The organism is Fibrobacter sp. UWB1 (assembly GCF_002210325.1).
Taxonomy (GTDB): domain Bacteria; phylum Fibrobacterota; class Fibrobacteria; order Fibrobacterales; family Fibrobacteraceae; genus Fibrobacter.
In genome coordinates, this window is sequence record NZ_MWQL01000009.1 from 57672 (window position 1) to 144764 (window position 87093).

Genomic DNA, 87093 nt, shown 5'->3' on the forward strand with positions numbered 1-87093 from the left:
CGCAAACGAAATGGGCTCCTGGGCCGCTCCGCTCAGCCTCGCCAACAAAGAACTTTCCAACAGCGAATGCGACCGTGGCGACAACATTGCCGCTCTCATGATCCACGCTGGCAAGATTGCCGCCGGTAAGACCTTCCGCACCTGCACCCAGCTCGGTCAGGAACAGAGCCTGAAGGTTGCCTCTAAGGCTATCAAGAAGTACCGCGACTTGAAGAATGTCGACAAGGCTTTCGACGAACTCGCCAAGTTCTGGGAAAAGTACCTCTCTACGATCCAGGTGCAGACTCCGGATGCAGCGTTCAACTCCATGGTGAACGTGCACAATCCGCGTCAGTGCCACACCACCAAGAACTGGAGCCGCTACCTGTCCCTGTACCAGCTGGGCTACGGCACCAGCCGCGGTATCGGTTACCGTGACTCCAGCCAGGACCTTATGGGCGTGATGAGCCACATGCCGGAAGAAGCATTGGAACTCGCCTTGAATCTGCTCTCTGTGCAGCGTCCGGAAGGTAACGCCATGCACCAGTACGCTCCGCTCGCCCTTGCCGAAGACAACGGCAACGAAGCTAACGCCGGTGACTCCCGCGAAAAGAAGGGCGTGCTCGACGAAAACGGCAACCCGGCTTACGCTGACTGGTACGGCGACGACCACCTGTGGATCGTTCTCACTATTGCAAACTACCTCAAGGAAACCGGCAACATGGACCTCCTCAAGAAGGAAGTTCCGTTCTACGAAGCCGGCAAGAAGCGCGCCCAGCGTGAAAAGGGCACTGTGCTCGAACACCTCAAGCGCTCCCTTAACTTCACCCGTACTCACCTCGGTAAGCACGGCCTTCCGCTCCTCGGCTTTGCCGACTGGAACGACTGCATGAACTTGCCGCTTGGTGCAGAATCCTCCTTCAACACGGGCCTGTATGCTAAGGCACTCCTTGAAATGATGGACATCTGCGAAGCTCTCGGCGACACCAAGTCTGTCGAAATGTACAAGGGTTGGTACGAAGACGTGAAGAAGGCCTTCAATGACTGCGCTTGGGACGGCAAGTGGTGGGTCCGCTGGTTCGACAAGCAGGGCAACGCCTACGGCACCAACAAGGCCAAGTACGGCAAGATTTACTGCAACAGCCAGTCCTGGTCTGTGATTTCAGGCATTGCTACTGGCGACCGCGCAGTACAGGGCATGGACAGCTTGAACAAGCTCCTCAACACCGCCAACGGCGTGAAGAGCTCTACTCCGGGCTACCGCGGCTTCGACCCGAACGTGGGTGGCATTTCTACCTATCCTCCTGGAGCCAAGGAAAACGGCGGTATCTTCCTCCACACCAACCCGTGGGTGATGATTGCCGAAACGATTCTCGGCCGTGGCGACAAGGCCTTCCAGTATTACAGCCAAATTAACCCGGCTGCCAAGAACACCAAGCTCGACGAGTTCGAATCTGAACCGTATTGCTATCCGCAGAACATCCTCGGTGACGAACACAAGCAGTTCGGTATGGGCCGTAACGCATGGCTCTCCGGTACCAGCTCCTGGACCTACCAGGCTGCGACGCAGTTCATCATCGGTGTTCGCGCAAGCTTCAAGGGCCTGATTATCAACCCCTGCATCCCCTCCAAGTGGGACGGCTTCAAGGTGACCCGCAAGTTCCGCGGCGCTACCTACGAAATCGAAGTGAAGAACCCGAAGCACGTGTGCAAGGGTGTCGCCGAGATGATCGTCGATGGCAAGAAGATTGATGCTGACGTGGCCCCGATCTTTACGAAGGGTACCCACAAGGTCGTCGTCACTCTTGGTTAAGAAACACATATAGCCGTCGCGATAGTTCGTCACTCTCGCCCTCACGTACGCTTTGTACGCTACGGGCGAGCGTTCCTGCTCTCGCTAGGCTCTCTGAGTTTCTTGGATTAGTTTAGTTCTAATCCAAATTGAGAAATTGAGTCTGCTTCTCACGAAGCAGACTTTTTCTTTTGTTTGTATTTATATTTAGGGTGTGAAGTTTAATCGATTGATAATTTTGTTGTTGGGCGTCTCTCTCGCTTTGTTGGCGGGGTGCTCGATGCGGCCGCCATCGGCGGGGGCCTTTATGTCGGCCTACCAGAATCGCGACAGCATGAACGGCTTCTTGTTCGAATCCTCAATTTCGATATATACGGCGTCTACGTCCGATTCAGCGATGAAGACGCCGGAAAACGAACATAGCCCCAGTGTCTGGGAAGATGTCGTAGAAAATGAATGGCCGTTCGATTTTGGCTTATCGATCCTTCACTTCAAGAATCATCTAGGCCTTGGTTTTGGATTTCAGTTCCTTAATCCCTACATCTCTTTAGGGGCTGCCTTTGACCATTTCGGTATCATGGGGTGGACAGACTGGAGGCTTATTGCTGTTTGTAATGGTGAACCTGAAGCGTTTCGAGGCGGTATTAGCGTAATGGAACAGATTTTGCCGACTCCCAATCTGTCTGTGGGATTGTTCCAGTTTGCGTCCCGCACCGAGGCGCTCTACATGGCGGGGGGTGGCGATGTCTGGGTGCCCTATAAGGAAGATGACGTTTCTAATTCGTATAGTTGCTGGGACGACGATACGGACTGCTACTGGAAAAAAGAGAAGTCGGACTTTGCCGAGCCCTATTACTACGGCTTTATCGAGTTTGGTGGAGGTACCTATGTGAGGTACAAGATGAACGCGGTTTTAGGCTTGGGGCTTGAGTTCAGGTACAGCTACGATGTAACCTACAAGGCGAACCGCCTAGCGTTTACCATGAATCTCTTTTTGGGCTGATTCCTAGAAGAGCTCTTATCTTTTAAAAAGTCCACTTCGAAGGAATCGGATTTTTTATTTTTGTGCGCATGAAGAATCTTGATACGACGCTTTATTTTATTACGGATAGCACGACGGTGCCGGAAGATCGTTTTTTGCCGGTGGTGGAGGCTGCTTGCAAGGGGGGCGCGACGATTATTCAGTTGCGCGAAAAAGACCGGTCTACCCGCGAGTATTTGCAGCTGGCCGAGGCGGTGCATGCGATTACGGCTCGTTACGGGATTCCCCTGATGATTGATGACCGCGTGGATGTGGCCTTGGCGATTGGTGCCGAGGGCGTTCATGTGGGGCAGAGCGATATGCCGGTGCGTTTGGCGCGTAAGCTCATGGGCGAAGGCGCGATTGTGGGGGCGACTGCGAAGACGGTGCCGCAGGCGCTTGAGGCTTATGAGCAGGGAGCGGATTACCTGGGTTGCGGCGCGATTTACCCGACGACGACCCATGTGAAAACGGTGATTACGCCAGTAGAAACCTTGAAAGAGGTGGTGAAGGCGGTGCCGATTCCGGTGAATGCGATTGGCGGGCTCAATAAGGACAACATTTATGTGCTGAAGGGCTCGGGCATTGCGGGCGTTTGCGCCGTGTCTGCGATTATGAAAGCGGCTGATCCGGAAACGGCGACGCGAGAACTGAAGAACGCGTTCCTCATGCTGAAATAATCGGTGTAGATCCTTCGACACGAAACCTAACGGTTTCTGCTCAGGACGACACAAAGAGTCATTGTAATGACACAAAGAGTCATTGTAATGACTCTTTGTGTCATTTGCTGCCGCGGAGCTTCTGGCCTACCTTGAGCGGGGCGCCGGGCTTTAAATCATTGATGCGGCAGAGCGATTCGATTGAAATATTGAACCAGTTGGCTACATCCCCTTGGGAGTCTCCGGCTTGAACAACATAAAAGTTGTTGTTGCGGAGTTGAGCCTGGATTTTGCGGTGATCGTTGCGGGCCTTTTTCATCGAGAATTTGTCGATACCCGGCTTTAGCGACCAATGCGGAAAATCGATGACGGTGGTGGGGTCGATGTTTACTTCGCCAAACCGGATTTCAAAATGCAAGTGCGCTGCCGAAGACCTGCCGGAGTTGCCCGCGAGGCCTACGATATCGCCGGGGAAAACCTTGTCGCCGACTTTGAGCAGGCGCTTAGAAAGGTGGGCGTAAAGAGTCTCGATTCCGTTCGGGTGCTTAATGAGTACGTAGTGGCCGTAACCGCCCTTGTTGTAGCGCGACATGGTGACTTCGCCGGGGTAGGCGGCCACGACAGGTTCGTCCTTGATGACATTGACGTCTACGCCGCGGTGCAGGCGGTGGCTGCGGATGCCGTAGGGCGAGCCGATGAGAGCCTCATGCGTGATAGGCGGGAGGATTGTCGAAAAGTCGAAGGAGTCGACCATTCGTGCAGCTTCTTCTTCCTTCTTTTGTTGCTTAGCCCTTTCGCGTTTTTTCTTCTTGGATTCGACGATTTCGTATTCGACGCCCTGCTTGTCGTAGAGCAAGGCCTTGGTGAAGGCTTTCGGGTCGTCTTCGCTGAGTTTGATTTTCTTGGGTTTCTTGGGCTTGGCTTTTTTTGATTTTTTTGAGGACTTTTTGGAGTCGGACTTTTTTTTAGTCGTTTGGGCCGAGGTTTCTTTTTCGGATTTTTTTGCGGTTGCGGTTTTTGCGTAAGCGGGTGCACTCGTGAAAGAGATTGCCACGATGATTGCGACAAATAAACCCATCCACTTGTGAAGTCCCAAAAAGCTCATTTAACCAAAAGAAAATTCTTGTGAGTGAAATTTACTTTAAAAATGCGAAGAAAACGGCTGCGATAATGCAGGCGAAGGCCACGATGTGGTTCCAGTGCAGCGCCTCGTTGTTGAAAACCGTTGTCGCGATGACGGTGAATACAGTCAGGGAGATGGCTTCTTGAATGATTTTAAGCTGCATCAGGGTGAAGGGGCCTCCGTTGATGCGGCTACCGATGACATTTGCCGGAACGGCGATGCAGTATTCAAAAAAGGCGATTCCCCAAGAGGCTACGATTACGAGAAATAGCGGCCAGTCGGTGCTGATGTGCATTTCCTTGAGCTTGAGGTTTCCGTACCAGGCGAAAGTCATGAATACGTTGGAACAGCAAAGGAGAAGAATGGTGAAAATGCCGGCTTTCATAATATAGTAGACAGTAGGAAGTAGACAGTAGTCAGTGGTTGGTGGTTAGTGATTCGCTCGCAAACGGTAGGGCTTTCCGGTGCTCATCTGGTAGGCGAGGCGGGCGCGGACTTGTTCCAGGTAGGTGATATACTTTTCGCTTTGGTAGTCGCGGTAGGTCCAGTCGAAAGCGTGAAAGTGCCCGTCCTGGAAGTATAGCGTGGGTTCTACGAAAATGCCGCGTTGCATGTATACGCGCTGGCGCTGGTCCTTGGTGGTCGCTAAGAAGAATTGCCCGAGCGTCATGTAGCCGGGGTCCAGGTTCACGGGGCGAAGACCGGGCGTGCCGTTCTGCTTGGCAATTTCGAGTTCGACGTCGTTGCTCCAGAGTTTGATGTCGACGATGGTTTCGCGGTCGACCAGAGTCTCGTAGCTGAAAAAGGCACGCACGGGGGCGTTCCCGATTTCGTCGACGTAGTAGTTCGTGAAGGTGAACGGGAACGGCGGGAGTGCAAGCTCCTCTTCGCCAAAGCGGTTGCGGAGCGTGTCGCGCACAGCCTCGACTGCCTGGGAATCTTTCGCAAGAATCCCTACGATTATCTTGACCTTGGCTGGTGTCCTAAGTTCACCCATGAGCCGTAATTTAGTAATTTTTAATTGTTAATTATTCATTTCTGACTATGAAACTGTATCTTCGACTAATCCTAGCTTCATTTCTCATCTCACATTTCACATTGGTCTTCGCCGAGGCCCCTCGTGTGGTTCCCGAAATTGTAGATTCGATTCCTCACGAAAAGACCCATTTTACGCAAGGCTTGTTCTTTGATGGCAACGACCTGATTGAAACGACCGGCCTGTATGGAAAATCGGGCTTGTACCGCCGCACCCTCGACGGCAAGATTCTGGATTCTACAAAGCTTTCGGAACGCTATTTTGGCGAAGGCTCGATTGCGGTCGGCGACGATATTTTCTACTTGACCTGGAAATCCAAGAAGGCCTTTATTTATAGCCGCAAACCTTTTGCAAAGAAAGGCGAATTCAGCATTCCTACCGAAGGCTGGGGCCTGACCTATTGGAAAAATGCTCTCCTCATGAGTAACGGTTCCAGCGAATTGTTGCAGATTGCCTTGGGCGGATTCTACGTAGTAGGAGTCATTCCCGTGACCGATGGCGGTCGCCCGGTAAAGCTCTTGAACGAACTTGAAATCGTGGGCGATACGCTTTATGCGAACATCTGGCAGACTGGCGCAATAGCTGTCATATCTCTCCCGAGCGGAAAGGTAATTCGCTACCTGGATTTAAGCCGCAAGGTCGCCGAAATCCAGCGCAAGCACCCTGACGTAGACGTGCTGAACGGCATCGCCTACGACGGCAAGAATCTTTGGATTACCGGCAAGAACTGGCCGTTTATTTATAAAATTCGGAGTTCAGAATTCTGATTTCGGAATTGTTTTTTAACTCTGAAATCCGAAATCTGAATTCTTAATTCTTGAAGCTCCACACGATGCCGTAGGCGAAGCGCAGACCCTCGGGCGTGTAGCCGCTAGCAGGCATGTAAATGCTGTGGTTGAAGTTTTCGATTCGGGTGTAGAGCTCGAACGAAAGAATCTGCATGCGGGCTTCAAAATCGAGCGCCAAGTACTTTTTCATGAGCTCCAGTTCGGGCCCGCCGTGTTCACCAATCGTACAGTCGTAGCGTTCGCCGAACCACTGCCAGTCCACACGCACGCTCACACCCAGGCGGTCTTGCACAAAGCGGTTCTGCCAGTGAATGGAGCCCTTGTAGTAGAGTTCCGGCGTGTCAATCAGCTTGAAACTGCGGTCGAGCGTTTCGCCGCGTTCCAGGTAGAATTTCCAGTTGCCGAGCCTGAAGCCGACTTGCAGAATCCAGTCGAGGCTGTTCACGTTGTCGATGTTGCTCCAGGTGTAAACGTCGTCGATGGCGTCGGTGGAGTCGACGGCACCGCGCTTGACCCAGCGGGGCTTAATCAGGTTGTCTACGTTTTCGTAGCGGAGGCCGAGCCCGTAAAAGACTTCGCGCTGCTGGTAGCCTAAATTGAAAGAATAGCGGTCGCGTTCTTCGTACTTGAGGTCCTTGCTGTGGAATGCCAGACGGCCTGTTTCGTCAATCTTGAGCTGGCCTACATCGGGGAACTTGTTGTCGTGTCGCCAGCCGGCGCTTGCACGCAGGTGGTACGGCAAAAAAGCGAGTACGTCGGCGGAGTAGGCCGGAGCTATATCGACGGAATCGCGTACGGAACTGTTGCGCTGTAAGCCCGTTTGCGTGCGGAACAGGAACTTGTTCCAGAGGGTGTCCTTGAGTTCCAGGTAGCCGACTTCGCGGTCTTGGTAGTAAGTGCGCGTCGTGTCGTTTGCACTCGTGTTGTCGGTGTTCAGGAATTCGTACTTGAACTTGATAGCCGGATTGAAGATGGTGTGGTAGGCGATGCCGAAGTTTCCGAGCATCGATTGGTAATTCGTGGTTCGCACGGTGTCGTAGAAGAGCGAATCGACGAGTTGCCTGCCCAAGGTGTCAGTGTATTCGTGCGTTTTCCTGAAAATACGGCCGAGCGAATCCAGTTCGATATCGTGTTCGGTGTATTGGAAATCAGTTGAAAGGGTAAGCTTACGGGTGGGGTAGAATTCGACTCCGCCGCCGTAGCCGAAGGTGTGTGTCTCGATGACGTAGGGGTCGGTTTGGAATGTGCGAACCGCCTTGTCGAGCGTGTCAAGCAGAACCTTGTGGTTCGTGTTGTCGGCGTTACGAAGGTTTATGTAGTTCAATTTAGCGAATGCCTTACCGAATCCGAATCTCCAGGTGAGAATTGGCTGGATGTGCATACTGTTCATGGCGATATTTCGCCCGCCAAAGGGTATTTGCGAGGAGTCGCGGCCCATGGCGAAGTAGGGCGAGTGAGTCACGTTCTGGTAGCTGTATTCCTTGGAATCGACGTCGGAATGGCTGGCGAGTCCGAATTCGAGCGAAACGGAATCGGTCACGAGCCTGCGGAAGTCTAGGCGCAATGCGTTACCGCCAAAGGCGGGGCGTTCCCAGTTGAGGTTGGTCACGGGCGTGTCGACCGGGACTCCCTTGCGTTCTTCGGTCAGAATTCCGTTTTCACCGTTCAGCCCGAGGGTCGTAGCATCGTAACCTAGCCGTGTGGTAAAAAGTCCTGCAAGTTTGCTCGGGTAGCGGGTCTGGATCGAACCCATGCCCAAAAAGTCGGCATCCAGTTCTGGCGCACCAAGAATCGAGGTGCCGAGCACCCATTCGGATTTTTGGCCGGAGATGTCGTAGGTGCGCTGCATGAGTCCGCGAAGGGGGAGTACCCAACGGCCGGCGTCGGTTTCGCGTGGGGCGGGGTCTATTCCCCAGGGAGTCTTGTAGACGGAATCTTGCGCTTTCGGGAGGTTGTACGGATCCGGCTTGATCGGCTCTGCGAATAGGGATGTCGCCAAGAAAAGAAGAATGAACAATGAACAACGAACAAAGAACAATCTCGTATCATTCTTATTTTTTAATTCATCATTATTCATCACACATTCCACATTAAACATTCTACATCACTAACCACTTCCAACTTCCAACTTCCTACTTCCTACTTCCTACTTCCTACTTCCTACTTCCTACTTCCTACTTCCTACTCTCTTTAGTACCATTCCGCTCTCAGCTTTTCACGGCGTTCGCGCAGGGCGTTCACCACGGAGTAAGGCATTTTCATGCAGTTGGGCGGGTATGCGCCAGCTTCGGTATGGAAGTCCGAACCGCCGGTGCCCACGAGGCCGAATTTCTGGGCCATTTCCTTGTACTTGCGGCCGACAGCTCCCTTCTGGGCGGGGCTGTAGACTTCGATCCCTTGTACGCCCCATTCCACCATGTTCTCGATGAATTCGTCGGAAAGGCCCGACTTGTAGGGGTGGGCGAGTACGGCGATTCCACCGGCGTTTTCAATGAGCTTGATAGTCTGTTGCGGGTTCAGCCCCTTCTTTTCGACAAAGGCTACGCAGCCGTCACCTAAATATTTGGTGAATGCTTCGGAGAAGTTCGAAATGTATTCTTCGTCGACCATGGACATGGCAATGTGCGGGCGGCCGATGACTTTACCCTTGCAGTAGCTTACGACCTTTTCGTAGGTAATGTCGATACCCAGGGCGTTCAATTTTTTGATAATGGCCTTCGCACGGGTGACTCGCTGTTTCGCGAAATCCTGTAGTTCCATGTTCAGGGCGAGGTTCGTCGGATCGCAAAAGTAGCCTAGAATATGGATATCCTTGCCCTGCCACACTGCTGAAATTTCGATGCCGGGAATGATTTCGAGGCCAATTTCCTTGGCGGGTTCTACAGCCAGGTTATAGCTGTCCAGGTTGTCGTGGTCGGTAATGGAAATGCAACGAAGACCCTTGCGCTTGCAAAGGGTGAGCAGTTCTTCGACCGAAAGGTTACCATCCGAGAGCTTGGTGTGCATGTGGAGGTCCGCATACCCGCCGTTTTCGGTGATAATTGTGGGAAACCCCTTTTGCATTACTTGGCCCCGTAGTACTGACTAATCAGGGCAGCTTCGCTCATCTTGTTGGGCTTCAGACATACGTTCAGGAACGGAAAGCAATGTTCTTCCGTAAACCCGATGCGGCAGTTTGCGCCGCTTTTCTTTGCCAGGTACAGTGTAGGCCAAAAAACTTCGCCAAGGTAAATGCAAACTTGTGGGCCAAAATCCTTGATTTTGTATTGCAGTTCTTCAAAGGCCGGTTCACCATAGCGGCATTCAAGCTCGGTATAGTAGATTGCGTTGGCACGTTTGGCCGAGACCAGCACCTGCATTGTGTCGGGGGAGCAAAGGAGTGCGTTCTTGAAGAAGGAGTCTGGCATTCCTTTCACAAATGCAGTCGACTTGTCGATGTCACGTGAAAGGAATACGACGGTCTTTGGGTTCCCTTGGAGCGCGGCCGGGAAGTTGAACTCTCCGGAGTCATCTCCGGCTACATCCAAAAACCAGCGGTACAGTTTTTCGGGACTGTAAAAACGCTTGAAAAAATAACGTAAACGATCTGCAAAATACGGTGACGGTTTCACTTAAACTCCAATGCACTTTTTTGTATAATATACTAATTTTGGGCCATGCCAAAACAGAAATTCTATGCGATAAAGTCCCCGAACGAAAGCAAAATCGTCATGACGTGGGCTGAGTGCGAAAAACTGACCCATGGTGTCAAGGGTGTACTTTTTAAATCATTCGGTTCGCGTGCCGAGGCCGAGGCTTGGATTTCTGGAATGGAGGCACCTGTACCCGATGGAATCCGCGTATTTGTGGACGGATCTTTTTCGCTGAATTTCCCGAAATCGGGCTGGGCGTTCGTGGTCACCGAAAACGACAAGGAAATCGCCCGCGGTTCCGGCATTACGGCATTCGATGCCGAAAGCCGAAATATTGACGGCGAAGTCATGGCCTCTTTTCAGGCGATGCGCTGGCTCGATGCTAACGACAAGAGCGGCGTGATTTGCCACGACTACGAAGGCATTGCCCGCTGGGCCAAGGGTGAATGGCAGGCAAAGAGCAATATCGCAAAACGCTATGTGGCGGCAGCCCAGCCATATTTGCACCGAGTAAGTTTTGAAAAGGTTGAAGCCCATACCGGCGTCAAGTGGAACGAGCTTGTAGATAAACTTGCTAAAGAAGCGATTGCCCGCGCCAAGAAAAAGTAGGCTTCCGCCGCTTTAAATGTTTCCTGATTGTAAAAAAAGAGGCATTTTGCAAACAGTTGTTTGCAAGATTCGGTACAAAGTTCCTTTTTTAAAGTTTTGAAGACTATTTTTGATTCGCCGGCGAATGTCGGCGATTTGCTATCCACCCGATGGCGAATTTTCAGTTGGGGAGTCCCGCCAATTCTAGGTGCGGCGGGGCTTCTTTTTAAGGCGCAAGTGAGTTATTTCTTGCGGTCTTGCCAGGTGCTTTCGTTAAAGAGCTGGCCTTCGGAAAGACCGTATTTTTCCTGGATGCCCGCTTCGCGGATGGCATCTTCGATAGAGATTTTACCTTGGATGGCTTGCGTGTAAATGAGCACCTTGCGGCGCACGGTTTCGGCGTCTTCGGTGAGCATTTCGAGGCGGAAATGGTTTACGCCTGCGGTGCGGAGGCGGGGGAGCAGTTTGAGGGCCGATTGTGGCTTGCCCACAAAGAGCGTGTTGCGGCATTCGGCGTCGCTCTGCAAAAAGTGGCGTTCGCCCTTGTGGTCCAGAATTTCCACCTTGTGCTTGGTGCAAATCTTGCCACATTCGGGGAAGCGGCGGCCCGTGGTAAGCGCGCGGGCGAAGGCGCAGTATTCCGAATGGAAGGCGGGCATGTACTGGTGCAGCGTAAGTTCGAGGCGCTCTCCGTCGATGTTTTCGAGAAGGTCGAAGAGTTGCGTGCTGTTTAAATCCCAGGAGGGGTGGAGCGTGGTTAGCCCCTGCGAGAGGAGCCAGTCGTAGCTTGCGCTGTTGGCAGCGTTCAGGCTGTAGTCGCCGGTGAGCGGAATCCCGCTTTCTTTAAGGATCGAGAGCGCCCCCAGGTTTCGCACCAGGGCAAAGTCCGGGCAAAGCCGCAAGATGTTCTTGAGGTAATGGCTTTCGCCCGGCTTGTGGATGCGAAGCGTCGCCATGCCCGCCGCAAAGCCGAGGTCGCGAATTTGCTGCAGGGATTCGTCGTATTTGACGCCCCAGTCGAAATCCATGATAACGCGGTCGATATCGAGGCCCTTGAGGGCTGCAATTTGGTCGGGATTGCGGACAAGGACACTGATAATCGGACGCTTGGAGTCGCTGACAGTCTTTGCAAAAGTTGTGCCGTTGGCGGCAGGTGCACCGCTGCTAGCTGCGCCGGACTTGAACTTGTCGCGGATCTCGTTCAAGAATTTTTTGCCGGCCTCTGCACTCGGGTTCAAAACCTTCCATTCGGTGCGCTTTTCGTCGAGCTTTTCGATGGCGGCCTGGCGGAGCGTACGGAGGATTTTTCCTGGAATGAATGCGCCGCGGTCCACTTGAATGTCCAAATGCTTTAGCTGGTAGGCTGTGGCGCTCAGGCCCGAAAGTTCTTTTTGGGCAAGTTCGCGGAGCGCCTTGTCGGCATCGTTTCCTTTGTTGCGGGCTTCTTCGAGGGTAAAATCGGCCTCGACTTCGACGGCGTTTTTCGGCGTGTCGTAAACGGAAAGCTTGAGCGGGCCGCCGATTTTTCCTGAAAGCGTCATGTGTACCGGCAAGCGTGCGAGTTGTTCGCGGTCGGTAAAAGTCTTGCGCAGCTCGCGTTCAAGCGCGGGCGAGTCGTTGCGGTAAACTTGCATGCCCACTGCAATCTGGCGTGTATCGAAATCACGCCCGAATTCAAGCTTCAGGAGCTTGGGGTCGCCGCGCTTCGCGTGCGGTAAATGCGTGACTTGCGCGGCGTAGAGGCGGCTGCCGATACTCACGCCGAGAGCCGCATTTTCAAACAGAATGCCGTCGCCCGGTTGCGGGTAGCAAGCGTTTTCGCCGGCGTCGGAGATTGCACTGTCGAGACCGATAATAATCTGCCCGCGGTCTGCCTTCACGACTTGCCCGAGGACCATACCATGGTGATTGCTGAAGGTGCCGTTCACCAGCTCCTGGTGGTTGTCACCGTCGAGCCAACCGGTGGTAAGCCCGCGGCTGAATAGCACTTCGAGCGGTTCCATGTCCTTGGCGTCAAGCGGAATCCGGTTCAACGCCTTACGGTAGGCGCGGGATACTGCGGCGACGTATTCGGGGCTCTTGAGGCGACCCTCGACTTTGAGCGAATTTACGCCGATTTCTTCGAGTTCGGGGAGCTTCGGGAGGGCGCACAGGTCGCGGGTGCTAAAGAGGTATTGGGCGTCGGTGTCGCGGAATTCCTTGCCGTCCACAAAAATGCGGTAGGGGAGTCGGCAACTTTGGGCGCACTGGCCGCGGTTCGCGCTGCGGCCGCCGAAGTTTTCGCTGGTCAGGCACTGGCCCGAGTAGCTGACGCAAAGCGCCCCGTGAATGAATACTTCGAGTTCGAGATCGGTGGCGGCCTTGATGGCGGCAATTTCTTTCACCGAAAGTTCGCGGGCGAGTACCGCGCGGTTGAATCCGATGGATTTCACCAGATTCACGCCCTCGGCGCTAGCAAGCGTCATTTGTGTGCTGGCGTGGATTTCCTGGTTCGGGCAAATGGCGCGAATCAGGCGGGCAAGACCGATGTCCTGGATAATGAATGCGTCGGGTTCAAGCGAAATGATTTTTTCGAGGAATTCAGGCAATTCTTGCAGCTCGCGCTCAAAAACAAGCACGTTCATGGCCAAGAAGGTGCGCACTCCGTGAATGCGGGCGTAGCGGATCATGTCGCGCACGTCGTCAAACGTAAAGTCTTCGGTGCGGCCGCGGGCGTTCCAGTGGGGGACTCCAAAGTATACGGCGTCGGCTCCGTTGTTCACGGCTGCTTCGAGCATTTCACGGGTTCCCACCGGTAAAAGCAGTTCCGGCGTTATCTGCGCGATTGAATTCATGTGGGGAAAGATAGAATAATAGTTGGCAGTAGGCAGTAGACAGTTGGCAGTAGGAAGTTTTATTATATTTGTTGCATGAATCGAATGGTTACTTTGTCTGCAATTTTCTTTGCCCTTTTGTCCGCTTTTTCGCTTTCTGCCTGTACCGACGAGGCGGCTGAGGCCGAAATGAACCGCCTGAAGGCTGAAAATGCTGTGCTCCAGGGCCAGGTAGATTCGTTGCAGAAAAATCTCGATTCTCTGACCGCTTACGGCGATTCGGTCAAAAAATCGCTGGAAAAGCTGGATATGCACCCCTAACCGCCATCGGCGGAGCGGTTTTGGGGGGAGTTTCTTAACTATCAATCCCCAATTATTTAACAGTTTTGTTATATTTGCGCCCGTGGCTCACCATGGTCTGCTGCCGCGGCAGCGACCCCTTAATGTTTCGCTGGCCCAATTTGCCCGAAACCTTATCGCCGTCAAGCCTCTCAGGAGGCGCTAGTAAGATGGCTTTAAGCACACACAAACACGAACCAGCCACACCGCCTGCGGGTTTATTTCCAGCCTGCACCTGCGGTCAACCCTTACTTATGAGGTGCCCCGAATGGAATACATCGCACTCGCACTCTCACTCGTTGCAGTGATTCTGTGCATCGTTATCCTCACGAAGGTTAACAAGCTCCTTACCATGCTTCGTACCCCGATTTTCAAGAAGCTCACCCCGGACATGAACTTGAAGCCGGCTTCCCGTCGCCCGATCAGCGCACAGGAAATGGCTCAGCGCGGTGAACGCAAGGAAAATCGCCAGAACAACAATGGCAAGGACCGTCCTGCTAAGGAAAATCGCGACAATCGCGCTGCCGACAAACAGCAGCAGCCTGCTCGCGACCGTAATGAACAGCGTGACCGTGGCAACCGCCGCGATCGTCGCGACCGCCGCGAAGGCCGCCGCGAACAGAACGTTGAAGCTCAGAACGTAGCTGCCGAAGCCCAGGCTCCCGCAGCTGCTCCCGCCGTCGAAGCCGCCCCGGCCGCCGCTCCCGAAGCACGCCGCCCGCTCGCTCCGCGTATTCCGGTTGAAACTCCGGCCGCTCCTGCCGTTGAAGCTCCGGTTGCTGCTCCTGCAGCACCTGTCGCTGAACCCGCAGTCGAAGCCGTCGAAACCACCTTCGATCCGTCCAAGGTCCGCTACGGCCGCCGCAACGTGATCAAGAAGGCTCCGGAACTCGCCGACGAAGACTAATTGAGCACGCGCTAGCGCGAAATTGAAAGCCTCCGGTCATCGACCGGAGGTTTTCGCTTTTTTCAAAGCGAACTGTGGTTCGTGAAAAAAAGATTTTTTTTGGGGGGTGTGTATAGTTGTTTTTTGGGAGGGGCGACGGAGTGATTTGAGGGGGCGTACAGGCTATAAAGGAATTTTGGGGCGATTTGGCCTGTACATTTTCAATGATTTTATACAAATTAATAGTATTTTGCGGGCAGCGTACAGGTTTAATTTCATTATATTGTGCAAATAACCTGTACTGCCACATCGTACCACCCCAAAAGTACCTCTTTCCCCAAAAAAAATACAGGCCAAAAGAGTCCATCGACATCTTTTAGCCTGTACAATCAATGTTTTTCGCTGTTTTCAGGGGTCGGCGGCGAATGTTCTCTAAACTCCGCTGCCAAAACTCCGTCGCTTAGAATTCCACGAGGCCCTTTTCGGCGTCGGCGAGAATCACCTTGGTCGCCATGCCCACGAACAGCCCGTGGCCCACGATTCCCACGATGTGTTCCAGGTCGCGGGCGAGCTTGTCGGCGTCTTCGATAATGCCGAACTTGGCGTCTGCAATCAGGTTGCCGCTATCGCTAATCACCGGACCGTCCTTGCCCGGAGCGCCCATACGCACCTTCAAGTCGCCGCCGAGCTTTTTCACGCGTTCGGTCACCACGGCGATTGCGCCCGGAATGATTTCCAGCGGTACCGCGAACTTTTCGCCGAGCTTGTTCACCTTTTTGCCGCTGTCCGCGATAATCACGTAGTTGTCCGTCATCGAGGCCACAATCTTTTCGAGCAGGTGGGCAGCCCCGCGGCCCTTGATCAAATTGCGCTGGTCGTCGATTTCGTCTGCACCGTCAATCACCATGTCAAGGTGGCTCACTTCGCCCATTTCTTTGAGCGGAATGCCCAGGCTTCGGCATTGCAGCGTGGTGCTCCAGCTCGTGCTCACGCCCACAACATGCAAGCCTTCTGTCTTGATGCGCTCGGCAAGGCGGTTCACCATGTGGGCGGCGGTGCTACCCGTTCCAAGACCCACGGTCATGCCGTCCTTGATCATATCTGCCGCGCGAACGCCTGCAGCCTTCTTGAGTTCGTCCATCGATGCCATTAGCGCCATCTCCTGTTGTGGTTGTTGTCGTCAAAATCTTCGCCGTCGGCCCCGTCGAAGCCGTCGTCAAAATGGTCAAAATCTTCTTCGCGGTCGGGGTAGCCGCTTTCGAGCTCGGTAAAACTCGGCTGCTCGATGGCGACCACCGTCACGTCGAAAGTTAGGTCCTTTCCTGCAAAGGGGTGGTTCCCGTCCACGACCACCGTGTCCTTCTTGATTTCCTTGATCGTGTAAATCCCGTCGGATTCCTCGTCGTCGTCCAGATTCAGCCCGTCCACGAACTCGTCTGCCGTCTCCGGTAGCTGGAATTCGCGCACGTCCTCGTCCATGTACATCTCGAGCTCCATTCCGAGCCAGATTTCGCCCACCTCGCGGAGTTCGTCCTTCGGGACCTCCATCACCAAGTCGGGACGGTAGGGGCCGTAGCCCTGTTCAAACGGAATATCCACACTAAAACTTTCATTCAAGTGACGGCCTTCCAGTGCGTCTTCAAGCCCCGGAATAATGTTGTTTGCCCCGTGAATGTACACGAACGGGTAGCTCGCGGGCACTTCTTCGAGAATCTTTCCGGTGCGTTCCTTCAAGGAATAGGCAATGCTGACCTTCAGCTTGTCTTGAATCATTTCCATACGCGCCCAAATATAGCAAAAGGCGAGCGATGCGAAAACGTGCTCGCATGTTTTCATATCCGAGCCGTACTATATGCACTCCGAAGGAGTGCCAATATAAAAATATGTTGCCTTATGGTTTAGTGTGAGCCTTAAGCGACTCGTCTTAACGAGTCGTGTAGGCGACCTTTGGACACTTGGCAACTTGTTGCCTTAGTGTACATGGCCACCTTTAGGTGGGAGCGAGGCGATGTCATAGTTTTTTTGAAGCGATAGAGCCGAACGGTTTGTAGATGGGGGAAGTTTCCCCCTGCTTGCAGCCTTGCCTTGTTGTCACCCTGAGCGAAGCCTGTCATTCTGGAGCGAAGCGATAGAATCCAAGGCAAGTCTTCCAGCACCCCCTCGCCTAAGGGGACACCCCTTAAAAACCCCGGATTGTAATGTGGAGTGTGGAATGTGAAATGGATTTGCGTCATTCAAGGTCAAATCAATGACCGAATCAGCGCACATCATCATTACCGGCAAGGCGAGCGATGCGAAAACAGGCCCACCTGTTTTCATATCCGAGCCGCAGGGGAGGCGCTTGCGCCTCAGCGTGGTTCAAGGCTCTCAATTTTGTAGTTATTAACGCGATTCTTGGAATTCTTCATAGATTTCTTGTTTTTAGACATAGATCCTCCTTAGGACATGCCCCTCACGTCCTAATTTTTTGTTTAAAATTTTTGTGATTAAGTTATTAGTGAATCAAAGTGTTGTTCGCATCCATTACGCAACGGATAGATTGGAAAGCAACCTTACTCCATGTTACAGTGTGCTGTTCAGATGCAACACCCAAAATGCTAACACTTTTGGCAGAAATATCTTCTGCAGCAGGTAACCACATATACGTATACTCGTGAATACCAACACGCCCATTTCCTGTCGGAATAATCGACATGCCCGAACCATTCAAGCCGGCGTTTTCTTCCCATAGAATTTTAGAGCGCAAATAACTTGAATTATCTGTAGTGTGTTGCCATTCGTATTGAGTCATAATATGCCAACCTTCCGGGCAAATGCCTTGCCAGCGTACAACACGGGGGTCGCTAACCTTTTTAACAGCATCGGCAAAACTCTTACAGGCTTCATTGCTATCCACGGCAACAGAATCACAAACCTTCGGCAAATTCATGGCCTCCGCCCAGGAGTAAAGACCGCCAAAATGGTTGTCGCAGAACCATTCATCGTCTACGTAGCATAATTTCTCAGTAACCTTGTCATCAAACTTTGTCGTACCACCCAACACCATTTTGCCATAATTCAAGTTTTCAGCCATCACATAAAAAGTATCCCGACTCTTGCCGTCCTCGGAGTGCCAAATAAACTCCACATACTTGTATTTTCGGTTGTCACGCGGATCTTCAAATTCAAAATATTCACCCTTGTAGCCGGCAAACAAGCTATCCATATTCGGATGTTCCTTGTTTTTCTCGATTGCAGCGAGAGAATCAAGGGAATCCTTGCGAATGATATACTTAACAACCCAATCATTATTCACGCATTCAAAATACGTTATTTTCTTTAAGCCCTCTGATATTAAAGTATCGCCATTTTCACAAAGATGGAATTCACCACTGCTACTCAACTCAACCACAGACGAACTACTATTTTTGCCACTTACAGAACTAGAGGATTTCTCTTCAATCGAGGAAGAAGACTTGTCCTTGCCGGAACTCTTTTGAGAAGACGAGGATTGGAGATCCCCGCTCGAGGCGGGGATGACAGAAGACGAAGAATCGTCGCCCGGTTCCGGCGAAACAGAAGAAGAGGATTCATCGCCACATGCTGCGAGCAGGGCCAGGAGAATGGACAGAGCCAATAACATGCGAAGCGAATGCCGCGGCAGGCTGCTTGCAGACTGACATGGCTGAGCTGATGCTGTTATGCGCTTGCGCAATGCGTTAAAAATCTTCACAGAAGACCTCCGGTTATAAAAATCCCACCAAACTAAACTCATGTGCAAATATAGACAATCTAATCTAGACTTCTAGCAGCTCTCGACCGATTTTATGGATTTCGTCACAAATCATTTTTTGACGTTCTGGTGATGGGTGCTTTGAACCGTTCATATATGCGGCCATAAGGGATTGCTGAATCCCTAGTCTGCGGGCGACTTCTGACATGTTTAAGGGCCTTAGTGCGGTAGATAGTCTAAGCGGAAAATTTTCAGGTTCGAAAATGGAGTCGTAAGAAATATCCTCGTCAAGGGATTCCCATCGGAGTCCGCCAAAGGACATTCTAAAATCAAGCCTCTGTTCGGGAGAAGCCTGTTTTAAACGGTCGAACATTGCAAAAAATAGTGTTGCAGTACGCCCGTCTTTTGCGGTAAGGCGTAGCCCTTCGTTTACCGGTTCAATTTTTTCAATGTCTTCACGGTACATTGTTACTCCAGATTTTTAAAATACTTGACCCATTCATTTTCAAAATGTTCCTTGTTTTCTTCTACAATCGATTCTGCGAGTTTCAATTCATTGTGTCTCATTCCCTTGCTGTCTACAAGTTTAACAATTCCTCCTTGAATTTCAAACTTTGCAAGACCTTCGTTGCTTTCTACATGGACATGAACGGGTTCGTGTTCTCGAGAATAGAAGAAAAACCTTAGGCCGAAAATAGTGAGCAAATTGGGCATGTAGCCTCCTTTAAATATAGGATATATTTTTATATCCTGCAATGGTTAAACATTTTTATAGGGGGAGTCCCTCTTCTATACACGCTTATTTGACGCTTTTGGATACCATTCCTACTTGTAAAATTTTTATAACGGGGCGGAGGTGCGTGATTGGGGGGAGTAGGGCGCTTGATATTATTTTTGTATTAAAGCAAAACTCGTTTTATTACTATATTACAGCCATGCTATACGGTATTTGTTCTGATATCCATTCGAATGCGGTTGCCTTTGAAGCGGTCATTGCTTCTATGAAAGACAACAACGTCGAAAGGAAAGTTTGTCTTGGTGATTTAGTGGGTTATGGTGCCGATCCGGACGAATGCGTTCGTCTTGCTCGCGAAAATATGGACATTTGCATTATCGGCAACCACGACAGCGTGGCGATCAAGCACGAGTCCAGCGCCGGGTTCAACCCGTATGCCAAGCAGGCGATTGAATGGACCCAGAATCATTTGTCCGACGAATCCGTCTCGTTCTTGAGGACGCTCCCGTACATTTGCGAAGAAAACGATATTTGCTTTGTGCATGCCTCTCCGCTTTCGCCCGCGGACTGGGTGTACGTGACCGAGCTCGAAGACGCCCTCGACGCCTTTGAACATTTCAAGGGCCGCTACTGCTTTGTGGGCCATACGCACAGTCCGGTGATTGTGGCGAGTCGCCCGAACGCCATCCCCAAGATTCTGGACGAATACGAATACACTATCGAGGACACGGAACGCCTGCTGGTGAACGTGGGCAGCGTAGGCCAGCCGCGCGACCGCGACCCGCGTTCTTGCTGGTGCCTGCTCGATACCGAGACCAAGTGCGTGCGCCTGATTCGCGTGGACTACGACGTGTACCAGACGCAGGAACGCATGAAAAAAGCGGGTATGCCAAGTTTCCTCATCGACCGCCTCAGTGTGGGCAGGTAAATAGTAGACAGTAGGAAGTAGACGGTAGACAGGATCTTCCTACTTTTACTCTTAAACATAAAACTTCCAACTTCCAACTTCCTACTTCTAACTTCCTACTAAACAATGAAATGGGTTCTAGCAGTTTTTGGTAAGGCGGGTTCGCCGTTTATTGCCGACGAGGTCGACAAGTATGCGAAGCGTTTGCGTGGGGGAGTGTTCCCGCTCGAAGTCGTGGAACTCAAGGAATCCAAGATAGACGACCGCGTGCAGGCGCTGGCCCAAGAGGCGGCCCTGTTCGACAAGAAATTCCCGAAGTCGGAATACAAGCGCGTTATTTTGTCTGAAGAAGGCAAGCTGATGGACACGGTCAAGCTGTCGGACACCTTGCGTGACCGTTTTCCGGGGAATATCGTGTTTTTGATCGGGTCGGCGTACGGCATCGACGAGAATCTGAAAAAGACCGCCGACTTGCTCCTGTCGCTTTCGCCGCTGACTTTTACCCATGACCACGCCCGCGTACTATTCGCGGAACAGCTTTACCGAGTCCAGATGGTCATGCAGAACCACCCGTACCATCATAGATAAAAAACCGCTCGGCTCTATCGCTTAAATAAAATTGTGATATCGCCTCGCTCTCGCCAACACGACTCGTTAATACGAGTCGCTTGTGGCTCACAGATGACCGCTCGGCTCTGAAAAATGGGAAATTTTTTTGAAAAATTGCGTTTTCACCCCTTGACAGCGGACCATTTTAATTCTATTATTGTGCGCGTCCTAAGCGACAATGGATGATTAGCTCAGTTGGTAGAGCAGCTGACTCTTAATCAGCGGGTCGCAGGTTCGACCCCTGCATCATCCACTTAAAACCGTCTCACCCCGAGGCGGTTTTTCTTTTTTTGCCTGCAAGTCATTCCGGCCTTGAGCCAGAATCAGCATTGTTTAATTGATTAACATTATTCTATATTTGGCGCCATGAATTCCGAAATCGAAAAACGCCGCACTTTTGCCATTGTCAGCCACCCTGACGCAGGTAAAACCACCATCACCGAAAAGTTCCTCTGGTACGGAAACGTCATCCGCGAAGCGGGTCACGTGCGCGCCAAGGCGAACCGCAGCTACACGGTGAGTGACTGGATGAAGATTGAACAGCAGCGCGGTATTTCGGTTTCGAGTTCCGTGCTGAATTTCCCGTTCGAAGGTTGCATGTTCAACCTGGTTGATACCCCGGGGCACCAGGACTTCTGCGAAGACACCTACCGCGCCCTCACCGCCGTGGATGCCGCCCTCGTGCTTATCGATAGCGTGAACGGTGTGGAAAAGCAGACCATCAAGCTCATGGACGTGTGCCGCATGCGCCATACGCCGATCATCACGTTCATCAACAAGATGGACTTGGATGGCCGCCACGTGCTCGACTTGCTCGACGAAATTGAAAGCATCTTGAAAATCAAGGTCGCCCCCTTTACGCTCCCCATTGGCGTGGGTAAGCTGTTCAAGGGTGTGTATTCTATTGCCGAAAATACCTTCCACACCTTCAATAAGGAAGAAGGCCATCAGGAAATCATCCAGATGGAAGGCCCCGACGATCCGCGCCTCGTGGAAATGTGCGGCGAAAACTGGGTCGCTCAGTTCAAGGAAGAATATGAAATGGTGACTGGCGCCATGGACCCGTTCGACCACGAAAAGTTCTTGAAGGGCGAAATGTGCCCCGTGTTCTTCGGTTCTGCGGTGAACAATTTCGGCGTGCGTCAGCTGTTGAACGCTTTTGCAAAGCTTGCGCCGCCTCCGATGGTGCGCGAAACCGACAAGCGCCCGGTGAGCCCCGACGAAGATGCCTTCAGCGCGTTCGTGTTCAAGATTCAGGCCAACATGGACCCCAAGCACCGCGACCGTACGGCATTCCTGCGCATTTGCTCGGGCAGCTTTACCCGTGGCGAAAAGGTTTACCACGTGCGCACAGGCCGCGAAATCCGCCTGGCCGCCCCGACCGCCTTCCTCGCGAAAGACAAGGAAGTTATCGACCACGCCTGGGCGGGCGATATCGTGGGTATTAACGACCCGGGACTGTTCCGTATCGGCGATACCTTGACCGACGGCGAAAAAATCAACTTTACCGGCATCCCGGATTTTGCTCCGGAACACTTCGCCCGCGTAACGCTTTTGAACCCGCTTAAGTCTAAGCAGATGGCGAAGGGCCTTGCCGAATTGAGCGAAGAAGGCGCAACTCAGCTGTACGAACCGCTCAAGTCCGCTATTCCTGTGATTGGCGTGGTGGGCGAGTTGCAGTTCGACGTGCTCAAGTTCCGCCTGCAGAGCGAATATGGTGCCGACGTGTCGCTGGACCGCGTGCCCGCTCACGGAATCCGCTGGGTGTCGGGCCCCGAAGCCGATGTGGCCAAGTTCGCCGAAGAATATGCGATGGATTGCATGATGGACAAGGAACGCAACCTCGTTTGCCTGTTCCCGAATGAATACCGCTTGAACCTTGCCATCAAGAACTACGAAAAGCTGACATTCGCTGCCACCTCGCAAGGGTAGTAGAAATGTTTAATGTGAAGTGTGGAATGTGGAATGACTAATTTCACATTTCTCGTCACATTTTTTGTTTATTTTGTTTTACGTTTATGGACTCTAAATCATAATCCCTAAAACTTAGTTGAATTATCTTCTTTGGAGATGACTCAACTTTCATCTCACATTATACATTCCTAACCACTTCCTACTTCCAACTTCCTACTGCCTACTTCCTACTTTTTATATATTTCCCTTACATAGGCGAGTATTGTGCTTGCCCAGATTTTTTAACATCAAAAAGGAAAAACATGAAACGTCTCCCCATTGTTGCTCTCGCAGTATGTTTCGCTGGTCTCGTTGCCTGCAATCAGGCTTCCGCCGGCGGTTCGTTCAACCAGCAGGCTAGGCTTGACAACCTCGAAAAGGATTTCAAGCAGGTCAAGGAAGAATTCGAAATCATCAAGTACGCTCTCGACAAGCGTGGCATCTCCCTGGAACAGGCCCGCGCCGAAATGGAAGCGGACAACAAGGTCTGGGACATTCCCGACGAAGACAGCCCGGTCTTTGGCAACACCAAGAACCCGAAGCTCACGATTGTTGAATTTACCGAATTCCAGTGCCCGTACTGCTCCCGCATCGCTCCGGTCATGAAGGAACTCAACGAAAAGTATCCGGACAAGATCAAGTTCGTGTACAAGCACTTCCCGCTCAGCTTCCACTCCAACGCCCGCTCTGCAGCAGCCTCTTCTATCGCAGCACACAAGCAGGGCAAGTTCTGGGAATACCGCTACGCGCTCGCTCCGCATAGCCGCGAACTCGGTGACTCCATCTATGTCGAAGTGGCCAAGCAGGTCGGCTTGAACGTTGAACAGTTCAAGAAGGACATGGTTCTCGATTCTGCCATGAATGCCCGTATCGACAAGGACTTCCAGCTCGGTACCGAAGTCGGCGTGCAGGGGACTCCTAACTTCTACATCAACGGCAAGCGTCAGGATCGCTTCAGCCCGGAACTGGTTGAAAAGCTCCTGAAGGAAGCCAAGTAATTACTTAAGCGGTTCAATCTGTAAACGCGACTTTAAGTCGCGTGCTCCCTTTTTGAACGCGAAAATTTTAATTTCAAAATCAAACTAAAAAACACAAAAAAAGGACACGATCATATGATGAAGCGTACATTGACTGCCGCTACCGTCGCCCTTCTCGGCTTCGGTGTCACGGCTACAATGGCTCAGCCGAAAGCTCCGCGTGTAGTTCCTTACAAGTTCTTCGACGAACAGTATCGTCCGGGGGGCTTTGACTACGCTTACGGCGGCAAGAGCAAAGGTATCACCATTACTAAGGACGGCGGCTACAAGTCTAAGGCAGCCTTGAACATCAAGCTCGACCCGAGCGAATATTCGGGCGCTTCTGTTTGCTTGTACAACGAAACCTTCGACCTCAATAAGTTCATGCTCGACTCCAAGCTCGAATTCATGATCAAGGGCAAGAAGGGTGGCGAAGCCGTTAAGGTCGGCCTTTTGGACGAAGAAGTTTCTGACGGCAAGAAGACTCAGGTCGTTCTCCCGATGAACAAGTACATCCAGGGCGGTGCCGTGACGACGGATTGGAAGAAGGTTTCCATTCCTCTCGTGGACTTCCCGGACCGTGGCTTGTACTGGGACAACACCCGTAAGTCCGAATTCCCGGCCCGTATCGACTGGGACAAGATTGCAGAAATTCGCTTCTCTATCGACAAGAGCGGCGCTTCTGACTTTGAAATCTGGGTCGACAACATCGAAATCGTGAAGGGCAACAAGAAGGCCGCTCCGAAGAAGAAGGTTGTCTACTGGGATGAAAACAACGACGTCATTGACGGCCCGAAGAACCCCGAAAAGCTCGACGGCAAGGCTAAGCCTGTCAAGAACGGTACGTTCTACGATAACCAGCTCAAGGGCTTCAGCTACAGCTACGGTGGTCTCTCTGCCCAGCGCGAAGCTGATTCCAAGACTCAGGGCAACCCGAATGTGCTCGCCCTGTACATCGATAACAACGACTGGTCCGGCGTGACCTACTCTCTTGGCGAAGGCAAGTTCATTGACCTCTCCAAGGTGCGTAACAAGGGCGGTCTCTACTTCTGGATCAAGGGTAAGCTCGGTGGCGAAAAGGTCTACGTGGGTATCCTCGACAACCAGGGTAATGACATCAAGAGCCAGACCAAGATCAGCCTGAACGACTGGATCGAAGGCTCCAAGGTCAGCAAGGACTGGAAGCTCGTCAAGATTCCTCTGAAGAAGTTCGGCGACAAGGGTAAGGCTTGGGACGCTAACAAGCAGGCCGAAGTTGCCAAGGACGTGCAGTGGAACAAGATTCAGGAAATCCGTTTCTCTGTGGGCAAGGGTGAAAACCAGGGCGAACCGGGCAAGCCGGCTCCTGTGACCATCTTTGTGGACCAGATTACCTTCACCGAAAATATCGACTGGGTTGACCCGGATATCAAGTGGGATAACTGGAAGTCCAAGGCTCCGGATGTCGTGATTTCTGACTTCGAAGGCAAGTTCGCCAAGGACAAGTGGGAACCGTCTTTCGGTCCGAAGTCCAAGGCCGAAATCGAAATGCCGTACAAGAGCTCCAAGCTCGACGGCAACAGCCTTTACATCAAGCACTTCGAAATGTCCGACTGGGTGGACTTCGTTCTTGACTTCACCAAGAACACTGCCGCTCACGACGCCAAGCAGCGTGACTGGACGAACCACTGGGGCATCATGTTCGACGTTTACTCCGAACGTGCATGGCAGTCCATTACGGTTCAGATCGGCGACGCCGGAAACGAACTCTTCGTTTCCAACACCGGTGTACCTCGCGGTCGCACCACGGTGATCGTGCCGTTCCGCACCTTCTCCAAGTTCCCGTACTACCAGCCGCCTAACGCCAAGGAAAACGGTCAGTTCGACCTCAAGGGCGTTGTCTCTCTCGACTTCAAACCGGGTGGAGAAGGTTCTAACGGTAGCTTCGAAATTGACAACATCAAGCTCACCAACCAGAAGGAAGTCAAGGCTGCAGCCCGTCCGGCTCTCGTGAAGGTTGAAGTCAAGGGTACCGGCGACGTGATCAACCCGAACATCTCGGGCGGCCTCTTCGGTATCAACGCTGCACTTTGGGATGGCGACATGCTCGACAATCCGAAGTTCAAGGTTCAGACTGCTGAATACGCCAAGCGCATCAACCACGGCATCATCCGTTACCCGGGTGGTCTCCGTGCCGATGACGACCACTGGAAGGAAATTCTCGACAACCACGACTGGATGGTCGATACCGACGAATTCCTCGCTTGGTTGAAGAAGACTGGTTCTAACGCCATGTTCACTGTGAACTTCGGTTCCGGCACCGAACAGGAAGCCGCCGCTTGGGTGAAGCACACGAACATCGACAAGAAGGCCGGCATCGTTTACTGGGAAATCGGTAACGAAGTCTATGGTAACTGGCACCCGTACTATGAAAAGTATGGTAAGGACGGCGGTACCATTTATGGTAAGCGCGCCCGTAAGTTCATCGAAGCCATGAAGAAGGTTGACCCGACCATTAAGGTGGCCGTGCTCGGCGTGCTCGATGGCCAGTGGAACGACAACGTGCTCAAGGAAACCGGCGACATTGCCGACGGTCTCATTGTTCACCACTATCCGCAGCACTTCGGTGAAGAAAACGACTTCGCACTCCTCTCTGCTCCGCAGGACCTCGTTCCTATCTACAGCCGTCTCCATAAGGTTGTGGACAAGTGGACTAGCCATTTCAAGAAGGACAAGAAGATCGAACTCTGGCTCACCGAATGGAACTCCGTGGACTTCAACCCGGGTCCGCAGACCATCGCTCTCGAAAACGGTCTGTTCGTTGCTGATTACCTCGCAATGTTGGCCACCGAAAACGTGGACAACGCACAGTACTGGGATATCCACAACGACATCACTCCGGAAGGCGGTGACTACGGTTACCTGACTCGTTCTGCAGAAGAATGCATGAACTGCCCGCGTCCGAGCTACTGGGCATTCCAGATGGCCTCTGACGCTCTCCGCGGCAAGCTCCTCAAGACCGAAATCTCCGGTGACAAGGAATCGCTCATTACGACCTACTACACCGAAAACGGCAAGAAGAAGAGCCTCCTCGTGATCAACAAGAGCCCGTACAGCGACTACGAACTCAAGTTGAACATTCCTGGCTTCAAGGGCAAGGCCACTGTCCAGACTCTCGACCGCAGCACCGAAAAGCTGAAGGAAGGCTGGGCAAACGATCCGTCCAAGAAGGCCAAGAAGGGTGTTGACGTGAGCAAGCCGATCAAGGTCGGCAAGCGCACCGTCACCCTCATCACGGTGGAATAATTCTCGCTTAAAAGCGAAAAAAGGGACCGCAGCAATGCGGCCCTTTTTGTATTTGTGTGGGAGTTCTTTTATGCCATTGAAAATTGCTACGTACAGGCTAATTCACGTTTTTGTTTTTTTTGGCCTGTACATTTATGTCAAGAAAAGAATGTTTTGGTGTCTTGTACAGGCTTAATTAAGCGACTTATTGCGTTTAGCCTGTACTTTTTATACAAATTATTGATAAAAAAGAGCTTTGAAGCGTCTTTGTACAGGCTAAACTCATTCATAAATGATATCTGGCCGGTACAACGTGTTTGTAGACAAAGTAATTTTTTAGAAAAAAGCAAAAAAATACAGGCTAAATCGACTTGAAGAATCGTTTTAGCCTGTACAATTCTTTTTTTTCTGAGCTTTCTGGGCTTGAAACCTATCTTTCCAGCCTGAAGTACACGGCTGCAAGCGGCGGGAGCTTGATATTCAGGCTCCACTGGCGGTTCTGCCACGGAATGTCCTGCGTCCAGACTTCGCCGAAGTTACCTACGTTAGAGCCGCCGAACATGCTTGCATCGGTATTGAAGATTTCCTTCCACTTGCCGCGGGTCGGAGCGCCCAGGCGGTAGTCGTTGCGGACCACCGGCGTGAAGTTGAACACGCACAGAATCTGGTTTCCGTGGTCGTCCTTGCGCACAAAGCTCACGATGGAATTATCGGCGTCGTCGCACCAGATCCATTCGAAACCGGTGTAGTAATGGTCGATTTCCCAGAACGGGGCGTTTTCCTTGTACAGGTGGTTCAAAACCTTCATCATCTGCAGGAGCTTGCCGTGGCTATCCCAGCTGATGAGGTGCCAGTCAAGCGAACGCTTCTCGTTCCATTCGCGGAACTGCCCGAACTCGTTGCCCATGAAGTTGAGTTTCTTGCCCGGGTGCGCATACTGGAAAGCGTAGGTGAGGCGGAGGTTTGCAAACTTCTGCCAGTTATCGCCAGGCATCTTGCCGAGCATAGAGCCCTTGCCGTGCACCACTTCGTCGTGGCTGAACACCTGGATGAAGTTTTCGCTGTAAGCGTACACCATGCTGAAGGTCAGCTGGTTGTGGTGGTACTTGCGGTGAATCGGTTCATGCTGAATGTAGCTGAGGAAGTCGTTCATCCAGCCCATGTTCCACTTGTAGTGGAAGCCGAGGCCGCCCTGTTCAGGCGGGCGCGTGATAGAGGGAAAACTGGTGGATTCTTCGGCAATCAAAATCGCATGCGGCGTGAGGCGGCCCATGATGCTGTTCAGGTGCTTCAGGAATTCGAGCGTGTCGTAGTTGATGTTGCCGCCGTCCTTGTTCGGTACCCACTGGCCGGGGCCCTTACCGTAGTCGAGGTAAAGCATTGAGGCCACGGCGTCAACGCGCAGGCCGTCGCAGTGGAATTCCTTGAGCCAGTACATGGCGTTTGCAATCAAGAAGTTCTTGACTTCGTTGCGGCCCAGGTTAAAGATGTAGGTACCCCAGTGCGGGTGTTCGCCCTGGCGCGGGTCGGCATGTTCGTAACAGGCGGTGCCGTCGAAACGTCCGAGAGCGTGGGCGTCTTTGGGGAAGTGAGCCGGAACCCAGTCCACAATCACGCCGATTTCGTTCTGGTGGCAAAGGTCCACGAAGTGTCTAAACTGGTCCGGTGTGCCGTAACGGCTTGTGGGGGAGTAGTAACCGGTCACCTGGTAGCCCCAGGATTCGTCGAGCGGGTGTTCGGCGAGCGGCAAGAATTCCACGTGGGTGTAGCCCATTTCCTTGAGGTACGGAATCAAGTTTTCGGCAAGTTCGTCCCAGTTCAAGAAGCGGTCCGGATTCGCGGGGTCGCGGCGCCAGGAACCGGCGTGGACTTCGTAAATGTTCATGGGCGAACCGAAGACCTTGGTTGCCCAATGTGTAGACATGTAAAGGTCGTCGCCCCATTCGTAGCCGTCGAGGTGCGTGGTAATGGAGGCGGTTGCCGGGCGAACTTCGCTGAGTTTTGCGAGCGGGTCCACTTTAACGTGCAGGTTGCCGTCGGCGCCGTGAATCTCGTAGCGGTAGAGTTCGCCTTCGCCAATGTTCGGAATGAAGATTTCCCAAATGCCGGTAGAGCCAAGCATGCGCATCTGGTTGCGGCGACCGTCCCAGCTGTTAAAGCTACCGACCACGGAGACCGCGCGGGCGTTCGGAGCCCAAACGGCAAAGTGTACGCCTTTAAAGCCCTGGTGTTCTACAAGGTTTGCGCCCAGCTTGCGGTACAGTTCGTAGTGCGTGCCGCTCGAAATCAGGTGGCGGTCAAAGTCGCTAAGTACAGGGAGGAATGCATACGGATCGGTGAGCGTGTATTCGTTGCCGTCGTCCTGCTTGATAATCAAGTTGTAAAAGAAAGGTTCGTATTCCTTGTCCAGAATGGCTTCAAAAAATCCCGTGTTGCCAAGTTTCATGAAGTCGAACTCGAACTCGCCGTCGCAAGATTCACCTCGAATAAAGCTTGCCTGCGGCTGGTAGGCGCGAATTACCGTCTTGACGCCGCGGTCCGTGTTCAGCGGATGCAAACCTAAAATCGAGAACGGGTCTTTGGTATTGAAATCCCAAATGGCACGCATGTCTTCTGACGTAAGGCTCGTAAAATCATTCCATTCCATACAAAACTCCTGTAATTGGTCCAGACCAAGGAGGACCCAAAACACCTTGTTGTAATGTCGTAAATATAACTTAATCAAAAAAAATGAGGCTTTGCAATTCTATATTTGGGGCATGTACAGGCGAGTCCTTACGATTCAAGATATTTCGTGCTTTGGACAGTGCTCCCTCACGGTGGCACTGCCGATTATTTCTGCGTGCGGTGTAGAGACGGCGGTGTTGCCGTCGGCGATTCTTTCGACCCATACGGGTGGCTTTACAGGCTGGACTTTCCAGGACTTGACTAAAGAAATGTTGCCGATTAGCGAACACTGGCGCGTGGCTGATATTCGCTTCGATGCGTTCTATACCGGTTATCTGGGTTCAATCGAGCAAATTAACATGGTCAAGCACATCATGGACACGAACGGTGTCGATGGTGCGATTCGGGTGGTCGACCCTGCCATGGCCGACAACGGGGCGCTTTACCCCGGCTTCAATATGGAATTTGTCGATGCCATGAGGGATTTGTGCGCCCATGCCGATGTTTTGCTCCCGAACATGACCGAAGCTTGCATGCTCACGGATACGGAGTACAGCGAAAATATTGACCGCGAAACGGTCGAACTACTTTGCAAAAAACTCTGCGAACTGGGCACCAAGTCGGTGGTGCTGACCGGTGTCGGATTCCGTCCGGATTATACGGGCGTCATGCTTTACGACGGCAAGGAATTCAATTACTACGAGCACAAGAAAATTACCAAGGGCTTTAACGGCACAGGCGACTGCTATGCCTCGGCTTTTGTAGGAGCCATGCTCCGCGGTCGTCCTATGGTCGATGCGGCCCGGATTGCGGCCGACTTTGTGCTGGAATGCATCGAAAAGACTTATGAAGACAAGTCTCACTGGTATGGAGTCAAGTTTGAACTTGCGCTCCCGAACTTGATCAAGAATTTAGCAGACGAGTAGGTATTTATGGCGATTGCGATGGAAGAAACGGTTGACCCGATGCAATTTACGCAGGTGTTCAAGGTGACGCCCGAAATGATTGACGACAATCATCATTTCAATAACGTATGGTCGGTGCAGTGGATTCAGGATATCGCCATTGCTCATTCGGAGCAGGTGGGCGGCACAGCCTTGATGCGTGAACTGGGTGCCGGCTGGATGATTCACGTGCAGCACGTGGAATACAAGAACCAGGCGTTCTTGGGTGACGAAATCCGTGGCACCACGTGGGTCGCCGCCTACGGTAAAGTGGCAAGCTTACGCAAGTGCCGCTTTGAACGCGTCTCTGACGGCAAGGTGATTTTCGAATCGGAAACCCAGTGGGTGCTTGTCGACATGAAACGCGGCCGCCCCATGGCTATCTCCGACGAAATGAAGAAACTTTACGTCGGACACTAGACCGTGCTTAATGTGAAATGTGGAATGAGGAATGTGAAATGATTCATCACTCATCACACATTACACATTATAATATTTTCTTGACCAAATTCTGAATTCTTGCACGCAGTTTTTTTTCGTTGTCTTTGTGGTACGGCGGGTAAAGGAATGTCATGGTGTCTAATGCGCCTTGTCGCATCACGTTGCGCTCGTGGCTGAACGTCTTGAATCCGTAAATTCCGTGGTAATTGCCGGTGCCACTCATGCCGACACCGCCAAAAGGAACCGACAGATTTTCAATTTGCAAAATGCAGTGGTTCACGCAAGTCGAGCCCGAGGTAGTACGGGCGATCACTTCGTTGATTTTCGCTTCGGACTTTCCGAAAATGTACAGCGCTAGCGGCTTCGGGCGGTTCTGCACGAATTGAATCGCCTCGTCGAGATTTTCGTAGGCAATTATCGGGAGAATCGGTCCGAAAATTTCGGATTCCATAATGCGCATGTCGGGGGTGACATCGGTCAGCACGGTCGCGGGCGTGTAGCGGTTTTCGATGTCTTCGGGGTTGAATTGCGCGCCCATGACGGCGCTTGCTCCGTTATCCAAGGCGTCTTTGACGAGCGCTTGGTGGCGCTCGACGGTGCGGCTTTCAACGATGTGTACAAAAATCTCGGAGTTCCGGCGGGCGTCTTCGGTTTCGCCGTACATTTTCTTTATGTTGTTTGCAACGGCTTCGGCGAGCGGCTGCATTAAACGTTGCGGGCAAAGCATGTAGTCGGGAGCGATGCAGGTTTGGCCTGCGTTCAGGCACTTGCCCCAGGCGATTTTCTTCGCGGCATCCTTGATGTTCACGTCATCTAGAACGATTGCCGGCGATTTTCCGCCGAGTTCAAGCGTCACGCTGGCATGAATTTTTGCCGCTTGTTCTGCCACATGGGCGCCCACGTTCGGGCTACCCGTAAAGAATACATGATCGAAGGGGAGGGCGAGCAACTGGTCGCCAATTTCGGCACCTGCGCCCTGCACAACGGCGACTTCGTTTTGCGGGAAAACGTCAGAAATCAGCGATTCAAGAAATGCCGCTACATGAGGCGTCTTGTGGCTCGGCTTTGCTATCACCACATTGCCGGCAGCGACGGCTGCGACGACCGGCGAAATAAAAAGCAAGAACGGGTAATTCCACGGTGCCATAATCAGCACGCGGCCCTTGGGCTCAAAATGGCTCACGCTTGAATTCAACGGGAACAGAAAACTAAAGCTACCGTCTTTATCTTCGACCCAGTTGGGCAAGTAGTTCACGGTGTGGTCGATTTCTTGCAGGGCAGGGTAGACTTCGGTAAGCCAGGCTTCGGTTTTCGGCTTGTGGAAATCGGTCCATACGGCATCATAAAATTCCTGCTGTCGGGCCACAATGACCTTGCGGAGTTTAACCAACTTGGCGATTCGTTCCTTCACGCTTGATTGTGCAATTTTCCAGCGGTTTTCACCCTGCGCATCAAATATGTTTTGTAAGAAATCTGACATGTGGAACAATATAATTTTTACTCGTACGTCTTAGGCCTAAAGTCGCTTAATTTATACCATTGTAGCGAGTCAAATGATTCTATCCATAAAAAACTGTCTACTTCCTACTGTCTACTGCCTACTTTTTTATAAATTGTAATTATGGCTAGTTTGATTGAATACAAAGGTAAAAAGCCCATTCTTGGCGAACGCGTGTTTATCGCGGAAGGTGCCAAAGTCATTGGCGATGTAGAAATTGGCGACGATTCGTCTGTTTTTTACAATACGGTTATCCGTGCAGACCTCGCCGAAATTCGCATTGGCAAGCGAACCAATATCCAGGATAATGTGACCGTGCATCTTTCGACAGGAGTCGGCGTGCATGTGGGCGACGACGTGACCGTGGGCCATAATGCCATTTTGCATGCTTGCGATGTAGACGACCACGTGTTGATTGGCATGGGTGCAATCCTCATGGACGGCGTACACATCAAGTCGAACAGCGTGGTGGCTGCCGGTGCCGTGGTGACGCAAAACAAGGAATTCCCGGAACGCAGCTTGATTGTGGGTGCTCCGGCCCATGTGGTGCGAGAACTGACCGAAGACGAAATCCGCAAATTCCATGAAAATGCGGAGCATTATTTGGTCATTAAAGAAGAGTTGAGAAACTCTTAACGCTTTTTTGCTACAAAAAACTTTGCTTTAGACTTGATCCTTTATATAATTATATTTTAGCTGTGATGTATAAGTTTGTCTTTCTCATTAATCCGATTAGTGGCGGCGGCCAGGGCAAGGTGATTCACCAGTATTTGCCCGAAATCATGTCTTCTTTGAATTATACGGAAGACCAATGGAAGGCCGAATTTACCAATATCGATGGGTTAGACAATCAGATCAGGGACGCTCTTGCCAATACCGAAAAACTGGTGGCCGTCGGTGGCGATGGCACCGTGTCTTCTGTCCTTTCGGTCATGGTCTCTTCGGAATACGCGAAGTCCGTGAAAATCGGCCTGATCCCGCTGGGTACTGGCAACGACCTTGCGCGCGTGCTGAACCTTTACAAGCCCTATGTAGACAAGGGACTCTTGTTCCTGGTGCGTCGCTTGCTGCAAGCCAAGGCGCGCCCCTTCGATATCTGGAAGGTGAACGGGAAACTTGCCTTTGCCAACTATTTTTCGGGCGGTATCGATGCCCGAATCGCTCACGATTTCAATCGAGCCCGCGCGAACGGCGAATTCAATTCGAATTCCGTGCTGGTGAACAAACTGCATTACGTGAAGAGTTTCTTTGCGGACCGCTCTTACCATCTTAAAAAGGGTAAGCTTTCGTTTGTAGATGCCGAGGGCCGCAGCTGGCAAAAAATTCTGGACGGCCACCGCACCGTGATTGTGGGCAATATCCCGAGCTTTGCAAGCGGCACGAATCCGTTCTACAAGTCCGATATGGCAGACGGCCTGCTCGAAATCGTATGCGTGCCTAACATGTTCAGGTTCTTGCTGGCTATTGCGGTCGGGAACTTGCCGGTAATCGGAAACCTAGTCAAAAAATATTTCATCAAGACTCGCAAGGCGAAATCGATTAAACTGGAATTTGCCGAAGACGAATTTTTGCAGCTCGATGGCGAAGACCTGAGCGGTAAACTTGGCGGCCATGTAGACATTGACTTTGCCTGCAAGGTGCAGATTATGGCGCTGGGGGAATAATGTTCTCCGTTCGCGCCTCAGACATTGTCGATTACCTGCAAAACATATGTCAAATTGAATGTTGCGTCTTGCGCGAGTCGCCAGAGGTTACTTTAACAGGCTTTGCTGCACTGACGCAGGCTCAAGAAAACGACGTGAGTTTCTGGGTGGGTCGCGTCGAGAGTGTGACGCATGCAAACGGTCCTTCGAACGATGATTTGAAAAAGACGGCTGCCGGCCTCTTGTTTGTGCCTTCTGCAGCGGTGCAATCGGGCGAGGTTTCGTTCGCCGAGATTTTTCCGAACGCAAAGAACATTGTCGCCGTCAAAGAACCTTACCATGCCATGGTCAAGTTCCTGGAACGTTTCGAGGGCAATGGCTTTAATGACAATATGGAATCGGGTGTGCATTTTGACCGCGACTACATGGGCGTGGGCTATGGCGAAACCGGCCCGTGGATTCACCCGACGGCAGTTGTGGAAGGCTTTGTCGACGAAGGTTGCTTTGTCGGGCCCGGCTGCGTGGTAATGCGCGGTGCAAGTATCGGGCGAGGCTGCCGTCTGGAATCGAACGTGACCATTTACCCGAATGTTATTGTGGGCGAGGGTTGCATTTTTCAGGCGGGTGTGGTCGTCGGTAGCCGCGGCTTCGGATTTTACGAGCACGAAGGCGAGCGCCGCATGGTGCCGCATTTTGCGGGCGTACGCATCGGGAACCGCTGTAGCTTTGGTGCGAATACGGTCGTGGCGGCGGGATTCATTTCGCCGACGACCATCGGCGACAATTGCCACTTGGATTCCATGGTGCAGATTGCGCACAACTGCGTTTTAGGCAACAACATTTACATGGCCTCGCAGACGGCGCTCGGCGGCACGACGATTCTCGAAGACGGCGTACAGTTCGCGGGCGGTGCCAAGGCCGCGGGGCACTTGACCGTGGGCAAGAATGCGATTGTGACCGCGAAAGCGGGCGTGACCAAGAGCGTGCCTGCGGGCAAGACCGTTGCTGGGTTCCCTGCGATTGACATCGAAATCTGGCGTCGTCAAATGGTCGAACTCCGCGTCATGGCGAAAAAAAAATTGAAGTAGACAGTGATTAGGGATGTGTAATGTGAAATGTGTGATGAGAGATTATTTATTTCACATTTCTCATTTGTCATTTCACATTGTTTGAGTGTCATCCTGGCCCTTCGACAAGCTCAGGGTAAACTCCGTCGAAGGATCTAGTAGGCTGAGACTCGAGGCTATTTGTTTTTATTTGCTATTTTGTAGCTCGTAATGAGTAATGAGTGTGAATTTAAATCCCCCAGCTTAAGCTTTGGTTCGACATCGGTTTCTGTCGAGCCGCTGGAAAAGGATCCGCAGAAGGTTCCTTTTGTGGCGTGGTATGTGGGCGAAAAGCTTTTTTATCGCAGCGACGCGTGTCATTGTTTTGAAGAACTTGAATTTTTTGCGAAGCGTACCGCCGGTTATAGGTTGAAGGACTCGGCGGGGAAGTCTTCGCTGCAGTTGCTTTCGCCGGAGCATTTGGCACCCGTGTTCCTGATGTGGCCGCACCGGCGCTTTAACGTGCGGCTCACTGATGCGACTAAGCCCGAAGTCCCGATGATGGACGGTTCTGCGATTCCGTTCTTCTGTGAAATGCGAAAATTCTGCGGAGCGCCCGAAGAGCTGGTCTTTTTCGATGCTCCTGTGCATGCCGAGTGGGACTTGGGTAGCGATGCTGCGGTCTACGGTCATGTCCGCATTACGCCGGCGGAAACTTTCGAAGTCGAATACGTGCTCGATCGCAATACCGCCCGCGACGGTTACGACCTTAAGTCGGCGGCGTCCGTCTCCATTTATTCGCCCGAGAACTTGTACCAAATTTTCATGGCGCGCACCTTCATTCACCAGGTGGAACTGGAACGCGCCCGTGCGGCAGGGCTCCTCGCCGGAGTCGATGAATCTTGCGGACTCCTGCTCGCAGCGGGGGATTGCGCGGCTCAAAACAGCGCCTGTTCGCCCAAATTCCGCATCGCAAACGAACCTGCGATGCATAAAATACTAGATTTGATTGGAGACCTGAGTTTTATCTGTCCGGCCCTTCCGAGGGTCAGAATCGAAATCACCAACGGTGGGCACGTGTCCCACCGGCAAATAATGGAGAAAATCATTCCTTATGTCAATGCTGGAATCTTTACCCAAGTCTAACGTCGATGGAATCCTCTACGATGCCGAAGTCGTCCACAGCGTGCTTCCGCAGAAGGCCCCGTTTGCCTTTGTCGATGAAATCCTCTCCCTCGATGCTGAAAACATGGAAATCGTTGCCAAGTGGCACTTGACCGGCGAAGAAGGATTCCTCAAGGGACATTTCCCAGGCAATCCGGTGCTCCCCGGCGTGATTCAGATTGAATCCATGGCCCAGGCTGCCACGCTCCTCACCATGATCGGTCGCGAAGCCGAAACCACAGGCAAGCGCCCGGCATTCATGGGGGTCGAAAACTGCCGTTTCCGCGCTCCGGTGATCCCGAAGGCCGAAATCGTTCTGAAGGCCAAGCTCATCATGGCCCGCCACGGCATTTACAAGTACAGCGGCGAACTCCTGACCGTTGACGCCGAAGGCAAGGAAACCCTCTGCACCAAGGCCGACTTCAGCGCCGCCATGGTGTAATTATTTAATGCCCTCTCTGTCTTCCCGGCGTAAGCCGGGCGGACAGCACTTAGCACTTTTAGTGCTTAGTGCGCATGGCCACCAAGGTGGGATCTCCTTTGATGCCTGCTAAGGAAGACTTGATGGCCACACGGATGGGGAATCACTAACGTGATTCCTTTTTTTTGTTTGCTTTGTAAAAAGAAATAAATTTTTCGAGAAAACTGCGTTGAGTGCCCTAAAAAAGCGTGTATATATAAAGATAGGGGCCGTTCTCTATTCGCGAAAACCGACGCGTTCCGGCTTTTTGACAATGTGAAATGTGAGGTGTGAATTGTGTAATGAAAAATTAAACGTGCAATCGTTAAGCAAATCATTTGCTTTGCGGATAATAAGTTTATATCGTCATTTGGTGTCAAACAAAAGGGAATTCATTCTTAGCAAGCAAATACTTCGTAGTGGGACAAGCATTGGGGCGAATGTAAAGGAGGCTCAGTTCGCACAAAGCAAGGCTGATTTTATCGCCAAAATGTATATTGCTTTGAAGGAGGCTGCAGAGACGGAGTATTGGCTTGAACTACTCCATGAAGCTCAATATTTAGAACCAGTGGAATATGAAAGTATCGTTACATCTTGCCGAACAATTGTCCGAATGCTAAACGCAATAACCAAAACCTCCCGAAATAGATAATTCATTCCACATCTCACATTCCACACTACACATTTTTATATTTTGTGGTACCAAACCGACAGCAATACGAGGATACGCTACATGACATGGCAAGAAGAAATCGACGACATGAAAGACCTTGCTGAAAAAGAAAGGGCTCGTGCTGAAAAGGAAAAGGCCCGCGCCGATGAAGCTGAAGCTCGTGCCAACAAGTACGAGAAAATGCTTCGCGAACTCGGCAAACTGTAGTTATTTCTTAAAAGCACTCGTTGCTTGCCGACAGCCCTAAAGTTCCCTGTTTGGGGAACTTTTTACTATTTTTAGGTTCCAGGAGGTCTTCTGTGAAATATTTTGCTGCGTTGTTGCTTTCTGCTGTTTTGTTCGTCGCCTGCGGCGACGACGACAGCAGCAGCTTCGTTGAGCCGGAGAAGGAATCTTCCGACAGCGGCGCTACCCTGAGTGGCGATAGCCACGAAGGATCCAGCCCCTCGTCCTGCAGCAGCAAAGATGACAAGTCTAGCAGTAGCGTTTCGTCTTCGTCTACGAACAGCTCTTCTTCCGCAAAATCAAGCTCGTCCACGGATGCCAAGAGCAGTTCTTCTGTAACATCGAGCAGCTCGGGGGCAAGTTCTTCTTCGATGAAGGCCTGTACCGAAGAGGGGCACATGATTCAAAGGACGAATTCGAAGACGAATGAGAGAGACTGGTACGTATGCCAGGATGGTTTTTATGTTCCATATATTGAGTCCAGCTCCTCGTCCGTGCCTACCAGCAGCTATTTTGATATGGACAGCCTTTACAACAGCACAAAGTCCTATGGAGAGTTCAAGGACCCGCGTGACGGGCAAACGTACAAGACAATCGTTGTTGCTCCAGGATGGGTTAGTCTGCAGGAATTTGAGGTTTTTGCGCAGAACCTGAATTATGGAACGCAGGTCAAGTTGGGATTTTTGGAATTTGACGACTCCCGCGTTGAAAAGTTCTGTTACGATGACGATCCGTGGTATTGTGACAACGGGTTCGGTGGGCTGTACAGCTGGAGTGAGGCGATGGGCCTCCCGAAGGCCTGCGACAGCGTATGGACGGGAACGACCCCTGCTTGCCCGGATTCCTTGTACCCAGGTGTTGCGTATGATGCGGAATGGGATGACTTGATTCATCAAGGCGTGTGCCCCGATGGATGGCACGTGATGAATCGTACGGAGTATTTTTCCCTGAGGGGAGAATTTGATAGCGGATACCGATTGCTTTCCAAGATTTGTGAAGGGAGTAATTACCATGGTTTCTCAGCCCTTTATGGTGGTGGGGCTTTTTACGAGGAAGATAGTTTTCATTATGATTTCATTATGAATGCCAAACTCCATAGGGGACTTTTCTGGGTTCCCCATGATAAACAGCCGCTTTTGGGTGGTGCAGTAATTTTAGCAGATGGCTATGTTGAACATGGAATGACGACTGGAGCGTACCCCAAATATGACGGTCTGTCCGTCCGCTGCGTAAAGAACTACTAGTTCTTTAATCTTTACAAAAAGTTTAACAAAAACAGGGTTTTTGAAAGAAACCCATAGAAGAAAAGCGGAGGCGAGTGCCTGGCCGCTAAGCGAACATTCCGGAACGGCCATGTGAGCCGAAAAGCCCCATGCGTTAAGCTGGGGCTGTGGCGAGAGTGAGGCGAAATCGACTATTCTTTTTTGCGATAGAGCCGAACGGTCTTGATGGCGTGCGGTGCAGGCAGAGACGGAGCGTTCCTTTTTCATGCATCAAAGGAGATCCCGCACCGAGTGCGGGAAGACATCTAGAGTGGCATGCCCAAAGGCGGAGGAAAGTAAATCGGCGAGCGAACATTAGAGGCCGAAGGCCGAATCCATGTGAGCTTAAAGCCCCATGCGTTAAGCTGGGGCTGTGGCGAGAGTGAGACGAGAGTCGAACGGTCGTGTAAGAGCGAGGCGAGCTTATACTCATAGAGCATAACTCAACTAAGGCAACAAGTTGCCAAGTTTCGTTTACTTTCTGGAGCCGTGGGCGCTACAATCGGGGCGTTGCGGGGTGTCCCCGCTAGAGAGGGTGGAGAGCAACGAAGTGCGAACCAGGGAGAAACTTCTCCCTATTCATGCATCAAAGGAGGTGCCGGGTCAAGCCAGGCAAGACAGCAGGCCGGAGCGTTACGGGTCTAGCAACTCGCCACGAATCACTTCGACTTGATCCCCGATCAAACTGATAATGTTGGTCGGGTTTATTTCTATGGGGCCGCAGTCGACCATCATGTCGACGGAATGCTCGAAGGTCTTCCAGATATCGTCGGGCTCGTACATGTCTTCTTCGGTGAGCTTGGCGGCAGTGCTCAGGATCGGCTTGTCGAAATGCTGGAAAAGTTCCTTGAAGAACGGGTGCGTCGGCATCCTCACGCCGATTTCGGGGCGCTTGACGTCCAGGCGGCGGGCGATGTGCGGGTCGGCGGGCAAAATAAAGGTGTACGGCCCAGGCACGCGCGGCTTCATGATGTTGAATGCAAAGTTGTCTACACGGGCGTAATCGGTGGCCTTACGGATGTCCGGAATAATAAGCGCCATGAAGAACTTCTTCATCGGCTTCTTGAGGGCATAAAGCTTGTGGATTGCCTTGGGCGATTCGGCGTTGCAGCCAATCGCGTAACCAGATTCAGTGGGGTAGAGGACCAAGCCGTCGTCTTCGAGGGCGGCAGCGGCAAGCTTCACGATTCTCGCTTGCGGATTTACAGGGTGAACTTCAAAACGCATATTAAAAATTTAGAATAATAGTTCTTTTTTTACAAGATTGTTATTATCCTAACCACAAACCACTGTTTACTGCCTACTTCCTACTTCCTACTTTTTCTATCTTTTCAGCGTAAAAATTATCGGAGATATCATGTCCAACTATTGTCCTGTTATCGGTCTTGAAATCCATTGCCAGCTCGCAACTAAAACCAAGATGTTCTGCGGCTGCGAAATTGAAGTGAATACGACCCCGAACAAGCACGTTTGCCCTGTTTGTCTCGGTATGCCGGGTGCCATGCCTGTGCCGAACAAGAAGGCTGTGGAGTACGCGATTCGCCTGGGCCTCGCCCTGAACTGCGAAATCGACCTGAACGCGATGTGGACCCGCAAGAACTATTTCTATCCGGACCTGCCGAAGGGCTACCAGATTACCCAGACGGGCGGACTTCCGGTGTACGACCACCCGATCTGCAAGAACGGCTGGCTCGAAATCGTCAAGGAAGACGGCACCAAGAAGCGCGTGGGCATTACCCGTATCCACATGGAAGAAGACGCCGGTAAGCTCATCCACGACATGAGCCCGACCGAATCCCACTTCGACGCGAACCGCTGCGGCACTCCGCTCTGCGAAATCGTGACCGAACCGGATATCCGTAGCCCCGAAGAGGCTGTGCTGGTTCTCAAGAAGATCAAGCAGACGCTGGAATACACCCGCGTGTCCAACGCCAACATGGAAAACGGCAACATGCGCTGTGACGGCAACATTTCTCTCCGCAAGAGCGAAGATGCTCCGTTTGGTATCCGCGCCGAAATCAAGAACCTGAACAGCTTTACGAATCTCGAGAAGGCCCTGTACTGCGAAATGAACCTGCAGGCCTCGACCCTCGATGCTGGCAAGGAAGTGGAACAGTGCACCAAGCGTTACGACCCCAATGCGGACAAGACTATCGTCATCCGCTCTAAGGAAGACGCCCACGACTACAAGTACTTCCCGGAACCGGACATGGTCCGCCTCGTGACCGACCCTGCCTTCGTGGAAGAAATCCGCCGCACGCTTCCGGAACTGCCGGATGCCCGCCGCAAGCGCTTCATGGACGACTTCGGCGTTTCCGAATACGACGCCATGGTGCTCACCGAAGACCGCGACGTGAGCGAATGGTATGATACCGCCGCGAAGAACTGCAAGAACGGCAAGATGCTCGCCAACTGGGTGATTACCGAACTTCTGGCCAAGGTGAAGGAACTGGAAGGTGGCCTCAGCGCCCTCAAGATCAAGCCCGAAGACCTCTGCAAGCTCGTGAACCTCATTGCCGACAACACCATCAACGGAAAGATTGCAAAGACGGTCTTTGCCGAGATGTTCGAGACCGGCAAGGATCCCGAAGCCATCGTGAAGGAAAAGGGCCTCGTGCAGGTGACCGACACCGGTGCCATCGAAGAAGTGGTCCGCGCCGTCTGTGCCGAAAATGCCGCCCAGTTCGCCGAATTCAAGGCAGGCAAGGTTGCACTCAAGGGCTTCCTCGTGGGCATGACCATGCGCAAGTCCGGTGGTAAGGCTAACCCGGGCCTCGTGAACCAGATCCTCGACAAGCTCGCGAAGGAAGGGTAGGGGTTCTGGGCTGTGGGGTCGCTCGTTTCACTCGCTTTGGGATATGAGGTAAAGATGTCAAATGGTTCATCTACTTTTCCTCATACCTCAAAGGCGCAATGCGCCGACCTCATACCTCAGAGGCGCAAGGCGCCGACCCCATACCTCATACCTCGTACCCTTTGCATTTTTCTTTTGCTTTTTGCCCTTGCGATTCCTGCGGTTGCCGCGGACAAGCTCGACAAGTACGACAGCGCTTATGTGAGTACGCTGAACATGACCGACGAAGAAATTGCGGAAACTTACGGCATCGATTCGACCAAGCTGAATCAGGGCCCGACCCTCCAGGAACTCAACGAAGAAAATCCGAGCTACGTCAAGCGCGAATACAACCACCGCCAGCAGGTTATCGTTGGCAGCGTGGTGATGCTTTGCGTCGCCGTCGCCATGGTCTTAATGAACAATTACAACCCGAAACGATAAAATTTCCCAACCACCAACCACTATTTACTAATCACTATGTCCTACACAGACGAAGCAAAACAGAATTTCAAGGCCCTCTCCAATAACCCGTATCCTGGTCGTGGCATTGTGCTCGGCGAAAGCGCCGATGGCAAGTCCTACGTGCAGGTCTACTGGATCATGGGCCGTAGCGTCAACAGCCGCAATCGCGTGTTCGAAATTGAACCCAAGACCGGCTTCATGAAGACGAAGGCCTTTGACGAATCCAAGCTCACCGACCCGCACCTGATTATCTACTACCCGGCACGCCACACTGCCGACGTCCAGATTATCACGAACGGCGACCAGACTGACACGATTTACGACGCCATCAAGCTCGGCGGCACCTTCGAAAGCGCTCTCCGCACGCGCCAGTACGAAGATGATGCCCCGAACTTCACGCCGCGCATCTCGGGCATCCACTACAAGAACGCAAGCCCCGCCGTGTACAAGCTCTCGATTCTCAAGAGCCGTAACAACAGCGAAGAAGCCGGTTGCGAACGCATGACGTTTGAATACGAGAAGGCTCTGCCGGGTCTCGGCCATTTTATCAGCACCTACGAAACCGACGGCAGCCCGATTCCGTCTTTCAACGGTTTCCCGAAGCTGATGCCGATTTTTGACAACGCCGAAGACACGCTCAAAAAATACTGGGCCGCCCTCGACAAGGACAACAAGGTGTCGCTCATGGTCAAGTGGATCGACAAGAAGACCTTCAAGGCAAAGACGCTTATCGTGAATAAGAATAAGTAAAGTAGCAAGGCGAAAATCGCGAACAAGGCTACAGTAGACTGTCAACCACTTACTGTCTACTTCCTACTATTTACTATTTACTTCTCCACCACGTTCCCGAGGATGTGGTGGATTTTTTTGATGCCGTCGAATGCCGAGGGGCTGCTGATGTAGTAGAAGATTTGCTCCACGAGCGCGTCGGTATTGAAGTCGTAAGACGGAATGCGCAGCAAATAGCTTTCCATGGAGTTGTCGAAGGCGATGTAGGTCGGGCCAATGTTTGGTTGCGGGATTTCCATGTTGTTTTCTTCGGCCATTTCCATGAAGATTCCCGCGACTTCGTCGTTTACGCAAATCCAGGGCATGTTGTTGCCGTTTGCCGCCTGGAATTCAAGGGCGCGCTCGGCGAGCGTCTTGAGTTTTTCCTTTTCTAGGCTGCGGGCCATGATTTCTACGGAGAGCTTTTCGACTTTCTTGCGGGCAATCTGCTTGTAATCCCAGGGGCTTGCGAATTCGGCGTCCACGTAGGGGTGCACCACGAGCCCCGATTCTTCGAGGCCGGTCAAGCGGTCCTTGGACCAGGAACTGTTGTGGTACGGAGAAAAATACCCGACTTCGGTGACTCCGAGGCCCAGCAGGTAGCGGCCGATTTCTTTGCCGGGGTTCTTGCCGAAGGTGGAGTTGAAGAATATCCAGTTGTCCTTGCGCAAAAAGCTCTTGGGCACGGCATCGATGGGGTGTTCCCACCATACGGCCACGGGGAACTTGGCGTCGGCGAAAAACGTCAGGAGCGGCCTGAAGTTTTGCACCAGGAGCGTCGAAAGTACTGCTCCCACAGCGTTCGGATGTTCCGAAAGTTTGCAGGGTTTGCCGCTGCGGTCAATGAGCTTTCCCGTGGCGTCATTGATGCCGAACAGGGTGAGTTTGTAATGATTCTTGCCGGCTGTCTTGTAAACGAGGCGCAAAAAATCCAATTCGCGTTCGCTTTCGGCGCTGAATCCGCCCCAGCTATTGCAACGCGTTACGAAGATGAGTTCGCTGAGGGGAGCCTCGTCTCTTTGCTGCTGCTTGCGGTAAAAGACATACTGGCGGCCTTCCTTTTTCAGGATTCCGCGTGCGACCTTTTCTTCCAGAAACTTGCGGAGCGTGCCCTGCGAAACATTGTAGCGGGCAGAAAGTTCTTTTGAAAGCGGTAGCGGCTGCGAAGGTTTCAGGTAGCCTTGCGCAAAGTCGCGTTCGAAGGCTTTTGCAAGCTTTTCAGAGACAGTCTCGTGAACGTAGGGAACCCTGTTTTTGAGCGGGCTGGTCCCCCAAAAACAACCCTTACCCTGGATTTTGCAAATTTTCCCGGCGGATTCCAATTCAGAAAGCGCCGCCTGAACAGTGCCAGACGATGCTCCGAAACTTTTGATCATCGAACGCACCGACGGAAGCCTGTCGCCTTCGGCGAGGTTCATGTCAAGCAAAGCCTTAATAATCCGCTGTTTCATAGCCGAAAATATAATAAAGAGCCGAGCGGTCTGTGTGAGCCACAAGCGGCTCGGCGTAAGCGAGCCGTGTTGGCGAGAGCGAGGCGACGTCACATTTTGATGTATGCAATAGAGCCGAGCAGTCTGTGTGAGCCACAAAACCCCAAGCGTTAAGCTGGGGCGGTGGCGAGAGCGAGGCGATATCACATTTTGATGTACGCAATAGAGCCGAGCGGTCTATAAACAAATAACCTGCGCAGGGGAGGTTCCTGCGCAGGTCGGGGTTGTTTGGGGGTTGGATGAATGGTTTCTAGAAATTGAAGTCAACCTGATAGTTGGCCTTGTTGTTCGGGTTCACGCGAGCGCCCTTGGCGTTGACCGTTCCGCGGATTTCCTTGTTCTGGAGCTTGGCGCGCTTCTGGAGAATGCCGGTTTCCTGTTCGCTGCTGGAACTGGGCGGAGTGAACTGGCTGCTGGAACTTGGCGTAACGCTAGAAGAAGAGGCCACGCTCGAGGAACTTGGGGTAACGCTGCTCGAAGACTGGGGATTTTGGCCCTGACCGTTGAATTCTGCATCGCCTGCAGCATCCTGGGGAACCTGGCCGTTGAAGTTTTCCTGACCCTTGCGGGTGAGGGCCAAAATCAGCATGCCGTTCCTGGAATAGATGTTCTTGTCGGTGAGATCTACGCGGTTGCCTTCGAAGGTCCAATCGCCCTTGCCCCAACGGGAGCCGTCAAAATTCTCGAAATTGTCGGACCAGTCAAGCGTAAAGTCGCTGCCGTTCGGGCCTTGGCCCGGAGTGTACTTGTAAGCCTTGACCCAGTTGATGAACTGGAAAAGCGGAAGCTTGGATTCGTCAAACTGGCCGACCCAAGCAGCACTTTCGGAAGACCAGAGGTTAAAGCGCAAGCCCTGCGTTCCCTTGAGGTCGTTTACCTGGCCGCCTTCGGTCTTGCGGACTTCGACTCCATCGACAGTCCAACGGACGTAATTAGGAGTCCATTCGAGGCCGTAGGTATGGAACGCCTGGTCTGCAGCCGGATTTACAGCATGATGCTTTTCGCTTGTTTTCTGTGCACCGGCCTTGCCGGTAATGATGTTAGATTGGAAACTGCCCGGGTTTTTACCCAAAACTTCGATATCAACTTCCACCCAGGGGCGTCCGTCTGCAATTTCAGAACCGTTCTGGTAGAGGAACATGGAGCTGACAGTACCGGAGGCTGCAGCCATCTTCATACGGGCTTCAAACTTACCATATTCAACTTCTTTCAGAGTGTAGAGTTCTGCGCCAGAATATGCTTTGTTTTGTGCCATGGTTGCTACCGCCGCGATTGCGAGAACGGAAAGAGTCGTTTTAAGATGCATCATGCCTCCAATTAACACATCCTCATCACCAATAATGAATTTATAAAGAAAATGCAGACGTTACAACGCCCGCAAGTGTTAAAATAAAACAAGTGTATCGATAGAATTGTGCCGAAATAGGAAAAAACAGTCTTCACCACGATAAATGTCTTTCGCTTTATTTGCTTCGCTCTCTACTCAGAAAAAAAAAGACGGTAAAACAGCCGGAGCTTAAGTGTCTGACTATTTCCCTTGATTTCTATAAGTTATTTAAATCAAGTCTATCATTTATTACGAGGCTGTCTATCTCATGGTTAATTTGTAGCTGAGGCATTTTGTTTTGTTTGTTGTCAGAATTGCTAGGGGGAAGAGGCATTTTTGTATTTTGATATGTCTGATAATCCCTTCCTTCTTGCACTAATCTAGTTCGATTAGCCGCATTTCCGATTCCATTAGATGCATTGCATCCGCGTGGATCCTGACATGCGCAACTAACAAGAAAAAAGACTATAAAGCAAATGAAGTAATTCATGTTATAATTCTACTACTATACCAAAGCCGAATGGGAATCAAGAAGAGGACAAAAGTCGTAGGCGTCTTCCCGAATCCAGAATCGTGCGAGAGGCTCATCGGCTCGCTACTGATGGAACAACACGAGGAATGGATGGAAGAAAAAGCTTACTTAACCGAGAAGGAAATGGAAAAATCTGCTTTTTGTGCATGAATTTACAGAAAAAGACTTGCCTAATCTTAACACTAGGATCGTTCGTGAATTCTTTTAGGTCTTCTAACTTATTTATTGGAGTCATTGTGACTCCATTATCTGTTGATGAGTTTACAGATACTTGAATTCCTCCTTGGAATGGAAATGAAAGTTTGCATCTACAATACTTTTTTTTTCATTTTAATCTCCTTCTAGTATATGGTTTGATAAATATACTACATTTGCAAATTATAAATTGGTACAAATGTTCATTTCTATGTTTTTTTTACAATAAATTACATAAAACATGTTGTTTGTAAGTAAATGCATTTTATTTAAGGAATGAAAAAATCGATTTACATAAAAAATACATTAATAGGTCGATTATGACGCTATTGATTCGTTGCATAACTATTCTGCAGAAAAACATATCGACTTGGGAGCACGTCCATAACTGCTATGTGGACAAAAGTTCCCATACAATGGTTTGTTTATGAAGTTTTTAGGTACTCAAAAATTACAAATTCAGCGATTCTTGCGCACTGGATTCGGCTAGTGCTTTCGGAATGCTGCGGTGAAGCATCTCGTAGGCGGTGCGCGTGGCGGTACGGCCACGCGGCGTTCGCGCGAGGAGCCCCTTGCGAATCAAATACGGCTCGTAGACTTCTTCGAGGGTGTCTGGCTCCTCGCCGAGCGCAGCCCCGATGGTGCCCAGCCCCACGGGGCCACCGCCGAATTTGTCGATAATCATCGAAAGAATTTTTCTGTCCATGTGATCGAGGCCTTCGCCGTCGATACCGAGCATTTCAAGAGTCTTGCTCGCCGACATCAAGTCGATAACGCCTGTACCGCGGACCTGCGCCACATCTCGGCAACGCCTTAATACGCGGTTTGCAATTCGGGGCGTTCCACGGCAGCGTCCGCTCAAAAGTCTGGCGGCATCTTCTTCGAGCCCCACGTTCAAAATCTTCGCGCTGCGCATCAGAATACTCTTGATGTCATCTTCATCGTAGAGTTCCAGGCGGTACTGCAAACCGAATCGGTCGCGTAGCGGGCTAGTCAAGAGTCCGCTGCGGGTTGTCGCCCCCACCAGCGTAAAATGCTTCAGCGGCAAGTTCACGCTGCGAGCCGCCGGCCCGGAATCCAGCATAATATCGAGCCTAAAGTCTTCCATAGCGGGGTAGAGGTATTCTTCCACCACGCGGTTCAGACGGTGAATTTCATCGATAAACAAGATGTCATTCTCTTGCAGGCTCGTCAAAAGCCCTGCCAGGTCGCTCGCCTTTTCAAGCACCGGACCGCTTGTAATATGGATATTCACGCCCATTTCTTTAGCGATAATTCCGGCCAAAGTCGTCTTGCCAAGTCCCGGAGGCCCGCTGAAAAGACAATGGTCTAGCGAATCGCCACGGTGTCTCGCAGCTTCAATAGCAATCGAAAGGCTCTCTTTAATGTTCTTCTGGCCGGTAAATTCGTCAAGGCTAGGCGGACGCAGAGTGCGTTCGATATCGCTTTCGTCGCCCGTCCGGCGTTCCGGAGAAATAATACGCTGGTCGTCCATTCTCATCCTCTGTGGATTGCTTCGCTACGCTCGCAATGACGTTTTTAAAGATACTTCAAAGCCTCTGGGATAAGCGTTGCGGCATCCGCAGAATCACCCAAGATTTCTGCAGCCTTCATCACGGCCTTTTCTGCTGCCGGATCCTTCACGCCTAGCGTATGCAAGGCAAGAACCGCTTCCATCTTCGGGCCAGTGAGTGCGCCCATACCTGTAATGCCAGAGCCTTCGACATCGCCCAAGGCCTGCAGCATGGCTCCTGCTTTTTCTTTGAGCGAAAGCACCATCTGTTCGCAAGTCTTTTTGCCAAGCCCCTTGATCTTGCCGAGGGCGCTCTTGTTGTCGCTGGCGATCATGTTCAAGAGGTCAGCGGGGGAGCTGCCGCTCAAAATGCGTTGGGCAAGTTTCGGGCCCACGCCGTTCACTTCGAGCAACATGATAAAGGTATCTTTCTCGGTCTTGTCGGCAAAACCGAACAGCGTCATGGAATCTTCGCGCACTACCAGGTTCGTGTAGAGCGTAACCTCACTTTCCACCTCGGGCAATTTGCCTGCAGTGTAGGCCGAAATATTTACACCGTAGCCCACGCCGTTCACGTCCACAACCACGAAAGTGGGGGACTTTTCAACCAAAATTCCGCGAATTCGTTCAATCATGCCCGTACCATAGCAATAAACATCTGTTCACTGCACAAATATATACTATTTATGGATTCGTGTCAAGCAATTCTTCACTTTTTTTCAAAAATCGTTGTTTTTTAACGAAAGAAAAGACCTTCGCTCGACCGGTCCTAAATTAGCTATTAGAAGTTTTTCAATTTGTCTATTAGAAATTAAACAAGAGGGCCAAGCTAGCGGTTGTTATCACGCTGGGCTTATCGTCCGCATTAACCCAATTGCCAAAAGAAGCCGAGACATCAAGTGAAATACGATGGTTGATATCGTATGTCCCACCAAAATACGGCTCAATATATACTTCGCCACCACCATGAGATACCAGGAAATCGTAATGCTTGAATGCACCAATGCCTACGGCAAGGTTTGTCCCGATGTATGGGGTAAATTGCGGCGAAAGTCTAAAATCAAGTTCAGCTGCGCCAAATACCGATACGGGCGCTTCGTGGTCATCGCCTTTAGTTTCGAAATTGATCCCGAGTTCGGAACCGAAATTGAGCATCTGGCTGAATTCTACGGAATATTGCGCGCCAACGTTGAATCCCCACGCTCCTTTTTCGTTATAGGAATCATCGCCCACGGGAATAAACACGTCTGTAAAAGCGTTCATAGAAGACAAGAACTGGTAACGTGCCGACAATCCGATGTTTCCGAGGCCGTCCATATCTTGTTCGTTTCCGTTGTCTTGGGTCATGATACGGTACGGTACACCGAGTGCAAGCTCTAGCTTCGGAATAACGGTGTATCGGGCACTGGCAGCTGTTTCCAATATGCCGAAATCATGGCGGGTATATTCGTATGTTTGTAATCCGGCGTCAATCTTGGCTTGACCTTTATGATTACCAAGAACGGGGAATAGATCCCATGAAGCAAAAGCTGTACTTGCCACGAGAGCGCTTGCAAGAAAGATTTTCCTAATCATATTTCCAAACTATAAAAAAACACCCGGCAAAGGGTGTTATTTTTTTTAAACAGGATTTTGGACTAGGGGCTCTAATGATTAAAAAGGTGTAAAGAGTACGCCGATTCTATAAGCTAGACACATGATATCTGTAACGCCGACAAACAGTTCGTTGTTATAGACGTATCTTTTACGTTTAGAACGGTGTGAATACTAACCCGACGTGGATGCCTAAAAGACTGATGTCCGAAACACCGACAAACAGTTCATCATCGTAAATTTCGCTCCACTGAGCTTCAATATGAGTCATTAATGTGAAATACTTATTGATGATGAATGACCCTCCGATGAGAAGCGCTGCATCGACAGCAGGTCTTAAGTTATGGTCAACAAAATCAACGGATTTGTATTTATCTTGAATCGGAATGGATATTTTGGAACCGACTTCAAACATCGCCGGGGTAGTTCGTCCCTTTAGCGCAAACAGCAGGGGGAAACTCACGCGCATTTGGGAGATATTTCCATGTTCCGGCTCACGTTTTTTTTCTTCAAACCAAGGACTTTCGTCGGAATCGTTTGTTTTCAGGAAAAAGTCTTCGTTATGAATGAGATTTGTGTATTCAAAGAGGGCTCCGGCTTTAATGGCGACGGTAGCTTCGTTCAAGGGAATTGTAGCAATTAAACCCACGTTGACAGGATAACCATGGAATAATGTAACCGGTTCAATTTCCTTGCTTGTTCTATCACGATCGTAATAGGCGTATCGGTCACTGCCGAATAGCTCTTTTGCACCAATAGAGGCCAATAGGCCGACTTCAAAACGGAAGGGAATCGTAGGCTTTTTATCTTCTTCGATTTGTCTTTCAACTTTTTTGACGCTATCCTTGTACGCCTTGGTTTCCGTTTTCTGGATTCGGATAATGCGGTAACCTTCTGGCGTACGTTCAGGTAATGCTTCGTCAGCGGGGGATAGCTCCGATGCGGTTTCTAGAGTAGCGGTTTGTGCCAAGGCTGAATCTTCAGTAGCCGAGGAATCTGTAGATACGGCCTCTTCGGTAGAAGAATCTTCAAGCTGCGGCTGTTCGGAATTTTCTTGTGCGAATACGAATGTGGTTGCAAAAAGGAGAACGCCAAGTGTAATGTGTTTCATATAATTCTCCTAGTAGCAAAGATTATCGTTGAGGTATTTTTCAAGTTCTTCTTCGGTGAAATAAGCCGAACAACTTTCTTGAAATTCTTCCACGGCCTTTCCGTTGTAGCCCAAATCAACAGTTGTCCCGAAAAGACCTCCTGCTCCTGCTCCTATGCCAACCATTCCCACGATTATTAAGCCAACATTGGCTGCTCCTTCGGAATAAAAGAGGAAAATCGGGGCCGCTGCTAAAGCTCCTAAACCCATAATAGCGCCTCCAACAATAGCACCATAGGTGAATCCGTGAAGTGCATGGTTTCTTGCAAAATCAGAGTTGTTCCTGACGCCGTTTTTGCATAGGGTAACGCTATCCCTAGGGATGGCAATAAAAAGGCCATCCGCGGGGGAAGTCATCTCAAAACCATTACGGTCTTTGAGCGGAACAACGATATTCCTGTTTTGGGGATCGTAACAGAAATGATTAGCGGTATAGAACTTTACGCTGTCTTCGCTGCCGGGAGTTTTGATTTCGTAGGCAAAATCACTTCTGTATCTGGTGTTGATTTTGGCATCTTCGTACTTGACAATTTCGCCCTTGCTATACTCGGGCTTGTCAAACGGATGGTACTTTTGTGTCGGATTCGTACATCCTGTCAAAACAAGAAACAATGAAGCAATAAATAACAGAACTCGCATAAAACGGATTTGTTCTCCTCGAATAACTTGTATGTTGAAAATATACTCAAATTTCACGAATATCGCACAAAAATGAAAAAAAGTGTGATATCTTTAGCGATTATTTAGTTTACATAATCCGCATTATCGGCAATGCTGAATCACGGAAAAACTGCGGGGAGGTCTGGATGGATCATAACGTTAAATCCATTTTATTATATTGTCGATATGAAACGAATTTCGTCGACTCAGTTGAAGATTGTTGGAATCTCCATTTTGGCATTGTTGCTTGCCAGTTGTGCAATGACCAAGAAACTGTCGGCGGCAGATATTCTTTCAAAAACGAAGCTCGAGTTTGAATCGCTCTCGCTTGACTCTGCGAGCATCAACCCGGATCTTTTCCCGAAATCTGACGACCTGAAGAAGGGCCTGTTGCCGAACCCGCACGTGATTGCCCTGGTGCAGGATTTTGCCCGCGGAATCCTGGAAAAGGAGATTGGCAAGGCGCATTTGACCGTTGGCCTGAATGCCAAGAACTCGGGCAAAGATACGCTCTGGATTCGTGGCCTGATGGCAAACCTGGTGCTAGATTCGCTGATGGAGCTTCCTGTGGCACTCCGAGACACGGTTAAACTCGTTCCTGGAGACAACAAGGTAATTCTTGTGACTGAAATGCCCATTGACCGCCGTATTTTCAGGCTGATGGACGTGAACGTGGTCCATATCGTGGGCCGTATGGATGTCTCGCTGGAGGCAGGGGATGAAGCTTTTACGCTCGAATTTGACCAGGATCGCAAAATCAGCCAAGAAGAAAAGCAGGCGCTTGCCGACAAGGCCCGCACCTCGGTTTTGGACAACATTGTAAGCGACTGGGTCGGAGCAATTGGATTTTAAATAAAAGAATTGGTGTTTATGAATAGAAAATTCGTACCTGAAAATTTGAATGTAGACAGTGTAGAAGACGTTACCCGTCTTTTCGAGACTCTTCTCGATGAAAATATCCCGAACTCCCCCGACGCCCTGCGTGCCTGGATCTTGAAGTGGAGTGAACTTGGGTCTGTATTGGCAGAGGTTTCTAGCCGTCGTTACGTGGCCATGACTGTGAATACGCAGGATGAAGCAGCCGCCAAGGCGTACGAAGACTTTGTCGGAAATATCGACCCTGTGATGAGCGAATTCGACGACAAGTTGAACAAGAAATTGATGGCGCACCCGGCCAAGGACCTGCTGAAAGACGAATTCGGCGTATGGTTCAAGAGCGTGCAGGTTTCTTTGGACCTGTTCTCCCCCGCAAACATTCCGCTCGAAACCGAAGAAACCATGGCGGTTCAGGCTTACCAGAAAATTACCGGCGGCATGAGCGTGGAATTTGACGGCGGAATCAAGACCATGCAGCAGCTGGGTGCATACCTTGAAAAGACGGACCGCGACTTGCGCGAACGAGCATTCCGCACCATGTGGGACCGCCGCCTGAAAGATAAAGATGCCTTGGATGCCTCTTTCGACAAGTTGTTCCAGATTCGCAACAAGATTGCAAAAAACGCTCATTGCAAGAACTTTATCGACTACATCTTCTTGGCCAAGCGCCGCTTTGACTACTCCCCTGCAGACTGCAAGGCGTTCCATGAAAGCGTCGAAAAGTTGGTGCTTCCGCTTCTCAAGGAAATCTACAAGAAGCGCGCCGAAAAAATGGGCCTCAAGACGCTTCGCCCGTGGGATTTGAGTGTGGATCCGCTTTCACGCCCACCCCTCAAACCGTATCAGAACGGCGAAGAATTGATTGAAAAAGTCGACCAGATTTTCGAATCGATTCACCCGCAGGCGGGTAAGTGGGCCCGCGAAATGCAGGCCAAGAAGCTGATTGACCCCGATAGCAGGCTCGGCAAGGCTCCCGGCGGCTACCAGATTGGCTTTGACGAAAGCCGCCTCCCCTTCATTTTCATGAATTCGGCCGAAACCGACCGTGACATTTACACTTTGCTGCACGAATCGGGCCATTCTTTCCACCAGTATGCGCTCGCAAACCAGCCGATTTTGGCGTATCGCGATGTGCCTTCGGAATTTGCCGAAGTTGCGAGCATGAGCATGGAACTGATCGGCATGAGCAACCTCAAGCCCTTCTACGGCGACGATTCCGAGGCTATCCGCAGGAGTATCGAGGGCGAACTGGAAGACGTCATTTGGCTGTTCCCGTGGGTGGCAAGCATCGACAGTTTCCAGCATGAACTTTACAGCCGCCCGAACCATACGGCCAAGGACCGCGAACAAATCTGGAAGGGTATCATGGACCGCTACGATGCGGGCGTGGACTACTCCGGATTCGAATCCGTGCGCAATAACCTGTGGCAAAAGCAGCTGCACCTGTTCGAATGCCCGTTCTACTACATCGAATACGGAATTGCACAGCTTGGCGCGCTCCAGGTGTGGGCAAACTTCAAAAAAGACCCGAAAAAGGCCATTGACGACCTGTTTAGGGCCGAAAGTTTGGGCGATAGCCGTCCGCTGCCGGAGCTTTTTGCCGCCGCAAACATCAAGTTTGACTTCACCGCGAAAACCATCGAACCGCTCATGCAGGTCGTGTGGGACGAGTTAAACTAGACGAAAGAACGGCTCTTCGAGCCTACAGACGAAAGACGAGAGAAAAAAATGCATTTTTTTCGTAAAAAAGCCCAAAAACGCTTGACAAACGAAAAATAAAATGGTATATTTGGCGCACATCCTGGAGGGATGGCCGAGTGGTTGAAGGCGCACGCTTGGAAAGCGTGTTTACCTCACGGTAACGAGGGTTCGAATCCCTCTCCCTCTTCTAAACATTTTCAGAGGTACCTAGATGGCTGAAGAACAGAGAGTCTATCTTGATGACATTTACGCTAACGAACAATGTCAAGGCTCCGTTTTCCGCGCAGTGGTCATGATGGCCCAGGAAGCCCGCTTTGTGAACAAGCAGGCTACTCAGGGTTACATTACTCTTACCAAGAAGCCGACCACCATCGCCATGTACAAGTTCAAGGAAGGCAAGCTTTCCATTTCCGAAAAGAAGGCTGGTGAACAGTTCGATAACGAAGCCGTTGCTGCCGCCGAACCGGAAATGACTTCCGAAAACGTGGCCCAGGTATCTGCTGCTGCAGACGACGCTTTCGGCGCATAGTCCACGCAATCGTCAAAACATTTCGTTAAAACAACGAATCCTTGTTGAAAAAGCGACCTCTAATCTTAGAGGTCGCCTTTTTTTCTCCTTTCCTGCTCTCCTTTAGTATGCCAGTTCGCTCGCTCCCTGAGTTTTACTGGCCCCACTGAACTCCCAATCAGCTCAGGACCGCTCGGCTCTATCGCACTATTGAAACCGTGGTATTGCCTCGCTACATTTGGGCACTCTTCGTATAGTACGTCTCCGGGAATGCCTTTGCTGCGCATTGATTGCACAACATGCGGAGCCTTGTTTCGGCAACGGATGTCACGCGGATCTGCGCGCCGCAGTCAGCACACTTCGTAAGAAATACCATGGAAAGTGGTGTGGTCGAGGTATGAGTGCCGCGAGCCTCGCCCACCTTGTGAACCGTATTACGGAATACGATTTCGCCGTCTGCATTCTGGATGATTTCACGAGTGATGCAGCAGTCAAAACTGCGTCCGCGACGGTTGCGCATACGCATGTTGAAGCTTGCATTTACGGTGTCATTGCGGAATGCGTTCCAGTCGCTTGCATGGCGGTACAGGTCGGTTACGTAATGCCACTGCAGTTCCGATGGCTCGAAACCGAACATGCGGCAAAAGCGCCTGTTTCCGCTCAGAAGGCGGCCGTGTTGGTTGACCTCAAAGTAGGCCAATTCGATAGAGTTCTCTGTCATCATTGTGCGCCTCCTTTTAGATAGTGCCGGTACAAGACATCGGCAGAACTGATCGCTTTGTTCCCCAATCGCGCATCTATAATAGAGATATCCAAGTCCTTGTCGCCGAATACGAACGGCGTTTCAATAATGTTGTCGGCGGTAATGTAGTTGATGTCGGCAATCTTGGTAAGAGTCTGTTCGGCAATCAGGAAGCCGTCCTTGTAAAGCATCACGTGCTTGCCGTCCCAAACGCCGGTCACGGTGATTTCTTTACCGACTTCAATCGTTGCCGAAGATGCGACTGCCTTGTCATGGCAAGAGCTGTAGTCGAATCCGTTTCCGATAAAGAATGCTAAAGCGGGTTCCTGGACATAGCATACCGATTTTGTAATGGCGAGGTTGAACAGGCCCTTCTTTCCGAATACGTTCTTGCTGTATCGCAGCGATTCCGGGAACGATGTTACCTTGAAAGTGATTTCGAACGTAAGCTCTTCAAGACCTTCTGCAAAGACGAGAGAATCGTTTACAGTGCTTTCGTTTGCAGGCATATTGGATCCGTTCCAATGATACACGAGACCGTAATCAGGATCGTTCGGCAAGAGGATGACTACGTCGGAATTGTTGTCTGTCGTATCTTGCGGAGGGACAGATGTTGTGGCGGAGTCAGGCAGGGGATCAACCGGATTCGGATCAGGAGTCGTGCCGATTACAGGCGGCATCACGACTGTCTGAACGGGTGGAGCTTCAAGATCTTCGGCGTCAACATTGTTGGCCACGCTCGTCGGAACAGGACCTAATACATTGATACGGGAACCATAAGTCAAATAGTAATTGGATTCCGAAACATTTCCCTCAGATGTCACGGACTTCACGATGAATGAATAGGTTCCTTTAGGAACAGCAATTTCAAACATGCCGTCGGAATTGCCCTGCACGTAGAACGTGGTATCGACGAAAGCGATTTCAATAGAATTGTTGGTTTCCAGGTCTTTGGCTACGTAACCCTTGATATTGTAAAAGTGAGTACCTAAAGTGGGTTCGGCCGTGGGGATTTCCGTATTGGCAGAATCTCTATTAATCACCGGATCAATTTTTATGGGGTCATTTATATCAATAGCGGGGCCTTTACTGTCTTGATAACCAACACTGCTGACGCAATAGGTTGAATCGTTTCTCGTGATGCATTTATTTTGGTCAGTATTCTGTTTGATGTCGGTGTTGTTTTCTTCGTTAACTCCGGCGACCGTATTCTGTTCTTCGTCTACCCCGCCAGCCCAAAAAACACCGCATGCAGACAGCGTGAATGCGAAAGAAGCGATAGCCCAATGGCCAAGACCTATTTTATTAAGCTTAGTCATGATGCTCCTCCCCGGGCAAGGTTTTGGTGAGGGGGAACAACTGCACGTTTAGTCTGTAAACGCGTTCTTCGCCGGAATCTTCCATCACGATCGAGCTGATGCGACGACGGAATTCGGCGATTTCTTTAGTAATTTTTTCGTAGGCGGTTTCGGAAATGCCAATGGTAAGGCCGGAGATGTCTCGTTCGGCTACCGGAACCTGGTCGAGGCTTTGAACGCCGAGCTCGCCCATCTGGCGGTGCATTTCGCGGATGGCGAGCGAGGTGACATCGAGATTGCCCGTAGTCACGGAGCGATTGCTCTGGCTGTAATGGCCCTGCTCGTCTTTTTCGAGGAAGCCGTTCTTTTCGAGCAATTTGAGAGAGCTTTTGACGTGAGCCGCATCGCTTTCAAAGACGAGCTCCCCCGCCATCTGGGCGGGTGTTGCGCCGTTCAGGCGCGGGGCCATTTCGCGAAGTACGGGATTCAGCCAGCTGCCATAATAGTCGTACTGGTCTTCGCCCACGAGCGCAAAGGAATTTTCGTTGGCAATGTTGCGCATTTCGGCAAAGATTTTCTTCTTTGCGGCCGAAGACTTTTCCTGATTGAATGCAACCAGGTGCCTGAAGTACTGCAGGTCGACACCGACAAGGCCCATAGCGGATGCGACGCGTTCGATACCCGCTTCGCTCAAGTTCGCCTTGCTGTCGCAAACCAGTTTCAGGAACACCGGAGAGGAATAGCCAGCGGCTTTGGCAAAGTCGCGCCATGTAAAGCCGGAACGCTCCTTGCGTTCGGTATAATAGTCGCGAATATAAATGCGATAGCTGGTATATTCCATTACAGGTTTCATGTCTCTTAATATATAATCTTTTCTTAACAAAGTCAACAACTTATGATACAAAAAGTTAAAAAAAAACGAAAATTGTCTATTTTTGCCGATTTTGAATCATAATCAACGTTTTCTCATGATACAAGCATGCAAAATTCATTGATGAAAGTCATAAATTAATGCAAAAAAGGCCCTCGGACATTATCCGTGGGCAAAATTCTGTATCATAATCGAGCGGTTTTGTGCGAGCGGTCATGTGTGAGCCACAAGCGACTCATCTTAATGAGTCGTGGTGCGACCTTTGGCCACTTAGCACTTTAGTGCTTATATGGACATGGCCACCTTTAGGTGGGAGCGAGACGATATCATATTTTAAAGATGTAATAGAGTCGAGCGGTCTTGTGTGAGCCACAAGCGACTCATCTTAATGAGTCGTGGTGGCGAGAGCGAGCGCTCTGGGTACGTACTTAGTACGATTGGGCGCGAGCGGTCTTGTGTTCTTACCCACGGCTGTGGGCGTAGTTCTCTTTCTTGTCTTCGTACATGAGGGCATCGGCTTCGCGCATCGCCTTACGGACGTCTCCCCCGTTTTCGTCGTGGTAGAACCCGATAGCGAAACTCACGTTGCCCTTGACCTTGGATTTTTTGCGGAGCGTTTCGACTCTAGCTTCTAGGCTTTCCTTGGGAACATCGATTGCCACGACGACAAATTCGTCGCCACCTGCACGGTAGATTTCACAATCCGAGAAGGTCTGCTTCAAGATCTCTGCGGCGCTCTTCAAGAGGGCGTCGCCGGCATTGTGGCCTTCGTTATCGTTAATAGGCTTAAGACCGTTCAAGTCGGCGAAGACCACGGAAATCGTCCTGTAGTTGACTTCGCCACTTACAAATTGAAGCACCCTGTTGTTCATGGCGTTACGATTGTTCACGCCAGTCAACAAATCCTCGTTGCTCAAGAATCTAAGGCGTTGCACCAGCTTGTAGCTAGCCACTTCAGATGCGATAAAGAAAGTCACCAATTCGAGGGTTTCTTTAATATGCAGGACTCTGGATGTGTCAAAGTTGGTTGCCCAAATGAATCCGACAAATTCGTTGTTGTGCGTCAACGGTAGCAAAACCAGGCTTTTAACACCGGCTTCCATCATCGTCTTGTGCCAGTTCGGGTTTCTCTGGCGAATAATTTCCATGTCCGCGTCGTTCTGGATAATCAGGCAATTGCTCCCCTTAAGAGTTTCTATCCAGGATTCTGCGATATAGATATATTCGTTGTTGAATACTCTATCAAGATCCAGCGGAGGCATGTCTTGCCTTCGGGCACAAGTCAAAATGGAGCAGGTTCTCTCCTTGAAGTCGGTCAATAAAACGCTGCAGGTGCTCGCTTTGCAAATAATGCGAACGTCTTCAATCACCTCGTCCATGGTTTTCCTGAAATCCTTTGAACCGCGCAACTTGATGCATGCCTTGAGCACGTTTTGCGAAATTTCAGAAGAAAGCCTTGTGGAGGTGTCAAGGTCTTCTTCGGGCTGGATTTCAAGGGTAAAGACGCAATAGCCCTTTTCGTCGTCTTCGACATCGACGGGCATCAAGAATTCATTGATGCAAAAATTAAAGCGTTCCGGGCGAATGTAGGCATGAACCGGCTTATGCAGAATGGCGCTCTGGTAAACGAACTTCTCGAAGTTCAGTTCCTTTTCCATGTACCGTTCATAATTGGAGCCCGGAACAAAAGTCTGGGTGAATACGGAATTGCCGTCCTCGTCTTTTCTTTCCATGGACTTGATATAGATTTGGTTACCCGCTTCGATGCGGATAGTCCCGATACTTCCATCGGTACGCTTTTCTACCGATAGAATACTCGTCATAGTCGGAAAAGATTCAACGAATTTTTGCAATTCTTCTTTTTTCATTTTCGTCTTAATTCAGGGAATCGGTCGTAGTATTGTTTTTTGTCTTCGTACATAAGGGCGTCGGCTTCGCGCATTGCAACACGGATGTCGCCACCCTTGTCATCATAGTAAAATCCTACCGCAAAGCTGACATTTTGGGGGTCCGCCGAGTCCTTCCGGATTTTTTCGACGCGCGATTCAATCTCTTTTCTAGGTTTGTCCAAGGCGATAATCACGAACTCGTCGCCACCGGCTCGGTAAATTTCACACCCTTCGAAAGACAACTTGAGAATCAAGGCGGCTTCTTTCAGCAGGCAGTCTCCTGCGTTGTGGCCTTCCTTGTCGTTAACAGGTTTGAGCCCGTTCAAGTCGGCAAAGACAATGCCAATCGATTCAGGCTTGCGCTCGCGACCGGTAACTATACGGAGAACTCGGTTGTTCATAGCGTTACGGTTCAGGACTCCCGTCAACAAGTCTGTCGAACTCAGCATTTCAAGGCGCTGTAGAAGTTGATAGTTGGCAATTTCTGAGGCTATGAAGAATGTCGTAAGTTCAAGAGTTTCTTTAATGCGGTCGGTATCCTTGGTGTCGAAGTTGGTCGCCCAAATGAATCCGACCGTCTCGCTATTGTACTGAAGCGGGAACAGAACAAGGCTTTCCACTTCGGCGCTTTTTAACGACCTGTACCAATTGGGATTGCGCAGCTTGACTTCCTTCATGTCGTTTTCGTCTTGAATGACTAGACAATTGCTTCCGTCAATGGTTTTAAGCCAACTTTCGGCGTATTCAATGAAGGAATCGTCCAAAAAATTTTTGAGAGAATGTTGCGGCACGCCGACTGCAATATCTTCGCTTAAAAGACTGCAGGTCCTTTCTTTAAAATCAGTAAGCATGACACAGCAATAGCTTGCTTCGCAAGCGGTGCGAATATCATGGATGATTTCATCCATCGTTTTCAGGAAATTCGTAGAACTACGAAGCTTGATGCAGGTCTGCAAGACTTGCGATGTTGCCTTGGCAGACAAATTCGTCATCTGTTCTGTATTTGCTTCGGTCGAGAGTTCTTGGGTGTAGGTACAGTAATACTTGTCAGGATCGTCAATATTTAATGGAAGGCTGAAAATGTTGAACCAAATGGGGAAACGGTCCGGGTGGATATAGGCGTGCATTGGTTTTTTGTTGACTGCGCTGGCTACAACAAAATGTTCAAAGTTTAAATCCTTCGGGAGATAGGTCGTGTATTCACATCCGGGAACAAATCCATTCTCGTCTTTCATGGCTATGGGGGCGTTTGCTTTGTCAAAAGAAGCAACATATGCAGGATTTCCCACTTCGATTCGTATTTTCCCGTAAGACCCGTCTGATTTTTTTTCGACAGATATGATACAGGTCATTGAGTCGAAATGATTGACATAATCCTGTAGATCCATATTAACAGCCCTCCATGTGTATTATGTCTGTGACATTATCCTTCTTTGTGTATTATAATAGCACTTTTTCAAAGAAAAAGTGCTTTATTTGTAAAAAAAAATGGGAGTTTTTTTATTTCAAATTGGAATATTCACAGGTGAAACGCTATTTGGACAGGTCCTTTACGACCATGATTCCGCTGCGTTCGATTTTGGGGTACTGGCGCATGCCTTCGCCACCGCGCCCCTTGTCGAGCACCTCCAGAAGCTCACCCTTGGTGGAATACAAATGCAATTCCCAGGGGCCATTCGGGGCGTTAAAATAGCCCGAATTCTTCTGCACATTGCGCTGGAAGGTTCGGTTGAGGCGGTCTTCTACGCTGCGGGCCTGCACAAGCGAAATATCGCTGAGTTCCCAAGAAATCGGTACCCCGCCCATATCGTAAATCAACAAGGCATCGGGGTCCGAATCTTCTTTCATGGTAAACTTCCAGCTAAAGCTCTGCCAGCTGGTACTCAAGTCCAGGATACGGCCGTTGGCGTAGGGCGTATATTCTTCGGAATCTCGCTTGATATTCACATTCAAGGTGCGGGGCTTGTCGGCCTTGGCGCGCATGCTGAAAATGTAGGTGATACCTTCGCGGAGCGAAAGTTTCTGCTTGAACTGCAGGTTCCAGGATTCCTTGCCTGCCTTCTTGATGTCAAAACGGACAACGCCGTTCGTGACCTTGACGTCGGCCTTGCCGCCCCAGAAGTCCACTTGCCAGTTGGTTAGCGGTTCGTCGGCAGAAAAATCGCCATTTTGGATCAGGTTTGCATCGATTGCCTGGGAGCCTGTATCAAAATTCTTCTCTTGAATGAATGTCGGAATGACGCTCGTGTTCTGGATGCCGTTCGGGTTATCGACGCAGACTTCCTTGCCCCAGCCCACCAGGGTATTGAATGAGCTATGGACTGTCATATCCATTTCGGGGCTGTCGAAGTTACCCGGACCCCAGCTCCAGGCGAGCCAGCCGATGCTCAGGCGTTCGGCTTCGGCCATAATGAACTTATACGGGATTTCCTTGACATCGCCAGCGGCAACAGGAGCGAATTCGCCTACGATCAGCGGCAAATTCTTTTCGACGGAGGCTTCGAGTACGCCGCGGATTCGGTCTTGAACGGTAGCGTAGCCCGTAGCTTTCGGATCGTGACGTTCCGAGGGCCACCACATGTGCAGCGAGAACAAAAGGTTGTGTTCCGGATCGGCCTGCAAAAGCTTGGGGCCAACTTCAAGCAAATTCTTTTCGCTTTGGCCCCACTGGTCGGCGTCAATCATCAGCGGAATGCGGATGTTGGCGGCGCGCATCCTGGTGACAATGGAATTATAGACGGTGAAGAATTCGTCTGCGGACTTGGATTCTGCACCCGGTTCGTTACCGATGTTCAGAATCAAGTACTGCTGATGGTTCGAAATCATCTGCACCGTTTCTTCGCGGAGCCAGAAATCGACAGCATCGCCCAGGCGTTCCCAGTTGCCCGTGGTATCGTGAATTTCGGGAATGGGAATCATTCCGTTAGCAATGCACTGCGCAATAATGTTGTCGAGGTCGCTCACGCGGCCGCGGGTATTCCAAACGATTCTTACGCAATTGGCTCCCGTCTTGGCTATTTCGGGAATGGTTTTTCCTTCGCGGTCTGTCCAAATAAACATATGGTTGATTCCACGAAGAATCACCTTTTCGTTATCTTTACTGTATAAAAAACGATCTTGTACAAAAAAGCCAGGTTTTGCCGAAACCATATTCATAGCAACTATTTCTCCAATATTTCCAAAAGAAAAATACAATTATTTGCAGAAACAGGGGCTTTTTTTTTGAAAAACTGCAAAAAAATGGTTGGAAGAATATCAACAAGAGCTCATTTGTCGTTCTGGCAAGTGGTTCCAATAGCGAACAGGCAGGCATCTCCTTAAAAGTTTGGGGTTTTCGCGCTCCTTGATGGCTATCGATTTGTAATAATCCTGCCAAAGGCGGACCATTTCGTCGGGCGGAGTGGCCTTGGTGACTGCATCTAGGTTCGGAATGGTGATTTCTGCAAGCTGATGACCCGCGTAATACACGCCGTAACCGCGTTTGGAATCGTAAATCGCCCACTTTTCGTTGGCGAATCGCCCGCGAAAGTGCCCCACAATCATGTCCAAAATGTCATATTTGGGTTCGATTTCGGCGAAATACGTGCCGTCAGATGTCTTGCTGAAACGAACAAGCCCGAGCATTCCGCCAGCCTCGTGACGCACGGCACGTGCAGTCATGAACAGCGGGAGCATTTCGTCGGAGGTCGGGTTCTTGGCGTATTTCGGATCCTTGCCGTCAAAAACTTTGCGTAGATAGGCAAGAATCTTCATCTCGATGCCCTCTTCTTCGGAGCGGAATGCCACATGCAATAGCTCCAAAATATCGGCGCTTGTGTAGTTTTCGATAGCCCGCTTGAGCCTGGCCGCTTCTTCTTCGGATGTTTCGATGCGGAAGGGCTGCATAAACAGGTTGCAAGGCGCTGTACTGCGGTCGCCATGAATCTCGCCCACTTCCAGGTGCTGGCGGTAAATCTCGAATACGACACTCAAGAAGCCATCGAAGGTTGAATCGTAAGAAATGGAAAGCATGGGATAAGGATGTGAGATGTGAAATGTGAGGTGTGAAGTGTGAGGTGTGAAGTGTGTAGTGTGAGATTATTCATTACTCATTTCACATTACACATTTAACATTATATGCAATTAACCGGCGGCGGGGAGTGCAAGGGGTTGATTGGAGAACAAATCTAGCTGCAAGGGCTGGGGCTTGGGGAGCAGCAAAGGTCGGACCATTTCAGGGTAAAGCCTGCGCAAACAGGCGGGAGTGTCCGGGTGGTAAATAAAGTACTGCGCCCGCTTGAGTACAACTCCCATCTTTTTCAGGTGTTCCAGGCGGATTTTAGAGAACCTGCGCCCCGAAGCGATCAATTGCGCTGATTTGACGCCGATTCCTGGCACACGCAAGAGCATTTCGTAGTCGGCAGTTTGGATGTCGATGGGGAAAAATTCCGGGTGTCTAAGTGCCCACGCCGCCTTGGGGTCTAGCTCCAGGTCCAGATTCGGGTGCGCCTGGTCGACCACCTCGTCGTAGCCGAATTTATAGAATCGCATGAGCCAGTCGGCCTGGTAAAGCCTGTGTTCGCGCAGCAGGGGCGGCTTTGTCGTGAGTGCAGGCAGGCGCTTGTCAGCGTTGACCGGTACATAGCCCGAAAAATACACGCGCTTCATTTGCTGCTGCTTGTAGAATCCGTTAGAAAGGGTCAGAATTTGCAAGTCCGACTCCCCCGCTGCTCCTACAATCATCTGCGTACTTTGACCAGCCGGTAAGAATTTAGGCGAATAGCGGCATCGCTCGCTCTTGTACTCTAGTTTCTTTTCGGCAAGAAAGTTCATGGGCGTCATGATAGAGGCGTGATTTTTTTCGGGGGCCAAGTATTGCAACGCCCTGTCAGTCGGGATCTCGATATTCACGCTGCTGCGGTCGGCATAAAGCCCCGCCTGGTACAAAAGCTCGCGACTTGCACCGGGAATTGCCTTCAGGTGAATGTAACCGCCGAATTTGTGGACGGTGCGCAGTTCCTTGGCGACTTGAATCAGCATTTCCATGGTGCGGTCAGGACTGCCCACCACCGCAGAACTCAAGAAAAGGCCCTCTATATAATTACGCCGGTAGAATTCCAGCGTCAAGTTGATGAGTTCCTTGGGTGTGAACGTGGCCCGAGGGATATCGTTACTGCGGCGGTTAATGCAATAGGCGCAATCGTACTTGCAGGCGTTGCTCATGAGCACCTTCAAAAGCGAAATGCATCGCCCGTCCGATGACCAAGTGTGGCAAATTCCTGCACTACAGGCACTCCCGAGCCCACCCTTGGGGGCTTGTCGCTTGGACCCGCTCGAAGAACACGACACGTCGTACTTGGCCGCGGCCGAAAGAATATTCAACTTTTCGCGAATGTCCATAATTGCCTTTTTGTTTAGTTGCACCTTTGTTCACTAAATATAAGTATAACTGCACAAAAAAGCAAGTGGTATTTAGAATTATTTTATTCCATTTTTGCTGTACAAAAAAATAAGACCCCGTAGGGTCTCATTTTATTTATCTTGGCTTGGAATTTGGACTATTTCACCAGAATCTTAGCGGTACGGGCGTAGCGCTCACTTTCAATGCGCACCACGTAGTTCCCCATGTTCAGGTGAGCGAGATTGAAGCTCTTGGAAGAAACCACCGATTCGGCGAAGGTTTCAACCCTGTGGCCCATCATATCGAACACCTGTACGCGAAGCATTGCGGGCTTCGGCAGCACAACCGTCAGTTCGTTGTTGACGAAACCGAATTCGAAACTCGGCACGACAGTAGCGATAATCGCAGTCTTTTCGCTGCTGGAAGAAGTTTCCTTGCTGCTAGAAGAAACAGCCTTATCGGAGCTGGAAGAAACAGTCTTTTCAGAACTAGAACTTTCAGGTTTCGTCGTTTCGGAACTGGAGCTTGTAGGCTTAGTCGTTTCGCTGCTAGAAGAGGTTTCCTTGCTGCTCGAAGAATCAATCTTTTCAGAGCTGGACGAAGTGGATTCAGAAGAACTGCTCGAAGCCCTAACAACATTGATCTTGCCTGTTATGGTCGTTATTTCCGAATAAATATCCGTCAGTTCCAACGAATAAACGTATTCCTTGGCTGCCGATTCAGAATCCACGGTACCATAGATCTTGACTTGCTTCTTTTCTGGATCTTGTTCCATTTTCAAATCAGCGGGTAAGCCAGAACCTTTTACGAGTTTCAGGTGTTCATACCGATAAACCATCGGAACGATGTCTTTGCCGGCAACGACCGTTTGATTAGCGCTACCTTCAATAAGATCAAATTTCAATTTTACAGGTGTCACGTTAATCGTTGCGTCTGCTGTCGCGCTGTTGTCGGTGCCTTTGATTTTGAGAGTAATCTTATATTCTCCCTTGGCATCTTCTTTAAGTACGCCATAAACAGTCACCGTATTATTGTCGGGAATGACTTCGTAGCTACCCGGGAATCCGGTAAGTTCAACAATTTCCGACATATGTTCAACGTTGAAAACGATCGGCTTGATCGAATCACCTGCGGTTACTGTCTGAGAAGCATTTTTGCTCACAACAACCTTAGTCTCCATAACCTTGTGAGTCACTTCGACAGTCGCCTGTGCTTTGGCCGTTTTATCACCATCTGTTGCTTCAAGTTCAATGGTGTATGTTCCGTCTTTCGTATTTTCGTCAATGTAGCCCGAAACCACGATTGTCATGCTTTCACCGTCTTTCATGGCGGAGAATTTTCCCGGCGGAGTCTTTGTAATCTTGAGATCGTTTGCACCGGTAAACGAGAATGTAACCGGCTTGATCGAATCACCAGCGACAACCTTCTGGGTAGCATTTTCAGAGACGGTTAATGAAACCGGTTTGCCTGTGACTTTGAAAGCGATTTCGACACTAAGCGTATCCTTTTCGTCTTGCGTTATGCCACGAACCTTGTATTTATACTCGCCTGTTGCAACGCGTTCATCAATTTTACCGCTAATTTTAAGGATTTGCTTTACGGAATCCTTGTCTACTTTGATTCCTGCAGGCGAACTGCTATAAATAAACTTTTTAATGCCGGCATATTCAATTTCGACATCCGAAATGGCTTCACCAGCCTTTACGGACTGATTAGCTTCACCCTTGATAATTTTAAGAGTTGTAGGCCTTGCTGTTAAATTGAATGTGAATTCCGTAATGACAACTTTCCCATATTCATCTTCTATAATGATATAAGGGTTGATTGTTGTGGGAACAACAAGATTCCGTTTAATTTCTCCGGAAACCGTACAAGAAACTTTTTTTTCAGATTGGTTTGCGGTGCAGGAGGCCGACAAGCCCAAAGCCGAGAAACCTTCTGTTTTAAGCGCACCTTTGGCTTTGGTGTACACGATTTTTGTTTGTTCGATATTGTCGCCTACAGTCACCGTCTGTTCAAGTTTGCCCGACAGGACTTCTTCTGTAATTATTGGCGACGCAACAAGCTCTTCTTCAGCAATAGCTGCGGTTGCAAAGAAAAAGGCTATTGCCAATGAAATCATTTTTTTCATGATTTCCTCCTTCATAATTCCATTTTGACTAAAAAATACAAACTTTTTGATATGGTAACCTGTGCTCCGATTAATATTAGCCCATTGGCCGTATTTTTTTTATTTTATGGGTATGCAATTCGTTGAAAAATTGCGGGAAAAGCCCGCTGTTCAAAAATTAGAGAAGTTTTTTCCGGCTATAGCGTTTTTGGGCGGTTTTGCCTGGGATTCCATTACGCTTGGCCAGATGGTCTATGGCACCGATATTCTGATTTTGCTCGCCTACTATACCGGCGCACTTATTTTGGTGATATTGCTTTCGGCGCAATTGGAACACCCTGAAGGATGGACTAAGGAACGCTTGCAGGCGCTTGCCAAGGCGCAAGCGAAGCCGAAGCCTGCCGCAGTCGCACCGAAGGCGACAAAGGTTGCACCCTCCCCTGCGGAAGAAAAATCTGAATCCGCAGAACCTGTTTCTGAAGATTCCGTTTCTGAAAATCCAGATGTAAAAATCGAAGAATCTCGTTTTAGAAGGGCCGCCGCATTCATCGCAAAAAAAACGCCCGCCCGCGCCAAGGAGGCCGCCAACCGCGCCGCCCTGGAAGCTAAAGAAGCGACAGCCAAGGCCGCAGCCCTTGCATCTGCAAAAGCCAAGGAAGCGGCAAGCCGTGCCGCCATCGAAGCGAAAGATGCCGCTGTCAAGGCGAAGGGGGCAGCCACCAAGTTTGCCAAGAACGTGGGTTACGAATCTACGGCAATCCCCGAAAATGCAATCGTCGTGCGCCACCGTTTTTTGGACCGCGAATGGAGCGAAACCTGGAAACAGCGCTTTACTTGGGCCGTGCAATTCTTCTTTGGCGGCCTGTTTAGCGCCCTGGTGGTCTGCTACTTTAAGAGCAGTGGCTCGCTCGCTTCGTTCTTGCTGGTAATTTTGCTTGCCATTTTACTTGTGGGTAACGAATTTTTGCAGAAAAAATACGAAAGTTTTGGCGTGAGCCTTGCGTTCTTCTGCCTGCTGGGCACCATGTTCATGAACTTTGCGATTCCGCACTTGGTTCACCGCATTGGGTTCATTTGGTTCCTGATTAGCACCGTACTTTCGTTTGGGCTATGCCTATTTATTTGGAAGATTTCGCACCGCAAGAAGTCTATTCTGGTGGCCCCGGCGCTCATCAGCATTTTCCTGATTGTAGCTTACATTATGAACTGGGTGCCGCCTGTACCGCTGGTGCTCAAGCAAAAGATTGCCTGCCAGAACTTTGACAAGGCAAGCTATAGCTGCGATGTAGATGACCCGAGCTTGCTGCAAATGATTGGCCTCAAGATTCCGAGCGTGCATCGCGTCGACAGCAGCGAAGTCTACTTCTTGACATCGGTCTATGCGCCGGCAAAGCTCAAGGCCGAGCTTGAATATTTGTGGTATTACCAGGACCCCAAAACGGGCAAGTACATGCTTACGGACCGTATTTCTTCTGGCCGCATGATGATTAACGGCGGCCGTGAATCCGGATTCAGGACGTTTACCCGCAAGAAGAACACGCCCCCGGGCAAGTACCGCGTCGAAATCGCTTACAAGAACGGGGCCGTGATTGGTTCGGGAACCTTCGAAGTCTTTGGCGAACCGCCTGAAGACGGTTTTGTTCGTGACACCCTCCGCTAATTTCTATATTTGAATTATGAACGATTTAGAAAACGATCCTATCCTTAATGCTAGTTCCATTAACAGCGAAGATTATTGGTTTCTAAAACTGAACAACAAAGATTTGCAAAATGAACAAAATCAAGACAGCAACACTGCAGGGCAAGTGGACGGGCAACAGCCAAACCAATAACCAGTGGTACGTAGACCAGGCGCTTGCGCTCAAGGGCAAGGGAATCGACCTGGTCGTTCTCCCCGAGATGTTCCACACGCCGTATTTCCCGTTCGAGGAAAACGCCGACTTTTTTGACATGGCTATCGAAAAGGATAGCGAGATTGTCAGGCAGTGGCAGGGAATCGCCAAAGAAATCAACGCGGTCATCGTTTTCCCGTTCTTCGAGAAACGCGCCCGAGGCATTTACCATAACAGCGCCTTCGTTTTTGAACGCGACGGTTCGATTGCAGGCCTTTACCGCAAGAGCCACATTCCCGACGATCCGGCTTTCTATGAAAAGTATTATTTCATTCCAGGCGACACGGGTTTTGAACCCATCAAGACGAGCGCAGGTACGCTGGGCGTGCTGATTTGCTGGGACCAGTGGTTCCCCGAAGCGGCCCGCATTATGAGCCTGAAGGGCGCAGACATTCTGATCTACCCCACTGCCATCGGCTGGATGAAATCGGAGCCGGCTGAAATCTACCCGCGCCAGCAGGACAGCTGGGTCACGGTGATGCGCGGACACGCCATTGCGAACCGCACCTTCGTGCTTTCGGCAAACCGTATCGGTACCGAAGGCGAACTCACCTTCTGGGGAACATCGTTCGTGGCAGCCCCCGATGGCTACTTGATTCACAAGTGCGACACCGATTTCTTGGGTGCAAGCATTGTAGAAATCGACCTGAAGGAAACCGAAGAAAATCGCCGCTGGTGGCCGCATTTCCGCGATCGCCGCGTAGACCTTTATGGCGACATTCTCAAGATTTGGTGCGATAAGTAGAATGGGCTTCGCCCTACAGACGAAAGACGAGAGATGCTTTTATGGCAAAGACTTCTGTAAGTTACCCCGCTGAATGGGAAGAACAGGCCGCCACGTGGCTCGCATTCCCGCACAACAAAAAGAACTGGTACGGTGAACGCGGAGAAATGATCCGCAAGTTCTATATCAATTTGATTCGCACGATCAGCGAATTTCAACCTGTGAACGTGCTGGTTCCTAAAAAGGATTTTTTGACGACGGAAGAAAAAATTGCCGTTGCCGACCGCCCCTATCCGGCCAGTTTCTTTACCATCAAGACAGACGACATCTGGATTCGCGATTACGGTCCGTTCTTCTTGAAAAAAGGGAAAGAGACTATTGTTTCGGAGACGGTCTTTAACGCCTGGGGCGCAAAGTTTCCGCCTTGGAAAAACGACAACGAAATTCCCGCACGAATCGCCGACATTTTTGAATACAAAAAAGGCGTGAGTGTCCCGTACATTTTTGAGGGCGGCGCTATCGAAGTCAACGGCGACGGTCTCGGCATTACCACGCTGGATTGCCTGACGGGCAAGAACCGCAACGATGCGAAGGACATAAAGAATGTTGTCAAGGCTCTTTGCAAGGCATTCGGGCTCCGCGACATGTTGGTGCTCCCCCACGGTTTGCACGGCGACCACACCGACGGCCACATCGACAATGTGGCGCGTTTTGTGGCGAAGGATCGCATCGTGATGTGTGAGGCTAACGACAAGCGCTCCCCGAACAACGTGATTCTGACCGAAGCGAAGTACTTGATTGAAACCTGGCTCAAGAGCCATTACGGTAAGTCGGCGAAGGTCGATACATTGCCGCTCCCGCCGCAGCGCAAGCTCGACGACGGCCAGATTCTGCCGGCCAGCTACATGAACTTCATCTATGCAAACGGGGCGCTCATTTTCCCGAAGTACAAGTCACCGAACGACGCTGTCGCCAAGCGCTACTTTGAAAGCGTGTACCCCGACCGCAAGGTCATCGGGCTGGACTGCCGCACCGTGATTGAGGAAGGCGGTAGCTTGCATTGCATGAGTAAGCATGAGTGTTTATAAGACCGCTCGCCCCCAATCATACTAAGTACGTACCCAAAGCGCTCGCTCTCGCAACCACGCCTCGTCAACACGAGGCGTTTGTTGCTCACAGAGACCGCTCAGTTTAATCTAAATAGTTCACAATGATTTTGCGTTAGCAAAATCGAATCCGTGTGGCGTTTGCAGAAAACTTACATCGTTTCGTCTTCGAGCAATTGTTGCACGTGCTGAGCGAAGGCTTGGAGGCTCGGGTCGCGGGCTCCCATCAAGAGAATCGTGTCGCCGGGCTGGGCGTATTCCACCATTTTCTTGGCGCATTCGTTGCGGTCGGCGATGTAGATGGCTTCGCAGCCTTTGAGCAGGAGGTCATCGGCAAGGTCACCGGCGCTGATGTCGCGGGTGACGGTGCCGCCGGCGTAGTAGATTTCGCTGAAGAAAATCACGTCGTTTTCACGGTCGTCGTCAAAGTCCTTGGGTCGGAGCGTCTTCGCGATAAATTCCACAAGGTCTTTGCGCAGGAATCGCGTGGGGCCAAAGCCGTGAGGCTGGAACCAGGCGATGACGCGGCCCTCGGTAAAGTCCTGGGCGCTCTTGATGCTGGCGGCAATTTTTGCCGGATTATGCGCGAAGTCATCCACCAGAGTCACGCCGTTGAAAGTCCCTAAAATCTGGTGACGGCGGAACACGCCGGGGAATGTCGCAAGGGCGTCGGCGCAAGTATGTAGCGTTACCCCTGCGCGGAGGGCGGCAGCCGTTGCGGCCAGGGCATTTTCCATATTGTGCTTGCCCGGGAGCGGCACCACGAACTTCACGAGTTCTGCATTGTGGCGCACGCGGAACTGAATGGACGTGCCGACTGACTTGAAGTCCGTGCCCTGCACGCCCACATAGTTTTCGAAGCCAAAATCGAATTCGCGACCGGCGCTGAACTTCTTGGCCAGCGGATGCGCATCGTTTACAATCAGAATCTTGCCGTTATCGAGAATGTTGTGGCTGAACTTGAGAAATATTTCCTGGAGTTCGCTCAATTCCTTATGATCCTTGTCCACATTCAGAATCAGGCCGATTTCGGGTTCGTAGCGCACCAGCGTTCCATCGCTTTCGTCCGCTTCGACCACGAGCCATTCACCCTTACCGGACACGGCGTTACCGATCTTGCCTTCCTTCTGCAAGTTCACGAGGCCCGCCCCCGTCATGACCGACGGCTGGAGGCCCGCATATTGCAAAATGTGGTAAATCATGGCGGTCACGGTGGACTTTCCGCTGGTGCCCGAAACGGCGATGGTCTTTGCTTCCTTAGAAATCTTCGCGAGCATTTCGCTGCGGTGCATCACCGGGATTCCCAGTTCCTTGGCGCGCTTGAGGTCCGGATTCGAATCTTCGATGGCGGTACTCACCACCACCGCAGAGAGACCCGCGACAACGCCCGAGCCGTCTTGCGGAAAGCACTTGACGCCACATTCTTCAAGCTGGCTCATGACGAGTGGCTTTTCTGCCGCACCGAACTGGCGGTCCGAACCGCTAATAGAAACACCCTTGCCAACCAAATACTGGGCGATGGCACTCATGCCCACGCCCGCAACACCGATAAAAAAGTAAGATTCCATGTTAGGAAAGTTAGAAAACAGAACTTAGAACTTAGAGCTTAGAGTATAGAGAAATAGGCTTTTTTTCGTAATTAGTCTGAGTTCTAAGTTCTACCAACTAAGTTCTTACTAACCACTGCCTACTGTCTACTGCCTACTTCCTTCAAAAACTTGTTGCCTGAAACTGAACACCTTTTTATATTCATACCATGAACTTCTCGGATTCAAGATTCACGACGATTGCGCACCGCAATTTGTGGGGGCAGTGGACTTTCGTGTTCGAAAAATCCAAGTTGTGTAGCCTGCGCTATACGGGCGGAGGCGTTCCGAGTTCGGTTCAGGCCTGCGCCTATGCCGAGCCTGATGTGGTTCAGACACTATCTTCGACGGTGGCCCGCGCCTACCGCAAGGCCGTGCAACAGCTTAATTTGTATTTAGCGGGTAAACTCCGCGAATTTTCGCTCCCGCTTAAGGTGTATGGCACCGAATTTCAGCAAAAAGTCTGGGAAGCCATCACCGAGATTCCTTACGGAGAAACGCGGACTTACCAGCAGGTGGCCGAAGCAGTTGGAGAGCCCCGCGCCACGCGTGCCGTGGGCGCCGCCCTCCGCGCGAACCCATTACAGATTATACTCCCCTGCCATCGCGTGGTGGGCAAGGGCGGAAGCCTGGTCGGCTACGCCCTGGGGCTCGACCTCAAGCGGCGTCTCCTCGTTATCGAAGGCGCAATCCCGCAGGAACTCTTATTAGAGTAAGCTTTCTTGCCGAACGTCGACAACGTGCGCTTTTTATAATTTGTTAAAAACACCCCGGAGAACCGAGGTGTTTTTAGACGATATAAACCAAAGAATGAGGAGTTCTCATACTTCTTTGGTCTGTTTATTATGCCGAGCTTTGGTAACAGGTATTAAGCTGTTATCAAAGCGAAGGAAGACCAAAGACTGACTAACCTTTTGGAGTTCTCATATTTCTTTGGTCTATTTATTTTGTACTTTAGGCTTCTGAGATTGCGGGCGGAGTCTAATGAATTTTTTACCGCTGTGGACCGGGAGCTGTTTTGCCCCCTCGCCAGCATGCGACACGCGGACCTCCCCCGCTAGTTCCGTCTGCCCAGTAAATAGGTTATGATTGATAGCCATACTTTTCAATTTACTAAAAAAATTTTTTCTGTCAATAACACAGGTCCTTTTTCGCACCTAAAGGCAATTCTTGGCCAATTCGGAAACGACAGATTACTATATTTCACGCCGTTATTATCGGCTTTACGCCTGCAAAAAAGGAATTAGTATGAGAAACTCGCTCAAGATTGAAGGTCCGGTCAAGACTTACCTTAAAGAAGACGAACTCCCGAAAGCATGGTACAACGTCCGTGCCGACATGAAGAAAAAGCCCGCACCGCTCCTGAATCCGGCAACCGGCAAGCCGGTCACGTTCGAAGACTTGCAGCCGGTGTTCTGCGACGAACTCATCAAGCAGGAACTCGATAACGATACCGCCTATATCGAAATTCCTGAAGAAATCCGCACTTTCTACAAGATGTACCGCCCCTCTCCGCTCGTTCGCGCCTACTTCCTGGAACAGGCACTCGGCACTCCGGCACACATCTACTACAAGTTCGAAGGCAACAACACCTCGGGCAGCCACAAGCTGAACTCCGCTATCGCTCAGGCCTACTACGCCAAGAAGCAGGGTCTCAAGGGCGTCACCACCGAAACGGGTGCCGGCCAGTGGGGCACCGCCCTTTCGATGTCCACCGCCTTCTTTGGACTGGACTGCCAGGTTTACATGGTGAAGGTTTCTTACGAACAGAAACCGTTCCGCCGCGAAGTCATGCGCACCTACGGTGCAAGCGTCACCCCGTCGCCTTCCATGACCACCGAAATCGGCAAGAAGATCAACGCCGAATTCCCGGGCACCACGGGTAGCCTCGGCTGCGCCATTTCCGAAGCCGTGGAAGCCGCCGTGAAGCAGCCGGGTTACCGCTACGTTCTCGGTTCCGTGCTGAACCAAGTGTTGCTGCACCAGTCCGTGATCGGTCTCGAAACCAAGGCCGCTCTCGACAAGCTCGGCGTGAAGGCCGACCTCATTATCGGTTGCGCTGGCGGTGGCTCTAACCTCGGCGGTCTCGTGAGCCCGTTCATCGGTGAAAAGCTCCGTGGCGAAGCCGACTACGATATTCTCGCTGTGGAACCGGCTAGCTGTCCGAGCTTCACTCGCGGCAAGTACGCCTACGACTTCTGCGATACCGGCAAGGTTTGCCCGCTCGCCAAGATGTACACGCTGGGCTCCAGCTTCATTCCGTCTGCAAACCACGCCGGCGGTCTCCGCTATCACGGCATGAGCAGCATTCTCTCCGAAATCTACGATCAGGGCCTGATGCGCGCAACGTCCGTGGAACAGACCAAGGTGTTCGAAGCCGCCAAGCTCTTCGCCCAGACCGAAGGCATTCTCCCGGCTCCGGAATCTAGCCACGCCATCCGCGCGACGATCGACGAAGCCCTCAAGTGCAAGGAATCCGGTCAGGCCAAGAACATCGTGTTCGGCCTCACCGGCACGGGTTACTTCGACATGGTCGCTTACCAGAAGTTCAACGATGGCGAAATGGCCGACTACATCCCGACCGATGAAGACATCGCCAAGAGCCTCGCTCAGCTTCCGCAGGTGTAACAAGTACACGCTAAGCGCTAGAGGCACGAGGTCGTGCCTTCGGCACTTTGAGGTATGAGCAAATATTAAATGAGCTCCGGATTTAATCCGGGGCTTTTTGCTTATATCTTTAATCGCTCAGTCCTAGTTCTTGTTACCAGTGACGCGGTAGCGGAATTCTCGCCCATTCTTTTTGAAGCGAACGAATAGGGCCTGTTCCTTTTGGTCGTAATAGAGCTTTGGCTGTTGCGGTTCTACGGCCTGCAGGCGCGGCAAACTGCGGATTGCAATCGTACTATCTTGTGCCGTCGAATCTGTTTTGACTGAATCGATTTTAGAAGAATCTTGCTGAGTGGAGTCCGTCTTCACGGTATCTTTTGAGGTCGTGTCAGGCTCGGGTTCTTGCGCCTTCAAAAGTTCCAGCATTTTTTCGGCATAGCGTTCGCCAAACGTCTGGTAACCTTCGCGCGTAAAGTGCAGCGTATAGCTGGCTTCTTTAAGTGCCGGGCACCCCTGGGCAGAAATCAAGTGACCGTTCGGAATGAGCTCTGCCGCCTGCTTTACAGCGTCGTTACGCCAACCGAGGTCACCCGTAGGAGCAAGTTCGCCAATCAGAATCGGAGTCTTTTCCGGGTCGAGTTCCAGCTCGGCAATCAAGTCGTCGTAGACTTTTTTCACTCGTTTCGGCCAGTCGTTCATCTGGTAATCCGCTTCGCCCTGATGGAAGAGGAACCCCTTGATAACGCCCTTCTGCTTTGCGATTTTACCCATCTCGACAATGCGCTTGTACAAATCGCCGCCGTATTCGTCCAGGTACTGAATCCACCAGGTGTCGCCTTTGTTCTTGGCATTCTGCACGTAGCTCTTGTTGCGGTCCTTATCGAACAGGTCAATGCTCTGCCCACCAATCGCCACGTTCGCGACGGCCACCGTTATGCTATCCGGCAATTCCTTGATCATTTTGCGACCGAAGAAATCGACAATGCCGACCTTGGATTGGCTATGCCCCATCGGGGGTGCCGCCGGGTAAAACTCGCCCACCTTCTGGTTCGAATGGTTGCCTGCACGCAACACCTGAAACCGCGGATTTGTTTGACGATCCGCATCGGTCACTGTCGCCTGCCCCGACATATTCGATTGTCCGTAGGCCAGGTAGATATGCAGATTAGGGTCTTGAGCCAAGGCGGCGACACAAAGCGCCGTCGTTAAAAATAGGGATTTTCCAAACATATGAACCTCCTTTTTTCCACACCAAACAATACCAAGATAACAAATGCAAATGAAAAATGGAGTTTGCATTTGTACAAAAATGCATTTATTCGTTCTTTCTACGCCCCGTTAGCTGGTAGCTGTATGTTTTCCCGTGTTTCTTTAGATGGATAAAGAGAGCTTGCTTCCTGACATCGTAGTACAGTTTCGGTTTCACGAATTCCTTATGGTACATCTTATCAAGAGAATCGGCTACGGTCTGTTCCCTCAGAAGTTCTAGCATTTTTTCAGCGTAGCGTTCACCCAAAATTTTGTAACCTTCGCGGGTATAATGCAATAGGAAGGTTTCATGCGTTACGGGGTCAGTTTCTTTTTGGACGGAGCAACCTTCTGCAGAAATCAAATGCCCGTTCGGAATCATTCCTGCCGCGATTTTTACAGCAATATTCCGCCATCCAAAATCGCCTGTGGGTGCAAGTTCGCCAATCAAAATGGGCGTCTTTTTAGGGTCCAGATTTAAATCGTAAAGAAGGTCGTAATAAACCTTTTTGACCCGTTGCGGCCAATCGGGCATGTTGTAATCCGCTTCGCCCTGGTGGAACAGGATCCCTTTGATGACGCCTTTCTTTCTAGCAATTTTACCCACTTCGACAAGACGCCTGTAAACGTCGCCCCCATATTCGTTCAAAAGCGGAATCCACCACCAGGTTGTTCCGTGACTTCTCATTCTCTCCAGATAAGCCGTATTACGGTCCTTGTCGAACAAGTCAATGCTCTGCCCGCCAATAGCGACATTTGCGACGGCAACGGTGATAGAATCCGGAAGTTCCTCGACCATCTTGCGACCGAAGAAATCCGAAATTCCGACCATGGATTGGCTGTTTCCCATTGGAGGCTTGGCCAAATAAAACTCGCCTACCTTCTGATCCGAAAAATCGGCGGCGCGAAGTACCAAAAAGCGGGGGTTTGTTTCAAAATCAGCGTCGATATACGGGGCAACACCTTGCATGTTGGATTGTCCATACGCAAGATAAATGTGCAGGTTCGGATCCTGCGCAAGACTCGCCGCACTGAACAAGGCCAGTGCTATGAGGACAGTTTTTAGCATTCGACGCTCCCCCTCTTATGCTAACCGTTATTATAACAAAAAATGAACAAAGGGGGAAGTCTCCCCCTCGCTCACACGGCGTTGTTCGCTACCTCCTCTCCTAGGGGACACCCCTAAAACCCCGTTTAACGCAAGTTCACGCGGTGCATTTTATTAGATTCTTTGCCGCGAATAAGGTATGTGCCCGCGTTCAGGCCCGCCTTGCGCAAAGATTCTTGCAGCGAAATTCGACCTTGAGTTCCGTTTTTAACGACACCCAGGTGCTTGCCGTTCAAATTGAACACTTCAAAAGTATCGTCCGCCAAATTCAGGCGCAGGCGTTGAGTATTGATTAATTTAGAAGGACCCGTTTCAGTCGAATCGTCCGCCACCGCATACCATACGGCCTTATCCAGGCTTGCGGTCGCATCGGTAGGCGGAGTCGTGAGGTTTGCGCCGTAGTTTGCATTGTTAATCATTCCGTTGTCGACCATGCCGTAGAAGATCCCCTTCGAAATTTCCTTGTCGAAGTTGTTTTCGAGGTCGCCGCGCAACTGCGCCGTGCCAGAGAGCTTTTTGCCGTTTAATGCCCACATCACGCCGTAGACTTGAGCGTTGTCGGTCACCGTCGTATTCACGATAATCGAAAGCGCGCCTACCTTAGCCTTGCCGGTAATGCTTCCGCTCACGAGCCAGGCGTCTTCTTCGAGAACGGCATCGTCGCCAATGGTACCTGCAGTCACGAGCGCGCGCCCGCGGACAACGGCATTCCCGCTAATGGTGCCGCCGTCTACGACCGCGAAATCCTCGATGCGGGCGTTTCCAGAAACGGTGCCGCCGTTCACGACCGCATCGGGACCCACATACACGGAGGCGTCAACCTTCGCCTTGCTGCTCACGAGGCCGCCGCCGTTGCTGTGCTTAGTGTATCCGCTCGCATTTGCGGGCTTCCAGAAATCCTTATTGTAGCCTTCGGGCGCACCGTTCACGACCTCGATCATGTACGGGTAACGATAAATGCTGTAGTAGAACTGGTCCCACAAAATCGTCTGCATCTCGGTCGGAGTCGCCGTCACGGCAAGCCACAAAGCCTTGTCGCTTGCCTTCGTCTCGATTTCAAGATTGAATCCGGTACCATGCTTCATTTCGCTGTAGCGGGGCGTTCCGTCCGCGCCCTCCGCGACTAGCCCGACCGTCCAGCCCGAGGCTGGGTCCGGCAGCTTGTCGGGCGCGTAATTGCACCAGTTGTATGATTTTCCCATGTAGTGGTCGGTGTTGTCGCCAAAGCATTTATACCCGTTCACGGCCGGATTGTCCTGCACGATTCCGCGGAACTTGACGGTGACCTTTCCGGCGGAATCCGGATAGATTCGCACCAGGTTGTAGCCCCAGCGCTGCGGAGCCCAGTAAGAGGGCGAAATATAGCGGTCCGCGCACTTCTCGCCCGCCGCGCATTCCATCTTGTTCAGCATGGTCACGCGCGTGTGTCTGCGGTAATTGTCGCCCCAACTGGCGTCACGACGCGTCTTGAATTCATAATCGCCATAGGATTTTTTATACAAAGCCTTCTTTGCGGGCGCATACTCGAGCGTCGCGTTCTTCATCGCGAACTTGCCGAACTGCTGGTTCAAGCTATCGAGCGTCCAACCGTAAACCATCATCATCGCACTAAACGGCGTCTGCTCCATGCGGCCGTCTTCGCCATCGCGGATCGATTCCATCCAAATACGGTTGACTTCGTGGGCACCCTTGTGGCCGCCGCCGAATTCTTCCTTGAGGTGCTCCAAGAACTGCCAGTTGCAGTAGCGGTCGCGCGTGGAACCGTAATACAGGTACGGATAATTAATCAGGTATTCAGAGCAATGGGCGTCATTCGGATTGTATTGATGCGCCATCCAGTTCGCATGGCTTTCGGCAAACCAGCCCGAATGGCTGTTGTTGCCCATCCAGCCGGCGACTCCCTGCAGACCGTGCGCAAATTCGTGCGACGTGCCCCAGTAATCCTTCAGCGAGCCCACGCCAATCCACATGCCCGGTCCGAATTCGTTGTTCAGGCCTTTCACGTAGTCCTGACCGCCGTAGAGCGCTGCCATGACGGAATTATCGAACACGTAGATGTTGCTCTTGAATTTTTTATCGGGGCTTTTCGGGAAGGGCAACATCCAGCCGAGCGAATCGATATAGAATGAATAAACTTTTTCAAGCGATGTGAGAACGCCCTGCGCATCCGCATTCGGAATTGAGACATTATTCGCTTGGCCATCGTCGGTCGTAGGCTTCTTGCAAACTTCAAAGTGATCCGATTCCGCAATCAGTGTAAAGCCGTTACTGGCGCACTGGTTTACCCATTCAATGGCGGCGTTCGCGCTTACGGCACCTGCGCAAAATACCGCCATGGCAAAATTTATACCATGATTGATTTTCATACATTTTTCCCAAACAACACACCCACGCGGGTGATATAAATAAATATAAGCTCGTTTAACTAAAACGAGCTCTTGTATACAAAATTAAACAATCTGTCGCTGTATTTTGTTCAACAGGCAAAACTACTTTTTTTCGGGCTCTTTTGCCTTTTGATCTTTAGCGGTCGAATCCTTGGATTTAGAGTCGCTCACTTTGGAATCTTCGGCCTTTTTCTTTTCGGGGCGGCCAATATTCTTGTAGTTCGGCGTAATGCTTATGCAGGCCGGAACCTTGGGAGGTTGCCTGTAAAGTGCCAATTCCTTGGTAAAAACGCCCTTTGCTTCGGAATACACGCTCCATTTGGTGCCTGCAGGGCAATTCTCGATAGGCACTCTCGAAATGGCGGTAAAGCGCGCACCAGTCACTTTGTATTCAAAGTAGTCCGAAGACGAGGTGTCCGGCAATTGCAAGGCCTTTGGCCCTCCAACAGTCTTTGTCCTGCCAAAATAGGCCTTTTGTGCCTTGATATAGTCCAGAGTATGCTGTTCCAAGTCTTCGACCGCAGAATCGACGGACGCAAGCTTGGCCGATTCATGACAGCTGCGAATACCTGCGAAACCGCCCACTAAAACGACAATTGCTGCAACCGGAATGGCCAGTTTTTTTAGGGGAATCTCACCAATGTTTGCAATTATTTCACGAAAAGAGGTTTCTTCGCCTTCTTCTTCGGTACCGTCAGTTTCCCATTTAAGGAGCTTGAGGGTCACAAGAATATGCACAAAGAACCTAGGTAAAGCAAGCCCCACCACGGCAATAGCCAACAACACGATTGCAATAAACAAGAGAACCGTCAAGGCCGATTCTGCTGAAGGAAGTAACCCTTGAACGTCTTGAAGCATCTTGAACAGCTGACGGTCCTCGGCGAAGTTCTGGAGTGCCATACGCCCGGTAAAGCTGTCGTAGCGCGTAAGGCCAAGCTGAACGCCTTCGGATGCCATTTGCAGCACGGCAGCAAGCGCCCGTTCCAGGAACAAGAACACCATGCCCACTAGGGCGATTAGCGATGCAATCAACCGTGCCGTGCGTACCGGAGTCAGTCCCTGGATCTCTTTTTCTTCAGTCATAGGCCCTTCTTAGTTTGCAATGTGTAGTGTGAAATGTGTGATGTGTAATTACTCATTCCACATTTCACATTTGTTCGCATTATTTTACACCAGCCAGTTCCTTGGCGAGTTTTTTCGCGGTGGTAAAGTCGGCCTTGCCCGTACCGAGCTTCGGCACCTTTTCCACCGCAAACGCCACCGCAGGCAGCATAATCGGCGGGAATCCGCTCGCGCGCAGTTCCGAAAGCACGTCCTTCGGGTCCTTTTCACCCTGGTACAGGAGCACGATCTTCTCGCCCTTCGCGGAATCCGGAATCGAGGTCACCACGTAGTCACAGCCCTCGAGTACCGGCGTATCCTGAATCTTCTTTTCCACGGCACCGAGGCTCACCATTTCGCCACCGAGCTTCGCAAAGCGGCTGTAGCGGTCCACAATCGTAAGGAAGCCGTCCTCGTCGAGGAAGCCCTTGTCGCCCGTGCGGTAGTAACGCTTCCCGTTGACCATCGTAATCACGCTCTTGGTGCGTTCTTCGTCTTTGAGGTAGCCCACCATCACCTGGCAGCCACCGATGAGGATCATGCCCGCTTCGCCTGTCGGCAGCGGTTCGTTCGTGTCGGGGTCCACAATCAGGAACTGCGAACCCGGGAGCGCCATGCCCACCGTACCCGGCTTGTTGTTCACCTGCATGGTCATGTAGTCGCTGTGCAGGTTGTTCTCGGTATTGATGGATGCCACCGGAGCAGTTTCGGTACAACCGTAGCCTTCGTAGATTTCCTTACCAAACTTGAGGCGGAACGCGGTAGCAAGTTCGGGGCGCAGGGCTTCGGCACCGGCGATAATCAGGCGCACGTACTTGAGCGCCATCGGGTGCACGTAACGGCTAATCGTAAACGCACGCAAGAACGTCGGGGTCGCCACGAACGCCGTCACGCGGAATTCCGCACACACGCGGGCCATGGTTTTAACGTCGGTCGGGTCGGCCACCGTCACAATCGGGCAGCCTTCCGTAAGGTTCAAGAGGGTCGTCACCGTGAGGCCGAAGCTGTGGAACAGCGGGAGTTCCGAAAGCATCACGTCGGCGCGGGTCACGTTGAAAATACAGGCGAGCTGCTGGATGTTGCCCATGAGGTTTCGGTGACTCAGCATCACGCCCTTCGGAGTGCCTTCGGAGCCCGAACTGAACATGATGGCCGCAATATCGTCGAGCTTGACGCGCTTGCGGAAGCAGAACTTGATGAGCCAGCACGGCGCAAACACACAGAAAACAAGGTACGAAGCGATTTTCGCCTTCGAGATTTCCTTCATGAAATCTTCGGCGTAGAAGATGCGCAGGTTCTCGCTTGCAATCTTGGAATAGTCGTTGCCGCGTCCCTTGAGCTTTTCGACGAACATGCGGCTCGTAATCACCGTCTTGACGTCGGCGCGGGCGGCGCAGTACTTCACGTTGTCAACGGACGAAGTGTAGTTCAAGTTCACGTTCGTCTTGCCCAACAGCCAGAGTGCAAGGTTCACGATGACGCCAGCGGGGCTCGGCGGGAGCATGATACCGATATTCTGTTCATCTTTGCCAAGCTTTTTCCTTAAAAGTCCGCGGAACGCCATAACGGCGCCCATGAGCTTGTAGCCCGAAAAGTGCTTGCCGTCGGGGCTGTAAATAGCAGGGCCATGCTTCACGTAACGCTTGCAGGTTCGAATCCAGGACGACGCAATCGGGTGCACGAACTTGACGGCGTACTTCCAGGCATCAATCGAAATCTTGCGGACAATGGCGCGAATCTCGTTAGGGGGCGTCGTTGCGGGAATGGCATCGCCAAAGGCAACTGTCACGGAACGGTCCGAAGACGCGCCATACATGTTGGAGCCGCTATAACTGTAGTTGGAGCCCCAAAGGCCCTGAATGTAGAACGGGACTATCACTGCGTCAGTCTCGTCAACAGCCGAAGAATAGTCAATGGTAAAGGGTTCCACATGCGGGGACTTGGACACCTCGCCTGTGGGGAATATGACCACGGCCTTGCCTTCCAGAAGAGCCTGATGGATTTTGTCCATGGCCTCCTTGGGGTTGTTGTTGTCGATACGGATCATGCCCAAACGCTTGAGGACTGCGCGCAGGTACCACTTTTCAAAGTGGTCCTTGTTGCTTGCAATGCAAAGCGGACGGGGGGATGCCATCTGCAACATGGCCCAGTCGATAAAGCTGTGGTGGTTACCCACCAAAAGCACGGGACCTTCGTTCGGAATATTCTGCACGCCAAGCACGCGAATGCGGTAGCGGTTGAACACCAGTTTAAGAAGCGTGCGGAGCAACGCCTGTGGCAAGTTCGAAATGGTCCAGACAAACACCACCAGCGACACAATGGCTAGCCCCAAGAAGTACAGCTGGGGCGGAATATCCGTGTAATGCACCATCATCGAGAACAGGAACAAGAAGGCAATCAACACGATTGCCTGGATCATGTTCGCCAAGGCAAGAACCGAGCCGGAATTGTTCGGGCGCGTATTATATTGCAACAAGGCGTTCACCGGCACCAAGAACAGACCGCCAAAAAGGCCCGTGAGCGAATACAAAATGACAAGCGCAAAGGGGTGTACAAAGAACGGCACCAGGAACATGCACACAGACACGCCTATCATGCCCATCGGAATGAATCCGGTTTCAATAAAGTCGCGGGACTTGGTTGCTGCAATAACGGAGCCTACCATAAGGCCCACAATCGCAAAGGCCAGGTAATTCTGGATGGTGTCGATATCGTAAGAACCGGACACGTCCTGGTACATGAGCACAAAAACCTGAGCCAAGGCCCAGAACATCGAAAGAGCGATAATGGAGGCACGGAGCGTGGGCACACGCCAGCCAAGGCTCAAGTGCTTTTTCACGTTCTCGATATTCACGTTCGGGTTTTCGTACTTGACCTTGGGCACGAGAAAGCTGGATATCGTACCCAGTACACCGACACCCGCCAAAATCCAGGGAATCACGAGTGATTCCGAAGTAATACGGTGAACCGCTGCATACGATTTGAGCGATTCCAGGTTAATGAGGTTTACCCCCACCACTGCAAGCCAAGACGCACAAATAATACCGCCCAAGCCAAAAATCTGCAAAAAAGCATTCGCAAAACTCAAATTGCGAACGCCAAACATCTCTTTAAGAATACCGTATTTTGCGGCACTATGGATAGCGAAACCGCAACTCAAGCCAATAGACAGCCAGAACGCCACACGCGGGGTATTGCAGGTCACAAGAATCGCCTGAGCAATCACAAAGACCGTCATCATGAGTGACGACCAGGCAAGCACCTTGTTCTTGGAAAACCTATTGGTAAAGAACCCCGCAAAGAACACCATTAGAATGTAGGGAGCGAGGAAGAAGATTTGCAGCATGAACGCTTGCCAGGTCTGTCCCGAATCCTCGTTCACAAACGATCCGGACAAAATCTTCTGGGCATAAATAAACACGCCCATTTGTACAAAGGTCATCGCAAGGATCGACAAGAAATATCGAATCGTACCCTTAGTTTTCCACATACAATACCTTCTAAAAAGGATGAAGTTATTACCAGGATAATTTAAAAAAATCCCTAGTTGGATTCACTAGGGGTTTTCCGAAATAATCTATTTAAAAGCTTAGATTGTAACTAAAAATTTAACAACGACTTACGGCTTGGGCGGCATGCCGATTCCAGCCGATTTGAAGGCTTTTTTGGCGATAAAGGGCATTGCGATAAAAATCATGATATAGCCGAATACAAAACAGGCAATTTGAGAGCCCACGAACATGGGCATAAAGGGCGGCTTATGGTCGGGCGGCATGAGCACAAAGAACGCAAAAGTCACCATGACAGCCGTCATGAGCGGCGTGTAAATCAGGTTAGAAACGAAGGTTTCGATGGCGTGAGTCGTGATTTTATGCGGCGTCAGGTGCAATTTTTGGCCAAGAGCGGCGTTCACCTTGCCCATGGGCACCACAAACCCGATGCCAAAACTGACCACGAAACTGAGCAAAAAACTGCCGAACCAGCCGATAATAATCGGGGCAAGTGGCATTCCGGCAGGGCGTTCCGCCGTCGCGGTACCAAAAATACTGAGTGTAAAGCTCATCCACAGAGCCATCATAAACGAAATTCGGAGGCCGACAGCCTTCATTTGAGCCGGAGCAGGACCGCGATTTGGTGATTCTGTATTCATAAGGACTCCTTCTTATAACTTTTGTTTACAAAGATATACTCTTTTTTCATGAAAAGGCATTTTTGTTCAAATAATTGTAAAAAAGTCGTTGTATGTTTCAAAACAAAACAACTTTCTAATCTTTGCACTTGGCATGAAAATTGCTAAATATGGCACGGAAAATGTAAAACAGAGCCCCGACATATCAATGTGAGGCATTTTTAAAGGATTATTTAGAAATGGCAGAAGATTTGAATCAGCAGGAACCGACCGCAGAAGAAAAGGCAAAATTCGAAGCAGACGTGCTCAAGGCCGCCGAAGACGCAATGAAGATGGAAGCCGAGGCCAACAAGGCTGATGCCGCAGAACGTCATTGCGAGGAGCAAGGCGACGAAGCAATCCAAAAAGAAGCATCAACCGAATCTGCTGAACAGCCTGCGGAACCCGCTGCCGAAGACCCGACTGCCGCCCTCAAGGCCGCCCTTGCCGATGCCAACGACCGCAACTTGCGCCTGATGGCCGAATTCGACAACTACCGCCGCCGTACCGCCAAGGAACAGCTCGAACTCATCGAGACGGCGAACGGCAAGCTCCTTGAAAAGCTCTCTGAAGTGCAGGACAACTTCGAGCGCGCCTTCGCGAGCGAAAACAAGGCCCAGGATTTGGAAGCCTTCGAGAAAGGCATGCAGATGATTTACAACCAGTTCGCAAAGATTCTCACCGATGCAGGCCTCGAGCAAATCGACCCGACGGGTGCCGAATTCGACCCGAACATGCACGAAGCCCTGATGCAGCAGCCCAGCGAGACCGTGCCCGAAGGCCACGTGGTCACCGTGTTCCAGAAGGGCTACAAGCTCAAGAACAAGATCTTGAAGACCGCAAAAGTCATCGTCTCTTCCGGGAAATGACACGAAGTGTCATCCTGAGCGAAGCGCAGCGAAGTCGAAGGATCTCCGCGCGACACTCCCCCGCTATTTAGGCACAGTTACGCTTTGTACTGTGCCATTTTTTCGTGCAATTCCAAAAAGTAGTCGAAATCGCTATGGAAAAGCTTATCCTGAACCACGCGATATTTTTCCCATTCCGTGATGGCGTGGGCTTGAGCCACTTCCATAGAAATTTTGCCCGCATTCGTCAAAAGTTCGTGCTCCGTAGCTTCAAGAATGCGGTCAAGGTGCCTCGCCCAGTCTTCCATCGTCATGGGAATGTGCCTTGCGGCCTGCATTTCTGCAAAATCCAGATAACCCGAGACAATCAGCTCCAGGGCCTTGAGTTCATCTTCTTCAAGATAATTCTTTGCAACAACTACGTCGGACTGAAGAATTTTGCCCTTTGGAGATGCTGCCCAGGTCTTTAACCCCATGTGCTCCTTTTGGCTGTCAGCCCGTTCTACAATGAGTTCCGCCGCCGTATGGCCGTGAATCGCCCAATGGAGTTTGTTTTGGACCTTCTTGAAAAAATCCCGGGTGATTTTTGCAGAGGGATCGTAATCTAGCGCAGTCGAATAGATATCAGTCACCTTCTGGTAAAAACGCCGCTCCGACACGCGAATTTCTCGAATGGCTTCCAATTGCCGCTCGAAATAGTCTTCGGTAAGAATTGTCCCGAAATTCTTGAGCCGCTCCTTGTCCATGACCCAGCCCTGGATGGTGTAATCCTTGACAATTTGCCCCGCCCACTTGCGGAACTGCACCGCCCGCTCGTTGTTGACCTTGAACCCCACGGCGATAATCATCTGGAGGTTGTAGTGCATTATTTCACGGGAAACCTGTCGTGAACCTTCTGTTTGAACTATCCGAAAATTTCGGATAGTTGGATTTTCGGGCAATTCACCATCTGCCAGAATTTTTGAAATATGGTCATTAACCGTACGCACATCGACCCCGTACAGTTCTGCCATCATTTTTTGCGTGAGCCATACGTTTTCGTCTTCGTAACGCATTTCGACGCTCTGTTCGGAACCGCCCACGGCTGCTACATAAGTCAAGTATTCGGCAGCTGAACTGCGGATAGACACGGGATTGATTTTTTGACTATTTTTGCTCATTTGAACACTAATATATATAAATTGAACTCCCCTGTCAATAGCCGGAGGGGACAATTGTATAAGACTCACGGTTTTTCCGTCCGTTGTGTAATGGTTGAATAACCATCACTTTCAAACTGTAAAATTTTAAACAAAAAAATCGGCATTTCGTACGGAATGCCAGTGAGGGTTATTATGTCTAAGAAAAGCGTGCTAAACGAGTGTCGCAGAATCAAACTTGTTTGATTCTATGACCGAGTGACGCCGCGGACGCCGAAGGCGTCAACAACATTAAGAATAATAAAAAAATTTCACCCGCAAGAACTACAAAATGGACGCCTAAAGGCGTCTACGGCTGCGTTCGGTCATGCCCAAACGCAAGCGTTTTGACGTCTACGACGT

General features: G+C 51.0%; 73 protein-coding genes, 2 tRNA genes and 1 pseudogene (1 of these 76 cut by a window edge). 37 read left to right on the plus strand and 39 right to left on the minus strand.

What is annotated here, in order from left to right; all coding sequences use genetic code 11:
- From B7988_RS08530 to thiE, 3 genes are all read left to right on the plus strand, one after another.
- Nucleotides 1-1792 carry the 3' portion of a glycosyl transferase gene (locus B7988_RS08530; RefSeq protein ID WP_088657583.1) on the plus strand. It extends 731 nt beyond the left edge of the window, so 1792 of the gene's 2523 nt are visible here — the last part of the coding sequence; the start codon falls outside the window, past its left edge; the stop codon is at nt 1790-1792.
- 259 nt (nt 1793-2051) lie between these two features.
- Nucleotides 2052-2774: a hypothetical protein gene (locus B7988_RS08535; protein ID WP_249268922.1), complete on the plus strand. Its 723-nt coding sequence runs from the start codon at nt 2052-2054 to the stop codon at nt 2772-2774.
- Nucleotides 2775-2842: 68 nt separating this feature from the next.
- Entirely contained in the window at nt 2843-3472 is a 630-nt protein-coding gene (thiE, locus tag B7988_RS08540; RefSeq protein ID WP_088657584.1) for a thiamine phosphate synthase, read from the plus strand.
- Nucleotides 3473-3572: 100 nt separating this feature from the next.
- Here thiE and B7988_RS08545 read toward each other — a convergent pair whose 3' ends face one another.
- Genes B7988_RS08545 through B7988_RS08555 form a run of 3 tightly spaced genes read right to left on the minus strand, consistent with a single transcriptional unit; the run spans nt 3573 to nt 5571 of the window.
- Nucleotides 3573-4556, minus strand: coding sequence for a M23 family metallopeptidase (locus B7988_RS08545; RefSeq protein ID WP_088657585.1), 984 nt, complete (start codon nt 4554-4556; stop codon nt 3573-3575).
- A gap of 31 nt (nt 4557-4587) precedes the next feature.
- The gene (locus tag B7988_RS08550) at nt 4588-4959 is read right to left on the minus strand and encodes a DMT family protein (RefSeq protein ID WP_072978379.1); all 372 of its coding nucleotides are present in this window, start codon (nt 4957-4959) and stop codon (nt 4588-4590) included.
- 45 nt (nt 4960-5004) lie between these two features.
- Complete coding sequence (locus B7988_RS08555) at nt 5005-5571, minus strand: DUF4416 family protein (RefSeq protein ID WP_088657586.1); 567 nt, start codon at nt 5569-5571, stop codon at nt 5005-5007.
- Nucleotides 5572-5618: 47 nt separating this feature from the next.
- Here B7988_RS08555 and B7988_RS08560 point away from each other — a divergent pair, with 47 nt between their 5' ends.
- Nucleotides 5619-6377 carry a glutaminyl-peptide cyclotransferase gene (locus B7988_RS08560; protein WP_088657587.1) on the plus strand — a complete coding sequence of 253 codons (759 nt, stop codon included), beginning with the start codon at nt 5619-5621 and terminating at the stop codon, nt 6375-6377.
- 43 nt (nt 6378-6420) lie between these two features.
- Here the strand turns inward: B7988_RS08560 and B7988_RS08565 are convergent, their stop codons facing one another.
- The 3 genes from B7988_RS08565 to B7988_RS08575 form a co-directional block, all read right to left on the minus strand.
- A complete protein-coding gene (locus B7988_RS08565) occupies nt 6421-8475 on the minus strand; it encodes a hypothetical protein (protein ID WP_088657637.1) in 2055 nt (684 codons plus the stop codon).
- 113 nt (nt 8476-8588) lie between these two features.
- Complete coding sequence (locus B7988_RS08570) at nt 8589-9461, minus strand: PHP domain-containing protein (protein ID WP_073322771.1); 873 nt, start codon at nt 9459-9461, stop codon at nt 8589-8591.
- Nucleotides 9461-10009 carry a hypothetical protein gene (locus B7988_RS08575; protein WP_088657588.1) on the minus strand — a complete coding sequence of 183 codons (549 nt, stop codon included), beginning with the start codon at nt 10007-10009 and terminating at the stop codon, nt 9461-9463. Before B7988_RS08575 ends, B7988_RS08570 begins: the two co-directional genes overlap by 1 nt.
- A 45-nt stretch (nt 10010-10054) precedes the next feature.
- On the opposite strand from B7988_RS08575, the gene B7988_RS08580 reads away from it, so the two are divergent.
- On the plus strand, nt 10055-10639 hold the full coding sequence (locus tag B7988_RS08580; RefSeq protein ID WP_088657589.1) for a ribonuclease H family protein: 585 nt from the start codon (nt 10055-10057) through the stop codon (nt 10637-10639).
- A gap of 221 nt (nt 10640-10860) precedes the next feature.
- On the opposite strand, the gene B7988_RS08585 is transcribed toward B7988_RS08580, so the two are convergent.
- Nucleotides 10861-13452 carry a U32 family peptidase gene (locus tag B7988_RS08585; RefSeq protein ID WP_088657590.1) on the minus strand — a complete coding sequence of 864 codons (2592 nt, stop codon included), beginning with the start codon at nt 13450-13452 and terminating at the stop codon, nt 10861-10863.
- Nucleotides 13453-13527: 75 nt separating this feature from the next.
- On the opposite strand from B7988_RS08585, the gene B7988_RS08590 reads away from it, so the two are divergent.
- Both B7988_RS08590 and B7988_RS08595 read left to right on the plus strand, forming a co-directional pair.
- Complete coding sequence (locus B7988_RS08590) at nt 13528-13752, plus strand: hypothetical protein (RefSeq protein ID WP_141225612.1); 225 nt, start codon at nt 13528-13530, stop codon at nt 13750-13752.
- A 286-nt stretch (nt 13753-14038) separates the two neighbouring features.
- A complete protein-coding gene (locus B7988_RS08595; protein ID WP_088657591.1) occupies nt 14039-14677 on the plus strand; it encodes a hypothetical protein in 639 nt (212 codons plus the stop codon).
- A gap of 439 nt (nt 14678-15116) precedes the next feature.
- On the opposite strand, the gene rpiA is transcribed toward B7988_RS08595, so the two are convergent.
- The 5 genes from rpiA to B7988_RS08620 all read right to left on the minus strand — a co-directional run bounded on the left by rpiA (nt 15117) and on the right by B7988_RS08620 (nt 19082).
- Entirely contained in the window at nt 15117-15806 is a 690-nt protein-coding gene (gene rpiA, locus B7988_RS08600) for a ribose-5-phosphate isomerase RpiA (RefSeq protein ID WP_249268924.1), read from the minus strand.
- Complete coding sequence (locus B7988_RS08605) at nt 15806-16435, minus strand: peptidylprolyl isomerase (RefSeq protein ID WP_088657593.1); 630 nt, start codon at nt 16433-16435, stop codon at nt 15806-15808. Before B7988_RS08605 ends, rpiA begins: the two co-directional genes overlap by 1 nt.
- A gap of 715 nt (nt 16436-17150) precedes the next feature.
- Complete coding sequence (locus B7988_RS08610; protein WP_170930594.1) at nt 17151-18368, minus strand: FISUMP domain-containing protein; 1218 nt, start codon at nt 18366-18368, stop codon at nt 17151-17153.
- A 64-nt stretch (nt 18369-18432) separates the two neighbouring features.
- Nucleotides 18433-18834 carry a DUF2442 domain-containing protein gene (locus B7988_RS08615; RefSeq protein ID WP_073322787.1) on the minus strand — a complete coding sequence of 134 codons (402 nt, stop codon included), beginning with the start codon at nt 18832-18834 and terminating at the stop codon, nt 18433-18435.
- 2 nt (nt 18835-18836) lie between these two features.
- The gene (locus B7988_RS08620) at nt 18837-19082 is read right to left on the minus strand and encodes a DUF4160 domain-containing protein (protein WP_073322789.1); all 246 of its coding nucleotides are present in this window, start codon (nt 19080-19082) and stop codon (nt 18837-18839) included.
- A gap of 221 nt (nt 19083-19303) precedes the next feature.
- Between B7988_RS08620 and B7988_RS08625 the strand changes: the two genes are divergently transcribed.
- The 6 genes from B7988_RS08625 to B7988_RS08650 all read left to right on the plus strand — a co-directional run bounded on the left by B7988_RS08625 (nt 19304) and on the right by B7988_RS08650 (nt 26874).
- Entirely contained in the window at nt 19304-20032 is a 729-nt protein-coding gene (locus B7988_RS08625; RefSeq protein WP_088657595.1) for a metallophosphoesterase family protein, read from the plus strand.
- A 105-nt stretch (nt 20033-20137) separates the two neighbouring features.
- Nucleotides 20138-20599, plus strand: coding sequence for a 23S rRNA (pseudouridine(1915)-N(3))-methyltransferase RlmH (locus tag B7988_RS08630; RefSeq protein WP_088657596.1), 462 nt, complete (start codon nt 20138-20140; stop codon nt 20597-20599).
- A gap of 201 nt (nt 20600-20800) precedes the next feature.
- Nucleotides 20801-20873: transfer RNA gene (locus B7988_RS08635), tRNA-Lys, on the plus strand.
- A gap of 113 nt (nt 20874-20986) precedes the next feature.
- Complete coding sequence (locus B7988_RS08640) at nt 20987-22552, plus strand: peptide chain release factor 3 (RefSeq protein WP_073054311.1); 1566 nt, start codon at nt 20987-20989, stop codon at nt 22550-22552.
- Nucleotides 22553-22836: 284 nt separating this feature from the next.
- Entirely contained in the window at nt 22837-23571 is a 735-nt protein-coding gene (locus B7988_RS08645; RefSeq protein ID WP_073054510.1) for a thioredoxin domain-containing protein, read from the plus strand.
- Nucleotides 23572-23685: 114 nt separating this feature from the next.
- The gene (locus B7988_RS08650; protein WP_088657597.1) at nt 23686-26874 is read left to right on the plus strand and encodes a carbohydrate binding domain-containing protein; all 3189 of its coding nucleotides are present in this window, start codon (nt 23686-23688) and stop codon (nt 26872-26874) included.
- Nucleotides 26875-27283: 409 nt separating this feature from the next.
- On the opposite strand, the gene glgB is transcribed toward B7988_RS08650, so the two are convergent.
- Nucleotides 27284-29500, minus strand: coding sequence for a 1,4-alpha-glucan branching protein GlgB (glgB, locus tag B7988_RS08655; protein ID WP_212668307.1), 2217 nt, complete (start codon nt 29498-29500; stop codon nt 27284-27286).
- A 112-nt stretch (nt 29501-29612) separates the two neighbouring features.
- On the opposite strand from glgB, the gene B7988_RS08660 reads away from it, so the two are divergent.
- Together B7988_RS08660 and B7988_RS08665 are read left to right on the plus strand one after the other, a co-directional pair.
- On the plus strand, nt 29613-30446 hold the full coding sequence (locus B7988_RS08660; RefSeq protein ID WP_088657598.1) for a pyridoxamine kinase: 834 nt from the start codon (nt 29613-29615) through the stop codon (nt 30444-30446).
- Between the two features lie 6 nt (nt 30447-30452).
- Nucleotides 30453-30884, plus strand: coding sequence for an acyl-CoA thioesterase (locus B7988_RS08665; RefSeq protein WP_088657599.1), 432 nt, complete (start codon nt 30453-30455; stop codon nt 30882-30884).
- 67 nt (nt 30885-30951) lie between these two features.
- Here B7988_RS08665 and B7988_RS08670 read toward each other — a convergent pair whose 3' ends face one another.
- Complete coding sequence (locus tag B7988_RS08670) at nt 30952-32385, minus strand: aldehyde dehydrogenase family protein (RefSeq protein WP_088657600.1); 1434 nt, start codon at nt 32383-32385, stop codon at nt 30952-30954.
- 141 nt (nt 32386-32526) lie between these two features.
- Between B7988_RS08670 and B7988_RS08675 the strand changes: the two genes are divergently transcribed.
- The 8 genes from B7988_RS08675 (at nt 32527) to B7988_RS08710 (ending at nt 38858) form a co-directional block, all read left to right on the plus strand.
- Entirely contained in the window at nt 32527-33039 is a 513-nt protein-coding gene (locus B7988_RS08675; RefSeq protein WP_088657601.1) for a gamma carbonic anhydrase family protein, read from the plus strand.
- Between the two features lie 65 nt (nt 33040-33104).
- On the plus strand, nt 33105-34067 hold the full coding sequence (locus B7988_RS08680) for a diacylglycerol kinase family protein (RefSeq protein WP_088657602.1): 963 nt from the start codon (nt 33105-33107) through the stop codon (nt 34065-34067).
- The gene (locus B7988_RS08685; RefSeq protein WP_088657603.1) at nt 34067-35134 is read left to right on the plus strand and encodes a UDP-3-O-(3-hydroxymyristoyl)glucosamine N-acyltransferase; all 1068 of its coding nucleotides are present in this window, start codon (nt 34067-34069) and stop codon (nt 35132-35134) included. The genes B7988_RS08680 and B7988_RS08685 overlap by 1 nt, the downstream gene beginning before the upstream one ends.
- A 189-nt stretch (nt 35135-35323) precedes the next feature.
- Nucleotides 35324-36238, plus strand: coding sequence for a UDP-3-O-acyl-N-acetylglucosamine deacetylase (locus B7988_RS08690; protein ID WP_088657604.1), 915 nt, complete (start codon nt 35324-35326; stop codon nt 36236-36238).
- Entirely contained in the window at nt 36207-36698 is a 492-nt protein-coding gene (locus tag B7988_RS08695) for a 3-hydroxyacyl-ACP dehydratase FabZ family protein (RefSeq protein WP_233144358.1), read from the plus strand. The genes B7988_RS08690 and B7988_RS08695 overlap by 32 nt, the downstream gene beginning before the upstream one ends.
- 334 nt (nt 36699-37032) lie before the next feature.
- On the plus strand, nt 37033-37368 hold the full coding sequence (locus tag B7988_RS15460; protein ID WP_349291495.1) for a four helix bundle protein: 336 nt from the start codon (nt 37033-37035) through the stop codon (nt 37366-37368).
- 81 nt (nt 37369-37449) lie between these two features.
- On the plus strand, nt 37450-37596 hold the full coding sequence (locus B7988_RS15055) for a hypothetical protein (protein ID WP_170930596.1): 147 nt from the start codon (nt 37450-37452) through the stop codon (nt 37594-37596).
- A 92-nt stretch (nt 37597-37688) separates the two neighbouring features.
- The gene (locus tag B7988_RS08710; protein ID WP_141225613.1) at nt 37689-38858 is read left to right on the plus strand and encodes an FISUMP domain-containing protein; all 1170 of its coding nucleotides are present in this window, start codon (nt 37689-37691) and stop codon (nt 38856-38858) included.
- 651 nt (nt 38859-39509) lie between these two features.
- On the opposite strand, the gene B7988_RS08715 is transcribed toward B7988_RS08710, so the two are convergent.
- Nucleotides 39510-40103 carry an L-threonylcarbamoyladenylate synthase gene (locus tag B7988_RS08715; RefSeq protein WP_073321890.1) on the minus strand — a complete coding sequence of 198 codons (594 nt, stop codon included), beginning with the start codon at nt 40101-40103 and terminating at the stop codon, nt 39510-39512.
- 130 nt (nt 40104-40233) lie between these two features.
- Between B7988_RS08715 and gatB the strand changes: the two genes are divergently transcribed.
- From gatB to B7988_RS08730, 3 genes are all read left to right on the plus strand, one after another.
- A complete protein-coding gene (gene gatB / locus B7988_RS08720) occupies nt 40234-41691 on the plus strand; it encodes an Asp-tRNA(Asn)/Glu-tRNA(Gln) amidotransferase subunit GatB (RefSeq protein WP_088657608.1) in 1458 nt (485 codons plus the stop codon).
- Between the two features lie 174 nt (nt 41692-41865).
- Nucleotides 41866-42153, plus strand: a complete 288-nt coding sequence (locus tag B7988_RS08725) for a hypothetical protein (RefSeq protein WP_249268925.1) — start codon at nt 41866-41868, stop codon at nt 42151-42153.
- A gap of 36 nt (nt 42154-42189) precedes the next feature.
- Nucleotides 42190-42924 carry an IMP cyclohydrolase gene (locus B7988_RS08730; RefSeq protein WP_088657609.1) on the plus strand — a complete coding sequence of 245 codons (735 nt, stop codon included), beginning with the start codon at nt 42190-42192 and terminating at the stop codon, nt 42922-42924.
- Between the two features lie 77 nt (nt 42925-43001).
- On the opposite strand, the gene B7988_RS08735 is transcribed toward B7988_RS08730, so the two are convergent.
- A complete protein-coding gene (locus tag B7988_RS08735; protein ID WP_088657610.1) occupies nt 43002-44393 on the minus strand; it encodes a GntR family transcriptional regulator in 1392 nt (463 codons plus the stop codon).
- Nucleotides 44394-44682: 289 nt separating this feature from the next.
- Nucleotides 44683-45738, minus strand: coding sequence for a family 16 glycosylhydrolase (locus tag B7988_RS08740; protein WP_088657639.1), 1056 nt, complete (start codon nt 45736-45738; stop codon nt 44683-44685).
- A 547-nt stretch (nt 45739-46285) separates the two neighbouring features.
- Here B7988_RS08740 and B7988_RS14905 point away from each other — a divergent pair.
- Nucleotides 46286-46441: pseudogene (locus B7988_RS14905) on the plus strand (transposase); the annotation flags it as partial.
- A 496-nt stretch (nt 46442-46937) separates the two neighbouring features.
- On the opposite strand, the gene ruvB reads toward B7988_RS14905, so the two are convergent.
- The 5 genes from ruvB to B7988_RS08765 all read right to left on the minus strand — a co-directional run bounded on the left by ruvB (nt 46938) and on the right by B7988_RS08765 (nt 51381).
- Nucleotides 46938-47981 carry a Holliday junction branch migration DNA helicase RuvB gene (gene ruvB, locus B7988_RS08745; protein WP_088657611.1) on the minus strand — a complete coding sequence of 348 codons (1044 nt, stop codon included), beginning with the start codon at nt 47979-47981 and terminating at the stop codon, nt 46938-46940.
- Between the two features lie 44 nt (nt 47982-48025).
- A complete protein-coding gene (gene ruvA / locus B7988_RS08750) occupies nt 48026-48634 on the minus strand; it encodes a Holliday junction branch migration protein RuvA (RefSeq protein ID WP_088657612.1) in 609 nt (202 codons plus the stop codon).
- 169 nt (nt 48635-48803) lie between these two features.
- On the minus strand, nt 48804-49574 hold the full coding sequence (locus B7988_RS08755; protein WP_073321871.1) for a transporter: 771 nt from the start codon (nt 49572-49574) through the stop codon (nt 48804-48806).
- A gap of 175 nt (nt 49575-49749) precedes the next feature.
- Nucleotides 49750-50703: a hypothetical protein gene (locus tag B7988_RS08760; RefSeq protein WP_088657613.1), complete on the minus strand. Its 954-nt coding sequence runs from the start codon at nt 50701-50703 to the stop codon at nt 49750-49752.
- Nucleotides 50704-50712: 9 nt separating this feature from the next.
- The gene (locus B7988_RS08765; protein ID WP_141225614.1) at nt 50713-51381 is read right to left on the minus strand and encodes a hypothetical protein; all 669 of its coding nucleotides are present in this window, start codon (nt 51379-51381) and stop codon (nt 50713-50715) included.
- Nucleotides 51382-51588: 207 nt separating this feature from the next.
- Here B7988_RS08765 and B7988_RS08770 point away from each other — a divergent pair, with 207 nt between their 5' ends.
- The 4 genes from B7988_RS08770 to B7988_RS08785 all read left to right on the plus strand — a co-directional run bounded on the left by B7988_RS08770 (nt 51589) and on the right by B7988_RS08785 (nt 54508).
- Nucleotides 51589-52254: a hypothetical protein gene (locus tag B7988_RS08770; protein ID WP_141225615.1), complete on the plus strand. Its 666-nt coding sequence runs from the start codon at nt 51589-51591 to the stop codon at nt 52252-52254.
- Between the two features lie 18 nt (nt 52255-52272).
- Nucleotides 52273-53958 carry a M3 family oligoendopeptidase gene (locus tag B7988_RS08775; protein ID WP_088657616.1) on the plus strand — a complete coding sequence of 562 codons (1686 nt, stop codon included), beginning with the start codon at nt 52273-52275 and terminating at the stop codon, nt 53956-53958.
- 123 nt (nt 53959-54081) lie between these two features.
- Nucleotides 54082-54166, plus strand: a tRNA-Ser gene (locus B7988_RS08780).
- A gap of 24 nt (nt 54167-54190) precedes the next feature.
- Nucleotides 54191-54508 (plus strand): hypothetical protein, encoded by a 318-nt coding sequence (locus tag B7988_RS08785; RefSeq protein WP_073321856.1) that lies wholly within the window; start codon nt 54191-54193, stop codon nt 54506-54508.
- A 211-nt stretch (nt 54509-54719) separates the two neighbouring features.
- Here B7988_RS08785 and B7988_RS08790 read toward each other — a convergent pair whose 3' ends face one another.
- The 9 genes from B7988_RS08790 to B7988_RS08830 all read right to left on the minus strand — a co-directional run bounded on the left by B7988_RS08790 (nt 54720) and on the right by B7988_RS08830 (nt 66798).
- Complete coding sequence (locus B7988_RS08790; protein ID WP_073321853.1) at nt 54720-55211, minus strand: PAS domain-containing protein; 492 nt, start codon at nt 55209-55211, stop codon at nt 54720-54722.
- On the minus strand, nt 55208-56548 hold the full coding sequence (locus B7988_RS08795) for a hypothetical protein (RefSeq protein ID WP_088657617.1): 1341 nt from the start codon (nt 56546-56548) through the stop codon (nt 55208-55210). Before B7988_RS08795 ends, B7988_RS08790 begins: the two co-directional genes overlap by 4 nt.
- Entirely contained in the window at nt 56541-57380 is an 840-nt protein-coding gene (locus tag B7988_RS08800) for a TIGR02147 family protein (protein WP_088657618.1), read from the minus strand. The genes B7988_RS08795 and B7988_RS08800 overlap by 8 nt, the downstream gene beginning before the upstream one ends.
- 479 nt (nt 57381-57859) lie before the next feature.
- Nucleotides 57860-59266 carry a sensor domain-containing diguanylate cyclase gene (locus tag B7988_RS08805; protein ID WP_088657619.1) on the minus strand — a complete coding sequence of 469 codons (1407 nt, stop codon included), beginning with the start codon at nt 59264-59266 and terminating at the stop codon, nt 57860-57862.
- Nucleotides 59263-60576: a GGDEF domain-containing protein gene (locus B7988_RS08810; RefSeq protein WP_249268926.1), complete on the minus strand. Its 1314-nt coding sequence runs from the start codon at nt 60574-60576 to the stop codon at nt 59263-59265. The genes B7988_RS08805 and B7988_RS08810 overlap by 4 nt, the downstream gene beginning before the upstream one ends.
- Before the next feature lie 244 nt (nt 60577-60820).
- Nucleotides 60821-62443: a cellulase family glycosylhydrolase gene (locus B7988_RS08815; RefSeq protein WP_073321838.1), complete on the minus strand. Its 1623-nt coding sequence runs from the start codon at nt 62441-62443 to the stop codon at nt 60821-60823.
- Nucleotides 62444-62542: 99 nt separating this feature from the next.
- Nucleotides 62543-63298 (minus strand): TIGR03915 family putative DNA repair protein, encoded by a 756-nt coding sequence (locus B7988_RS08820; protein WP_088657621.1) that lies wholly within the window; start codon nt 63296-63298, stop codon nt 62543-62545.
- A 111-nt stretch (nt 63299-63409) separates the two neighbouring features.
- Complete coding sequence (locus B7988_RS08825) at nt 63410-64666, minus strand: putative DNA modification/repair radical SAM protein (RefSeq protein WP_088657622.1); 1257 nt, start codon at nt 64664-64666, stop codon at nt 63410-63412.
- 158 nt (nt 64667-64824) lie between these two features.
- Entirely contained in the window at nt 64825-66798 is a 1974-nt protein-coding gene (locus tag B7988_RS08830; protein ID WP_170930597.1) for a T9SS type A sorting domain-containing protein, read from the minus strand.
- A 112-nt stretch (nt 66799-66910) separates the two neighbouring features.
- Here B7988_RS08830 and B7988_RS08835 point away from each other — a divergent pair, with 112 nt between their 5' ends.
- The 3 genes from B7988_RS08835 to B7988_RS08845 all read left to right on the plus strand — a co-directional run bounded on the left by B7988_RS08835 (nt 66911) and on the right by B7988_RS08845 (nt 70481).
- The gene (locus B7988_RS08835) at nt 66911-68437 is read left to right on the plus strand and encodes a DUF2914 domain-containing protein (RefSeq protein ID WP_141225616.1); all 1527 of its coding nucleotides are present in this window, start codon (nt 66911-66913) and stop codon (nt 68435-68437) included.
- A gap of 110 nt (nt 68438-68547) precedes the next feature.
- Nucleotides 68548-69414, plus strand: a complete 867-nt coding sequence (locus B7988_RS08840; RefSeq protein WP_073321823.1) for a carbon-nitrogen hydrolase — start codon at nt 68548-68550, stop codon at nt 69412-69414.
- Between the two features lie 41 nt (nt 69415-69455).
- The gene (locus B7988_RS08845; protein ID WP_088657625.1) at nt 69456-70481 is read left to right on the plus strand and encodes an agmatine deiminase family protein; all 1026 of its coding nucleotides are present in this window, start codon (nt 69456-69458) and stop codon (nt 70479-70481) included.
- A gap of 170 nt (nt 70482-70651) precedes the next feature.
- Here B7988_RS08845 and B7988_RS08850 read toward each other — a convergent pair whose 3' ends face one another.
- A complete protein-coding gene (locus tag B7988_RS08850; RefSeq protein ID WP_088657626.1) occupies nt 70652-72067 on the minus strand; it encodes a Mur ligase family protein in 1416 nt (471 codons plus the stop codon).
- A 188-nt stretch (nt 72068-72255) separates the two neighbouring features.
- On the opposite strand from B7988_RS08850, the gene B7988_RS08855 reads away from it, so the two are divergent.
- Complete coding sequence (locus B7988_RS08855; protein WP_088657627.1) at nt 72256-72801, plus strand: methylated-DNA--[protein]-cysteine S-methyltransferase; 546 nt, start codon at nt 72256-72258, stop codon at nt 72799-72801.
- A gap of 532 nt (nt 72802-73333) precedes the next feature.
- Nucleotides 73334-74713, plus strand: a complete 1380-nt coding sequence (locus tag B7988_RS08860; RefSeq protein ID WP_088657628.1) for a TrpB-like pyridoxal phosphate-dependent enzyme — start codon at nt 73334-73336, stop codon at nt 74711-74713.
- A 123-nt stretch (nt 74714-74836) separates the two neighbouring features.
- On the opposite strand, the gene B7988_RS08865 is transcribed toward B7988_RS08860, so the two are convergent.
- From B7988_RS08865 to B7988_RS08890, 6 genes are all read right to left on the minus strand, one after another.
- Nucleotides 74837-75922: a sialate O-acetylesterase gene (locus B7988_RS08865; protein WP_088657629.1), complete on the minus strand. Its 1086-nt coding sequence runs from the start codon at nt 75920-75922 to the stop codon at nt 74837-74839.
- Between the two features lie 85 nt (nt 75923-76007).
- Nucleotides 76008-77009, minus strand: a complete 1002-nt coding sequence (locus B7988_RS08870; RefSeq protein ID WP_088657630.1) for a sialate O-acetylesterase — start codon at nt 77007-77009, stop codon at nt 76008-76010.
- 125 nt (nt 77010-77134) lie between these two features.
- Entirely contained in the window at nt 77135-79414 is a 2280-nt protein-coding gene (locus B7988_RS08875; RefSeq protein ID WP_249268928.1) for a T9SS type A sorting domain-containing protein, read from the minus strand.
- A gap of 123 nt (nt 79415-79537) precedes the next feature.
- Nucleotides 79538-80518, minus strand: coding sequence for a hypothetical protein (locus tag B7988_RS08880; protein WP_088657632.1), 981 nt, complete (start codon nt 80516-80518; stop codon nt 79538-79540).
- Nucleotides 80519-80597: 79 nt separating this feature from the next.
- On the minus strand, nt 80598-84026 hold the full coding sequence (locus B7988_RS08885) for an MFS transporter (protein ID WP_088657633.1): 3429 nt from the start codon (nt 84024-84026) through the stop codon (nt 80598-80600).
- 129 nt (nt 84027-84155) lie between these two features.
- On the minus strand, nt 84156-84686 hold the full coding sequence (locus tag B7988_RS08890; RefSeq protein ID WP_088657634.1) for a hypothetical protein: 531 nt from the start codon (nt 84684-84686) through the stop codon (nt 84156-84158).
- 218 nt (nt 84687-84904) lie between these two features.
- On the opposite strand from B7988_RS08890, the gene grpE reads away from it, so the two are divergent.
- Complete coding sequence (gene grpE / locus B7988_RS08895; protein ID WP_073321787.1) at nt 84905-85573, plus strand: nucleotide exchange factor GrpE; 669 nt, start codon at nt 84905-84907, stop codon at nt 85571-85573.
- 77 nt (nt 85574-85650) lie between these two features.
- On the opposite strand, the gene B7988_RS08900 is transcribed toward grpE, so the two are convergent.
- A complete protein-coding gene (locus B7988_RS08900) occupies nt 85651-86712 on the minus strand; it encodes a virulence RhuM family protein (RefSeq protein ID WP_088657635.1) in 1062 nt (353 codons plus the stop codon).
- Nucleotides 86713-87093 lie beyond the last annotated feature (381 nt).

Bases quoted from the DNA above. Each gene is read 5' to 3' on its own strand.
- B7988_RS08535 (WP_249268922.1), top strand. From the start codon at position 2,052: ATGCGGCCGCCATCGGCGGGGGCCTTTATGTCGGCCTACCAGAATCGC.
- thiE (WP_088657584.1), top strand. From the start codon at position 2,843: ATGAAGAATCTTGATACGACGCTTTATTTTATTACGGATAGCACGACG.
- B7988_RS08545 (WP_088657585.1), bottom strand. From the start codon at position 4,556: ATGAGCTTTTTGGGACTTCACAAGTGGATGGGTTTATTTGTCGCAATC.
- B7988_RS08550 (WP_072978379.1), bottom strand. From the start codon at position 4,959: ATGAAAGCCGGCATTTTCACCATTCTTCTCCTTTGCTGTTCCAACGTA.
- B7988_RS08555 (WP_088657586.1), bottom strand. From the start codon at position 5,571: ATGGGTGAACTTAGGACACCAGCCAAGGTCAAGATAATCGTAGGGATT.
- B7988_RS08560 (WP_088657587.1), top strand. From the start codon at position 5,619: ATGAAACTGTATCTTCGACTAATCCTAGCTTCATTTCTCATCTCACAT.
- B7988_RS08565 (WP_088657637.1), bottom strand. From the start codon at position 8,475: ATGAATAATGATGAATTAAAAAATAAGAATGATACGAGATTGTTCTTT.
- B7988_RS08570 (WP_073322771.1), bottom strand. From the start codon at position 9,461: ATGCAAAAGGGGTTTCCCACAATTATCACCGAAAACGGCGGGTATGCG.
- B7988_RS08580 (WP_088657589.1), top strand. From the start codon at position 10,055: ATGCCAAAACAGAAATTCTATGCGATAAAGTCCCCGAACGAAAGCAAA.
- B7988_RS08585 (WP_088657590.1), bottom strand. From the start codon at position 13,452: ATGAATTCAATCGCGCAGATAACGCCGGAACTGCTTTTACCGGTGGGA.
- B7988_RS08590 (WP_141225612.1), top strand. From the start codon at position 13,528: ATGAATCGAATGGTTACTTTGTCTGCAATTTTCTTTGCCCTTTTGTCC.
- B7988_RS08595 (WP_088657591.1), top strand. From the start codon at position 14,039: ATGGAATACATCGCACTCGCACTCTCACTCGTTGCAGTGATTCTGTGC.
- rpiA (WP_249268924.1), bottom strand. From the start codon at position 15,806: ATGGCATCGATGGACGAACTCAAGAAGGCTGCAGGCGTTCGCGCGGCA.
- B7988_RS08605 (WP_088657593.1), bottom strand. From the start codon at position 16,435: ATGGAAATGATTCAAGACAAGCTGAAGGTCAGCATTGCCTATTCCTTG.
- B7988_RS08615 (WP_073322787.1), bottom strand. From the start codon at position 18,834: ATGTACCGTGAAGACATTGAAAAAATTGAACCGGTAAACGAAGGGCTA.
- B7988_RS08620 (WP_073322789.1), bottom strand. From the start codon at position 19,082: ATGCCCAATTTGCTCACTATTTTCGGCCTAAGGTTTTTCTTCTATTCT.
- B7988_RS08625 (WP_088657595.1), top strand. From the start codon at position 19,304: ATGCTATACGGTATTTGTTCTGATATCCATTCGAATGCGGTTGCCTTT.
- B7988_RS08630 (WP_088657596.1), top strand. From the start codon at position 20,138: ATGAAATGGGTTCTAGCAGTTTTTGGTAAGGCGGGTTCGCCGTTTATT.
- B7988_RS08640 (WP_073054311.1), top strand. From the start codon at position 20,987: ATGAATTCCGAAATCGAAAAACGCCGCACTTTTGCCATTGTCAGCCAC.
- B7988_RS08645 (WP_073054510.1), top strand. From the start codon at position 22,837: ATGAAACGTCTCCCCATTGTTGCTCTCGCAGTATGTTTCGCTGGTCTC.
- B7988_RS08650 (WP_088657597.1), top strand. From the start codon at position 23,686: ATGATGAAGCGTACATTGACTGCCGCTACCGTCGCCCTTCTCGGCTTC.
- glgB (WP_212668307.1), bottom strand. From the start codon at position 29,500: ATGGAATGGAATGATTTTACGAGCCTTACGTCAGAAGACATGCGTGCC.
- B7988_RS08660 (WP_088657598.1), top strand. From the start codon at position 29,613: ATGTACAGGCGAGTCCTTACGATTCAAGATATTTCGTGCTTTGGACAG.
- B7988_RS08665 (WP_088657599.1), top strand. From the start codon at position 30,453: ATGGCGATTGCGATGGAAGAAACGGTTGACCCGATGCAATTTACGCAG.
- B7988_RS08670 (WP_088657600.1), bottom strand. From the start codon at position 32,385: ATGTCAGATTTCTTACAAAACATATTTGATGCGCAGGGTGAAAACCGC.
- B7988_RS08675 (WP_088657601.1), top strand. From the start codon at position 32,527: ATGGCTAGTTTGATTGAATACAAAGGTAAAAAGCCCATTCTTGGCGAA.
- B7988_RS08680 (WP_088657602.1), top strand. From the start codon at position 33,105: ATGTATAAGTTTGTCTTTCTCATTAATCCGATTAGTGGCGGCGGCCAG.
- B7988_RS08685 (WP_088657603.1), top strand. From the start codon at position 34,067: ATGTTCTCCGTTCGCGCCTCAGACATTGTCGATTACCTGCAAAACATA.
- B7988_RS08690 (WP_088657604.1), top strand. From the start codon at position 35,324: ATGAGTAATGAGTGTGAATTTAAATCCCCCAGCTTAAGCTTTGGTTCG.
- B7988_RS08695 (WP_233144358.1), top strand. From the start codon at position 36,207: ATGTCAATGCTGGAATCTTTACCCAAGTCTAACGTCGATGGAATCCTC.
- B7988_RS15055 (WP_170930596.1), top strand. From the start codon at position 37,450: ATGACATGGCAAGAAGAAATCGACGACATGAAAGACCTTGCTGAAAAA.
- B7988_RS08715 (WP_073321890.1), bottom strand. From the start codon at position 40,103: ATGCGTTTTGAAGTTCACCCTGTAAATCCGCAAGCGAGAATCGTGAAG.
- gatB (WP_088657608.1), top strand. From the start codon at position 40,234: ATGTCCAACTATTGTCCTGTTATCGGTCTTGAAATCCATTGCCAGCTC.
- B7988_RS08730 (WP_088657609.1), top strand. From the start codon at position 42,190: ATGTCCTACACAGACGAAGCAAAACAGAATTTCAAGGCCCTCTCCAAT.
- B7988_RS08735 (WP_088657610.1), bottom strand. From the start codon at position 44,393: ATGAAACAGCGGATTATTAAGGCTTTGCTTGACATGAACCTCGCCGAA.
- B7988_RS08740 (WP_088657639.1), bottom strand. From the start codon at position 45,738: ATGCATCTTAAAACGACTCTTTCCGTTCTCGCAATCGCGGCGGTAGCA.
- ruvB (WP_088657611.1), bottom strand. From the start codon at position 47,981: ATGGACGACCAGCGTATTATTTCTCCGGAACGCCGGACGGGCGACGAA.
- ruvA (WP_088657612.1), bottom strand. From the start codon at position 48,634: ATGATTGAACGAATTCGCGGAATTTTGGTTGAAAAGTCCCCCACTTTC.
- B7988_RS08755 (WP_073321871.1), bottom strand. From the start codon at position 49,574: ATGATTAGGAAAATCTTTCTTGCAAGCGCTCTCGTGGCAAGTACAGCT.
- B7988_RS08760 (WP_088657613.1), bottom strand. From the start codon at position 50,703: ATGAAACACATTACACTTGGCGTTCTCCTTTTTGCAACCACATTCGTA.
- B7988_RS08765 (WP_141225614.1), bottom strand. From the start codon at position 51,381: ATGCGAGTTCTGTTATTTATTGCTTCATTGTTTCTTGTTTTGACAGGA.
- B7988_RS08770 (WP_141225615.1), top strand. From the start codon at position 51,589: ATGAAACGAATTTCGTCGACTCAGTTGAAGATTGTTGGAATCTCCATT.
- B7988_RS08775 (WP_088657616.1), top strand. From the start codon at position 52,273: ATGAATAGAAAATTCGTACCTGAAAATTTGAATGTAGACAGTGTAGAA.
- B7988_RS08785 (WP_073321856.1), top strand. From the start codon at position 54,191: ATGGCTGAAGAACAGAGAGTCTATCTTGATGACATTTACGCTAACGAA.
- B7988_RS08790 (WP_073321853.1), bottom strand. From the start codon at position 55,211: ATGATGACAGAGAACTCTATCGAATTGGCCTACTTTGAGGTCAACCAA.
- B7988_RS08795 (WP_088657617.1), bottom strand. From the start codon at position 56,548: ATGACTAAGCTTAATAAAATAGGTCTTGGCCATTGGGCTATCGCTTCT.
- B7988_RS08800 (WP_088657618.1), bottom strand. From the start codon at position 57,380: ATGAAACCTGTAATGGAATATACCAGCTATCGCATTTATATTCGCGAC.
- B7988_RS08805 (WP_088657619.1), bottom strand. From the start codon at position 59,266: ATGAAAAAAGAAGAATTGCAAAAATTCGTTGAATCTTTTCCGACTATG.
- B7988_RS08815 (WP_073321838.1), bottom strand. From the start codon at position 62,443: ATGAATATGGTTTCGGCAAAACCTGGCTTTTTTGTACAAGATCGTTTT.
- B7988_RS08820 (WP_088657621.1), bottom strand. From the start codon at position 63,298: ATGCTTTCCATTTCTTACGATTCAACCTTCGATGGCTTCTTGAGTGTC.
- B7988_RS08825 (WP_088657622.1), bottom strand. From the start codon at position 64,666: ATGGACATTCGCGAAAAGTTGAATATTCTTTCGGCCGCGGCCAAGTAC.
- B7988_RS08830 (WP_170930597.1), bottom strand. From the start codon at position 66,798: ATGAAAAAAATGATTTCATTGGCAATAGCCTTTTTCTTTGCAACCGCA.
- B7988_RS08835 (WP_141225616.1), top strand. From the start codon at position 66,911: ATGCAATTCGTTGAAAAATTGCGGGAAAAGCCCGCTGTTCAAAAATTA.
- B7988_RS08840 (WP_073321823.1), top strand. From the start codon at position 68,548: ATGAACAAAATCAAGACAGCAACACTGCAGGGCAAGTGGACGGGCAAC.
- B7988_RS08845 (WP_088657625.1), top strand. From the start codon at position 69,456: ATGGCAAAGACTTCTGTAAGTTACCCCGCTGAATGGGAAGAACAGGCC.
- B7988_RS08850 (WP_088657626.1), bottom strand. From the start codon at position 72,067: ATGGAATCTTACTTTTTTATCGGTGTTGCGGGCGTGGGCATGAGTGCC.
- B7988_RS08855 (WP_088657627.1), top strand. From the start codon at position 72,256: ATGAACTTCTCGGATTCAAGATTCACGACGATTGCGCACCGCAATTTG.
- B7988_RS08860 (WP_088657628.1), top strand. From the start codon at position 73,334: ATGAGAAACTCGCTCAAGATTGAAGGTCCGGTCAAGACTTACCTTAAA.
- B7988_RS08865 (WP_088657629.1), bottom strand. From the start codon at position 75,922: ATGTTTGGAAAATCCCTATTTTTAACGACGGCGCTTTGTGTCGCCGCC.
- B7988_RS08870 (WP_088657630.1), bottom strand. From the start codon at position 77,009: ATGCTAAAAACTGTCCTCATAGCACTGGCCTTGTTCAGTGCGGCGAGT.
- B7988_RS08875 (WP_249268928.1), bottom strand. From the start codon at position 79,414: ATGAAAATCAATCATGGTATAAATTTTGCCATGGCGGTATTTTGCGCA.
- B7988_RS08880 (WP_088657632.1), bottom strand. From the start codon at position 80,518: ATGACTGAAGAAAAAGAGATCCAGGGACTGACTCCGGTACGCACGGCA.
- B7988_RS08885 (WP_088657633.1), bottom strand. From the start codon at position 84,026: ATGTGGAAAACTAAGGGTACGATTCGATATTTCTTGTCGATCCTTGCG.
- B7988_RS08890 (WP_088657634.1), bottom strand. From the start codon at position 84,686: ATGAATACAGAATCACCAAATCGCGGTCCTGCTCCGGCTCAAATGAAG.
- grpE (WP_073321787.1), top strand. From the start codon at position 84,905: ATGGCAGAAGATTTGAATCAGCAGGAACCGACCGCAGAAGAAAAGGCA.
- B7988_RS08900 (WP_088657635.1), bottom strand. From the start codon at position 86,712: ATGAGCAAAAATAGTCAAAAAATCAATCCCGTGTCTATCCGCAGTTCA.